106 protein-coding genes (2 of these 106 only partly in view) are annotated in these 111090 nt (G+C 70.1%); 33 read left to right on the top strand and 73 right to left on the bottom strand.

Translation table 11 applies throughout. The annotated features are described in order from the left end of the window. The 19 genes from BKK80_RS02640 to BKK80_RS02550 all read right to left on the bottom strand — a co-directional run. Window positions 1–172 carry the 5' portion of a YbaK/EbsC family protein gene (locus BKK80_RS02640; RefSeq protein ID WP_071010744.1) on the bottom strand. 344 nt of this gene lie to the left of the window's left edge, so 172 of the gene's 516 nt are visible here — the first part of the coding sequence; its start codon is at window positions 170–172; the stop codon falls past the left edge of the window. A gap of 28 nt (window positions 173–200) precedes the next feature. After that, window positions 201–1133: a hydroxymethylglutaryl-CoA lyase gene (locus BKK80_RS02635; protein ID WP_071010743.1), complete on the bottom strand. Its 933-nt coding sequence runs from the start codon at window positions 1131–1133 to the stop codon at window positions 201–203. A gap of 77 nt (window positions 1134–1210) precedes the next feature. Then, complete coding sequence (locus tag BKK80_RS02630) at window positions 1211–2152, bottom strand: 2-hydroxyacid dehydrogenase (protein ID WP_071037597.1); 942 nt, start codon at window positions 2150–2152, stop codon at window positions 1211–1213. 173 nt (window positions 2153–2325) lie between these two features. Further along, entirely contained in the window at window positions 2326–4362 is a 2037-nt protein-coding gene (locus BKK80_RS02625) for an acetyl/propionyl/methylcrotonyl-CoA carboxylase subunit alpha (RefSeq protein WP_071068566.1), read from the bottom strand. 84 nt (window positions 4363–4446) lie between these two features. Then, window positions 4447–5481, bottom strand: a complete 1035-nt coding sequence (gene bioB / locus BKK80_RS02620; protein WP_071010740.1) for a biotin synthase BioB — start codon at window positions 5479–5481, stop codon at window positions 4447–4449. 70 nt (window positions 5482–5551) lie between these two features. Beyond that, window positions 5552–6325, bottom strand: a complete 774-nt coding sequence (gene bioD, locus BKK80_RS02615) for a dethiobiotin synthase (RefSeq protein ID WP_071037599.1) — start codon at window positions 6323–6325, stop codon at window positions 5552–5554. Continuing rightward, complete coding sequence (gene bioF, locus BKK80_RS02610) at window positions 6322–7587, bottom strand: 8-amino-7-oxononanoate synthase (RefSeq protein WP_071068565.1); 1266 nt, start codon at window positions 7585–7587, stop codon at window positions 6322–6324. Before bioF ends, bioD begins: the two co-directional genes overlap by 4 nt. After that, window positions 7577–9052 (bottom strand): adenosylmethionine--8-amino-7-oxononanoate transaminase, encoded by a 1476-nt coding sequence (bioA, locus tag BKK80_RS02605; protein WP_084084625.1) that lies wholly within the window; start codon window positions 9050–9052, stop codon window positions 7577–7579. The genes bioF and bioA overlap by 11 nt, the downstream gene beginning before the upstream one ends. A 216-nt stretch (window positions 9053–9268) precedes the next feature. Beyond that, the gene (locus tag BKK80_RS02600; protein ID WP_083383915.1) at window positions 9269–10138 is read right to left on the bottom strand and encodes a dienelactone hydrolase family protein; all 870 of its coding nucleotides are present in this window, start codon (window positions 10136–10138) and stop codon (window positions 9269–9271) included. A 57-nt stretch (window positions 10139–10195) separates the two neighbouring features. After that, window positions 10196–10624: a YchJ family metal-binding protein gene (locus BKK80_RS02595; protein WP_071010737.1), complete on the bottom strand. Its 429-nt coding sequence runs from the start codon at window positions 10622–10624 to the stop codon at window positions 10196–10198. Between the two features lie 8 nt (window positions 10625–10632). Then, complete coding sequence (locus BKK80_RS02590) at window positions 10633–11319, bottom strand: HAD family hydrolase (protein ID WP_071037602.1); 687 nt, start codon at window positions 11317–11319, stop codon at window positions 10633–10635. After that, window positions 11316–11975, bottom strand: a complete 660-nt coding sequence (locus BKK80_RS02585; RefSeq protein WP_071010735.1) for a 2-hydroxychromene-2-carboxylate isomerase — start codon at window positions 11973–11975, stop codon at window positions 11316–11318. The genes BKK80_RS02590 and BKK80_RS02585 overlap by 4 nt, the downstream gene beginning before the upstream one ends. Before the next feature lie 53 nt (window positions 11976–12028). After that, a complete protein-coding gene (locus BKK80_RS02580; protein ID WP_071010734.1) occupies window positions 12029–13159 on the bottom strand; it encodes an acyl-CoA dehydrogenase family protein in 1131 nt (376 codons plus the stop codon). Between the two features lie 112 nt (window positions 13160–13271). After that, window positions 13272–13952: an SDR family oxidoreductase gene (locus tag BKK80_RS02575; RefSeq protein WP_071010733.1), complete on the bottom strand. Its 681-nt coding sequence runs from the start codon at window positions 13950–13952 to the stop codon at window positions 13272–13274. A gap of 68 nt (window positions 13953–14020) precedes the next feature. Continuing rightward, entirely contained in the window at window positions 14021–15202 is a 1182-nt protein-coding gene (locus BKK80_RS02570) for an acetyl-CoA C-acetyltransferase (RefSeq protein ID WP_071010732.1), read from the bottom strand. Window positions 15203–15262: 60 nt separating this feature from the next. Further along, window positions 15263–15934 carry a carbonate dehydratase gene (can, locus tag BKK80_RS02565; RefSeq protein WP_071010731.1) on the bottom strand — a complete coding sequence of 224 codons (672 nt, stop codon included), beginning with the start codon at window positions 15932–15934 and terminating at the stop codon, window positions 15263–15265. Beyond that, complete coding sequence (aceK, locus tag BKK80_RS02560) at window positions 15931–17757, bottom strand: bifunctional isocitrate dehydrogenase kinase/phosphatase (RefSeq protein ID WP_071010730.1); 1827 nt, start codon at window positions 17755–17757, stop codon at window positions 15931–15933. Before aceK ends, can begins: the two co-directional genes overlap by 4 nt. 127 nt (window positions 17758–17884) lie before the next feature. Beyond that, a complete protein-coding gene (locus tag BKK80_RS02555) occupies window positions 17885–18361 on the bottom strand; it encodes a PaaI family thioesterase (protein WP_071010729.1) in 477 nt (158 codons plus the stop codon). A gap of 157 nt (window positions 18362–18518) precedes the next feature. Beyond that, window positions 18519–18941, bottom strand: a complete 423-nt coding sequence (locus BKK80_RS02550; RefSeq protein ID WP_071010728.1) for a MerR family transcriptional regulator — start codon at window positions 18939–18941, stop codon at window positions 18519–18521. Window positions 18942–19172: 231 nt separating this feature from the next. Between BKK80_RS02550 and BKK80_RS02545 the strand changes: the two genes are divergently transcribed. After that, window positions 19173–20249: an MBL fold metallo-hydrolase gene (locus BKK80_RS02545; protein ID WP_071010727.1), complete on the top strand. Its 1077-nt coding sequence runs from the start codon at window positions 19173–19175 to the stop codon at window positions 20247–20249. A 44-nt stretch (window positions 20250–20293) separates the two neighbouring features. Here BKK80_RS02545 and BKK80_RS02540 read toward each other — a convergent pair whose 3' ends face one another. The 5 genes from BKK80_RS02540 to argS form a co-directional block, all read right to left on the bottom strand. Continuing rightward, window positions 20294–21136 carry a helical backbone metal receptor gene (locus tag BKK80_RS02540; RefSeq protein WP_071068564.1) on the bottom strand — a complete coding sequence of 281 codons (843 nt, stop codon included), beginning with the start codon at window positions 21134–21136 and terminating at the stop codon, window positions 20294–20296. Continuing rightward, window positions 21136–21960: an SDR family oxidoreductase gene (locus BKK80_RS02535; RefSeq protein WP_071010725.1), complete on the bottom strand. Its 825-nt coding sequence runs from the start codon at window positions 21958–21960 to the stop codon at window positions 21136–21138. The genes BKK80_RS02540 and BKK80_RS02535 overlap by 1 nt, the downstream gene beginning before the upstream one ends. A 92-nt stretch (window positions 21961–22052) precedes the next feature. After that, complete coding sequence (locus tag BKK80_RS02530) at window positions 22053–22688, bottom strand: thiol:disulfide interchange protein DsbA/DsbL (protein ID WP_071010724.1); 636 nt, start codon at window positions 22686–22688, stop codon at window positions 22053–22055. 85 nt (window positions 22689–22773) lie between these two features. Then, a complete protein-coding gene (locus BKK80_RS02525; RefSeq protein WP_071070641.1) occupies window positions 22774–23583 on the bottom strand; it encodes an SPOR domain-containing protein in 810 nt (269 codons plus the stop codon). Between the two features lie 98 nt (window positions 23584–23681). Further along, window positions 23682–25478: an arginine--tRNA ligase gene (argS, locus tag BKK80_RS02520; protein WP_071037605.1), complete on the bottom strand. Its 1797-nt coding sequence runs from the start codon at window positions 25476–25478 to the stop codon at window positions 23682–23684. A 171-nt stretch (window positions 25479–25649) separates the two neighbouring features. Between argS and BKK80_RS02515 the strand changes: the two genes are divergently transcribed. Further along, window positions 25650–25967, top strand: a complete 318-nt coding sequence (locus BKK80_RS02515; protein ID WP_071010722.1) for a DUF1840 domain-containing protein — start codon at window positions 25650–25652, stop codon at window positions 25965–25967. Window positions 25968–25989: 22 nt separating this feature from the next. On the opposite strand, the gene BKK80_RS02510 is transcribed toward BKK80_RS02515, so the two are convergent. Genes BKK80_RS02510 through BKK80_RS02500 form a run of 3 tightly spaced genes read right to left on the bottom strand, consistent with a single transcriptional unit; the run spans window position 25990 to window position 26886 of the window. Beyond that, window positions 25990–26406 carry a hypothetical protein gene (locus BKK80_RS02510; protein WP_071037606.1) on the bottom strand — a complete coding sequence of 139 codons (417 nt, stop codon included), beginning with the start codon at window positions 26404–26406 and terminating at the stop codon, window positions 25990–25992. A 54-nt stretch (window positions 26407–26460) separates the two neighbouring features. After that, on the bottom strand, window positions 26461–26622 hold the full coding sequence (locus BKK80_RS02505; RefSeq protein ID WP_071010720.1) for a DUF1328 domain-containing protein: 162 nt from the start codon (window positions 26620–26622) through the stop codon (window positions 26461–26463). 45 nt (window positions 26623–26667) lie between these two features. Continuing rightward, on the bottom strand, window positions 26668–26886 hold the full coding sequence (locus BKK80_RS02500) for a DUF1328 family protein (protein ID WP_418235877.1): 219 nt from the start codon (window positions 26884–26886) through the stop codon (window positions 26668–26670). 302 nt (window positions 26887–27188) lie between these two features. Here BKK80_RS02500 and BKK80_RS02495 point away from each other — a divergent pair, with 302 nt between their 5' ends. Beyond that, window positions 27189–28658 (top strand): CHASE3 domain-containing protein, encoded by a 1470-nt coding sequence (locus BKK80_RS02495; protein WP_083383914.1) that lies wholly within the window; start codon window positions 27189–27191, stop codon window positions 28656–28658. Window positions 28659–28726: 68 nt separating this feature from the next. Here the strand turns inward: BKK80_RS02495 and BKK80_RS02490 are convergent, their stop codons facing one another. The 6 genes from BKK80_RS02490 to BKK80_RS02465 all read right to left on the bottom strand — a co-directional run bounded on the left by BKK80_RS02490 (window position 28727) and on the right by BKK80_RS02465 (window position 34809). Continuing rightward, window positions 28727–28870, bottom strand: coding sequence for an entericidin A/B family lipoprotein (locus BKK80_RS02490; protein WP_071010719.1), 144 nt, complete (start codon window positions 28868–28870; stop codon window positions 28727–28729). 75 nt (window positions 28871–28945) lie between these two features. Next, entirely contained in the window at window positions 28946–29368 is a 423-nt protein-coding gene (locus tag BKK80_RS02485; protein ID WP_071010718.1) for a response regulator, read from the bottom strand. Window positions 29369–29452: 84 nt separating this feature from the next. Further along, window positions 29453–30085: a response regulator gene (locus tag BKK80_RS02480; RefSeq protein ID WP_071010717.1), complete on the bottom strand. Its 633-nt coding sequence runs from the start codon at window positions 30083–30085 to the stop codon at window positions 29453–29455. Window positions 30086–30351: 266 nt separating this feature from the next. Beyond that, window positions 30352–30660 carry a hypothetical protein gene (locus BKK80_RS02475; RefSeq protein ID WP_071010716.1) on the bottom strand — a complete coding sequence of 103 codons (309 nt, stop codon included), beginning with the start codon at window positions 30658–30660 and terminating at the stop codon, window positions 30352–30354. Window positions 30661–30887: 227 nt separating this feature from the next. Continuing rightward, complete coding sequence (gene metH, locus BKK80_RS02470) at window positions 30888–33635, bottom strand: methionine synthase (protein WP_083383913.1); 2748 nt, start codon at window positions 33633–33635, stop codon at window positions 30888–30890. A gap of 76 nt (window positions 33636–33711) precedes the next feature. After that, entirely contained in the window at window positions 33712–34809 is a 1098-nt protein-coding gene (locus tag BKK80_RS02465; protein WP_071010715.1) for a homocysteine S-methyltransferase family protein, read from the bottom strand. 149 nt (window positions 34810–34958) lie between these two features. Between BKK80_RS02465 and BKK80_RS02460 the strand changes: the two genes are divergently transcribed. Then, window positions 34959–35351: a rhodanese-like domain-containing protein gene (locus BKK80_RS02460; RefSeq protein ID WP_071010714.1), complete on the top strand. Its 393-nt coding sequence runs from the start codon at window positions 34959–34961 to the stop codon at window positions 35349–35351. A 132-nt stretch (window positions 35352–35483) separates the two neighbouring features. Here BKK80_RS02460 and BKK80_RS02455 read toward each other — a convergent pair whose 3' ends face one another. From BKK80_RS02455 to BKK80_RS02440, 4 genes are all read right to left on the bottom strand, one after another. After that, window positions 35484–35741 (bottom strand): BTH_I0359 family protein, encoded by a 258-nt coding sequence (locus tag BKK80_RS02455; RefSeq protein WP_071010713.1) that lies wholly within the window; start codon window positions 35739–35741, stop codon window positions 35484–35486. Window positions 35742–35959: 218 nt separating this feature from the next. Beyond that, window positions 35960–36802: an alpha/beta fold hydrolase gene (locus BKK80_RS02450; RefSeq protein WP_071010712.1), complete on the bottom strand. Its 843-nt coding sequence runs from the start codon at window positions 36800–36802 to the stop codon at window positions 35960–35962. Window positions 36803–36866: 64 nt separating this feature from the next. After that, on the bottom strand, window positions 36867–37976 hold the full coding sequence (locus BKK80_RS02445; protein WP_335582956.1) for a DUF3108 domain-containing protein: 1110 nt from the start codon (window positions 37974–37976) through the stop codon (window positions 36867–36869). After that, on the bottom strand, window positions 37936–38769 hold the full coding sequence (locus BKK80_RS02440; RefSeq protein ID WP_071068562.1) for an IclR family transcriptional regulator: 834 nt from the start codon (window positions 38767–38769) through the stop codon (window positions 37936–37938). The genes BKK80_RS02445 and BKK80_RS02440 overlap by 41 nt, the downstream gene beginning before the upstream one ends. 247 nt (window positions 38770–39016) lie before the next feature. On the opposite strand from BKK80_RS02440, the gene BKK80_RS02435 reads away from it, so the two are divergent. The 7 genes from BKK80_RS02435 (at window position 39017) to rfaE2 (ending at window position 45865) form a co-directional block, all read left to right on the top strand. Then, window positions 39017–40075 (top strand): Bug family tripartite tricarboxylate transporter substrate binding protein, encoded by a 1059-nt coding sequence (locus tag BKK80_RS02435; RefSeq protein WP_083383912.1) that lies wholly within the window; start codon window positions 39017–39019, stop codon window positions 40073–40075. A gap of 55 nt (window positions 40076–40130) precedes the next feature. After that, entirely contained in the window at window positions 40131–41111 is a 981-nt protein-coding gene (locus tag BKK80_RS02430; protein WP_071010709.1) for a fumarylacetoacetate hydrolase family protein, read from the top strand. 168 nt (window positions 41112–41279) lie between these two features. Further along, window positions 41280–42119 carry an enoyl-CoA hydratase/isomerase family protein gene (locus BKK80_RS02425; RefSeq protein WP_071010708.1) on the top strand — a complete coding sequence of 280 codons (840 nt, stop codon included), beginning with the start codon at window positions 41280–41282 and terminating at the stop codon, window positions 42117–42119. A gap of 69 nt (window positions 42120–42188) precedes the next feature. After that, a complete protein-coding gene (locus tag BKK80_RS02420) occupies window positions 42189–42995 on the top strand; it encodes a PhaM family polyhydroxyalkanoate granule multifunctional regulatory protein (protein WP_071037610.1) in 807 nt (268 codons plus the stop codon). Between the two features lie 5 nt (window positions 42996–43000). Further along, a complete protein-coding gene (locus tag BKK80_RS02415; RefSeq protein ID WP_071010706.1) occupies window positions 43001–44245 on the top strand; it encodes a patatin-like phospholipase family protein in 1245 nt (414 codons plus the stop codon). 189 nt (window positions 44246–44434) lie between these two features. After that, on the top strand, window positions 44435–45280 hold the full coding sequence (locus tag BKK80_RS02410; RefSeq protein ID WP_071010705.1) for a ferritin family protein: 846 nt from the start codon (window positions 44435–44437) through the stop codon (window positions 45278–45280). A 90-nt stretch (window positions 45281–45370) separates the two neighbouring features. Continuing rightward, on the top strand, window positions 45371–45865 hold the full coding sequence (gene rfaE2 / locus BKK80_RS02405; RefSeq protein ID WP_071015985.1) for a D-glycero-beta-D-manno-heptose 1-phosphate adenylyltransferase: 495 nt from the start codon (window positions 45371–45373) through the stop codon (window positions 45863–45865). A gap of 22 nt (window positions 45866–45887) precedes the next feature. On the opposite strand, the gene BKK80_RS02400 is transcribed toward rfaE2, so the two are convergent. From BKK80_RS02400 to BKK80_RS02390, 3 genes are read right to left on the bottom strand one after another with little or no spacing between them, the layout of a single operon-like run. Then, window positions 45888–46715 carry a hypothetical protein gene (locus tag BKK80_RS02400; protein WP_071070639.1) on the bottom strand — a complete coding sequence of 276 codons (828 nt, stop codon included), beginning with the start codon at window positions 46713–46715 and terminating at the stop codon, window positions 45888–45890. A gap of 48 nt (window positions 46716–46763) precedes the next feature. Next, a complete protein-coding gene (locus BKK80_RS02395; protein ID WP_071010703.1) occupies window positions 46764–47636 on the bottom strand; it encodes a type III pantothenate kinase in 873 nt (290 codons plus the stop codon). After that, window positions 47633–48538, bottom strand: a complete 906-nt coding sequence (locus BKK80_RS02390) for a biotin--[acetyl-CoA-carboxylase] ligase (protein ID WP_071010702.1) — start codon at window positions 48536–48538, stop codon at window positions 47633–47635. Before BKK80_RS02390 ends, BKK80_RS02395 begins: the two co-directional genes overlap by 4 nt. Window positions 48539–48777: 239 nt before the next feature. Between BKK80_RS02390 and BKK80_RS02385 the strand changes: the two genes are divergently transcribed. The 5 genes from BKK80_RS02385 to BKK80_RS02365 are packed head-to-tail and all read left to right on the top strand — an operon-like array spanning window position 48778 to window position 53751. Continuing rightward, the gene (locus BKK80_RS02385; protein WP_083383911.1) at window positions 48778–49923 is read left to right on the top strand and encodes an MlaE family ABC transporter permease; all 1146 of its coding nucleotides are present in this window, start codon (window positions 48778–48780) and stop codon (window positions 49921–49923) included. Continuing rightward, window positions 49920–50771: an ABC transporter ATP-binding protein gene (locus BKK80_RS02380; protein ID WP_071010701.1), complete on the top strand. Its 852-nt coding sequence runs from the start codon at window positions 49920–49922 to the stop codon at window positions 50769–50771. Before BKK80_RS02385 ends, BKK80_RS02380 begins: the two co-directional genes overlap by 4 nt. Continuing rightward, entirely contained in the window at window positions 50768–51712 is a 945-nt protein-coding gene (locus tag BKK80_RS02375) for an MlaD family protein (protein WP_071068561.1), read from the top strand. Before BKK80_RS02380 ends, BKK80_RS02375 begins: the two co-directional genes overlap by 4 nt. Before the next feature lie 55 nt (window positions 51713–51767). Further along, window positions 51768–52412, top strand: a complete 645-nt coding sequence (locus tag BKK80_RS02370) for an ABC-type transport auxiliary lipoprotein family protein (RefSeq protein WP_071010699.1) — start codon at window positions 51768–51770, stop codon at window positions 52410–52412. A gap of 28 nt (window positions 52413–52440) precedes the next feature. Then, the gene (locus BKK80_RS02365) at window positions 52441–53751 is read left to right on the top strand and encodes a VanZ family protein (RefSeq protein WP_157903152.1); all 1311 of its coding nucleotides are present in this window, start codon (window positions 52441–52443) and stop codon (window positions 53749–53751) included. On the opposite strand, the gene pcp is transcribed toward BKK80_RS02365, so the two are convergent. The 9 genes from pcp to BKK80_RS02320 form a co-directional block, all read right to left on the bottom strand. After that, window positions 53745–54428, bottom strand: a complete 684-nt coding sequence (gene pcp / locus BKK80_RS02360) for a pyroglutamyl-peptidase I (protein ID WP_071068560.1) — start codon at window positions 54426–54428, stop codon at window positions 53745–53747. The two genes, BKK80_RS02365 and pcp, sit on opposite strands and share 7 nt — an antisense overlap. A gap of 144 nt (window positions 54429–54572) precedes the next feature. After that, window positions 54573–55523 carry a DUF979 domain-containing protein gene (locus BKK80_RS02355; RefSeq protein ID WP_071010696.1) on the bottom strand — a complete coding sequence of 317 codons (951 nt, stop codon included), beginning with the start codon at window positions 55521–55523 and terminating at the stop codon, window positions 54573–54575. 6 nt (window positions 55524–55529) lie between these two features. Next, on the bottom strand, window positions 55530–56294 hold the full coding sequence (locus BKK80_RS02350) for a DUF969 domain-containing protein (protein WP_071037613.1): 765 nt from the start codon (window positions 56292–56294) through the stop codon (window positions 55530–55532). Between the two features lie 128 nt (window positions 56295–56422). Beyond that, the gene (gene pxpA / locus BKK80_RS02345) at window positions 56423–57163 is read right to left on the bottom strand and encodes a 5-oxoprolinase subunit PxpA (RefSeq protein ID WP_071068559.1); all 741 of its coding nucleotides are present in this window, start codon (window positions 57161–57163) and stop codon (window positions 56423–56425) included. Window positions 57164–57237: 74 nt separating this feature from the next. After that, a complete protein-coding gene (locus tag BKK80_RS02340) occupies window positions 57238–58254 on the bottom strand; it encodes a 5-oxoprolinase subunit C family protein (protein ID WP_071010693.1) in 1017 nt (338 codons plus the stop codon). Further along, on the bottom strand, window positions 58251–58901 hold the full coding sequence (gene pxpB, locus BKK80_RS02335; RefSeq protein ID WP_071068558.1) for a 5-oxoprolinase subunit PxpB: 651 nt from the start codon (window positions 58899–58901) through the stop codon (window positions 58251–58253). Before pxpB ends, BKK80_RS02340 begins: the two co-directional genes overlap by 4 nt. A gap of 611 nt (window positions 58902–59512) precedes the next feature. Then, window positions 59513–60529: a lipoyl synthase gene (gene lipA / locus BKK80_RS02330; RefSeq protein WP_071070637.1), complete on the bottom strand. Its 1017-nt coding sequence runs from the start codon at window positions 60527–60529 to the stop codon at window positions 59513–59515. 99 nt (window positions 60530–60628) lie between these two features. Beyond that, entirely contained in the window at window positions 60629–61366 is a 738-nt protein-coding gene (gene lipB / locus BKK80_RS02325) for a lipoyl(octanoyl) transferase LipB (RefSeq protein WP_071037614.1), read from the bottom strand. Window positions 61367–61519: 153 nt separating this feature from the next. Continuing rightward, complete coding sequence (locus BKK80_RS02320) at window positions 61520–61888, bottom strand: DUF2917 domain-containing protein (protein WP_071068557.1); 369 nt, start codon at window positions 61886–61888, stop codon at window positions 61520–61522. Between the two features lie 184 nt (window positions 61889–62072). Between BKK80_RS02320 and BKK80_RS02315 the strand changes: the two genes are divergently transcribed. Beyond that, window positions 62073–63032 (top strand): transcriptional regulator GcvA, encoded by a 960-nt coding sequence (locus tag BKK80_RS02315; RefSeq protein ID WP_071010689.1) that lies wholly within the window; start codon window positions 62073–62075, stop codon window positions 63030–63032. Window positions 63033–64464: 1432 nt separating this feature from the next. Here the strand turns inward: BKK80_RS02315 and BKK80_RS02310 are convergent. The 7 genes from BKK80_RS02310 to gatC all read right to left on the bottom strand — a co-directional run bounded on the left by BKK80_RS02310 (window position 64465) and on the right by gatC (window position 71265). Next, window positions 64465–65520, bottom strand: a complete 1056-nt coding sequence (locus BKK80_RS02310; protein WP_071010688.1) for a tyrosine recombinase XerC — start codon at window positions 65518–65520, stop codon at window positions 64465–64467. 66 nt (window positions 65521–65586) lie between these two features. Then, window positions 65587–66252, bottom strand: a complete 666-nt coding sequence (locus tag BKK80_RS02305; RefSeq protein WP_071010687.1) for a DUF484 family protein — start codon at window positions 66250–66252, stop codon at window positions 65587–65589. Window positions 66253–66330: 78 nt separating this feature from the next. Next, complete coding sequence (gatB, locus tag BKK80_RS02300) at window positions 66331–67788, bottom strand: Asp-tRNA(Asn)/Glu-tRNA(Gln) amidotransferase subunit GatB (protein WP_071010686.1); 1458 nt, start codon at window positions 67786–67788, stop codon at window positions 66331–66333. Window positions 67789–67895: 107 nt separating this feature from the next. Then, window positions 67896–68864: a dienelactone hydrolase family protein gene (locus BKK80_RS02295; protein WP_071010685.1), complete on the bottom strand. Its 969-nt coding sequence runs from the start codon at window positions 68862–68864 to the stop codon at window positions 67896–67898. A gap of 5 nt (window positions 68865–68869) precedes the next feature. Then, a complete protein-coding gene (locus tag BKK80_RS02290) occupies window positions 68870–69343 on the bottom strand; it encodes a hypothetical protein (protein ID WP_071015979.1) in 474 nt (157 codons plus the stop codon). Beyond that, window positions 69343–70848: an Asp-tRNA(Asn)/Glu-tRNA(Gln) amidotransferase subunit GatA gene (gatA, locus tag BKK80_RS02285; protein ID WP_071068556.1), complete on the bottom strand. Its 1506-nt coding sequence runs from the start codon at window positions 70846–70848 to the stop codon at window positions 69343–69345. The genes BKK80_RS02290 and gatA overlap by 1 nt, the downstream gene beginning before the upstream one ends. Window positions 70849–70965: 117 nt before the next feature. Beyond that, window positions 70966–71265: an Asp-tRNA(Asn)/Glu-tRNA(Gln) amidotransferase subunit GatC gene (gene gatC / locus BKK80_RS02280; RefSeq protein ID WP_071010683.1), complete on the bottom strand. Its 300-nt coding sequence runs from the start codon at window positions 71263–71265 to the stop codon at window positions 70966–70968. A gap of 577 nt (window positions 71266–71842) precedes the next feature. Here gatC and BKK80_RS02275 point away from each other — a divergent pair. The 5 genes from BKK80_RS02275 to rodA all read left to right on the top strand — a co-directional run bounded on the left by BKK80_RS02275 (window position 71843) and on the right by rodA (window position 78182). Further along, window positions 71843–72886 (top strand): rod shape-determining protein, encoded by a 1044-nt coding sequence (locus tag BKK80_RS02275; protein WP_071010682.1) that lies wholly within the window; start codon window positions 71843–71845, stop codon window positions 72884–72886. Between the two features lie 138 nt (window positions 72887–73024). Further along, window positions 73025–74080 carry a rod shape-determining protein MreC gene (mreC, locus tag BKK80_RS02270; protein WP_071068555.1) on the top strand — a complete coding sequence of 352 codons (1056 nt, stop codon included), beginning with the start codon at window positions 73025–73027 and terminating at the stop codon, window positions 74078–74080. Further along, window positions 74077–74589 (top strand): rod shape-determining protein MreD, encoded by a 513-nt coding sequence (gene mreD / locus BKK80_RS02265; protein WP_071010680.1) that lies wholly within the window; start codon window positions 74077–74079, stop codon window positions 74587–74589. Before mreC ends, mreD begins: the two co-directional genes overlap by 4 nt. A 75-nt stretch (window positions 74590–74664) precedes the next feature. Further along, window positions 74665–77028: a penicillin-binding protein 2 gene (mrdA, locus tag BKK80_RS02260; RefSeq protein ID WP_071037619.1), complete on the top strand. Its 2364-nt coding sequence runs from the start codon at window positions 74665–74667 to the stop codon at window positions 77026–77028. 11 nt (window positions 77029–77039) lie between these two features. Further along, the gene (gene rodA, locus BKK80_RS02255) at window positions 77040–78182 is read left to right on the top strand and encodes a rod shape-determining protein RodA (RefSeq protein ID WP_071010678.1); all 1143 of its coding nucleotides are present in this window, start codon (window positions 77040–77042) and stop codon (window positions 78180–78182) included. 12 nt (window positions 78183–78194) lie between these two features. Here the strand turns inward: rodA and BKK80_RS02250 are convergent, their stop codons facing one another. Next, window positions 78195–79019 carry a tetratricopeptide repeat protein gene (locus BKK80_RS02250; protein WP_231907967.1) on the bottom strand — a complete coding sequence of 275 codons (825 nt, stop codon included), beginning with the start codon at window positions 79017–79019 and terminating at the stop codon, window positions 78195–78197. Between the two features lie 148 nt (window positions 79020–79167). Further along, window positions 79168–79779 (bottom strand): MarR family winged helix-turn-helix transcriptional regulator, encoded by a 612-nt coding sequence (locus BKK80_RS02245; protein ID WP_071068554.1) that lies wholly within the window; start codon window positions 79777–79779, stop codon window positions 79168–79170. Between the two features lie 231 nt (window positions 79780–80010). Between BKK80_RS02245 and BKK80_RS02240 the strand changes: the two genes are divergently transcribed. Continuing rightward, window positions 80011–81057, top strand: a complete 1047-nt coding sequence (locus BKK80_RS02240; RefSeq protein WP_083383909.1) for a Bug family tripartite tricarboxylate transporter substrate binding protein — start codon at window positions 80011–80013, stop codon at window positions 81055–81057. Between the two features lie 64 nt (window positions 81058–81121). Beyond that, entirely contained in the window at window positions 81122–82687 is a 1566-nt protein-coding gene (locus BKK80_RS02235; protein ID WP_071068553.1) for a sulfatase-like hydrolase/transferase, read from the top strand. A gap of 2116 nt (window positions 82688–84803) precedes the next feature. On the opposite strand, the gene kdpE is transcribed toward BKK80_RS02235, so the two are convergent. The 7 genes from kdpE to BKK80_RS37050 all read right to left on the bottom strand — a co-directional run bounded on the left by kdpE (window position 84804) and on the right by BKK80_RS37050 (window position 93709). After that, a complete protein-coding gene (gene kdpE, locus BKK80_RS02230; RefSeq protein ID WP_071010676.1) occupies window positions 84804–85499 on the bottom strand; it encodes a two-component system response regulator KdpE in 696 nt (231 codons plus the stop codon). A gap of 36 nt (window positions 85500–85535) precedes the next feature. Next, the gene (locus BKK80_RS02225; protein ID WP_071068552.1) at window positions 85536–88424 is read right to left on the bottom strand and encodes a DUF4118 domain-containing protein; all 2889 of its coding nucleotides are present in this window, start codon (window positions 88422–88424) and stop codon (window positions 85536–85538) included. Window positions 88425–88528: 104 nt separating this feature from the next. Then, complete coding sequence (gene kdpC / locus BKK80_RS02220) at window positions 88529–89173, bottom strand: potassium-transporting ATPase subunit KdpC (protein ID WP_084084627.1); 645 nt, start codon at window positions 89171–89173, stop codon at window positions 88529–88531. 55 nt (window positions 89174–89228) lie between these two features. Next, a complete protein-coding gene (gene kdpB / locus BKK80_RS02215) occupies window positions 89229–91490 on the bottom strand; it encodes a potassium-transporting ATPase subunit KdpB (RefSeq protein WP_071037623.1) in 2262 nt (753 codons plus the stop codon). Window positions 91491–91632: 142 nt separating this feature from the next. After that, a complete protein-coding gene (gene kdpA / locus BKK80_RS02210; protein ID WP_071037624.1) occupies window positions 91633–93450 on the bottom strand; it encodes a potassium-transporting ATPase subunit KdpA in 1818 nt (605 codons plus the stop codon). Next, window positions 93450–93539, bottom strand: coding sequence for a K(+)-transporting ATPase subunit F (gene kdpF / locus BKK80_RS02205; protein ID WP_071010673.1), 90 nt, complete (start codon window positions 93537–93539; stop codon window positions 93450–93452). The genes kdpA and kdpF overlap by 1 nt, the downstream gene beginning before the upstream one ends. Then, on the bottom strand, window positions 93539–93709 hold the full coding sequence (locus tag BKK80_RS37050; RefSeq protein ID WP_167366666.1) for a hypothetical protein: 171 nt from the start codon (window positions 93707–93709) through the stop codon (window positions 93539–93541). The genes kdpF and BKK80_RS37050 overlap by 1 nt, the downstream gene beginning before the upstream one ends. A gap of 354 nt (window positions 93710–94063) precedes the next feature. On the opposite strand from BKK80_RS37050, the gene minC reads away from it, so the two are divergent. The 4 genes from minC to BKK80_RS02180 all read left to right on the top strand — a co-directional run bounded on the left by minC (window position 94064) and on the right by BKK80_RS02180 (window position 97481). Next, window positions 94064–94837: a septum site-determining protein MinC gene (minC, locus tag BKK80_RS02195; protein ID WP_071010671.1), complete on the top strand. Its 774-nt coding sequence runs from the start codon at window positions 94064–94066 to the stop codon at window positions 94835–94837. A gap of 56 nt (window positions 94838–94893) precedes the next feature. After that, complete coding sequence (minD, locus tag BKK80_RS02190) at window positions 94894–95709, top strand: septum site-determining protein MinD (protein WP_071010670.1); 816 nt, start codon at window positions 94894–94896, stop codon at window positions 95707–95709. 19 nt (window positions 95710–95728) lie between these two features. After that, the gene (gene minE, locus BKK80_RS02185; RefSeq protein ID WP_071010669.1) at window positions 95729–95983 is read left to right on the top strand and encodes a cell division topological specificity factor MinE; all 255 of its coding nucleotides are present in this window, start codon (window positions 95729–95731) and stop codon (window positions 95981–95983) included. Window positions 95984–96395: 412 nt separating this feature from the next. Beyond that, entirely contained in the window at window positions 96396–97481 is a 1086-nt protein-coding gene (locus tag BKK80_RS02180; RefSeq protein WP_071010668.1) for a porin, read from the top strand. Between the two features lie 92 nt (window positions 97482–97573). Here the strand turns inward: BKK80_RS02180 and BKK80_RS02175 are convergent, their stop codons facing one another. Beyond that, on the bottom strand, window positions 97574–98308 hold the full coding sequence (locus BKK80_RS02175) for a response regulator transcription factor (protein ID WP_071037626.1): 735 nt from the start codon (window positions 98306–98308) through the stop codon (window positions 97574–97576). Window positions 98309–98577: 269 nt separating this feature from the next. Here BKK80_RS02175 and BKK80_RS02170 point away from each other — a divergent pair, with 269 nt between their 5' ends. Further along, the gene (locus tag BKK80_RS02170; RefSeq protein ID WP_071037627.1) at window positions 98578–99300 is read left to right on the top strand and encodes a response regulator transcription factor; all 723 of its coding nucleotides are present in this window, start codon (window positions 98578–98580) and stop codon (window positions 99298–99300) included. Here BKK80_RS02170 and BKK80_RS02165 read toward each other — a convergent pair. Further along, window positions 99287–100267, bottom strand: a complete 981-nt coding sequence (locus BKK80_RS02165; RefSeq protein ID WP_071010665.1) for a Bug family tripartite tricarboxylate transporter substrate binding protein — start codon at window positions 100265–100267, stop codon at window positions 99287–99289. The genes BKK80_RS02170 and BKK80_RS02165 overlap by 14 nt on opposite strands. Before the next feature lie 173 nt (window positions 100268–100440). Further along, on the bottom strand, window positions 100441–100710 hold the full coding sequence (locus tag BKK80_RS02160) for a hypothetical protein (RefSeq protein ID WP_157903151.1): 270 nt from the start codon (window positions 100708–100710) through the stop codon (window positions 100441–100443). 198 nt (window positions 100711–100908) lie between these two features. Between BKK80_RS02160 and BKK80_RS02155 the strand changes: the two genes are divergently transcribed. After that, window positions 100909–101646 carry an NAD(P)H-binding protein gene (locus BKK80_RS02155; protein ID WP_071068550.1) on the top strand — a complete coding sequence of 246 codons (738 nt, stop codon included), beginning with the start codon at window positions 100909–100911 and terminating at the stop codon, window positions 101644–101646. On the opposite strand, the gene BKK80_RS02150 is transcribed toward BKK80_RS02155, so the two are convergent. Then, a complete protein-coding gene (locus BKK80_RS02150; protein ID WP_071070635.1) occupies window positions 101629–102552 on the bottom strand; it encodes an EamA family transporter in 924 nt (307 codons plus the stop codon). The two genes, BKK80_RS02155 and BKK80_RS02150, sit on opposite strands and share 18 nt — an antisense overlap. Before the next feature lie 169 nt (window positions 102553–102721). Between BKK80_RS02150 and BKK80_RS02145 the strand changes: the two genes are divergently transcribed. Beyond that, a complete protein-coding gene (locus tag BKK80_RS02145) occupies window positions 102722–103312 on the top strand; it encodes a MarR family winged helix-turn-helix transcriptional regulator (protein WP_083383907.1) in 591 nt (196 codons plus the stop codon). Window positions 103313–103419: 107 nt separating this feature from the next. After that, the gene (locus BKK80_RS02140; RefSeq protein WP_071068549.1) at window positions 103420–104730 is read left to right on the top strand and encodes a M20/M25/M40 family metallo-hydrolase; all 1311 of its coding nucleotides are present in this window, start codon (window positions 103420–103422) and stop codon (window positions 104728–104730) included. A gap of 95 nt (window positions 104731–104825) precedes the next feature. Here the strand turns inward: BKK80_RS02140 and BKK80_RS02135 are convergent, their stop codons facing one another. Beyond that, window positions 104826–106082: an MFS transporter gene (locus tag BKK80_RS02135; protein WP_071068548.1), complete on the bottom strand. Its 1257-nt coding sequence runs from the start codon at window positions 106080–106082 to the stop codon at window positions 104826–104828. A 106-nt stretch (window positions 106083–106188) separates the two neighbouring features. Between BKK80_RS02135 and BKK80_RS02130 the strand changes: the two genes are divergently transcribed. Further along, entirely contained in the window at window positions 106189–107028 is an 840-nt protein-coding gene (locus BKK80_RS02130) for an AraC family transcriptional regulator (protein WP_071010660.1), read from the top strand. Window positions 107029–108184: 1156 nt separating this feature from the next. Here the strand turns inward: BKK80_RS02130 and BKK80_RS02125 are convergent. The 3 genes from BKK80_RS02125 to BKK80_RS02115 form a co-directional block, all read right to left on the bottom strand. Beyond that, complete coding sequence (locus BKK80_RS02125) at window positions 108185–109471, bottom strand: M20 aminoacylase family protein (RefSeq protein ID WP_071068547.1); 1287 nt, start codon at window positions 109469–109471, stop codon at window positions 108185–108187. A 223-nt stretch (window positions 109472–109694) separates the two neighbouring features. Then, entirely contained in the window at window positions 109695–110543 is an 849-nt protein-coding gene (locus BKK80_RS02120) for a fumarylacetoacetate hydrolase family protein (protein ID WP_071010658.1), read from the bottom strand. Beyond that, window positions 110540–111090, bottom strand: the 3' portion of a protein-coding gene (locus BKK80_RS02115) for a GntR family transcriptional regulator (RefSeq protein WP_071068546.1). The gene runs 178 nt beyond the window's last position; only the last 551 of its 729 coding nucleotides appear in the window; its start codon lies beyond the right edge, outside the window — the gene reads right to left on this strand; it ends in the stop codon at window positions 110540–110542. Before BKK80_RS02115 ends, BKK80_RS02120 begins: the two co-directional genes overlap by 4 nt.

Below are 111090 nucleotides of genomic sequence, written 5' to 3'. Positions count from 1 at the left end.
CGATTTCCGCCACGCTGCAACCCAGGCCGGCGGCGGCTTCCGCCGAGGTCTTGCCGGTGGCCGGCAGCATCACCACGGGCCGGTCGTGGCCGAGCCCGGCCAGCAGGCCGGCCACACGCTGCGCGGATTCCGGCAGCGCCTCCGGCGCCGCCGCTGCATTGCCTTCGCTCATGCCCGGGCGCTCCGGTGGCCGCATGCGCTCAGACACAGGTGGCCGGCGCCTCGGCGCTTCCCCACTTGGTCAGCAGGGCGCGGCCGACGCGCGAGTTGTTGGGTCGGCCGATGGCGCGCGAGATGAAGTCGCCCGCGCGTACCACCTGCTCCAGGTCGATGCCGGTGTGGATACCCATGCCCTGCAGCATGTACAGCACGTCTTCGGTGGCCACGTTGCCGGTGGCGCCCTTGGCATAGGGACAGCCGCCCAGGCCGGCCACCGAGGCGTGGAAGATGGCGATGCCGACATCGAGGCTGGCCAGGATATTGGACAGCGCCTGTCCGTACGTATCGTGGAAGTGCCCCGACAGCCGGTCGATGGGGAATTCGGCTGCCGCCGCGCGCATCACTTCCTGCACCCGCGCCGGCGTGCCCACACCGATGGTGTCGGCGATATCGATCTCGTCGCAGCCCAGTTCGCGCATGCGGCGCACCACGTCCACCACGGCCGACACCGGCACCTCGCCCTGGTAGGGACAGCCCAGCGCGCACGAGACGCTGGCGCGCAGGCGCAGGCCGCGTTCCTTGGCCGCGGCCGCGACCGGCGCGAAGCGCGCGATCGATTCGGCGATCGAGCAGTTGATATTCTTCTGCGAGAAGGCCTCGCTGGCCGCGCCGAAGATCACCACCTCGTCCGCACCGGCCTCCACCGCCGCCTCGAAGCCTTTCATATTGGGCGTCAGCGCCGAATACAGCGTGCCCGGACGGCGCTGGATGCGCGCCATCACGTCGGCGCTGTCGGCCATCTGCGGCACCCATTTCGGCGAGACGAAGGAGGCGGCCTCGATATTGACGAAGCCGGCCTCGGTCAGTCGGTCCACCAGCGCCACCTTGACCTCGGTGGGCACGATCTCCTTCTCGTTCTGCAGGCCGTCACGCGGCCCCACTTCGACAACCTTCACATAACCAGGCGTGTTCATGCTGTGTCTCCTCTGTTCCTCTGATGCGCTTCCATGCGCCGTGCGGGCGCGTGGCCGCCCTCCTCGATTCCGTCGCGTCAGTAGCCGCGCTGCAGGTCCACCACGCCGGCGACCGTCCGGCCCTCGGCCAGCGCGCGGATCTTGCCGGCGATCTGCGCGATGCTGTCCTCGCGCAGCGTGAGCGCCGAGATGTGCGGCGTGATGGTGATGCGGGGCTCGCCCCAGAAAGGATGCTCGGCCGGCAGCGGCTCGACGCGGAACACGTCGAGCGTGGCGCCGGCGAGCTGCCCCTGCTGGACGGCGGCGAGCAGGTCTTCCTCGACCACATGCTGCCCGCGCGCCACGTTGATGAAGTAAGCGCCCTTGGCCAGCCGCGCCAGCAGCGCGGCGTCGACGACGTTCTCGGTCTCCGGCGTCAGCGGCAGCACGTTGACCAGCACGCGCAGGCCGTCGAGGAAGGCGGCGCGGCCGTCCTCGCCATGGAAGCCCTGCACGCCTTCCACGGTCTTGGCGCTGCGGCTCCAGCCGCGCACCGGGAAGCCGAAGCCGGCCAGCGTGCGCGCGATATGCGTGCCGAGCGTGCCGATGCCCATCACGCCGACGGGGAATTCCTCGCGCCGGTACGGCTTGAGGAACTTCCAGGCGCCGGCGCGCTGCTGGCCGGCGTAGTCGTCGAGGCGGCGGAAGTGGCGCAGCACTGCATGCGTCACGTACTCGGCCATCTGCGCGGCCATGCCGGCGTCGTCCAGGCGCACGATGGGCACGCCTGCGGGCAGCGCGGCGGGATCCTGGTCGCGCAGGCGCAGGATGCCGTCGACGCCGGCGCCCAGGTTGAACACGGCCTTCAGGTCGGTGCGCCCGCGCAGCATCTCCAGCGGCGGGCGCCACACCACGGCATAGTCCGCCTGCTCGCCCCGGCTGCCTTCCCAGGTCAGGCACTGCGCCTCGGGCAGGGCCTGGGCGAAGCCTTCGATCCACGGTGCATACCGGCCGTCCGGCACATACAACTGCAACTTCATCTGGGGCTCTCCAACGCGTGTCCGGGCAGCCAGGCGCGCCGCCCTGTCTTGTCTGTGTGGGCTATCCGGCACGGCGCGCGCTGCCGCGGGCCGCGCGCCGTACCGCCTGCTATTGTGGCAGACCCGCGCCGCAGACGCAGCCCTGGCGCGCCGGCGCGCGCCGCGGGCATGTATCAGGCACGTCCGGCGAAGGTCAGCAGCTGCGCCCCTTCGCTGACCTGGTCGCCGACCGCGTACAGCAGTTCGCCGACGGTACCGTCGACCGGCGCGCTGATGGTGTGCTCCATCTTCATCGCCTCCATCACCAGCAGCGGCGTGCCGCGCACGACGCTGGCGCCGGCCTCGACCAGCACGGCGATGACCTTGCCCGGCATCGGCGCGGTCAGCTTGCCGCCCTCCCCCTCGCCCTCGCCGGCATGGGCGAGCGGGTCCAGCAGGGTCAGGACGTCGTGGCGGCCATCATGGAAGAGGTGGAAGCGCTCCCCGTCGGCGTGCACCTGGCCGTGCACCCGGCGCGTGCCCAGGTCCACGCGGACGTCCGCGGCAGCACAGGCCGCCGCGAACGGCGCGGCCTGGTCGGCGAAGAACAGCGTGGCACGGCCGCCCTGCTCGACCAGCGCGACCTCCAGGATGGTCCCGTCGGCCTTGGCCAGGCGCAGTTCGCGCCGGGCCCGGCCATTGAGGCGCCAGGCCCCGGCACGCACCCAGGGCGAGTGGGGATCGGCCTCGTCGACGCGGCGCTCGGTCGCCTCGCGCGCCTGCAGCGCCGCCACCGCCAGCGCGATGGCCTCCATGCCCACCGGCGCCGCCGGCGGGAACAGCACTGCCCGGTTGCGTTCGATCAGCCCGGTGTCCAGGTCCGCCTGCGCGAAGGCCTCGCACGCCACCAGCCGCTGCAGGAAGGCCACGTTGGTCGACAGCCCCACCACCTGGTAGGCCGCCAGCGCCTGGCGCATGCGCGCCAGCGCCTCGTCGCGGTCGCGCCCCCACACGATCAGCTTGGCGATCATCGGGTCGTAGTAGGGGCTGATGGTGTCGCCCTCGCGCACACCCGCGTCGATGCGCACGCCGGCCGGGCCGTGCGGGTTGCCGTCGACCGCGCCGCCGCGCATGAACTGCACCGCCGCCGGCGTGCGCAGGTAGCGCAGCGTGCCGGTCGAGGGCAGGAACTGCTTGTCCGGGTTCTCGGCGTAGATGCGCGCCTCCAGCGCGTGGCCGTCGATGCGCAGCTGCTCCTGCGCCAGCGGCAGCGGCTCGCCCGCGGCCACGCGCAGCTGCCACTCGACCAGGTCCTGCCCGGTGATCATCTCGGTCACCGGGTGCTCGACCTGCAGCCGCGTGTTCATCTCCATGAAGTAGAAGCTGCCGTCCTGGTTGGCGATGAACTCCACCGTGCCGGCGCCCACGTAGCCCACCGCGCGCGCCGCGGCCACCGCCGCCTCGCCCATGGCGCGCCGGCGTTCCTCGCTCATGCCCGGCGCCGGCGCCTCTTCCAGCACCTTCTGGTGGCGCCGCTGCACCGAGCAGTCGCGCTCGAACAGGTAGACACAGTGGCCCTGGCTGTCGGCGAAGACCTGGATCTCGATGTGGCGCGGGCGCGTCAGGTACTTCTCGACCAGCACGCGCTCGTCGCCGAAGCTGGCCAGCGCCTCGCGCTTGACCGAGGCCAGCGCGGCCTCGAAGGCCTCGGGCGCCTCGACCACGCGCATGCCCTTGCCGCCGCCGCCGGCGCTGGCCTTGAGCAGCACCGGGTAGCCGATGCGGTCGGCCTCGCGGCGCAGCAGCGCCGGGTCCTGGTCCTCGCCGTGGTAGCCGGGCACCAGCGGCACGGCGGCGGTCTCCATCAGCTGCTTGGCCGCGCTCTTGCTGCCCATGGCGCGGATGGCCGAGGCCGGCGGGCCGATGAAGACCAGGCCGGCGGCCGCGCAGGCCTCGGCGAAGCCCTCGTTCTCGGAGAGGAAGCCGTAGCCGGGGTGGATGGCCTGGGCGCCGGTGGCGCGCGCCACCTCGATGATGTGGTCGGCGCGCAGGTAGCTGTCGCGCGCGGCGGCGCCGCCGATGTGCACGGCCTCGTCGCAGAAGGCCACGTGGCGCGCGTCGGCGTCGGCGTCCGAGTACACCGCCACGGTGCGGATGCCCAGCCGGCGGCAGGTGGCCGCCACGCGGCAGGCGATTTCTCCTCGGTTGGCGATCAGGATCTTGCGGAACATGTTTCCTCCATCCTCCGGTCTCCCGGCGCCACCGCCAAGCTGCGGCGGACGCCGGCCAGGCCGCCCGCCGCCCGCCTCAGCGCATCATCCGGCCCAGCCTTCGGTGCGGATGTCCAGCCGAGCCAGCAGCGCGCGGTCGCGCTCGGCCTGCGGGTTGCCCGTGGTCAGCAGCCGGTCGCCGTAGAAGATGGAGTTGGCGCCGGCCATGAAGCACAGGGCCTGCAAGGCTTCGTCCATTGTCTCGCGTCCGGCCGAAAGACGCACCATCGATTTGGGCATGGTGATGCGCGCCACGGCGATGGTGCGCACGAACTCGAAAGGATCGATCCGGTCCGCGCCGGCCAGCGGCGTGCCGTCCACCGGCATCAGGTTGTTGATGGGCACCGACTCGGGATAGGGATCCAGGTTGGCCAGCTGGGCGATCAGGCCGGCGCGCGCCTCGCGCGTCTCGCCCATGCCGACGATGCCGCCGCTGCAGACATGGATGCCGGCGTCGCGCACGTGGCCGATGGTATCGAGCCGGTCCTGGTAGGTGCGGGTGCTGACGATCTTGCCGTAGTACTCGGGCGAGGTGTCCAGGTTGTGGTTGTAGTAGTCCAGCCCCGCCTCCTTGAGCTGCTGGGCCTGTCCGGGCTCGAGCATGCCCAGCGTGACGCAGGTCTCCAGGCCCATCGCCTTGACCTCGCGCACCATGTCCATCACCGGCTCCAGGTGGCGCTCCTTGGGGCTGCGCCAGGCCGCGCCCATGCAGAAGCGGGTGGCGCCGCTGGCCTTGGCCTCGCGCGCGGCCTGCAGCACCTCGTCCAGCGCCATCAGCTTGCTGGCCTTGAGGCCGGTGTCGTGGTGAGCGCTCTGCGAGCAGTAGCCGCAGTCCTCTTCGCAGCCGCCGGTCTTGATCGACAGCAGCGTGGAGAGCTGCACGGTATTGGCGTCGAAGTGCTCGCGGTGGACCTGCTGGGCACGGAACAGCAGGTCGTTGAAGGGCAGCGCGAACAGCGCGGCGATATCGGCCACGCTCCAGCGCGCATCGGCCGGCAGCTGGGCCTGGCGCTGGCGCGCGCTCTGGCGCAGCGCGTCGGCGGAAATGGTGGCGACGGTGGTGTTCTCGATCGGGTTCATCGGGGTCCTCTTCTTTCTCTTTCTCGTTCGGTTTTCGATCCAGGCGCGCGCGCCTGGGGCAATGTCTTGCTCAGGGCCGTGGCGCCGCGCCGGCCTGCACCCAGGCCGCCAGCAGCGGCGCCAGGTCGAGCCGGGCCGCGGCGTCGGCGGGTGCCACCTGCCAGGGCAGTTCGCCCAGGCAAGGCGCGCCCAGCGTGCGGTGCAGCGTGTCGATGTTCTGCTCGGCCAGCAGCATGTCCGGGTCGACCCGGTTGGCGATCCAGCCGGCCAGGGTCAGGCCGCGCGCGCGCACGGCGGCGGCGCTCAGCATGGCGTGGTTCAGGCAGCCCAGGCGCACGCCGACCACCAGCACCACGGGCAGGCCCAGCATGGCGGCGAGGTCGGCGGTGTCCCAGCCCGCGCTGGCGCCATCCGGGTCGCCGCCGTCCGGCAGGTGCAGCGGCACCTGGAAGCCGCCGACCCCTTCCACCACCACCGCTTCGGCCTGGCGGCGCAAGGCGGCGAAGGCGGTCCGGATGGGACCGGGCGCGATGCGCGCGCCTTCCGCGGCCGCGGCCAGGTGAGGCGAGCACGGCGTGCGCAGCAGGAAGGGGCAGGTCTCGTGCAGCGCGACCTCGACCGAGCCGGCGGCGCGCAACCGGGCCACGTCGTCGTTGTGCCAGGCGCCGTCGCGCCATTCGCTGCCGCTGGCGACCGGCTTCATGCCGGCGGCGCGGTAGCCGGCGGCGCGCAGCGCGTGCAGCAGGGTGGCGCTCGCGTGGGTCTTGCCGACGCCGGTGTCGGTGCCGGTCACGAAGCAGGCCAGCGAGGCCGGACGGAGCGCGGCGGGCAGGCTGGCGTTCATGCGGCCTCCCGTGCCGGTACCGCGCCGGCGGCGCGCGCATGGCGGCCGAGCGCCGCCAGCAGGGTAGCCACGTCCTGCGCGCTGTGCGCGGCCGACAAGGTGATGCGCAGGCGCGCGGTGCCGGCTGCCACGGTAGGCGGCCGGATCGCGCCGACGCGGATACCGTCGGCCTCCAGCGCGGCGGACAGCGCCAGCGCCTCGTCGTTGTCGCCGATGATCAGCGGCTGGATCGCCGTGTCGCTGGGCGGCAGCTGCCAGCCGGCGGCGGCTGCCAGCGGCGCCAGGCCGGCACGCAGCTCGGCGATGCGCTCGGCCAGCGCGGCGCGCCGGGCATCGCCCTCGGCGCCGGCGATCAGGTCCAGGCTGGCCAGCAGCGCGTGCGCCACGGCGGGCGGCGCGGCGGTGGTATAGATATAGGGACGCGCGGCATTGACCAGGTGCTCGATCACCAGCGGGTGCGCCGCCACGAAGGCGCCGGCCACGCCGGCCGCCTTGCCCAGGGTGCCGATGTAGACGAATCGCTCCGAGGCCAGGCCCAGGTGGGCGAGCACGCCGCGGCCCTGCGCGCCCAGCGCGCCGAAGCCGTGCGCGTCGTCGACGATGAGCCAGGCATCATGCCGTTCGGCCAGCGCCAGCAGGCCGGCCAGCGGGGCGATGTCGCCGTCCATGCTGAACACGCTGTCGGTGACGATCAGCTTGAGCGGACTGGTACACGCGCCCAGCAGTGCGTCGAGCGCCGCCAGGTCGCCATGCGGGTAGCGCTGCACAGCGGCGCGCGCCAGCCGGGTGCCGTCGATCAGCGAGGCATGGTTGAGGGCCTCGCTGAACAAGGTCGCCTCGGCGCTCCCGAGCGCCGTCAGCACGGCGAGATTGGCCATGTAGCCGGTGCAGAAGTAGAGCGCGCGCGCGGCGGGAATGTGCGGCGCCAGCCAGCGCGCCAGCTCCGCCTCGAGTTGCGCATGCGCCAGCGAGTGGCCGCTGACCAGGTGCGAGGCACCGCTGCCCGCGCCATAGCGGCGCACGCCGTCGATGAAGCCCTCGGCCACCGCGGCATGGTTGGCCAGCCCGAGGTAATCGTTGCTGCAGAAGGTAAGCAGGCGCCGGGCCGGGCCGGCCACCGATGCGTTCGAGGCATCGGCAGCATCGGCGGCAGCGGCGATGTCCTGCCAGGGGGCGCAGGCGCTGTGCGCGGTGCGGCGACGGCGCGTCAGGGCACTGGCCGCACGCGCCTGGGCGGCCTGTTTCAGGTGTTCAAGCAGCATCGAGACTCTCCTTCTGCTCGCGCCGGGCGGTGCCGGCGGCAGCGGGCGCCAGCACGGCGTCCAGCGTGGATTGCAGCCGCCCGGCCAGCCAACGGGCCTGCGCGGCATCGAAGACATAGGGTGGCAGCACGTAGAGCGTGCGGCCCAGGGGCCGGATCAGCAGCTCGCGCGCCAGGCCGGCCTGGTGGAAACGCGCGGCGAAATCGGCGCCGGCCAGTTCGGCGCGCACGTCGGCGGCCCAGATCAGGCCGCGCTGGCGCACGTGCGTAAGGCGCGCGTCGGCGGCCAGGCCTGCCATCGCTTCGGCCAGCCAGCGCGCGCGCTCGCGGTTGCGGACCAGCACGTCCTGCTGCGCGAACAGGTCGAGCGTGGCCAGCGCGGCGCGGCAGGCGAGCGGGTTGCCGGTATAGGAATGCGAATGCAGGAAGCTGCGCGCCACGTCGTCGGCGACGAAGGCCTGCTGGATGGCGTCACGCGACAGCACCAGCGAGAGCGGCAGGTAGCCGCCGCTGATGCCCTTGGACAGGCACAGGAAATCCGGCCACAGGTGCGCGGCCAGCGGCGCGGCGCCGGGCCCGGCATCGCCGCGCGCCTGCTCCCAGGCGAAGAAGGTGCCGGTGCGCCCGCAGCCCACCGCGATCTCGTCGGCGATCAGGTGCACGCGGTAGCGGTCGCACAACGCGCGCGCGCCGTCCAGGTAGGACGGGTCGTACATGGCCATGCCGGTGGCGCATTGCACCAGCGGCTCGATAATCAGCGCCGCGATCTGACCGCCGCGCTCACGCAGCAGCGCCTCCAGTTCGGCCAGCGCGCGCGCGGCCACGCCAGCGGCGCTCTCGCCCGGCGCGGCCTGGCGTGCATCGGGCGACATCACCACATGGGCCTGCGTCAGCAGCGGCGCATAGGCATCGCGGAAGACCGCCACGTCGGTCACGCCGAGCGCGCCAATGGTCTCGCCGTGGTAGCTGTGGCGCAGGCAGACGAACTCGCGCTTGGCCGGCAGCCCGGTATTGCGCCAGAAGTGAAAGCTCATCTTGAGCGCGATCTCCACCGCCGAAGCACCGTCCGAGGCGTAGAACGCGTTGCCGAGCGCGCCACCGGTCAATGCGCGCAGGCGCTCCGCCAGCTCCACCGCCGGCGCATGGGTGCAGCCGGCCAGCATGACGTGCTCGATGGTGTCGAGCTGCTCGCGCAGCGCGGCGTTGATGGCGGGATTCGCGTGACCGAACAGGTTGACCCACCAGGAACTGGTGGCATCGAAATAGCGCTGCCCCTGCGCATCGAACAGCCATGGGCCCTCGCCGCGCGCGATGGCCAGCGGCGGCTCGCCGGCCGCGGGCGCCGGGCGCAGGCGCGTGCAGGGATGCCAGACCGCCTGCAGGCTGCGCTGGCCCAGCGTCGGGTGCGGCGCCAGGCCGTCGCTGCCGGGGGCGGCGGCGGGAGATGGAATTGTCGGATGTGCCAAGGGGACCCTCCTTCGTTGAGCGCGCGCACAGCGGCCGGAACGGCGCCGCACGGCTTGCGGAGGGCCATGTTAGGAAGATCGGCAGGCGCTTGGCAAACCTTCGCCAAAAGCGGATTTGAACGCGTTTTATTCGGATTTACGCGAAGAAGATCGGCAGTTGATGCTTCGCCGACGCGACACGTCGCCTTCTGCGCACAACGTGCACGGCAGCTTTTTTCAGGGAAGCGGATCGAAAGGCAGCCCCAGCTCGCGGAAGAAGCGCGCCACCTCGGGCAGCCACACTGCCATGCCGGCGCGGCTGCCGAACAGCCGGTGCGCGTCGCCGTCGAAATTGCCGTAGTCGACCAGGCGCGCATCGGCGCCAGCGCCCTCCGCCTCGGCGCGATAGGCATGGAACATGCGCGCGGGCAGCGGCGCCGGCCAGAAGCTGTCGTTGTCGCCGTAGAACCAGAGCGAGGGATAGCGCGCCAGGCGGCCATAGCCGGCGAAGGCTTCGACCAGGTCCGCCTGCCAGCCCGGGCAGGCGTCGTCGCGCAGGCCACCGGAGAAATTGATGACGCCGCGCACGCCCGGGTAGCTCAAGGTGCCGAAGGCCATCGTGGTGAGGCCGCCATGCGACTGCCCGATGACGACGATGCGGCTCATGTCCACGTAGGGCCGGGTACGCATGTAGTCGAGCGTGGCGATCACATCTTCGGCCTGCGCCAGGCCGTTGCGCGCCACGTTGCAGCCGCCGCCGATATACGGGCCGCCGGACTTGGCGAAGCCTTGCCGCATGGGCAGGATCACGACGTAGCCGCGCTTGACGAATTCCGCGCTCTGCGCCGCATAGCGCGCGCGCGCCTGGAAGGCCGGCCGGCCGTGCGTCTTGCCGTGGTTGATCACCACCAGCGGGAACGGGCCGTCGCCCGCCGGCTTGAAGATGGTGGCCTCCAGTTCGATGATGAAGGGGCCGGCCGGCTTGGGCACCTTGACCACGTCCTCCTCGATGCGCGGCGGCTGTGCACGCGCAACGCCGCCCGCCGCCGCCCAGCCCAGGACCGCGCAGGCAAAGAGTGCAAGACAGGTGCGGCGCCGCCTCGTCATGGAATCGCCAGCTTCCGGCACATGGTCAGGCGCGGCGCAGGCCCGCGGGCGCTGCCATCAGCCCTCCCCCAGCATGTCGCCGTCGACATAGAGCCAGCGCGGCGCTTCGCCGGGCGCGCGCGCGGCGCGCACGAAGCGGCTGCGCTCATGCAGGCGCCAGGCGCGTCCGCCGACCTTGTAGCGGGCGACGAACTCCACTTCGGCGTGGTCGGCGTCCGCCTGGGCGTGCGACTTGACCGCCAGGCCGAGCCAGCGCGTGGCCGGATCGGCGGCGAGATCGGCCGGACAGGTGGAGGGATGCCAGGTCTGCCGCAGCCACTCGACCTCGCCGAGCACGTAGGCACTGTAGCGCGAGCGCATCAGCGTCTGCGCATCGCCGGGCAAGGCCTCCCCGCGATGGAAACGCCCGCAGCAGCTGGCGTAGTCCGCACCGCCGCAGGGACAGGGCTGCGGCGCCGCGGCCGGGCGCGCGTGCTTGCCCGCCATCGCCGCGCTCACAGCACCAGCGCGGGCAGCTCGCGCATGTCGGCGAAGATCGCGCTGGCGCCGGCATCGCGCAACTGCACGGCGTCATTACGCGCCGCGTAGCCGAACACGGTCATGCCCGCCGCGACACCGGCGGTGGCACCGGCCGGGCTGTCCTCGACCACGGCACAGCGCGCCGGCACCACGCCCATGGTCTCGGCCGCCAGCAGGTAGACGTCGGGCGCGGGCTTGCTGCGCTTGACCTCGGTGGCGGAGAAGACATGCTCGCGCGCATCCTGCTGGAACAGTTCGAGCAGGCCGGTGCGGCCGAGCTGCAGCTTGACCTTGATGCGGTCGGCACCCGACGCCACGCACACCGGCATGCCGGTGGCGGCAATGGCCGCGACCGCGTCGCGCACGTGCTCGATGGCCTCGACCTCGGCCTCCAGCACGGCGTTGCGCCGCGCCAGCCAGGTCGACAGCCAGTTGTCCGGCAGCGGCGCGCCGCGCAGGCGTGCAATGGTGTCCAGTTCCTCGCGCACAGCGCGGCCCAGGAACATCCGCGTGGATTCCTCCAGCGAGATGCCGATGCCCAGTTCATTGAGCATCTGGTTCAGCACGCGGTTGACGATGGGCTCGCTGTCGACGAGCACGCCGTCGCAATCGAAGATCACGCAATCGAACTTGCGCGCGTGCCGGGGAGTTACTGCATTCATGCCGGTTTCTTTTCCTTGCTGGTATCGGGCGGCGCCACCGCACGCAGCGCGGTCGGGCGGCCGCTCTTGAGATGGGCCTCGATCTGGTCGAAGCGGTCGAAGCCCCAGAAGGGCTCGCCGTCGATGATGACGAAGGGCGAGCCGAACACGCCCTTGGCCATCGCCACCTCGATCTCGGCCTTGAGCTGTTCCTTGATCTGCGGGCTGCTGGCGCCGGCATCCATGGCGCGGCCATCGATGCCGAGCGCATCGGCAAGCTTGACCAGCTCGGCCGGCTCGGCGATGTTCACGTCCTCGACGAAGAACGCATGATAGACCGCCTTGGCGAAGGCCGCGGCCAGATCTTCGCCATGGTGATTCTGCAGCCACAGCACAGCCCGCGCGGCCTGCGTGGTCGGCAGCGGAAAGTGCGTCGGACGGTGGTACTCGATGCCGTGGAAGCGCGCGGTGCGCTCGAAGTCGCGCCAGGCGTAGTCGCCCTTGAGCGGCAGCTGCGGCAGCGGCGCGCTGCCCGTGGTCTTGAACACCACACCCAGCAGGATGGGGTGCCAGGAAACGATGCGGCCGTACTTCTGTGCCAGCTCGTCGATGCGCGTGCTGGCGAAGTAGCCGTAGGGGGAGGAGAAGTCGAAGTAGAAGTCGATGGCAGCTGTCATGTCAGGGGCTCCGCATGCGGGGGCTTGTGAAAACGGCGATGCCGGCGCCGGCCTCAGGCCAGCGCGCGTGCGATCAGGATCTTCTGGATGTCGCTGGTGCCTTCGTAGATCTGGCAGACGCGCACGTCCCGGTAGATGCGCTCGACCGGGAAATCGCTGACATAGCCATAGCCGCCGAACACCTGGATGGCATCCGAGCAGACGCGCTCGGCCATCTCGCTGGCGAACAGCTTGGCCATGGCCGCCTCCTTCAGGCACGGCCGGCCGGCGTCGCGCAGGGAAGCGGCATGCCAGACCATCTGCCGCGCCACCTCGATGCGCGTGGCCATCTCGGCCAGGCGGAACTGCACCGCCTGGTGCTGGAACAGCGGCTGGCCGAAGCTCTCGCGCTCCTTGGCGTAGGCCAGCGCCGCCTCCAGTGCCGCGCGCGCCATGCCGACGCTCTGCGAAGCGATGCCGATGCGCCCGCCCTCCAGGCCGGACAGCGCCATCTTGTAGCCGCCGCCCTCCTCGCCCAGCAGGTTGGCCGCCGGGATGCGGCAGTTCTCGAAGACGATCTGGGCGGTGTCCGACGAATGCTGGCCGAGCTTGTCCTCCAGCCGCGCCACCACGTAGCCGGGCGTGCCGGTCGGCACCAGGAAGGCACTGATGCCGCGCTTGCCGGCGGTCTTGTCGGTCACCGCCAGCACGATGGCCACGTCGGCATGCTTGCCGCTGGTGATGAACTGCTTGACGCCGTCGAGCACGTAGTGGTCGCCGTCGCGGCGCGCCGTGGTGCGCAGCGCGGAGGCATCGGAGCCCACATGGGGCTCGGTCAGGCAGAAGGCGCCCAGCATCTCGCCGCGCGCCAGCGGCACCAGCCACTGCTGCTTCTGCGCTTCGCTGGCGAAGGCCATCAGCATGCTGCACACCGGGCAGTTGTTGACGCTGATGACGGTGGAGGTGCCGCCGTCGCCGGCGGCGATCTCTTCCAGGATCAGCGCCAGCGACAGGTAGTCGAGCCCGGCGCCGCCATAGGCTTCCGGCACCGCCACGCCATAGGCGCCGAGCGCGGCCAGCTGGCGGTGCACGTCCTTGGGAAAGGTGCCGTCGCGGTCCCACTGCGCGGCGCGTGGCGCGATCTCCTGTTGCGCGAACTGGCGCACGGCATCGCGGATCATTTCCTGTTCGGGGGTCAGCAGCATGTTGCTCTCTGTCGCTTGGGGTCGCTTGGGGTCGCTTGGGGTCGCTTGGGGTCGCTGTCCGTCAAATAGAGCGGCTGGCAGGCGGGACCGTCACGGCCCCGCCGTGCCGGGCTCACCAGGGCAGCTCGGCGCCGTCGTAGGCGTGGAAGCTGCCGTTGTCGGCCCGGCTCGCGCCGGCCAGCACGCGCCGCATGCCGCCCACGCTGTCTTCCACCGCGAGGTCGGCCCCGCTCCCGCCCATGTCGGTGCGCACCCAGCCCGGATGCAGCGCGACACAGGTGGCCTGGCGCGCATCCAGCGACACGCACTTGAGCACGGCATTGACCGCGGCCTTGCTGGTGCGGTAAAGCCAGCTGCGGTTGCTGTCCATGGCGCCGATGCTGCCCATGCGCGACGACAGCACCGCCAGCACGCCGCCCTGGCCGCCGCGGCCGGCCTCGACCAGGGGCAGCAGCAGCGGCAGCGCCATCATCGGCCCGAGCACGTTGACGTGCATGACCTCGTCGAAGTCCTGCTGCTGCACGGGCTGCGCGCCCTCGCTGCGCGGGCCGATCACGCCGGCGTTGTAGATGGCCACGTCGACGGCTTCGCCGTCGAGCTTCCAGCCCAGGCCGGCCACCGCGGCCGGATCCGTCAGGTCGACGCGATGCGCTTCGGCGCCGAGCGCCTGCAAGGCCTCGATGCCGGCCTCGCTGCGCGCGGTGGCGATCACGCGATGGCCGTCGGCGCGGTACTGGCGCACGAACTCCAGGCCGATGCCGCGCGAGGCGCCGAGAATGAGGACTGTGGACACGGATGGGCTCCTAGATCAGGGAAGGGGTTGCACGGGGCCGGCCCGCTGAGGCCGGCGCCGCACCTGGCTCAGACCAGCTCGATGCCGACCGCGGTGGCTTCGCCACCGCCGATGCACAGGCTGGCCACGCCCCGCTTGCCGCCGGTCTTGCGCAGCGCGCCGATCAGCGTGGTCATGATACGCGCCCCCGAGGCACCGATCGGATGGCCCAGCGCGCAGGCGCCGCCGTGGATATTGACCTTGTCGCGCGGGATCTCCAGGTCGTGCATGGCCGCCATCGGCACCACCGCGAAGGCCTCGTTGATCTCGAACAGGTCGACGCTGCCGGTGTTCCAGTCGAGCTTGCGGTACAGCTTGGCGATCGCCTCGACCGGCGCGGTGGTGAACCAGCCGGGCGCCTGCGCATGGGTGGTGTGGCCGAGCATGCGTGCCAGCGGCACCAGGCCGAGGCGGGCCGCGGTGGATTCGCGCATCATCACCAGCGCCGAGGCGCCGTCATTGATCGACGAGGACGAAGCGGCGGTGATGGTGCCGTCCTTGGCGAAGGCCGGCTTGAGCGACGGGATCTTGTCGAGCTTGATGCGGCGCGGGCCTTCGTCGGTGTCGATCACCGTGTCGCCGCCCTTGCCGGACACGGTCACCGGCGTGATCTCCCAGCGGAAGTCGCCAGCCTCGGTGGCCTGCTGGGCGCGGCGCACGCTCTCGATGGCGAAGGTGTCCTGCTGCTCGCGCGTGAAGCCGTACTTGGCCGCGCAGTCCTCGCCGAAGGTTCCCATGGCGCGGCCCTTGTCGTAGGCATCCTCGAGGCCGTCCAGCATCATGTGGTCATAGATCATGCCGTGGCCGATGCGGTAGCCGCCGCGGCCCTTGGGAATCAGGTAGGGCGCATTGGTCATGCTTTCCATGCCGCCGGCCACCGCGATCTCGAAGGAGCCGGCCAGCAGGCCGTCGAACACGTTCATGGCCGCACGCATGCCGGAGCCGCACATCTTGTTGACCGTGGTGCAGCCCACCGACAGCGGCAGGCCCGCGCCAAGCGCAGCCTGGCGCGCCGGCGCCTGGCCCTGGCCGGCCGGCAGCACGCAGCCGAACACCACTTCCTCGACCTGCTCCGGCTTGAGGCCGGCGCGCTCCACCGCGGCGCGGATGGCGGCGGCGCCGAGCTGCGGGGCCGTGAGCGAGGCGAACTCGCCCTGGAAAGCGGCCATGGGCGTGCGCACGGCCGATACGATGACGATAGGGTCTTGCATCTTCTGTCTCCTTTGGATGGGGAATGGGGGATGGGGGTGACCGGGCGGCCGGCAGCGCCTTCAGCGGATCGACGCCTGCGGCGGCTCGCCGAACTGGCGGTAGGCCGCCTGCGTCTGCGCCAGCAGTTCCTCGTTGCTGCTGGCGGCCATGCCGAGGTCGCGCAGCAGGCCGTCGGATACGCCGTAGATCCAGCCGTACACCGTCACTTCCTGGCCGCGCGCCCAGGCATCCTGCAGCACGGTGGTGTGGCAGATATTGCCGACCTGCTCGATCACGTTGAGCTCGCACAGCCGCGTATGGGCATCCTCCTCACGCAGGATGGTGCCCAGGTAGGCCTCGTGCTTGTCGGCCACGTCGCGCACATGGCGCAGCCAGTTGTCGGCCAGGCCGATGCGCTCGCGCTTGAGCGCGACCTTGACGCCGCTGCAGCCATAGTGGCCGACCACGGTGATGTGGCGCACCTTGAGCACATCGACCGCGAACTGGATCACCGCCAGCGCGTTCAGGTCGCTGTGGGCGATCACATTGGCGATGTTGCGGTGGACGAAGACCTCGCCCGGCGCCAGGCCGAGGATCTGGTTGGCGGGCACGCGCGAGTCGGAGCAGCCGATCCACAGGTACTCCGGCGCCTGCTGGTTGGCCAGGCGCGTGAAGAAGGCGGGGTCTTCGGCATTGACGCGGTCCACCCACTCGCGGTTGTTGCGGAACAACTGGGCGATGGCCTCACTCATGCTGCCCTCCTTGCCTGCGGCTCGCCGCCGGCGCGGGGCGCCGGGCTGCCATAGCGGTTGATGAAGCGTTCCGATGTCTGGTAGGCATAGAAATCATGAAGATGGCCGGCCAGCAGCCGGTCCTTTTGCGCCTGCCACATGGCAGGGTCGAAGAAGTCCTCGTGGTGCCGCAGGAAGGCGGCGCGCACGCGCGGGTCGCCGAGCAGGAAGGTACGGTACGTTTCCGGAAAGATGTCGTGCGGCCGCACGGTGTACCAGATCTCGCCGGACATTTCCTCCTCTTCGTTGCGGGGCTGCGGCACATGGCGCACGTTGCAGTCGGTCAGGTACTCGATCTCGTCATAGTCGTAGAACACCACGCGCCCGTGGCGCGTGACGCCGAAGTTCTTGTACAACATGTCGCCCGGGAAGATGTTGGCGGCGATCAGTTCCTTGACGGCGTTGCCGTACTCGATGATGCCGTGCTCCACCTGCGCGTCGCTGCCCTCCTGCAGCCAGAGGTTCAGCGGGGTCATGCGGCGCTCGATGTACAGGTGGCGCACCACGATTTCCTCGCCGCCGTCCTTGGCGCGCTGGTACTCGACCATCGACGGCGCATGCCGCTCCAGTTCGCGCACCAGCGCCTCGTCGAAGCGCGACAGCGGGAACGCCACGCCGGAATACTCGAGCGTGTCGGCCATGCGTCCGACCCGGTCGTGCTGCTTGACGAGCTGGTACTTGGACTTGACCTGCTCGCGGGTGGTTTCCTTGGGTGCCGGGTAGAAGTCCTTGATCACCTTGAACACATAGGGAAACGACGGCAGCGTGAACACCAGCATCACCAGGCCCTTGATGCCCGGCGCGACAATGAACTTGTCCGAGGAATGCTGCAGGTGATGGAGGAAATCGCGATAGAAGAGGTTCTTGCCCTGCTTCTGCAGCCCCAGCGAGGTGTAGATCTCCGCGCGCGGCTTGCGCGGCATCAGGTCACGCAGGAAGGTGACGTAGGCCGACGGGATCTCCATGTCGACCAGGAAGTAGGAGTGCGAGAAGGAGAACAGGATCAGCACCTGCTCCTTGTCCAGCAGCACGGCGTCCAGCGCCAGCCCGCCCGAGGGGCCATGCACGATGGGGATCACCAGCGGGTAGCTGCGGTCGCCGTTGAGCACGCGCCCGATGATGAAGGCAGTCTTGTGGCGGAAGAACAGCGAGGACAGCACATGCACCTGGAAATTGGGCGCGATGCGGAATTCGCCGAACTGTTCGCCGATCGCGCGCACCACGTAGCCGATGTCGCGCGGCAGGTCTTCGAACGGCCGCTCGAGCTGGAAATTGTGGACGATGCGCTCGAAGCAGGCGGCCATGCCTTCGCGGCTGCCGGGATAGTAGGCGCGGTAGGTCGGCCGCGTCGGCGACTCCTCGTTCTCGATGTACTCGGTCGAGATGGCCGGGCGCACGAAGATGAAGTCGTTGTTGAAATAGGAACGGTGCAGCAGGCGCGTGCACACCGAGTTGAAGAAGGTCTCGGCCAGTTCGGGCTGGTGGTGGTTGGTCAGCAGCCCGATGTAGTGCAGCTTGATCTGCTGCCAGATACCGTTCTCGATGCGCTCGGCGTCGTACTCATCCTCCAGGATCAGGCTGGTCTCGCGCACGCGCTCATTGTAGAAGTCGATGCGATCACGCTGGATCTGCTGCAGGCCCTGCCAGTCGCCGGCCTCGAACCTTGCCTTGGCCTGCTGCCCGGCCTCGCGGAACAGCCGGTAATGCTTGTCGAAGCCGTCGAGCATGGTCCGCGCCACATCGAAGGCGATCTGCGACGAGAGCAGCTTGGGAAAGTGGGACATGGCGGGCGCGGAAACGGCGGCGGTACGGGAATTGTAATGGGGTTCGTTCGCGGCTTCGCGCCGGCGCGCGCCGTGCGGACCGGGCCGGCGGCCCGCGCGGCGGCGGCGCCTCGTCCGCCGCGTTGCCTCAGACGTGATCCAGTGTGCGCACCACGCACAAGGTCATCAACATGGTCGCCACAGCCTTGCGCCGCCCGCCGCTCTCGGTGAAAACGTCGCCCTGGGCCACGATCAGCGTCCGCCCCGGCTTGACCACCCGGCCCACCGCCACCAGGCGCTCACCCTGGGCCGGCGACAGCAGGTTGATCTTGTACTCGGCGGTCAACCCGGCCTCGCCCTCGCCCACCACCGACAGCGCCGCATAGCCACAGGCGCTGTCCGCCAGCGCGCCGACCGCGCCGCCGTGGAAGAAACCGTGCTGCTGGGTGACGCGCTCGGACCAGGGCATCGCGATCTCGACCTCACCGTGCGCGACCCGTGTCAGAGTGGCGCCGAAGGTGGTCATCAGGCCCTGGCGCGCGAAGCTGGTGGCGATCGCGTCGGCGCGCTGCGCGCCGAGGGTCTGGGGTTCGGGCGGGATGGAAGCGTCGGGCAAGGCGGTCATGAGGGAAATCCTGGTTCGTCCGGCATCCGTGGAAGCCGCTCTATTTTATTGACGTTTACGTAAACGTCAACTTGATTGCCGCAGCCGGCCTGGAGCGATCCTCCGGCATCCGCGTGAGAGCGCGTGAGAACCTCTGCGCCGGGCGATAAGAGCCGGATCAGGCTCGTGCCGGCCGCTGCCCCCGCAGCTGCTCCTGCAGCAGGTCACGGCAATGGCGCTCGTGCTGGTCGATCTCGGCCAGTTGGGCCTGCAGGTCTTCCAGCTGCCGCTGGAGCGCGCCGCGATGGTCCGCCAACGCATGCAGGAAACGCTCGAGCTGCGGCACCGTATCGCCAGGCGACTCATACAGATCCAGTATCTCGCGGATCTCATTGAGAGTGAGTCCCAACCTTTTTCCACGCAGCGTCAACTTCAGGCGGGTCCGCTCACGCGCGCTATAGACCCGCGTGCGGCCGCCGGAGCCGGTCCGCTCCGGTGCCAGCAGACCTTGGTCCTCGTAGAAACGGATGGCGCGCGGCGTCACCTCGAACTCGCGCGAGAGCTCGGTGATGGTGTAGGTCGTGGTCTGGCTGGATGACATGAGGCTTCGAAAAAATGAACGGTCGTTCGATATGTAATGAAGTTTTCGCTTAAGATGGACGACGCGCCGTTCGGATTGACGTTAACGTTAGCGTCAAGCCCGGCGGCTGGCAACCGCGGGAGACAACCCACCCGGATCGGCCGCGGCCACGACAGCAAGCACCACGAGAAGCCCGCCCGCCGGCAAGCGCCGGCCCAGCAAGCGCAGGGCTCAAGACCAGCGAGACTCCCCATGAACGCACTCGAACACCAACTCCAATACCCGTTCGGCGACACCATGCCCGAGCCCGGCACGCGGCAGCAGGTGGCCCCCGGCGTGTACTGGCTGCGCATGCCGCTGCCGTTCGCGCTCGACCATATCAACCTGTGGCTGCTGCGCGACCGCCTCGACGGGCGCGACGGCTGGACCATCGTCGACTGCGGCATCAGTAACGACACCATCCAGGCCAACTGGGAGAAAGTGTTCGCGAACGAACTGGAGGGCCTGCCGGTGCTGCGCGTGCTGGTCACGCACTGCCACCCCGACCACGTCGGCCTGGCGGCCTGGCTGTGCAAGCGCTGGGACGTGCGCCTGTGGATGAGCCTGGGCGACTACATGAGCGCGCGCGTCATGGGCGGCGGCAATGGTGCCGGCTCCAATGCCGGCGGCGACTTTGCCGCCAGCCACTTCGCCCGCCACGGCCTGAACGACCCCGACAGCCTGGAGAAGCTGCGCGCGCGCAAGAGCTACTACCCCTCGCTGGTGCCTGACCTGCCCACCCAATACCGCCGCCTGATGGATGGCGACACCGTGGCGATCGGCGCCGACCCGGCCAGCGCCGGCTGGCGCGTGATCACCGGCTACGGCCACGCGCCCGAGCACGTGGCGCTGTACAACGACGCCACCGGGGTGCTGATCTCCGGCGACATGGTGCTGCCGCGCATTTCCACCAATGTCAGCGTGTTCGACATGGAGCCGGAAGGCAATCCGCTCAAGCTCTACCTCGACTCGCTCGGCAAGTACGAGGGACTGCCCGCGGAGGTGCTGATCCTGCCGTCGCACGGCCGCCCCTTCCGCAACCTGCACACGCGCATCCTGCAGTTGCGCGAGCACCACGTCGAGCGGCTGGCCGAGACCCTGGAAGCCTGCGCCGCCAAGCCGTGCAGCGCGCACGACATCGTCGGCGTGATGTTCCGCCGCCAGTTCGACATCCACCAGATGACCTTCGCCATGGGCGAGGCACTGGCCCACCTGCATCTGTTATGGCACGAGGGCCGCGTGGTGCGCCGGCTCGATGCCGACGGCGTGATCCGCTTCAGCGCGGCGTGAGCGCCGGCGCCGGGCCGGTCCCGGCGCCCTCAGGCCCGCCGCCCTCAGGCCTGGCGCGCGAAGGCCGCCAGGTAAGCGATGCCGTCGATGGCGCGGCTGCCGTACCAGGAAACCATCTCGCCATCGATCGGCAGCACCGGCATGCCGAGCTGGCGCTCGAGCGCATCGGCGTGGTCTTCGGTGAAGCGGTAGGGCTCGCTCGCCAGCAGCACCAGGTCGAACTGGCGCACCAGCGCCTCGCTCCAGCGGAAGCTGGGATAGCGCGCGCCGGGCGCATTGGGGCGGGCACAGTCGCCGCCGGCGCAGGCCTCCCCCGCTGCCGCCGCCAGCTCCGCCGGCGGCCAGGTCTGCCAGCCGACCAGGGACAGCATGCGGCTGATATAGGTGTCGCGCGACACCGTCATCCAGGGATCCTGCCAGATCGCGTAGAGCACGCGCCGGGCCGGCCAGGACTGCGCCCGCACCGCGGCCAGCGCCGCCTCCAGCCGGCCGCACAGGGCCTCGGCTTCGCGCTCGCGCGCAAAGATGCCGCCGAGCAGCCGGTACAGTGTCAGGTTATCTTCCGGCGCACAGGGATGGGTGACGATCACGTGCGGCACGAAGGCACGGATGGCCTCCACCGTCTCGCGCCGGTTCTCATCGACATTGACCACCACATGGGTCGGCGCCAGCGCGCGCAGGCGCTCCAGCTGCACGTCCTTGGTGCCGCCGACCTTCGGGACCGCGCGCACCTGCGGCGCCGGATGGACGCAGAAGCCCGTGCGCGCCACCAGTTGCGGCCCCAGGCCGAGCGCCCACAGCAGTTCGGTGATGGACGGTACCAGCGAGGCGATGCGGGCGCCCGCGCCGGCGCGCCCGTGCGCCTGGCCGGCGGCGTCGCGCCACATCAGGCGGAAGCGCCGGGTGGCGGCGCGCTGCCCGGGTCCGGCTTGCGCGGCTTGCGCGGCGCGCGGGCGGCCAGGGCATCGTAGAGCCAGCGCGGCAGCACGTGCAGGATGCCCGCCACCACGCCCATCTGCCAGGGAACGACGGCGAAGCGCCGCCCCGCCGCGATGGCCCGCACGGCCTTGCGGGCGAACACGTCCGCATCCATCAGGAAGGGCATGCGGTAGGGGTTGTGCGCCGTCATCGGCGTGCGGATGTAGCCGGGCGCGATGGTGACCACGCGGATACCGTTGGCGCGCTCTTCCAGCCGCAGGCTTTCCAGCAGCTTGATCACCGCCGACTTGGAGGCACTGTAGGCGCCGGCGCCCGGCAGCCCGCGCACGCCGGCCACGCTGGCGATGCCGACCAGCGTGCCGCGCCAGCCACCGGCGCCGCGTTCGGCGGCGCGCATCGGCTGCAGGAACGGCTGGAAGGTGGTGAGCACGCCGAACCAGTTGGTGTCCATCACCAGGCGGAAGGCAGCCAGGTCCTCTCGCTCGCCGGCCACGGTGCCGACGGAAACGCCGGCATTGGCGACGACGATGTCGGGACAGCCGAAATGGTCGAGGAAATCCTGCGCGGCCGCTGCCATCGCATCGGCATCGCGGACGTCGGCGGCGTAGACGCGCGCCGCGTTGGGGTTGGGCAGGCTCGCGGCGAGTTCCCGCAAGGCCGCCTCGCGGCGGCCGACCAGCCCGAGAATGGCGCCGCGGGCGGCGTATTCCCTGGCGAGCGCCTGGCCCAGGCCGCTGGAAGCACCGGTGAGGAAGACCTTCTGGGCTCGCATCGGGATCGGGTACTCCGGAGGATCCGGGGGGATCGGGGCGATCCCGGAATCCGGACCGGCAAAGCGGGCCGCGTCGCGCGGCCCGCGCCGCATCACATCTTCTTGTCGCGCACGCCGGTGACCAGGAAGTCCATGGCCTGGATGGCCGCGGCCTTGCTGCCTGCGATGGACGGCGAGGTCTCGTACTTGCCCTGGATCACCACGGTCGGCACGCCGTCGATCTTGTAGGCATCGGCAATCTTGTTGGCACGCTGCGAATTGGTATTGACCGAGAACGAGTTGTAGGCGTCGAGGAAGGCCTTGCGGTCGATGCCGTTCTTGGCCATCAGGTCGGCGATCTCGTTGGGATCGACCATGCGTTTGCGGTCGACGTGGATGGCATTGAAGACCTTGGCGTGCATGGCGTCGAGCTTGCCGAGCGCCTCCAGCGCATAGAAGATCTTGGTGTGCGGCAGCAGGTCGTCGCGGAATGCCACCGGCACGCGCTTGAACACCACGTCCTTGCCCTGGCGCTTGACCCACGCCTCGAGTTCGGGCTCGAAGTCGAAGCAGTGCGGGCAACCGTACCAGAAGAACTCGATCACCTCGACCTTGCCGGCCGGCGCGGCTTGCGGGTTCTTCAGCACCTGGTAGTCCTTGCCTTCGACGGGCACGGCCTGGGCGGGTGCGGACATCAGCAGGCCGCTGACAGCGGCAAGCATGGCAAACAGGGCGGCGAATTTCTTCATGTTGCGCGGATCTCGAGTTGGGACGATGAGCCTATGACAGCGGCGGGGCGCCGCGGTTCAGCGCCCCGCCGTCAAACCCCTAACGCTACTGCCGGGTGAAACGGATGACAGAAGCCTCGAAGCCGGCCGCCTGCAGGCGGTCGCGCACGCGGTTCATGTCCTCGATCTTGTTGAACGGCCCGAGCCGGACGCGGTACATCTTGACGCCGTTGACATCGCGGTCGGTGACCTTGGCCTCGAAGCCCTGCATGGCGAGGTTGGCCTTCTGGCGGTCGGCGTCGTCGGGCGAGCGGAAGGCGCCGACCTGCAGCAGGTAGCCGGCCGAAGAGCGATTGGCGTCGGCCATGGCGATCTCGGCGATCGGGTCGGCCACGGGCTTCTCGGCGGGACGGGCTGCCTGACGGGTGTCGGCCGGCTTCTCCGCCGGCTTTTCCGCGGGCTTCTCCACCGGCCTGTCGGCAGGCCTTTCGGCGGGCTTGTCGGCAGGCCTGTCGGCGGGCCGCGCCGGCGTCAGCTGCGCATGCCGCTCGGGCACCGGCGCCACAGCGGTGCCGGCGCCGGGCGTGCTGCCCTGGTCGGCCTGCGGCTCCTGCTCGGCGGGGCCGACCGGCTTGGGCGGCGTCTTGCTCCAGAGCGGCGTGTTCGGGTCCGACGGCGCCTGCTGCGGGGCCTGCGCCGGGCTCGGCAGCGTACTGACGACGTTGCCCGGCTCGCTGGGCTTGGGCGCCGGCGCCCCCTTCTGCTGGAAGGGCGCGGGCGACTTGGTGATGTACAGGGCCACCACCACCGCGATGGCCAGACCGATGATCAGGCCGAGCACCAGGCCCAGGAACGTACCGCCGCGCTGCGAATCGCGGCGGCCTTGGCGCGTGGCGCGCTTGCGTTGCTGTTGCATGAAGTCCTCTTGCATGTTGCCGGGATTATAGAGCCACTCCGGCAGCAGGCATCATGACAGATCGTTACCGGCCGCGCTGCCCCGCGCGGCGCGGCGCCTTACATGCGGCGCGGGGCGGAGACGCCGATCACCGCCAGGCCGTTGCGCAGCACCTGGCGGGTGGCCGCCAGCAGGGCCAGGCGGGCACGCTTGACCGCTTCGTCGTCGACCAGCACGCGGTCGGCGTTGTAGAAGGCGTGGAAGTCGCCGGCCAGGTCGCGCAGGTAGAAGGCGACCGCATGCGGCGCCAGCTCGCCGGCGGCGGCGGCCAGCATGTCGGGGAACTCGGCCAGGCGCCGGCCCAGCGCGAGCGCCTGCGGACCGGCGTCGGCGCCGGTCACGGCGGCCAGTTCGTCGTCGCTCAGGCGCGCCAGCTCGACCAGGCGCGCCTCCCAGTCGGCACCGGCCCACGACTCGAAGATCGAGCAGATGCGGGCATGTGCGTACTGCACGTAGTACACCGGGTTCTCGTCGTTCTGCTTGAGCGCCAGGTCGATGTCGAAGACGAACTCGGTATCGGCCTTGCGCGACAGCAGGAAGAAGCGCACCGCGTCGCGCCCGCGCGCGAAGTGGGCCGGCCACTCCGCCACGCCGGCGTCCAGGCAGCCGCGGATGGTCTCGTCGCCGCCGTTGCTCCACTCGATCAGGTCGCGCACGGTCACGTAGGAGCCGGCACGCTTGGAGATCTTGACCTCCTGGCCGTCCTTCATCACGGTGACCATCTTGTGCAGCACGTAGTCGGGGTAGCCCTTGGGGATGCCGATGTCCAGCCCCTGCAGGCCGGCGCGCACGCGGGCGATGGTGCCGTGGTGGTCGCTGCCCTGCACGTTGATGACCTTGGTGAAGCCACGCTCCCACTTGGTGGTGTGGTAGGCCACGTCGGGCACGAAATAGGTGTAGGTACCGTCGCTCTTCTTCATCACGCGGTCCTTGTCATCACCGTCGTCCGTGGTACGCAGCCACAGCGCGCCTTCGCTCTCGTAGGTCTTGCCCTTGGCCACCAGCGACTGCACCGCGGCCTCGACGCGGCCGTCGCTGTACAGCGACGACTCGAGGTAGTAGCGGTCGAAGCGCACGCCGAAGGCCTGCAGATCGATGTCCTGCTCGTTGCGCAGGTAGGTGACGGCGAAGCGGCGGATCGACTCCATGTCCTCGACGTTGCCCGAGGCGGTGACCGGCTCGCCATCCGAGGCGCTGACGGTCCTGCCGGCCAGGAAATCGGCGGCGATGTCGGCGATGTAGTCGCCGTTGTAAGCGGCCTCGGGCCAGGCTGCGTCGCCCGGCTTGTGGCCTCGCGCGCGCGCCTGCACCGACACGGCCAGGTTCTGGATCTGCACGCCGGCGTCGTTATAGTAGAACTCGCGGTGCACGGCATAGCCCTGCCATGCCAGCAGGTTGGCCAGCGCGTCGCCAAGTGCCGCCTGGCGGCCGTGGCCCACGTGCAGCGGCCCGGTCGGGTTGGCCGAGACGAACTCGACCAGCACCTGGCCGTTGACGCCACGCATCTGCGCGCCGTAGTGGTCGCCCTCGTCCAGCACCGCGCGCAGCACCGCGGCCTTGGCGGCGGGCGCCAGGCGCAGGTTGATGAAGCCGGGGCCGGCGATCTCCATCGCCGCGACCAGGCCGGCCGCGCGCGGGTCGGCCTGCACGGCCTCGACCAGGCGCTGGGCCAGCTCGCGCGGGTTGGTCTTCAGCGTGCGCGCCACCTGCATGGCGAGATTGCAGGCCAGGTCGCCATGCGCGGCCGCCTTGGGCCGTTCGAAGGCGACGGCCGGCAGGACGGTGTCGGCCGGCGCGAGCGCGCGCACGGCATCGGTGAACGCGGCGGCGAGAGTGGAGGTCTGAACAGGCAGCATGGGTGTCTTGGCCCTGGGCGGCACCACTCGGCAAGTGGACGCCGCGTCGCGTGGCAGGTTTCGAATTGCGGAACGCGGAATTTTATCAGGTGCTATGCTGACACCATGCTCCGGCCGTCGCAGCCATCCCGGCCGCACTTCCGGGGCGCCTCCCCCAGGAAAGGAAACATCATGCTGATCACCTTCAAATCCCACGCGGCACAGGACCTGATCATGATGAAGGACCTGGCCATCACCCTGCTGGGCATCATCGGCAAACAGCTCGGGGAACGCGGGGTGATCACCAGCGAAGAGATGCCGCGCGCCATCCAGAAGCTGGAAGCCGCCGTCAGCGACGCCAAGCGCGCGCATCCGGCGGAGTCGGCCGTCCATCCCGGGCAGGAAGAGGATCAGGACGAACCCCTGCACCTGGGCCAGCGCGCCTTCCCCTTCCTCGACATGCTGCGCGCCTCCCAGCGCGAAGGCGCGGATGTCATGTGGGGCGTCTAGCGCAGGCGCCGGCGCGCGTGGCTCAGTCGCGCCGGCCTGACCACAGCAGCAGCATCGCGCAGGCCCCTGCCAGCGCAGCCACCCCCAGCGCCGTCCACGGCGCGGTGGCGACCCGCTGCTCCACCCCGGCGATCGAATCATTCACCCGCGCGCCGGCCAGCCGCGCGCCTTCGCGCACCTGGCCGCCCAGCTGCCCGGCCAGTGCGCTCGCGCGCGCCTGCAGCCGCGCGCGGCTCTGCGCGGCCTCGGCCGAGCCCTCGCTGGCCATCACGGCGATCGTGCGCTCGAGCTGGGCCAGCAGATCGCGGGCCTGTTCGGAGACCGGCTGCGCGGCGGCGCGGGCCTCGCGCGCCGCCCGGCGCACTTCGCGCGCGGTGTCCTGCGCGCTGTCGGCCAGGTGTCGGACTTCCTTGCGGATCTCTGGGTGTCGGTTCAGCATGTCGACCTCGTTTGGTGGCAGGAAGAAAAAGGCAGGCGAAGCGCGCCGCCGTCCTCAGTGGCTCACCAGGCCGAGCACGAGGGTGACGGCTGCGACCACCAGGAACACGAAGAACAGGATCTTGGCGATCTCGACGGCGCCCGCGGCGATGCCGCCGAAGCCGAACAGGGCCGCGACCAGGGCGATGACGAAGAAGACGACGGCGTAGTGCAGCATGGTTGGACTCCCTGCAGTTGAGCGTGGACGCCTGCGCGGCCCGCGCTATTTCAGCGCCCTGAAGACCGTGACCCCGAGCAGTTGGCACACCGCGAACAGCACCAGGAAGATGAGGCAGAGCAACTTGGCAATGCCCGCCGCGCCGGCCGCGATGCCGCTGCTGCCGAGCAGGCCTGCCAGCAGCGAAGCCAGCGCAAAGACGAGCGCCCGCTTCCGCATCGTCGCCTCCTGTGCCAGGATGAAGCGCGCCGCCGGGATGGCCACGCGTATGAGGCTACTGTAGAGAGAGCGGCCGGCCGCCGGCAGCGCCCCGGCACCGATTCGCGCGTCAGTGGAGTCCTACGCCGTCAAAGGAGCCCTGCACCAAGCAAGCCTTGCGGCAAGATGCGGGCAAACGATCACGAATTGACCATCTACCGTCAATGTGATCCCATCGACGCAACCGGGCCCTGGCCATCCCCGCTGCGCGCAGACGCCGGGGGCGCCTGGCAAGGCCGGCGGCCGCCAACCAGGCGCGGCGGCGGGCGGCACGTCCGCGCCGCGGCGCCAGCCAACGGGAAGCCATCATGTTCAAGTCCTCATCGCTGCGCTCCACCCTGCTGCTGGCCGGAGGCATCCTGCTGACGGTGATCGTGCTGATCACTTCCGAAACCGGCAACCAGCGGCTGCGCGACGGCTATACCCAGGTGATCCGCTCGCAGCAGGTGCAGCGCGACATCAGCACGCTGCTCGGTGAACTGGTCAATGCCGAGGCGGGCCAGCGCGGCTACCTGCTGACCGGCAAGGAAGGCTATCTCGACCCCTACTATCGCGCCCTGCCGCACATCACCCAGCTGATGGCGCAGATCCGCGCTCACTATGCCGACGACCCCGAGGCGCTCAAGCAGTTCGGCGAGACCTCGCAACTGATCGGCCGCAAGCTCAACGAGATGGACCTCACCCTGGTCTATGGCAAGCGTGACGTCAGCGTGGCGCTGGACCTGATCCGCACCGACTTCGGCAAGCAGACCATGGACAATGCGCGGCGCGGGCTGGAGAAGCTGCTGGCGCGCGAGGCCGCCTCGGTCTCGCACAGCCTCGAGGGCGCGGACCGCGACCTCGGCATGGCGCGCCTGGGCGTCGGCCTGCTGACCGCCACCAATATCGTGCTGCTGGTGGTATTGGGCTTGCGTCATGCGCGCCGGCTGGCGGCGGCCGAGGCCGAGCGCAGCGAGCTGGAAGTGGAAAGCGCGCGCCTGGAGCACATGGTGCGCGCGCGCACGCGACAGCTCTCGGCGCTGGCGACCCACCTTCAGCGCGTGACCGAAGACGAAAAGACGCGCCTGGCGCGCGAATTGCACGATGAACTCGGCGCCATCCTCACCGCCATCAAGCTCGACCTGCACTGGGTGCGCCAGCGCACCCGCGAGGCGGTGCCGGAAGTCCAGGAAAAGCTCGGGCGCGTGATGCTGCACGTGGACCAGGGCATCCAGATCAAGCGTCGCCTGATCGAGGACCTGCGGCCCACCATCCTGCTCAACCTGGGATTGAAGGAGGCCATCGGACAACTGGCCGAGGAAGTCGGCACGCGCAACCAATGGCAGACCCGGGTGGATATTCCCGACGACCTGCCGGCGCTGCGCGAAGAGGCCGCCATCGCGCTGTTCCGCATCGTGCAGGAATCATTGACCAATGCCAGTAAGTATGCGCACGCCCGCCACGTGGAAATCGCCATGCACCGGCACGGCGAACTGCTGACACTGGTCGTGCGCGACGATGGGCGCGGCCTGCCGGAAGACTTCGAAGCGCGCCGCACCGCCGGCCACCATGGCATGCTCGGCATGGAACAGCGCGTGGCGGCACTGGGCGGCAACCTGCGCGTGGAGTCGCCGCCGGGTGCCGGGGTCTGCGTCCGGCTGGAGGTGCCGCTGACCGATGCCGTCGTGGCTCCCCCCGAGACCGAGGAGGCCGGGGAAAGCGAAGACGAGGGCCAACGCGAGGGGCAGGGCGATGTCGGCACCGCGGGCAACGCCGGCCGGAACACCGGAGCGCCGTGACGGGCGCCGACGCGTACCGGCATGCGGGCCCGCACCGACGCACCCGGTGGCATCAAGGCATCAAGGCATCACATCTTCTGCTTCACATCGTGGGCGGCATCCTCCATCTTCTCGCCGCCGCGCTGGATATCCTTGCCCGCTCCCGCCATGGTGTTGCAGCCGGTCAGCACGACCACGCCCGCCAGGGCAAACCAAGCCAGTACTTTTCTCATGGTCCCTCCTTGCTGTGATGCGGCGGCTCCTGCCGCCGTCCTGGGTACGACTGCCCGATGCGGCGCCGCGGCCGGTCAGGATGGGTCGCCGGCAGCCCGGCTGCCGGCGTATTCCTCGATGACGCGAAACACTTCTTCCATTTCGAGCGATTTGTCGAAGAAATAGTCCGCGCCCGCGTCGGCACACTGGCGCCGGTAGGCCGGCACCTGCGCGTGGTTGGTGTAGACGATGCGGATGCCAGGCGCGCGCGCGCGCTGCATGGCGCGCAGCACATTGACACCGTTGCCCTGGCGCAGCTGCAGGTCGATGATCGCCACCTGATAGCCGCCGGCGGCGAACATGCTGATGCCGAGATGTTCCGTGTCGGCCCAGTCCACCCGTTCGACATAGGGCATCGCCTGCAGATATTCGAGCAACATCTCCCTGATCATCGCCGAGTCCTCGATCAGCAGGACGCGCAGCGGCGGGAAGGCGGGAACTGTGGCTCGATCAGGCATGGTTGGATGATAGGCAGGGATGCGGCGGGTCACTATCGGCGCGCGTCCTACATGGCGGACGAGGCGTGCCGGGGGCCGCGCCGGCTACTCCACCAGGCCGTTCTTGATCGCGTAGTAGGTCAGGTCGGCATTGGTCTTCATGCCCATCTTCTCGAGGATGCGCGAGCGATAAGTGCTGACCGTCTTCACGCTCAGGAACAGCTCGTCGGCGATCACCGACACGGTCTGCCCGCGCGACAGCTTGCAGAAGATCTGGAACTCGCGCTCGGACAGCGACTGGTGCATCGACTGCTCGGTCGGCTTGCCGAGGCCGCCGATCAGCAGCTCGGCCACTGCGGCACTGACGTAGCGCCGGCCCTGTACCACGGTGCGGATGGCCTTGACCAGTTCGTCCGCGGCGCTCTCCTTGGTCAGGTAGCCGGAGGCGCCGACGCGGATCAGGTTGATCGCGTACTGGTCTTCCGGGTAGGTCGACAGGATCAGCACCGGCAGGTCGGCAAAACGCTGGCGCAGCAGCTTGAGCACGTCGATGCCGTTGCGCTGCGGCATGGAGATGTCGAGCACGACGACATCGAACTCGGCATTGCGCAGCAGGGCCATCACTTCATCGCCGCTGCCGGCCTCGCCGGTCACCTGGATGTCGGGCTCATCGGCAATGAACTGGCGCAGCCCGGCGCGCACGATCTCGTGATCGTCGGCGATCAGGACGCGGATCATGGTTGCCTCCGTCTGATGTGGTTGCCCCCTGGCCCGCGAGGCGGCGCGACGGCGAAGCGACTCGGCCCTCGCCCGGGGGCAAACTGCATTGTAGTGCGGCTGCCGGCGCGGCTCTGTCGGTGTCAGGCTGACACGAGGCGTGCCCGCCGCGCGGCAGGTCCGCCAGCAAGAAAAAAGGGACGGCGCTGCCGTCCCTTTTTTCTCCCACCTCGCGCGCGGCGCCTGCCGGCGCCGGCACGATACACGGGCGGCGCGCGCCCGCCGGCTTACTGCAGCTTGGTGCCGGCATCGACCTTGGCGTCGCCCAGGGCTTCGCTCTTGGCCTCGGCCTTGGCACCGGCCTTCGCTTCGTGTGCCTTGTGCGTCTTCGCATGCTTGGCCTTGGCGGCCGGCTTCGCCTGAGCAGCCTCGGGCGCCTGCGCGGCCTGGCCCTGCTGGTCGGCGGCGGCGGCCACGGCGGGCTTGGCCGCCGCGTTCAGGCCGGCCTCGGCCTGGGCGCCGGCGCCCTGGGCCATGGCCAGCGAGGTGGCGGCAGCGATCGACAGGGCGGACAGGGAGAGCAGCAGCTTTTTCATCGGAAGACTCCTTTCGGTCTACACCGCGGGAGAGATTCGCCGCGGCTTGCTTGGAAACGAGCCCTCAGTCTAGGGACGCGCCGGGCGGCGGTCTGTGAGCAGTTGTAATGCTGTGTAAGGAGTGGTGAGGGGCCCGTGCGCATGGCGCACCCGCCGCTTCGCGCGTTTTCCCCGCGCATTCAAGGGGCTGCGCGTGCCGACGGCGCCGCACGGCCCCTTGCATGCGGTTACAGGTTGGGCGCGAGCGCGCGCTCGAGCACAGCGCGTTCCTCGCCGCGCCGCGCCACCATGTCGTCGAGCTGGTCCTGGCCGATCTTGCCCACTGAGAAGTAGGTCGACTCCGGATGCGCGAGGTAGAAGCCGCTGACCGACGCCGCCGGCGTCATCGCCAGCGCCTCGGTCAGGCCCATGCCGATGTCGCCGGCATCGAGCAGCGAGAACATCGGGCCCTTGACGGTGTGCTCCGGGCAGGCCGGATAGCCCGGAGCCGGACGGATGCCGCGGTAGGACTCGGCGATCAACTGCTCGTTGCTCAGGGTTTCCTGCGCGGCATAGCCCCACAGGTCGCGGCGCACGCGCTCGTGCAGGCATTCGGCGAAGGCTTCGGCGAAGCGGTCGGCCAGTGCCTTGAGCATGATGGCGCTGTAGTCGTCGTGGTCGGCCTCGAACTGCGCCTCCTTCTTGTCCACGCCGATGCCGGCGGTGACGGCGAACAGGCCGATGTAGTCGGCGATGCCGCTGGACTTGGGCGCGACGAAGTCGGCCAGGCAGCGGTTGGGGCGGCGCACGCCGTCCACCACCGGACGCTCGCTCTGCTGGCGCAGGTTGTGCCAGGTCAGCGCGACCTGGCTGCGGCTCTCGTCGGTATAGATCTCGATATCGTCGTCGTTGACCGTGTTGGCCGGCAGCAGCGCGATCACGCCGTTGGCGCTCAGCCAGCGGCCCTGGATCAGGCGCGCCAGCATGGCCTTGCCGTCCGAGTACACGCGCCGCGCCGACTCGCCGACGATCTCGTCGTTGAGGATATCGGGGAAACGGCCGGCCAGGTCCCAGGTCTGGAAGAAGGGGCCCCAGTCGATGTAGTTGGCCAGCTCGGCCAGGTCGTAGTTGCGGAACACGCGCCGGCCCACGAACTTGGGCTTGGGCGGCACGTAGGCGCTCCAGTCGAGCGGAGTCTTGTTGGCGCGCGCCTCGGCCAGCGTCACCATCGGCGTGGCCTTCTTGTTGGCGTGCTGGGCGCGGATGCGGTCGTAGTCGGACTTCAGCTCGTCGAGGTACCTGGCAGCCCCCTCGTCGGACAGCAGGCTGGAGGCCACGCTGACCGAGCGCGAGGCATCCGGCACGTAGACCACCGGCCCTTCGTAGTTGGGCGCGATCTTGACCGCGGTGTGCACGCGCGAGGTGGTGGCGCCGCCGATCAGCAGCGGGATCTTCTTCAGGCGGAAGTAGTCGTCGCGCTGCATCTCCGCGGCAACATAGGCCATCTCCTCCAGCGAGGGCGTGATCAGGCCCGACAGGCCGACGATGTCCGCGCCCTCGGCCTTGGCCTTGGCCAGGATCTCGTTGCACGGGACCATCACGCCCATGTTGACCACTTCGAAGTTGTTGCACTGGAGCACCACCGACACGATGTTCTTGCCGATGTCGTGCACGTCGCCCTTGACGGTGGCGATGACGATCTTGCCGCGTGCCCTGACGTCGCCGCCGGCCTCGGCCAGCAGGCGCTTCTCTTCCTCGATGAAGGGCAGCAGGTGAGCCACCGCCTGCTTCATCACGCGCGCGCTTTTGACCACCTGCGGCAGGAACATCTTGCCGGCGCCGAACAGGTCGCCGACGACGTTCATGCCGTCCATCAGCGGGCCCTCGATCACCTCGATCGGGCGGCCGCCGCGCGCGGCGATCTGCTGGCGCGCTTCCTCGGTGTCCTCGACGATGAAGGTGGTGATGCCGTGCACCAGCGCGTGCGCGAGACGCTCGGCCACGGCCACCGGCGCTTCCGGCGTGCCGCGCCAGGCCAGGTTCTCTTCCTTGCGGGCGCCGCCGCCCTTGAAGCGGTCGGCGATCTCCAGCAGGCGGTCGGTGGCGTCCTCGCGGCGGTTCAGCACCACGTCTTCCACACGCTCGCGCAGCTCGGCATCGAGCTGGTCATAGACGCCGAGCTGGCCGGCGTTGACGATGCCCATGTCCATGCCGGCGGCGATGGCGTGGTAGAGGAAGACCGTGTGGATCGCTTCGCGCACGGCGTCGTTGCCGCGGAAGGAGAACGACACGTTGGACACGCCGCCGCTGACCTTCGCGTAGGGCAGGTTCTGCTTGATCCAGCGCGTGGCCTCGATGAAGTCCACCGCGTAGTTGTTGTGTTCCTCGATGCCGGTGGCGACCGCGAAGATGTTCGGGTCGAAGATGATGTCCTCGGGCGGGAAGCCGACCTCGTTGACCAGGATGTCGTAGCTGCGCTTGCAGATCTCGGTCTTGCGCGCGAAGGTGTCGGCCTGGCCCTGCTCGTCGAAGGCCATCACCACCGAGGCGGCGCCATAGCGGCGGATCAGCGCCGCATGGTGGCGGAACTGCTCCTCGCCCTCCTTCAGCGAAATCGAGTTCACCACCGCCTTGCCCTGCACGCACTGCAGCCCGGCTTCGATCACCTCCCACTTGGAGGAGTCGATCATGATGGGCACGCGCGCGATATCGGGCTCGGAGGCGATCAGGTTCAGGAAGCGCACCATCGCCGCCTTGGAGTCGAGCATGGCCTCGTCCATGTTGATGTCGATGACCTGGGCGCCGTTCTCGACCTGCTGGCGGGCCACGGCCAGCGCCTCGTCGAACTGGCCGTTCAGGATCATGCGGGCGAAGGCCTTGGAACCGGTCACGTTGGTGCGTTCGCCGACGTTGACGAACAGCGTGCCCTCGTCGATCGTGAAGGGCTCGAGGCCCGAGAGGCGCATCGGGCGCGGCGGCAGCTTGGCGGTGGTCATAGCGTTGTCTTGGAATGCGGGAGGCGCGGGCGGCCTGGTGGATTCGGGATGCGCGGGACGGGCGTCGCAGCGACGCTCAGGCGGCGTCGCGCTGGTCGGCGTCGCGGTACTGGCCGGGCCAGGCGCGCGGCGCCCTGCCGGCCACGCGCTGCGCGATGGCGGCGATGTGCTCGGGCGTGGTGCCGCAGCAGCCGCCCACCAGGTTGACCAGGCCGGACGCGGCGAACTCGTCGACCAGGGCCGAAGTGACGTCGGGCGTCTCGTCGAAGCCGGTGTCGCTCATCGGGTTGGGCAGGCCGGCGTTCGGGTAGCACGAGACGGCCGTATCGCACACCTTGGCCAGCTCGGCGATATAGGGACGCATCAGCGTGGCGCCGAGCGCGCAGTTCAGCCCGAAGGTGATCGGCCGCGCGTGGCGCAGGCTGTTCCAGAATGCCTCCACGGTCTGGCCGGACAGGATGCGGCCGGAGGCATCGGTCACCGTGCCGGAGATCATCACCGGCACGCGCTCGCCGCTGTCCTCGAACAGCTGGTCGATGGCGAACAACGCCGCCTTGGCGTTCAGGGTGTCGAAAATGGTCTCGACCAGGAACACGTCGGCGCCGCCCTCCAGCAGGGCCTTGCCCTGTTCGTAGTAGGACGCGCGCAGCTCCTCGAAAGTGACATTGCGCGCACCCGGATCATTGACGTCGGGCGAGATGCTGGCGGTCTTGGGCGTCGGGCCGAAGGCACCGGCGACAAAGCGCGGCTTGTCCGGCGTGCTGTACTTGTCGCAGGCCGCGCGCGCCAGGCGTGCCGCCTCGACGTTCATCTCGTAGGCCAGCTCGGCCATCTTGTAGTCTTCCTGCGCCACCCGGGTCGCGCCGAAGGTATTGGTCTCGATCAGGTCGGCGCCCGCCGCCAGGTATTGCTCGTGGATCTCGCTGATCACCTGCGGGCGCGTCAGCAGCAGCAGTTCGTTGTTGCCCTTGACGTCGACCGCATGGTCGGCGAAGCGCTCGCCGCGGTACTCGGCCTCGCCCAGCTTGTAGCGCTGGATCATGGTGCCCATGGCGCCGTCCAGGATCAGGATGCGCTCGCGCAGCAGGCGGGGCAGGTCGGCGGCCCGGGTATAGGCGCGCGTGCTGGCGGCACGGTCGGCGGGACGGGCGGCGGAAGGAGAGGGGGCGCTCATGCGGGACTCGTGGCGGGAAGACTGACGGAAAGAGTCGATTTTATCAGTCCCGTCAAGGCCTTGCGGGCCGCCGCCGCGGGTGCGCCGGTTGCCGGCGCGGGCGTCGCGGGCCTACACTGCAATGTGTCGCGCACATCATTCCGGAAACCATGCAACACCTCAGCCCCGCGGACGCCCAGTCCCTGCTGGCGGGCAACCCCGACGCCCTGTTCATCGACTGCCGCAGCGAGATGGAATACCTGTTCGTGGGCCACCCCACGGGCGCCCACAACGTGCCCTGGAACGACGGCCCGGACTGGGAGGTCAACCCGCATTTCGTGCAGGCGGTGAAGAAACTGGCCGGCCACGTGTCGGCCCGCCCGGTGCTGCTGATCTGCCGCAGCGGCAACCGCTCGACGGCCGCGGCGCGCGCGCTGGAGGGCGCCGGCTTCGCCAGCGTCTATAACGTGCTGCACGGCTTCGAGGGCGACCTCGACACCCAGCGCCACCGCAACACGATCAACGGCTGGCGCCACGACGGCCTGCCCTGGGAACAGTACTGATCAGCATGCCCCGGCAGCGCGGGGCGAGACAGCCGGGCCAGCGTCGCCCAGCAAAAAGCCCGCGGCAGGCCGCGGGCTTTTTGCTTCCCCGGGGACAGGCAGCGGCCGCGTCCCCGGCTGCGCGATGCCGGATCAGTGCATGACCAGCGGATGGGTCATCACGGTATCGAACTTGGCGAGAAAATCGTCCACCTCTTCCACCGACGGCTCGCTCTCGATCAGACGTTTCACGTCGGCGCGGAAATGCTCGGCCAGAGAGCCGCCGAGAAAGATCTCGCGTTTCAGGTTCTTGTCGACGATCTCGTAGCCGCCCGAGGCGAGAGGCGCATGCTCGACGTCCGCACCAAACTCGACAACACAATAGTTGTCGCTGTTGTAGATCATTTGCATGGCATACCTCCTGGCGTCTTGTGGGCGGAAGGGGTTCACTGCTGCCGCCAGCGCGAGCCTGGCTACCTTCCGCGATTTCTTCTCCTAACTGGGGATGCCCGCCGGCAATTCAAGTCCAGGGGGCCGGCGCCCTCGCGATCGTTCCATCGCATCCCTCATGCATTGGGCAACGGCGCCGCGTGCAAGTTCTTGAATGCCGCCTCGAAACGCGCGCCGGGTCACGGAATGTCGCATTGCGCGCCGCAGGCGGAATGGCCGAGAAATGCGTCCAGCAGCGCATGAAAGCGCTCGGCGCGCTCGATCGGCGCCAAGTGCGCGGCCTGCGGCAGCACTTCGAGCCGGGCGCCGGGAATCGCCGCGGCCATGGCCCGCGCGCCAGGCAGCGGCGAACCGGCATCCTGGTCACCCACCACCACCAGCGCCGGACATTGGATGCGATGGATGGCGCTCGCCATGTCGAAGGCCAGGATGGCCAGCGCGGCGCCGACGTAGCCGTGCACCGGCGTGTCCAGGATCATGGCCCGGATGCGCTCGCTCTCCTCGGGCTGCGCGGCGCGGAACTCCGGCGTCAGCCAGCGCGCCAGCGTCGCCTCGACCAGGCCCGCCATGCCATGCGCCTCGGCCTGGCCGATGCGCTCGTGCCACATCGGGTGTGCCTCCAGCGGCGTGCGGTCGACCGTGTCGGCCAGCGTCAGCGAGAGCAGGCGCTCCGGATGGCGCACCCCCATCACCTGGCCGATCATGCCGCCCAGGGAAATGCCGACGTAGTGCGCCTGCGGGATCTGGAGGGCATCCATCGCGGCGGCGACATCATCGGCAAGACGCAGCATCGAATAGGCGCCGATCGGCGCGCTGCTGCCGCCGTGGCCGCGCAGGTCGAGGCGCGCCACGCGATAACGCGGCGCCAGGTGGCGGGCGGCAGCGTCCCACAAGGTATGGTTGGCGCCCAGGGCATGGACCATCACGACCCAGGGACCGTCGCTGCCATCGACGCGGACCTGCAACTCGATGTCGTCGACCGGCACGCGGCGCAGCGGCTGGACAGTGGATTCGGCGCTCATGGCAAACCTCCTTGGCATCGATGAATCACGGCGGACGGGCGGCGCCGGAAAACGCGCTGCGGACTCAGGCGCCGCCGGCGGCAGCCTCGCTGCCGCGGTAGATCAGGTCGATCTGTGTGCCGTCCGGCTCGGTCTGGCGCAGCTGGACCGGCATCCAGCCGAGCGGCTCGGCCAGCCAGATCTCGACGCGGCGGCGGTCGTCGGCCCGGCGCGGCAGGCGCACGAAGTGCTTGGCGCGCAGGAAACCCTGGCCGGTTTCGACTTCCTCCTCGCCCACATACTGTACCTGCATCGGCTCGATGTCGCGGGTATCCGCCACCTGGAAGCGCTCGGTGACGCCCGGCACGGCATAGCGCCGGGGATTGCCTCGCACCAGGCCGACCATCTGCAGGAACACGCTGAAGCGGTCCTGCGCACCGGCCGGCAGCGGCACCTGCCGATTGCCGGGGACGAAGGTCACGGTGCCGGCGGCGGGGTCGAACTGCGCGGTTTCCACACGGCCGCGCCGGCTCTCCTCGTAGCGCTGCGGCACCAGTCCGGCCGGCCCCAGCGCCCCGGCGCTGTGGAAAGCGAAACGGAACCACAGCACGCGCGTCTCCACCGCGAGCTGGTAGCGGCCGCCGTCCTGCTGCCAGCGGATCAGGCCGTCCGGGTTGCGCACGCCATTGACATAGCTGGCGTAGTGCAGCGTGACCGGGGGCGGCACGACGTAGTGCACCGCAGGGGCCGGCGCTGGCGCCGGCGGTGCCGGGGGGGTGGGCTCGGCGGCCTCGGTAGCGGCCGGCGCGGTGCCGCTGGTGCCCCCGGCGCTGGCCGTCTCGGTCTCACCCGCGGGCACCGTGGCCACGGGCGGCGCGGGCGCCGCCTCGGGCGCCTGGCGCGGCACCGGTGCCGGACGCGGCGCCGGCCTGGGCGCGGGCCGGGGGGCAGGCCGCGCGGGCTGCTGCTGGGGCTGCGGCGGCTGCGGCGGCGCGGGCGGCGGCAGCAGGATGGCCTCGAGTGCCGGCACGTCGGTCGCGGGCAATGGAACCAGCGGCCCTGGTATGTGGACCAGGCCGAGCAGCACCAGCGCGTGCGCGGCCAGCACCAGCACGAGCACCGCCACCCAGCGCAGCCGGCGCCGGGGGAAACCGTCAGGAGTGGCCGTCTTGCCCGGCCCGGGCGTCTGCGCCAAGGTAGCCAAGTTCCGAGGAAAGCTGGCTGGCGATCGCGCGCATGCGGCGATCGACCGCCCCGCCCCAGTCGGCGTCGAACACGCTTTGCGCGCCCAGCGCGATCAGGGCCATGGCGACATGGCCGTTGGCGTCGAACACCGGCATCGAAAAGGCATTGATGCCCGGCAGCACGCCACCGCGGGTCAGCGCCGCGCCGTGCTCGCGCACCTCGCTGCAGATCGCCTCGTAGGCAGCCATCGTGCGCGGCATGTCGGGGATATCGTCCTGCCCGCGCGCGGCCAGTTCCCGTTCGACCAGCGGCAGCGTCTGTTGTTTCGGCAGGAAGGCGCCGAACAGGCGCCCGGTGGCCGAGTTGAGCATGGGCATCACATCGCCCAGGCGCAGGCTGACCGTGACCGGATGGCTGGACTCCTCCCAGTGCACGATGGTCGGCCCGTGATTGCCCCAGACCGCGATGCCGACGGTCAGGTCGGTGTCATCGCGCAGCTGGGACAGGATGGGGCGCGCCTTCTTGACCGGGTCGAGCCGGTTCAGCCCGGCCAGCCCCAGCTGCAGGGCGAAGGGCCCGAGGTCGTAGCGCCCGCTGACCGGATCCTGCGCCACCAGGCCGAGGCGCTGGAAACTGACCAGGTAGCGGTGGGCCTTGGCGGGGTTCATGTCGGCGGCGGCGGCGAGGTCGCGCAGCATCATGGCGCGCGGCGACAAGGCCAGGGCCTGCAGCAGCTTGAACCCGACCTCGATGGACTGGATGCCGGAACGCAGCTTGGAGTCGTCGTCTTCGATTTCACTCATGCGCGCGAGAGTAGCAGAAGAGGAAGAGGAGCCGGCCGCATCGGGGTGCGGCCTGCGCCAGGTCGCCGGCCGGCCGGGGCGGGTCGTCAGAGCAGAGCGGCTTGGCATCCACATCGAATTTACTATAGCGAAACCGATTTACCAATTTTTAAGTCGCCGGTAGACTTTCCCACCACAAGAACGGCTCCCGGCTGCCGCGCCACGCGGCGGCACCGGACGATGCCCCAACCCTCCCTGGAGACAACCGATGACGCGCACGCGCCACCCCTGGCCTTTGTCCGCTTTCCTTCCCTTGCTGTCCCTTCCGTTGCTGTCGCGGCGCCTGGCCGCACCGGCCGCGCTGGCCCTGGGCGCGCTCGCGCTGGGCCTGCCGGGCGCGGCCAGCGCCGCCGGCGACAACTGGCCCGGCCAGCCGCTGCGCTGGATCGTGCCCTACCCCGCCGGCGGCGGCACCGACGTGGTGGCACGCGCGCTGGGCCAGGCCATCAGCCCGGCGCTGGGCCAGCCGGTGGTGGTCGACAACCGCCCGGGCGCGGCCACCATCGTCGGCGCCGATGCCGTCGCCCACAGCAAGCCCGACGGCTACACGCTGCTGACCGCCGACACCGGCACCCTGGCCGCCAACCCGTCGCTGTACAAAAAGCTGCCCTACAGCGCCGACAAGGACTTCGCCCACGTCAGCCTGGTGGCGCGCTTCCCGCTGGTGCTGGTGACCTCGCCCGGCTTCCCCGCGCACACGCTCAAGGACATCGTGGCCTATGCGCAGCAGCATCCCGGCAAGGTCAACTTCGCCTCGCCCGGTGCGGGCTCGCCGCACCACCTGGCCATGGAGCTGTTCATGGACCAGACCCATACGAAGATGACCCACGTGCCGTACAAGGGCGCCGCCCCGGCGGTGCAGGACCTGATGGCCGGCCAGGTCGACCTGATGTTCGTCGACCTCGCCTCGGGGCAGCAGAACGTGCTGGCCGGCAAGCTGCGTCCGGTGGCGGTGGCCACGCCGCGCCGCCTGGGCGTGCTGCCCAATGTGCCGACCGTCGCCGAAAGCGGCGTGGCCGGCACGGCCGACTTCCAGGCCTACGCCTGGCAGGGCGTGGTGGTGCCGGCTGGCACGCCGCGCCCGGTGGTGGCGCGGCTCAATGCCGAGCTGGTCAAGGCGCTGAAGAGCCCCGAGGTGCAGAAGCGCTTCGAGGGCATCGGCGTGGAGCCGGTGTCGAGCACGCCGGAGGAATTCGCCCAGTACGCGCGCAGCGAGGCCGAGCGCTGGGGCAAGCTGATCAAGGCCAAGGGCATCACGGTAGACTAGTCCAGGCGCCGGGACCGCGGTCCCGGCGCCATCCGATCCTCCTCGCCTTGCACTCATGAAACTTGCCACCCTCAAGGACGGGTCCCGCGACGGCCAGCTGGCCGTCGTCTCGCGCGACCTGAAGACTGCCCACTACGCCACCGACATCGCCAGCCGCCTGCAGACCGCGCTCGACGACTGGCAGTTCTACGCGCCGCAGCTGCAGGACCTGTACGACGCCCTCAATGCCGGCCGCGCGCGCCATCCCTTCCCCTTCGAGCCGGCCCACTGCATGGCGCCGCTGCCGCGCGCCTACCAGTGGGCCGACGGCTCCGCCTACGTCAACCACGTGGAGCTGGTGCGCAAGGCGCGCGGCGCGGAGATGCCGCCCGAGTTCTGGACCGACCCGCTGATGTACCAGGGCGGCTCCGACGATTTCCTCGGCCCCGAGGACGACATCGTCTGTGCGAGCGAGGCCTGGGGCATCGACTTCGAGGCCGAGGTCGCGGTCATCACCGGCGACGTGCGCATGGGCGCCACGCCCGAGCAGGCTGCCGAATCGATCCGCCTGCTGGTGCTGGCCAACGACGTTTCGCTGCGCAACCTGATCCCCGCGGAACTGGGCAAGGGCTTCGGCTTCTTCCAGAGCAAGCCCGCCACCGCCTTCTCGCCGGTGGCGGTGACGCCCGACGAACTGGGCGGGGCCTGGCGCGAGCGCAAGGTGCACCGGCCCATGACGGTGTGGTGGAACAGCAAGAAGGTGGGCGCGCCGGACTGCGGCACCGATATGGTGTTCGATTTCGGCCAGCTGATCGCACATATCTGCAAGACGCGCAATGTGCGCGCCGGCAGCATCGTCGGTTCCGGCACCATCTCCAACGTCGACCGCAGCAAGGGCTATTGCTGCATCGCCGAAAAGCGCATGCTCGAGATCATCGACGGCGGCAAGCCGGTCACCGACTTCATGAAGTTCGGCGACGCGGTCAAGATCGAGATGTTCGATGCCGAGGGCGCTTCCATCTTCGGCGCGATCGACCAGGCGGTGGCGCAGGGCTGAGTGCCGGCAGCGCGGCCCCGGTCGGGGCGGGACACGACATGGCGGGATTGCCTATAATTCACCGACCGTTCGGTCGATGAATCCCGCCAGGGGTGCGCGACCGCCACGCCCCGGGCCCCGCCCGGCTCCCCTCACGCTTTCCGCAAGCCCGACCACAGGCCCGCTGACATGACCGCTTCCGCCCCGTCTTCCGCCGACAGCCAGCTGTCGCCCCGCTATGACCGCTACCAGGCGCTGACCCTGCGCCGCCACGGCCCCATCCTCGAGATCGTGATGGGCGCGGCGCAATCGGCCAACCGCAAGCTCGCCACCGCCGACGCCAATATGCACCGCGAGCTGGCCGAGATCTGGCGCGACGTGTCGGCCGACCCGGACATCCGCGTCGCGCTGATCCGCGGCGAGGGCAAAGGCTTCTCGGCGGGCGGCGACCTGTCGCTGGTCGAGGACATGGCCAACGACTTCGATACCCGCACCCGCGTCTGGCACGAGGCGCGCGACCTGGTCTACAACGTCATCAACTGCGACAAGCCGGTGGTCTCGGCCATGCACGGCCCCGCCGTCGGCGCCGGCCTGGTGGCCGGCCTGCTGGCCGACATCTCGATCGCGGCCAGGGACGCGCGCATCGTCGACGGGCACACCCGCCTGGGCGTGGCCGCGGGCGACCATGCGGCCATCGTGTGGCCCCTGCTGTGCGGAATGGCCAAGGCCAAGTACTATCTGATGCTGTGCGAGTCGGTCAGCGGCGAGGAAGCCGAGCGGATCGGCCTGGTATCGCTGGCGGTGGACGAGTCGGAGCTGGTCGAGCGCGCCTTCGAGGTGGCGCGGCGGCTCGCGGCGGGATCGCAGAGCGCGATCCGCTGGACCAAGTACGCGCTCAACAACTGGCTGCGCATGGCCGGCCCCGCCTTCGATACCTCGCTGGCCCTGGAATTCATGGGCTTTGCCGGCCCGGATGTGCACGAAGGCATGGCGAGCCTGCGCGAAAAGCGGCCGCCCGGCTTCAGGTAAGCGGTACACGAGACACTACGATGGCCGCAGCCCGGCGCGGGCTGCGCGCCCCACCAGGAGGGTTAGCGCATGTTCGGACAGATTCCCGATTTCACCAACGGCTTCGAGTTCCTGCGCAAGCTCTGGGGCAACGCCAGCGGCCTGCCCGGCGGCCTGATGCCCGGCCTGCAGGCCATGACGCCGCCGATGGACCTCGACGAGCTCGACAAACGCATCCACGACCTGAAGGCCGTGGAAAGCTGGCTGCAGCTCAACACCAACCTGCTGCGCACCACCATCCAGGGCCTCGAAGTGCAACGCGCGACACTGGTCGCGCTGCAGACCTTCGGCAGCGCGCTGTCGCCCGAAGCCATGCAGAACGCCATGGAAAACGTAGCGCGCGCGGCCACTGCGCCGAGCGCCGCACCGCCCGAGCACGCCAGCCGGGACGAGGCGCCCGTCTTCCGCAGCGCAAGCCGGCCGGAGCCCGCTCCCGAGCCCGACGCCCCGGCGCCTGACAGCGAAGCCGGCGCCCGTCCCGGCGCGGCCGGCGCCCATCAGGGCAACGGCGCCGCCCACGGCGAGGCGCCGCCCAACGCCGGCATCTGGTGGGACATGCTGCAGCACCAGTTCAACCAGATCGCCAGCAGCGCCGCGGCCGCCAGCCTGGCGCCGTTCGGCAACCTGGCGGCCTTCGGGACCGCGCCGGCATCCGGCGCGGGCGAGGCGGGCAAGGGGGACGATGGGGCCGGCAAGGCCGCCGGCGACACCGGCAAGGCCAAGCCCGCCGCCAAGGCCACCGGCGGCACCGCCGCGCGCAAGCCGGCGGCCAAGCGCCCGGCCGCCAGGAAAAGCGCCGCCAAGCCTGCCGGCGGCAAGGCCGGAGGCAAGGCCTGACACGCATGGCCAGCCCCCGCCGCAACGGTGCGCCGCGCCTCACGGCCCTGGTGATGATGGGCGGCGGCGCGCGCGCCGCCTACCAGGCCGGCGTGCTGCGGGGACTGGCGCGCATCGCCCGGCGCCACGGGCTCGACCATGTGCGCATTCCTTTCGAGATCATCTGCGGCACCTCGGCAGGCGCCATCAACGGTGCCGGGCTCGCCATCCATGCCCACGACTTCCAGGCGGCCGCCGAACGGCTGGCCGCCCTGTGGCATGGCATCCATGCCGATGACGTCTACCGCACCGACGTGCTGCGCGTGGGCGTGTCGGGCGCCCGCTGGCTGTCCGCGCTGGCGCTGGGCTGGGCCGTGCAGCGCGCCCCGCGCGCCCTGTTCGACAACGCGCCACTGGGCGCCATGCTGGGCGAGCTGTTCGACACCGAGCGGGTCCAGGCCAGCCTCGACGCCGGGTCGCTGCAGGCCTTCGCCGTGACCGCGCTGTCCTATACCACCGGCCGCCACGTCACCTTCTACCAGTCGCACCACCGCATCCATCCCTGGCGGCGCAGCCAGCGCATGGCGGTCGAGGCGCGCATCGGCGTCGACCACCTGCTGGCCTCGTCCTCCATCCCCTTCCTGTTCCCGGCCATGCCGCTGGAGCTGGAAGGGCACCACGAGTGGTTCGGCGACGGCACCATGCGGCAGATGTCGCCGCTGTCGCCGGCCATCCACCTGGGCGCCTCGCGCGTCCTCGCCATCGGCGCGGCTTCGCGGCAGCGGCCGGGCTGGTTCGACACCGTGCCGGCCGGCGGCTATCCCTCGCTCGCGCAGGTCGGCGGACAGGCGCTGGCGAGCATCTTCCTCGACGGCCTGTCGGCCGACCTGGAGCGGCTCCAGCACATCAACAGCCTGCTGGCGCGCATGCCGGAGCTGGCCAGCGACAGCGAGGGCTGGCGCCCCGTGGAAGTGATGACCGTCTCGCCGAGCGAACCGATCGAGGCCATCGCCGCCGAGCATGTGGAGCGGTTGCCGCGCACGGTGCGTGCGCTGCTGACACCGCTCGGCGGCACCGAGGCGCGTGGCGCCGCCTTCGCCAGCTACCTGCTGTTCGAGCCCGAGTTCACTCAGGCGCTGCTGGCCCTGGGCGAGCGTGATGCGGCGGCGCAAGAGGACGAGCTGGCCGCCTTCCTGTATGGCGTGATCCCGACGCCGCACCGGCCGCAGGCCGAGCTGGACCGGGAGCCGCCGGCGCCCGCGCTCGCCTGAGACACCAGCGCCAAGGCAGGCGCCGATTGGGCATCTGCTGCCCGCTGCAAGCGGCGGGGTCGACCCAATTGCCAGGAAAATTCGCAGAAAACCATCAAAACGGTTGCATTCACTCGCTTTCCACCTAAAAAAGGGAATAGAGAATAATTCGCATCTGGTAGAATCTGCCCGTAATTTCAAAGGCTTAACATGCTCTACCCCGAACTGTTCAAATCGCTTGAATCGGTGCGTTGGCACATGGACAAGGACATCCCCTGGGATAGTTTCGACGCCAGCCTGTTGACCGAAGACCAGGCCAAGACCATCCGCATGAACGCCATCACGGAGTGGTCCGCCCTCCCGGCCACGGAGATGTTCCTGCGCGACAACCGGCACGATTCGGACTTTTCGGCATTCATGAGCATCTGGTTCTTCGAGGAACAGAAGCACTCGCTGGTACTGATGGAATACCTGCGCCGCTTCCGCCCCGACCTCGTGCCGACCGAGGAAGAGCTGCACGCGGTGCGCTTCGAGTTCGATCCGGCCCCGCCGCTGGAAACGCTGATGCTGCACTTCTGCGGCGAGATCCGCCTGAACCACTGGTACCGCCGTGCCGCCGAGTGGCACACCGAACCGGTCATCAAGCATATCTACCGCACGCTGTCGCAGGACGAAGCCCGCCACGGCGGCGCCTACCTGCGCTACATGAAGAAGTACCTGACGCAGTTCGGCGACAGCGCGCGCTCGGCCTTCGCCAAGATCGGCGTGCTGATGGCCTCGGCCCGCCGCACAGAAAAGCCGCTGCACCCGACCAACCTGCACGTCAACAAGTCCCTGTTCCCGCACGACACCATCCAGTCGCGCCTGCCGGACCCGGACTGGCTCGAACGCTGGCTCGACGAGCAGATCCGCTTCGACGAAGGCTGGGAGAAGAAGGTGATCGAGCGCATCCTGCACAATATGTCGCTGCTGATGGAGCGCACCTTCGAAAGCGTGCAGGACCTGAACCGCTACCGCAAGGAACTGAACGCGCGCCTGCAGCCCGCGCAGGCCTGAGCCCGCGCCGGCAGCCAGACAAGCCCCATCCCGCGATGGGGCTTTGTTTTGCCCGGCTTCCACCGGGCCAACGCCTTCCCGCCTTCCGCCATGTCCGCACCCCGTTTCGAATCCAAGCTCGTCCCCGCCGATGACACCCAGGCACTGGCCGCGGCCATCGCCGCGCTGCCGCGTCCGCTGGTGTTCACCAATGGCGTCTTCGACATCCTGCACCGCGGCCACGCGACCTATCTGGCGCAGGCCCGCGAACTGGGCGCCAGCCTGGTGGTGGGCGTCAACAGCGACGCCTCGGTGCGCATGCTGGGCAAGGGCGACGACCGGCCGCTCAACCAGGAATCCGACCGCATGGCGCTGCTGGCCGCGCTGGCCTCGGTCGACCTGGTGGCGATGTTCCGCGAGCGTACGCCGGTGGAACTGATCCGCCTGGTGCGCCCCGACGTCTACGTCAAGGGCGGTGACTACGACATCGACACGCTGGAAGAGACCCGCCTGGTACGCAGCTGGGGCGGCCATGCGGTTGCCATCCCCTTCCTGCACGACCGCTCCACCACCAAGCTGGTGGCCAAGGTCCGCCAGGGCCAGTAAGCCGCCGCGCCGGGCCGCCCGCTCAGGCGCAGGCCTGCAGGTCGGCGGCGCCGAAACGGCGCCGGATCGCCTCCAGGCGCGTGCGCTGCGCCGCATCCACGTCGCGTACGCGCAGCCACTGCCGGGTCAGCTGGTGCGGCGTGTCGCTGAGCACCGCCGTCCGTACGCCGAGGCCACGCAGGATTTCCAGATAATGCTCGGCGCGTTCCCGCTCGCGGAACAGCCCGAGCGACACCGTGAAGGTTTGCGGCGTTCCCGCCGCCACCACCGACACATCGGTAACGTTGCGCCGGCGCAGTTCGCCCAGCTTGCGCTGCACCTGCTCGCGGCTCGGTTGCGACGGCAGGTGGACCCACCAGCGCACCTGCTCCTGCCGCTCGAAGGCCTCGACACGGCCGGCACCGGCCAGCGCCTGCGACAGCTCGCGCGCGGCATCGCCGCTCAAGCCGCCGATCTCCACGCACGGCAGCGGACGCCCCGCCGCAAGCGGCTGGGCCGGTGCGGCCACCGCCTGGATCGCAGAGGCGGCCAAGGGCGCCGCTGCGGCCGGCCGGGCAGCCGGGTTGGCCGCCGCCGGCGCGACCGGACCTGAAGCGCCTGCCGGCGCGGTCGCGGGCGCGCTCGCCGGTTCGCCGGCCGCGGCCGATGCCGCTTCGGATACCGCTTCGGATGCCGCCGGCAGGAAACGCTCGGCGCGGACCTGCTGGCCGAGCCGCTGCGGCTCGCGCGGGCTCTCCAGCCGGCCGGCCAGCGGCTCGCGGCCGAAGGCACCGAGCGCCGCCGCCAGCAGCAGCGCGTTGAGCAGGCACAGCAGGATCAGCAGCGTCGGGAGCAGGCCTCGGAAGGGCATGGCGCGATCGGGGTCCCGGTGGAACAAGACGGACAGGCGCGGCGCGCCTCAGCGGGCCGCGGGACGATGCCCCGCCATCGTGTGCAGGCCGAGCAGCACCAGATTATCGTGCATCTCGAACGGCATCGACAGCGCGCGCGCCAGCACGTGCCGCGCGCCGCCGGACAGCAGGCAGCGCGTGGGCCCGCGCGCCTGCAGCACGCGCCAGGTGCGTTCGACCGCGCCGGCCTGCGCGGCCAGGCAACCCGCCGCGATGGCATCGTGCGTGTTGTCGGCCCAGGGCGGCGCCGACTCGGCCTCGCTCACCTCCAGCGCCGGCAGCTGCGCGGTATTGCGCGCCAGCGACGACAACATCAGTTCCAGCCCCGGCAGGATCAGCCCGCCCTCGAAGCGCCCGCGCACCGCCTGCGCCGCCGCGCCGACGCTGGCCGGCGCGGCGCTGACCACGTCGAGCGTGGTGGCGGTGCCGGCGGTCACGATCAGCAGCGTGCCATCGGGCTGCCAGCAGCGCGCACCGATACAGCCGACCCAGCGGTCGACGCCGAGCCGCGCCGGCTCGCGGTAGCCGTTGACCAGGCCGTCGTGGCGGGGTTCGGCGCGCACCCAGCGCACACTCGCCGCGGCCCCGAAAGCCGCATCCACCAGGGCGTCGACCTCACCGGCGATGGCCGGGCCGGCCACATTGCTGGCCCATACCTCCGGCGCCGGCCCGGCGCCTGCCAGCGTGCGCCAGCGCCCGGCAAGCTCGGCCAGCGCCGCCGTCTCGCCATGCGCGACCGCGCCGTCCTGCTGCCAGGGCGTGGGCAAGGTGCCGGCGCCGGCGACACTCCAGGCCCACTTGAGGCGGGTGTTGCCGACATCGATCAGCAGGCGCGGCGGCCGGCCCGCGGCCGCCGTGGCGTTGGACGACCGCACGCTCATCCTTGCGCGCCTCCGGCCGGCCGCAGCGACAGCTCGCCGCTGTTGATGCGTTCCAGCCCCGTGGCGGTCTCCAGCAGCAGCTGACCTTCGCCGTCGACACCGCGCGCGATGCCCTCGCACAGCACGCGGCCGTCGTGCAGCAGGCGCACCGGCTGGTCACGGTAGGCATCGCGCGCCGACCAGCGCGGCGCCAGCGGCGCGAAGCCATGGGCGACGAAGGCCTGGCGCATCTCCGCCAGCCGGCCGAGGATGGCAGCCAGCAGGCGGGTCGGGTCGCGCGCGGGATCGAAGGCCGCCATGCGCTCGCTGACGCCCGACAGCTGGCGCCCGAGCGCGGCCTCCATGGCGGCATCGCGCACCAGGTTGAGGCCGATGCCGATCACCGCCCACAGTTGCTGCGGACCCGACGGCACCGATTCGATCAGGATGCCGGCCAGCTTGCGGCCGTCGATCTGCAGGTCGTTCGGCCACTTGAGGCCGACCGCGGCGCCCAGGCCGGCATCGCAGTCCGCCAGCGCTTCGGCCACCGCCAGGCCGACGCCCAGGCTGAGCCCGCTCAACCGGGCCGGCGCCAGCGGCAAGGGCAGCGCCACCGAGAAAGTCATGCCTGCCTGCCCCTGCCACGGACGTCCCTGGCGGCCGCGACCCGCGGTCTGGCGATAGGCCAGGCGCACCATCGCGGTATCCGACCAGGCGGCCTGGCGGCAGGCCTGGGTCAGGTCGGCGTTGGTCGAGCCGGTCTCCTCGACCAGCGCCACGGCCCAGCCGCGCGCGGCGCCGGCATCGAGCGCGGCGCGCAGGGCGGCGGCATCGATGCGCCAGGCGCCGGAGGCGGCAAGCGTGGCGGCCTCGGTGGCTGTCTTGGCGGGCGGCGCGGCATCGTTCGGGCTGGGGGCTGTCATGGGATGGAGGTGCGGTCGGGAGATCAGGGGGGTCGGGCGGTCGAGCAGTCGAGCAGTCGGGCAGTCGGGCAGTCGGGCGGTCCGGTAGCGTGCGCCGCGGACGGGCGCGACGGTCCACCGGACAGACGCGGCGCCCGCTCGCGGCCTGGCGGGTGCCATCCAGCCCGCATTGTAGCCCTGCTGCAGCGCGGCAGCCTGGCCGGCGGCATGGATTAGAATCGGGACTGTCCCATCACATCATGCCTGCCTTGGACAGTCTGATCACGCCTGCCCTCCACATCACGCGACAGGATGGCGCCGCCAGCGTGGAACTGCGCGGCGACTGGACGGCGCTCGCGCTGGCCGAATGCGGACGCGCCGGCGAACTGCGCGAAGCCATGCGCGGCCTCGACGGCGCCGGCGCGCACGGCGCCACGCGCTGGTCGCTGGCCGGCGTCGGCCGCCTCGATCATATCGGCGCCCAGCTGATGTGGCAGGCCTGGGACGGCAAGCTGCCGCTCGGCATCGAGGTCAGCGCCGAACAGCGGCGCGTGTTCGGCCGCATCATGTCGCTGCGCCCCGATGGCTGGAAGAAGCACGTGGTGGAGCGCTTCAACCCGGTCACGCTGCTGGGCGGCTCGACGCTGTCGCTGCTGGCCCAGCTGGTCAGCGGCGTCACCATGGTGGGCCAGTTCACCTTTGACCTGCTGCGCTTCGCGCGCGCGCCGCACCTCGGCCCCTGGCGCGAGATCTCGGCCAATATCTACAGCATCGGCTACAAGGCACTGGGCATCACCGCGCTGGTGGGCTTCCTGATCGGCATCGTGCTGTCCTACCTGTCGGCCAACCAGTTGCGCACCTTCGGCGCCAGCCTGTTCATCGTCAACATCCTCGGCATGGCGGTGATCCGCGAGCTCGGCCCGGTGCTGGCCGCCATCCTGATCGCCGGCCGCTCGGGCTCGGCCATCACGGCGCAGATCGGCGTGATGCGGGTGACCGAGGAACTCGACGCCATGCGCGTGATGGGCATCTCGCACGGCTTCCGGCTGATCATGCCGCGCGTGCTGGCGCTGGCGGTCTCGATGCCGCTGCTGGTGGCCTGGACCGACCTGATGGCGCTGGCCGGCGGCATGCTGGCGGCACACTCCCAGCTAGGCATCAGCGCCGCCTTCTTCCTGCGCACGCTGCCCGACGCGGTACCGGTGGCCAATCTCTGGTTCGGCCTCGGCAAAGGCGTGGTGTTCGGCATGCTGATCGCCCTGGTCGCCTGCCATTTCGGCCTGCGCATCAAACCCAATACGACCAGCCTGGGCACCGGCACCACGGCCTCGGTGGTGACGTCGATCACGGCCGTGATCCTGGCCGACGCCGTCCTCGCCATCCTGTTCAAGGACATCGGCCTATGAGCACCGCCCCCGCCCCGGCCGGCCTGGTCCCGGGCACCGGCGCGGCGCCCGCCCGGCGCCAGGCCATCATCGAGGTACACAAGCTGGTCAAGCGCTTCGGCGACCACGTCGTGCACGACGGGCTCGAGCTGGAGGTCTACCGCGGCGAGCTGCTGTCCATCGTCGGCGGCTCCGGCACCGGCAAGACCGTGCTGCTGCGCCAGATCGTCGGCCTGGAGCGCCCGACCTCGGGCACCATCCGCGTGTTCGGCGAGGACGTGATGACCTTGCCGCCGGCGCGCATGCAGGCGCTGCGCAACCGCTGGGGCCTGCAGTTCCAGCGCGGCGCGCTGTTCTCCGCACTGTCGGTGATCGACAATATCGCGCTGCCGCTGCGTGAACTTCGCACCCTGCCCGACAATCTGATCTGCCAGTCGGCACTGCTCAAGCTGCAGCTGGTCGGACTGTCGGCGCGCGATGCGGACAAGATGCCGGCCGACCTGTCCGGCGGCATGGTCAAGCGCGTGGCGCTGGCGCGCGCGCTCGCGCTGGAGCCGGAGCTGGTCTTCCTCGACGAGCCCACCGCCGGACTGGACCCGATGGGCGCCGACGACTACGTGGCACTGATCCGCGAGCTGCGCGAGGAGCTCGGCCTGACCGTGGTGATGGTCACGCACGACCTCGACACGCTGGTGGCGCTGTCGGACCGCGTGGCCGTGCTGGCCGACCGCAAGGTGCTGGCGGCCGCACCGATCCCGGAGCTGCTGCACATCGACCACCCGTTCATCCGCGAGTACTTCCTCGGTGAACGGGCCCGGCGCGCCCTGACGGCCCTGCCGCCGCCCCACGCGCCCTCTGGAGAAGCATGATGGAAAACAAGTCGAATGCCTTCCTGGCCGGCGTTTTCACGCTGGGCCTGGCCATCCTGGTGGTGTTCGCCATCTTCTGGTTCAGCAGCGACCACACCGTGCGCGTGCCGTACGACCTGGTCACGCGCTCGACCGTCAACGGCCTCGGCCCGCAGGCCGACGTCAAGTACCGCGGCCTGGACGTGGGCAAGGTGGTGTCGATCAAGTTCGATCCCGAAGTGTCGGGCCAGATCATCGTGCGCATCAGTGTCGACCACGACACGCCGATCACCGGCACGACCTACGCCACGCTGGGGCTGCAGGGCGTGACCGGCGTCGCCTACGTGCAACTGGACGACACCGCCGCGCGCACCGGCGCCGGCACGCAGGCCGGACGCCTGGCCACCTCGGCCAAGGCGGTGGCGCGCATCCCCATGCGGCCCGGCTTCTTCGAGGAGCTGGAGCGGCGCGGCGACTCGCTGCTGAGCCAGCTCGACTCCGTGATGGGCTCGGTCAACAGCATGTTCCAGGCCGACAACCGCCGCGAACTGATGGATGCGATCCGCTCGGTGCACAGCGCCGCCGAGAGTTACTCGCACCTGGCCCGCACCATGGAGCCCGCCGCGCAGCAACTGCCGCAGGTGGCGGAGAACCTCAACGCCACCCTGGCGGCGACCCGCCACCTGGCCGAGCAGCTCGCCAGCCCCAACGGCCAGCTGCTGCGCACGGTCGACAAGGTCGGGCACGATGTGCAGGCGGTCAGCGAATCGCTGCAGTCCGCCGCCGGCGACGTCTCGCAGAACACGCTGCCGCAGGTCGGCGGCCTGGCGCGCGACGCGCGCCAGGCGGTGCGCAGCATCGATCGCGCCGCCAGCCAGTTCAACGACAGCCCGGGCAGCGTGCTGTTCGGCGCACCGGCACCGGCGCCGGGCCCGGGCGAGCCTGGCTTCCGGGCGCCCTGATCCGCCCCCAACCGCCGCCTGCCAACCGCCGCCAGCCACCGACCCGAGGCCCGACATGATGCGCATCCTCCCCTTCCCCGCCGGCAGCCTGCGCCCGGCCACCGGCGCCGCAGCCCTTGCCGCGCTGGCCCTGCTCGGCGGCTGCGCGCTGACGCCCGGCCGCCCCACCATCAGCTACGATCTCGGACCTGCCGCGGGCGCGCCGCCTTCGGCCGCGACGGCAGGCACGGCCCCTGCCGCGCATGCGCTGCCACCGCTGCGCGTGACCCAGACCGACAGCCCCGCCTGGCTCGACAGCAACTCCATCTTCTACCGGCTGCGCTATGCCCAGGTCGAACGCCTGCAGCCCTATGCCACGCAGCGCTGGGTCATGTCGCCGGCGCGCCTGCTCGACGAACGCCTGCGCGAGGCGGTCGCCGCGCGCGGCACGCTGGCCTGGCAGGGCAACACCGGCGCGCCCGCGCTGCACGTCGACCTGATCACCTTCGAGCAGGTCTTCGACGGCGAGAGTGCCAGCCACGGCCTGATCCGCGCGCGCGCCACCGTGTACCGCGAGCGCATGATCGGGCAGAAGACCTTCGTAGTGGAGCAGCCCGCGCCGACGCCGGACGGCGCCGGCGGGGTCAAGGCGCTGGCCGCGGGGTCCGACGCGCTGGTCGGGGCCATGCTCGACTGGGTCGCCACCCTGCCGCTGAACTGAGGACGGCCGGGATGCCGAGGATGCCGTGATGGAAACCGTCCCGCCGCCCGCGCCGCGCGGCGACGACGCGGTGCCCCGGCACTCTCCGCTGGCACGCGTCGGCCTGCTGTGCTTCACCTTGCTGGTGATCTACGCCAGCCTGTACCCGTTCAGCGGCTGGACCGGCAACGGCATCGCGCCATGGGCCTACCTGACCGCACCCAAGCCGCGCTACATCACCAGCTTCGACCTGCTGACCAATGTGATGGGCTACAGCCCCTTCGGCGCGCTGGCGGTGCTGGCGCTGTACCCGCGCGTGCGCGGCGTGCCGGCGGTGCTGGCCGCGCTGGCGGCAGGCACGGCGCTGTCGGCGGTGATGGAGGGACTGCAGACCTGGCTGCCGACGCGCATCCCGTCCAATATCGACCTCGCCACCAATGCGATGGGCGCGCTGCTGGGCGCGGCCCTGACCGCCCCCTTCTGCGCCGCGCTGATCGACCGCAGCAACCTGCGCCGGCTGCGCCTGGCCTGGTTCGAGCCCTATGCCAGCTTCGCCATCATCCTGGTCCTGCTGTGGCCGTTCGCACAGATCTTCCCGCAGGAACACTTGTTCGGCATGGGCGCGATCGTGCGCGAGTGGCTCACCGACCCCGACTCGTGGCCGATGCAGGTGCTGCAGTCGGTGGTGCCGGCGCTGGCCGACTGGCAGGCCGACATCGGCCTGGGCCCCGACGACATGCAGAACCGCCAGTTGCTGGAATCGCTGGTCACCGCGCTGAGCTGGGTGGGCACCGGGCTGTTCGCCTCGGTGGCGATGCGCCGCCATGCGCCGATGCTGCGCATCCTGACCGCCTTGCTGGCCGGCGCGCTGCTGCTCAAGGCAGCCGTGGCGGAATTGCAGTTCCCCGACGACACGCCCTTCAACTGGCTGTCCGAAGGCGGCCGCTTCGCGCTGCTGACGGGTTCGCTGGTGCTGGCGCTGCTGCTGCAGCTGCCGCGCTGGCTGCGTGGCCTGCTGGCCCTGCTGGCGCTGATCGGCCTGGTGCTGCTGACCAACCTGCTGCCGCCCAATCCCTATGCCTGGATCTCGGAGCAGGGCTGGCGCATGGGCCGCCTGATCCATTTCAACAGCCTGGCCCAGTGGCTGGGCTGGGTCTGGCCCTTCGCGGCGGCCAGCTACCTGGTCTGGCGCTTCGAGCAGTTCAACCTGGACCGCCACGCGCTGCGCCGCGCCAGGCGCCAGGCCAGGCGCAAGGCCGCGGCCGCGGCGGCGGCACCCGGCACCCCGGACACCCCGGACACCCCGGACACCCCGGGCGAGCCTGGCGAGCCGAACCGTCCGCCGCGCGACGCTCAGTGAGTCTGGCCGCCCTGCTCGCGCACGTCGACCTCGGTCGCCAGCGCCGTCTGCACCATGCGGCGCAGGCCCGCCACCAGGAGCGGCAGCGCCATGCTGGGCTGGCCCGGATACTGGGCGGCCTGTTCGGGCAGATAGGGAATGTGGATGAAGCCGCCGCGCGCCCGCGGCGCGCCTGACATGCCTGGCGCGCCTGACGCGCCTGACGCGCGCGTGGCGAGCAGGTGCATCAGGCCGTAGAAGATATGGTTGCAGACAAAGGTGCCGGCGGTCTGCGACACCGCGGCGGGGATACCGGCCGCGCGCAGGTCGCGCACCATGGCCTTGATCGGCAGCGTGGCGAAATAGGCCGCCGGCCCGCCCGCCACGATGGGCTCGTCGATGGGACGGGCACCCGCGTTGTCGGCGATGCGCGCGTCGTCGACATTGATCGCGACGCGCTCCACCGACATCTCGCTGCGCCCGCCCGCCTGCCCCACCGCGATCACCAGCACGGGATCGAGCGCGTCGATGGCCTGCGCCATGGCGTCGATGGCGGCACCGAATACGCAGGGCATCTGGCGTACCGCGATGGCGGCATCGCCGAAGCGCTCGCCGTCCAGCGCGCGCACCGCCTCCCAGGATGGATTGATCGGTTCGCCCTCGAAGGGTTCGAAGCCGGTGAGCAGGACGGTAGGCATGATGGACCTCGCTGGGCAGTCGGGTGGTCTCAGGGGATGTCGGCCGGTGTCTGCTGATGTCTGCTGATGTCGGGTGGGGCGACGGAGGCGATGCGGCGGGACCCGCCCGCCGCATCGCCTCGCGTCACATCAGCTCACATCGCATCACATCAGGAAGTAGAGCAGCGCGATGTTGGCCACCAGGATCGCCAGCGCGGTCGGCACCTGCGCCCGGATCACCGCGTTCTTGTCCTGCAGTTCCAGCAGCGCGGCCGGCACGATGTTGAAGTTGGCCGCCATCGGCGTCATCAGCGTGCCGCAGTAGCCCGAGAACATGCCGATGGCCGCCATCACCGCCGGATTGCCGTTGAAGGTGCCGACCAGGATGGGCACGCCGACGCCGCCGGTCATCACCGGGAAGGCGGCGAAGCCGTTGCCCATGATCACCGTGAACAGGGCCATGCCGACGCAGTAGACCGCCACCGCCACCAGCTTGTAGTCCATGTTGATGTAGGCCGTGGTCAGGTGCGCGACCGCCTTGCCCACGCCGGCGTCGGCGAACACCAGGCCCAGCATGGCCAGCATCTGCGGCAGCACCAGCGCCCAGCCCAGCGACTCGGTCAGCCGGCGCGATTCGCGCACGCCCTGGACCACGCTGTCGCGTGTCAGCCAGCACACCACGGCCAGCGAGACCAGGCAGCCGATGCCAAGCGAGACGAAGGTCACGTTCTTCGGATCGAGCAGCGCCAGGCCGGCGATCTTGACGTCCTTGAACAGCACCGTGCCCAGCACCGTGACCACCGGGATCAGCAGCGCGGGAACGAACAGCTTGTTGCCCAGGCGCTTGGCGCTGGCGCGGCGCTCGGCCTCGGGCAGCGTGTCGTGCTTGCCCAGGCCCACGCCGCCGAAACCGGCGATCAGCGCCATCAGCACGGCACCGGCGCCGACCACCGCCGGCGGCAGCTTGTCGCCGACCAGGAAGACGGCCGCATACAGCAGCCAGAACAGGCCGGTGGTGAAGCGGCGCGGATGCGTGCGGTCGGCGAAGGTCAGCAGCGCGGTGATGGCCAGCACCAGTCCGGCCAGCCAGTAGAGGTAGTCGATGGAAATGATCATGATGGCTTACTCCCCGCTCTTGGCCGTGTGCTTGGCAGCGCTGCCGTTACCGTTACCGCCAGCGGCGGCGGCGGCGGCGCGCTGGCCGCCCAGTTCACGCTCGAGCCAGCCGTCCAGGCGCCTGAGCCGCACCGAGTGGATCAGGAAGGCGCACACCGCGGTCGGGATGCCCCACACAGCGATGTGCAGCGGTTCCACGTCGATGTTCGACGACAGCAGGAAGGTGTGCATCAGCGCGATGGCACCGAAGGCCACGAAGATGTCCTCGCCGAAGAACAGGCCGACGTTGTCGGTGGCGGCGCAGAAAGCCAGCACGCGCTGGCGCACCGGTTCGGGCAAGGCGCCGAAGCGGTTCTCCGCCGCGCCCTCCGCCATCGGCGCCAGCAGCGGGCGCACCATCTGCGGGTGGCCGCCCAGGCTGGTCAGGCCCACCGCCGCGGTCAGTTCGCGCACGCCGAGGTAGACGATCAGCAGCCGGCCCACCGTGGCCGAGGCGATGCGCGAGATCCACGCCTGCGCGTGCTCGCGCAGGCCGTGCCGTTCCAGCAGGCCGATCACCGCCAGCGGCAGCAGGATGATCAGCGGCAGGTTGCGCGCCTTGACGAAGGCAGTGCCGATCGCGCTGAGGATCTGCACGACCGGCATCGAGGCGGCCAGCCCGGTGACGATCGCGGCGATCGCCACCACCATCATCGGGTTGAAGCGCAGCACGAAGCCCAGGATGATGACGCCGACCCCGAGCAGGGGCCAAAGATTGACTGCGTGTTCCATGTGAGACACCAGTAAGGAGGGAGGAAGCAGGCGCAGCGCCCGCCCGACCTGCAAAGCGGGCCGGCAGGGGTGCGCGCCGCGGGGGGAGCCCGGCAGCCGGGGCGGGAGGCGCTGGCGCGCCCCCTGCCTCAGTTGCCGGCGCGGATCGCGATGCCCTCGGCGCCGAGCCGTTCCCGGATGCGGCGCGCGAAGGCCAGCGCGTGCGCGCCGTCACCGTGCAGGCACACGGTCTCGGCGCGGATCGGTACCCAGCTGCCGTCGATGGCGCGCACGCGCTGCTCGCGCACCATGGTCAGCGTCTGGTCGAGCGCGACGGCCTCGTCCTCGTGCAGCGCGCCGGGCGTGCCGCGCTTGACGAGCGAGCCGTCGGGGTTGTAGCCACGGTCGGCGAACACTTCCTCCTTGACGCGCAGGCCGGCCTCGCGCGCGACCTTGACCATGGCGCTGCCGGCCAGGCCGAAGAAGACCAGGTCGGAGTCGAAATCGCGTACCGCGCGCACGATCGCCTCGGCCAGCGCCGGATCGCGCGCGGCCTGGTTGTAGAGCGCGCCGTGCGGCTTCACGTGGGCCAGCTCGCCGCCCTGCGCGCGCACCATCGCGGCCAGCGCGCCAATCTGGTACAGCACGTCGGCGTACACCAGCTCGGGGGCGCGCTGCATCTCGGTGCGGCCGAAATTCTCGCGGTCGGGATAGCTCGGGTGGGCGCCGATGGCCACGCCGCGCTCGATCGCCCAGCGCACCGTCTGCAGCATGGTGGCGGCGTCGCCCGCGTGCCAGCCGCAGGCCACGTTGGCCGAGCTGATCAGGCTGAGCAGCGCCTCGTCGTTATCGCAGCCTTCGCCCAGGTCGGCGTTCAAATCGATCTGCATTGCCTTGCTCCTTCGTACTTTGTCGTCCGCGGTCGTCCTTCGACGCCGTCCAGTCCGTATCCGCCGCGCCCCGTTCAGGCCGCGGCACGTGTCTGCGCGCGGCGGCGCGCTGCAATGTCCATGCCGCCCTCCTGCCAGCGCAATGACTGCGCCACCTGCTGCAGGTAGCGCTCCAGTTCCGCCTGCGCCACGGCAGCCTCCGCCAGCGTCGCCGGCACGAAGCGCAGCGACGCCCCGAGCGGCACCTGCGCCAGGCGCCACAGGTCGGCGCCGATCACCACGCCGATCTTGGGGTAGCCGCCGGTGGTCTGCGCGTCGGCCATCAGCACGATGGGCTGGCCGGCCGGCGGCACCTGGACCACGCCCGGAAGCACGCCGTGCGACAGCAGGTCGGCGTCGCGGCCGGGGGTGCGCGCCAGCGCCGGACCCTGCAGGCGCATGCCCTGGCGGTTGCTGTTGGGCGTGACGGTCCAGGCCGACTGCCACAGCGCGTCGCGCGCGGCCTCGTCGAACGCCTCGTATTCCGGCCCCGGCAGCAGGCGGATCGGCCAGGCCCGCTCCAGGCGTGCGCGCGGCATCGCCCAGGCCGGCGCGGCCACGCCGCGCGCGGCAGCCGCCGGCTGGCCCGGGCCGGCCGCCGCCAGGCGGTCGCCTTCGCGCAGCGCGCGCCCGGCGAAACCGCCGAAGCCCGCCTTCAGGTCGGTGCTGCGCGAACCCATCACGAGCGGCACGTCGATGCCGCCGGCCACGCACAGATAACTGCGCGTGCCGCCCTGCGCCGCCGCCAGCACCAGGGTGGCGCCGCGGCGCACATCGAAGGCATGCCAGGACCAGACCGGCTCGCCGTCGAGGTGGGCAGCGCAGTCGGCGCCGGCCAGGGCCACGCGCAGGTCGGCATGGAAACGCAGCGCCGCGCGGCCCAGCGTGAACTCGATGGCGGCCGCCCCGCGGGGATTGCCCAGCAGCAGGTTGCCGGTGGCGAGCGCCATGCGGTCGAGCGCACCGGACAAGCCCACGCCGACATGGCGGAAGCCGCTGCGGCCCAGGTCCTGGACCGAGGCGAGCGCACCGGGGCGCAGGATCTCGATCACGCGGCCACCCGCTCGGCGATGAAGCGCAAGGTATCGCCGGGCGCGAACAGCGAAGGCGGATCGCGGCGCGCGTCGAACAGCGCGCTGTCGGTGCGACCGATCAGCTGCCAGCCGCCCGGCGCGCTGGCCGGGTAGATACCGGTCTGCTCACCGCCGATGCCGACCGAACCGGCCAGCACCGCCAGGCGCGGCTCGCGCCGGCGCGGCGTGGCCAGCGCGGGGTCGAGCCCGCCCAGGTAGGCGAAGCCGGGCTGGAAGCCGAGGAAATAGACCACGTACTCGCCGGCGGTGTGGCGGCGCACCACTTCCTCGGGCGCCAGCCCCGTATGGGCGGCCACCTCGGCGAGGTCGGGGCCGTCCTCGCCGCCGTAGCGCACCGGGATCTCCACCAGCCTGCCCACCGCCTCGCGCGACTCGCCGGAGGCCCAGGCCAGCTTCAGGTTGCGCTCCAGCGCCTCGGCATCGGCCTCGGCATCGAACACCAGCATCAGGTTGTTCATGCCCGGCACCACGTCCACCACGCCGCGCCAGCCGACCGCCCGCTGCGCCATCGCCCAGATGCGGCGCTGGACGTCGAGGGAAGCCGGCGGCGGCACGCTGCACAGCAGCGCCTGTTCGGCCAGGCGGTGAACGGAACATCGGGTCATGGGCACATCGCGGTGAAGGGCCTGCCTGCAGTCTAGGCGGCAGCACAGCAGTCGTCAGGCAGGACACCTTCCCGACCGGCATGCCAAGCGAATCACATCCGTTTAATTGACAATTTATCGATAAATTAATCATAACGAAATGATGACAAGGTGGGGCTAGGGATTGACCCTAGCCCCCGGCCCTGCCGTCCGGGCAGCGCTTCGGCACGGCGCACGCCGTGGGTGCAGGGGGCTTGGAGGGCGAACCGGGCTGGTGCGCGGCGCGCGGGCACGACTCGCCACCCGGGCCCGCGCAGGCGCGCACGGCACCCGGATGGTGCAAGCGCCCATGTCCCGGGCGGTCGGCCCGGATCACGGCGCTGGATGGATCAATCGGAAAACAATGCCGCGGACGTTGCGTCAATGCAACAGCCGAAGGCGGAGTGGGATCTGGCGGGGTGCCTGATGAGGGGTGCGATCAGGGACACCGTGCATCACGGCATCGCGGCATCACGGCATCGCGGCTGTCGGCGGACAGTGCCAGCCGGCACGGCGAGAAACGGGGAGAGAGACCGGGCAGGCCCGGCGAGGCGGCAGGCCCCGGCGCACACGGCGCGCCGGGGCGCGGGGGATCAGGCGAAGCCGGCCTGGTGGGCCTGCTGGTCGGCGTGGTACGAGCTGCGCACCATGGCGCCGACGGCGGCATGGGTGAAGCCCATCTTGTAGGCCTCTTCCTCGAACATCTTGAAGGTGTCCGGATGGACGTAGCGCAGCACCGGCAGGTGGTGGTTCGACGGGGCGAGGTATTGGCCGATGGTCAGCATGTCGATGTCATGCGCGCGCATGTCGCGCATCACTTCGAGGATTTCCTCGTCGGTCTCGCCCAGGCCCACCATCAGGCCGGACTTGGTCGCCACATCCGGGCAGCGCTGCTTGAACTCCTTCAGCAGCGTCAGCGAGTGCGCATAGTCGGCGCCCGGGCGCGCCTGCTTGTACAGGCGGGGCACCGTTTCCAGGTTGTGGTTCATCACGTCCGGCGGGCAGGCCTGCAGGATGTCCAGCGCCTTGTCCAGGCGGCCGCGGAAGTCGGGCACCAGCACCTCGATGCGGGTCACCGGCGACAGTTCGCGGGTCTGGCCGATGCAGTCGGCGAAGTGCTGGGCGCCGCCGTCGCGCAGGTCGTCGCGGTCGACGCTGGTGATGACCACGTAGTTCAGCTTGAGCTGGGCGATGGTGCGCGCCAGGTTGCCCGGCTCATTGGTATCGAGCGGGTCCGGGCGGCCATGGCCCACGTCGCAGAAGGGGCAGCGGCGCGTGCACTTGTCGCCCATGATCATGAAGGTGGCGGTGCCCTTGCCGAAGCACTCGCCGATATTGGGGCAGCTCGCCTCCTCGCACACCGTGACCAGGTTGTTGGCGCGCAGGATGTCCTTGATCTCGTAGAAGCGCGAATTGCCGGTGGCCGCCTTGACGCGGATCCACTCCGGCTTCTTCAGCTTCTCGGCCGGCACGATCTTGATGGGGATGCGCGCAGTCTTGTCCGCCGACTTCTGCTTGCGGGTGGGATCGTACTGGGTCTGGGCTTCGGGCTGGGGGGCCGCCTGGCCTTGCGGGGCCTGGCTGGAAGGGGCGCTCAGGGCGTCGCTCATGATGTTCTCCGCACGCATTCGGCGTGCCAGTTCTGTTCGGTCTGCGGCCGCTGTGGCCGGTTCAGGGTTCGGGTCGGTGACACGGGGCCGGGATCCGGCTCAGGCCTCGGCCGCCTGTGCAGCCGGCACGGCCTGCGCCGCCAGGCTGCGTGCCTGTGCCGCTGCCAGCACCTCGCACAGTGCCGTGGCCAGGCGCTGCGCCACCTCGCCCTGCCGCGCCGCCCCGACAGGCTGGCGCAGCACGCCGCCCTGCCCGTCCGGCAGCGCGACGGTCGCGCCGGCACTGGCCATGTCGACCGTTTCCAGGCCGGCGTAGCCGCAAGGATTGATGCGCAGGAACGGCGCCAGGTCCATCTGCACGTTCAGGCTGACGCCGTGATAGCTGCAGCCGTTGCGGATCTTCAGGCCCAGCGCGGCGATCTTGGCGCCGCGGTGCGGCCCGTCGGACAGGTAGATACCGGGGGCGCCGGACTTGCGTTCGGCGGCCAGATTATACGCCGCCAGCGTATCGAGCACGGCCTGCTCGATCGCGTGGACCATCTCGCGCACCATCAGCTTGCGGCGGCGCAGGTCGAGCAGCAGGTAGGCCACCACCTGGCCCGGGCCGTGGTAAGTGATCTGGCCGCCGCGATCGATCCGCACCAGCGGAATCGACGGGTCCGGCGCCAGCAGGTGCGAAGGATCGCCCGCCTGGCCGAGGGTGTAGACCGGTGGATGCTCGACCAGCCAGATCTGGTCGGGAGTATCGGCATTGCGCGCGTCGGTGAAGGCGCGCATCGCGTCGAAGCAGGGCTGGTAGTCCTCGCGGCCCCGCTCGATGACTTGGATTTCGTGCATGCCGCCAGTGTAGCGAAAAGGGCGTGGGCGCGCCGGCCCAGGCCCCGCCGGCCACCGCGCGAGGCGGCCGGGACGGCCCGGGGGGTGTGGCCCAGGCGTCTCAGGTGGGACTCAGGTGGGGCTCAGGTGGGGCTCATGAGGCTCAGACGGGGCTCAGGCGACCTTCGGATCGTCCTGGGAAGGCGTCCATTCGGTGCCGCGCACCAGGCGCCGCACGATGCGGTACAGGGCATGCGCGACGTCCGCCAGGGTGGCGGCCGGCTGGCGCGCCTCGGCCGCCAGCGCCAAGCGCACGGCGCGTGCCGCGCGCGGATCGACGCTGAGGACGAGCTGGTCGCCGTGCGCCAGTTGCAGGCTGCCGCCGCAGCGCAGCCAATAGTCTTCCGAATCGTTCTCGCGGGTCAGCCACAGGTCGATACCCGCCGCGTCCTCCACATGCAGCCGCTGGGCGGCGTGGATCGACAGCGACGCGACTTCACCGGGGGCGAGTGTGAACTGGGTCGTTGTGAGCAGGGCTTCCATGATGTTCTCCGCACGGCAGGCACCGGCATAGCGCGCCGAAACTGGACTGGTCCATTTGCCTGATCAGTTTTTCCAGGCATTTTCGCTATCGGTGCATTGGATTCTAGTGATTGCCGGCGCACCCTCAAAACGATATATTTTCCGTCTACTTGCTAAATTTCCTCACATAAAAAGAGGGACCGCCATGGCCTGGAAGAGCGCTTCGGAAAAGGACCTGCCGCGCGGCTGGCATCGTGAACTGCCCCGCCTGCCGGCGCTGGGCGCGCTGCGCGCCTTCGAGGCGGCCGCCCGCCATGAGAGCTTCTCGCGGGCCGCCACCGAGCTGTTCGTCACCCATGGCGCCATCAGCCACCAGATCCGCGCGCTCGAAGCCGAACTGGGCCAGCCCCTGTTCGAACGCCACGGCAAGCGCGTCAGCCTGACGCCCGGCGGGCGCGTCTACGCCGAGCGCGTGCGCGACGCCCTGCTGCAGATCGCCGACGCCACCCGCGTGCTGCAGGCCGGCAAGCGCGACAAGCGCCTGACCATCAGCACCATGCCCTCCTTCGCCGCGCGCTGGCTGACGCCGCGCATCGGCAGCTTCATCGAGCGCCATCCCGAACTCGACGTCGAATTGCTGTCCTCCAACAGTCTGGTCGACTTCGCACGCGAAGAGGTCGACCTGGCGCTGCGCATGGGCAGCGGCGACTATCCGGGCCTCTATGTGGAAAAGCTGCTGGACGACGTGTTCTTCCCGGTATGCAGCCCGCAATTCAACAGCGGCAAGCTGCCGCGGACGCCGCGCGAGATGGCCGGGATGCCCCTGCTGCGCGGCGAAGGCGATCCATGGCGGCCCTGGTTCGAGGCCGCCGGCCTGGACCTGCCCGAACCGCGCAAGGGCCTGCTGCTGGAAGACTCCTCGCTGCTGCTGCAGGCCGCCGCCGAAGGCCAGGGCATCGCCCTGATCCGCTCCTCGCTGGCCTATAACGACCTGCTGTCCGGGCGGGTGGTACGGCTGTTCGACGTCAGCATTCCCTGCCCTTGGCTGCTGTATTTCGTCTGTGCGCCGGGCACGCTGGAACTGCCTAAGGTGAAGGCGTTCCGGGAGTGGCTGTTGCCGGAGATGGCGGCGTTTCGGGAGGTGTTGAAGCGGTGGGAGGGGTGAGTTTCGGGGGTGTTTGGGCGCCGGTGATTTAGGGCTTGTCGTGTGGGTTCGAGCGGTGTCGGTTTGCGAGGCAACGGCCTGTTTCGGCTCTCGTGACTCTGTGCTTGTCTTCGGGTGGTGTTGGTATGCGTGGCAACAGCCTGTTTCGGCTCTCGTGACTCTGTGCTTGTCTTCGGGCGGTGTTGGTTTGCGAGGCAACAGCCTGTTTCGGCTCTCGTGACTCTGTGCTTGTCTTCGGGTGGTGTTGGTATGCGTGGCAACAGCCTGTTTCGGCTCTCGTGACTCTGTGCTTGTCTTCGGGCGGTGTTGGTATGCGTGGCAACAGCCTGTTTCGGCTCTCGTGACTCTGTGCTTGTCTTCGGGTGGTGTTGGTATGCGTGGCAACAGCCTGTTTCGGCTCTCGTGACTCTGTGCTTGTCTTCGGGCGGTGTTGGTATGCGTGGCAACAGCCTGTTTCGACTCCCCTGCGGGGAGCCGACTTACTTTCTTGGTCTCGCCCAAGAAAGTAAGCAAAGAAGGCGACCCGGGTGCGGCGAAACCCCCTCGCGAATTGGCCCCGGCCGCCGCGCCCGTCCGAACTCGCGGCCTGCGGCCGCTCAGACAGCGGACGGGCTTCATCGGCGGCCGGGGCCAATTCGCGAGGCGCCGCACACGGGAGGGAAAGGCCAACCGTTGGTCTACGAGCGGGCTCGCTTTTGCGTGACGGCCTGGTTGGCTGAGCCTTTGTGTTCGGCCAGCGAGCTGGCCGAACACCCCCCACCCGAAGCGAAGCGAGGCGTGGCATCTGTTCCCTGCCGTGTGCGGCGCCTCGCGGGCTGGGGCAAAGAGCGGAAAAGAGGGCCCCCTGTCTGAGGATCGCCTTAAGGCGATCCGAGTTGGGGCCCGGCCGCTCTTTGCCTCAGCACGCGAGGGGGGGTTGAGCCGCACCCGGCGCGCCTTCTTTGCCTACTTTCTTGGGCAAGACCAAGAAAGTAGGTCGGCTCCCCCGCAGGGGGAGTCGAAACAGGTCGTTGCCTCGCAAACCAACACCGCCCGAAGACAAGCGACAAGGCATCAAGTCACGAGTGCATTGGTGTGCGGCCAGCAAGCTGGCCGCACACTCCCCACCCGAAGCGAAGCGAGGCGTGGCGTCTGTTCCCTGCCGTGTGCGGCGCCTCGCGTGCTGGGGCAAAGAGCGGATTAGAGGGCCCCCTGTCTGAGGATCGCCTTAAGGCGATCCGAGTTGGGGCCCGGCCGCTCTTTGCCTCAGCACGCGAGGAGTCTTTGAGCCGCACCCGGCGCGCCTTCTTTGCCTACTTTCTTGGCAAGACAAGAAAGTAGGTCGGCTCCCCGCAGGGGAGTCGAAACAGGCTTTTGCCTCGCAAACCGACAACGCCAGAACCCACACGACAAGCGTCAAGTTACGAGAGCCGAAACAAGCCCTCCAACCCACTCAATCCTCATCCTCCTGCCCCACCGCCGCAGCCGGCCCCTCCCTCTTCGCCCGCGGATGCGCTCGGTCATAGACCTTGGCCAGATGCTGGAAATCCAACGCCGTATAGATCTGCGTGGTCGCCACGCTGGCGTGCCCCAGCATCTCCTGCACCGCGCGCAGGTCGCCGGAGGATTGCAGCACATGGGTAGCGAAGGAGTGCCGCAGCATGTGCGGATGCACATCGGCCGGCACCCCGGCCCGCAGGGCATGCTGCTTGAGACGCAGTTGCACGGTGCGCGCCGGCAGGCGCCGGCCGCGCGCGCTGAGGAACAGGGCGGCGGCGTCGGCTGGCGATGCGGCGGGTGACAGCAGCGTGTCGCGCACGGCCAGCCAGGCGCGCAGGGCTGCCATCGCCTTGCTGCCGACCGGCACAGTGCGCCGGCGCGAGCCCTTGCCGATCACGGTGACCTCGGCGCCGGCCAGGTCCAGCCAGCCGGCCGAGCGGTAGTCGCCGTCTTCCGTATAGCGCAGGTCGAGCTGGACCAGTTCGGACAGCCGCAGCCCGCTCGAATAGAACAGCTCGAACACCGCCTGGTCGCGCCGGCCTTCGGCGCCGTCGCCGGCCGGGTGCTCGACCAGGGCCACCACCTGGTCCACCGCCAGCGCCTTGGGCAGCGGCTTGCCCATCTTGGGCGCGCGCACGCCGTCGACCGGATTGGCCTCGACGCCGTGGCCATGCAGCGCCGCCCAATGGAAGAAGCCGCGCCAGGCCGACAGCGTGCGCGCAATGCTGCTGCCGGCCAGGCCGCGGCCGTGCAGGCGCGCGGCCATGGCGCGGATGTGGCGGGTCTGCAGGGCCGTCAGCGCCACCCCCGGCGCGTGGCGGGCCGCCTGGGCCTGCAGCACGGAGAGGTCGCGCGCGTAGTTGGACAGGGTGTGGGCCGCCAGCTTGCGGCCGGTGGCCAGCCAGTCGAGGTAGGCGAGGACCAGCGGGGCGGGAGGGGAGGCGGGGGGCGCCGCGGTCTCGGGTGCTGCCTGGACCTTGGCGCGGGTGGTGGGCTTGCGGGTGGCCATGCCGGGAGCGCGTGGTGGCGGGGATGGGGGCGGGGACGGTGCCGGCGCGGCCCGTCCCGCTCCGCCTCAGTCGCGCAGGCGTGCCAGCGCGGCGCCGGCGACTTCGCCGATGCGGGTCAGGTAGGCCGTGCCCATGCCTTCGTGGAAACGGCGCGCGTCGGGCGAGCCCAGCACCAGCAGGCCGAAGGCCGGGCCGGCGGCGGCCTCGCGCGCCGGGGCGCGCAGCGTCACCATGGCCAGCGAAGCGATGTCGTCGCGCTCCAGCCACGCGGCCGCTTCGAAGCCGCTGTTGGGACCGCAGTACGGCGCGCGCAGGCCGTCGGCGAACAGGCGCACATCGTCGTGGATGCCCTGCGCCACCTCCATGTGCTGGTAGGGCTCGGCCAGGCCCCACAGCCGCAGCGCCACCGCCGGCACGTCGAAGGCCTGCTGCAGGCCATCCTGCACCGCATACGGCAGCGCATGCGAGTCGACCTCCGCCAGCAGGCGCAACTGCCACCCGTGCAGGCGCTGCTGGGTGCGGTCGTTGTCGTGCCCGTGCCGGACCAGGTCCGCCAGGCGCAGCTCCAGGCCCTTGTTCTTCTCGCGCAGGATCTCCATCTGGCGCTCCTGCAGCGAGACCGCCCGATGGCTGTGCGGGCTGGTCAGCTGCACGGTCGCGAGCAGCTCGGCATGCTCCTCGAAGAACTGCGGATTGGCTTGCAGGTAGGCGGCGACGTCTTGGGCGTTCATGGCGTTCTGGCTGGTGGTCTCGCAGGAGTTTAGCAATATCGTGCCGGCGCGCGGCGCTGGCCGCCGCGCCGGTTGCCGTCAGCCCAGCTTCTGCTTGAGCAGCGCGTTGACCTGGGCCGGGTTGGCCTTGCCCTTGGTCGCCTTCATGGCCTGGCCCACCAGTGCGTTGAAGGCCTTTTCCTTGCCGGCGCGGAATTCCTCGACCGACTTGGCGTTGGCAGCCAGCACCTCGTCGATGATCTTCTCCAGCTCGCCCGAGTCGGACATCTGCTTGAGGCCCTTGGCGGCGATGATGGCGTCGGCATCGCCGCCCGCCTCGCCCGCCCACATGGCCGGGAACACGTCCTTCTTGGCCGTGTTGTTCGACACCGTACCGTCGGCGATGCGCTGCAGCAGCCGGGCCAGCTGCGCCGGCTTGACCGGCGCGGCTTCCAGCGCGATGCCTTCGCGGTTGAGCTGGGAGGCCACGTCGCCCATCAGCCAGTTGGCCGCCGGCTTGGCATTGGCCGCGCCGGCCTCCGCCACCACCGCCTCGAAGTAGTCGGCCATGCCGCGCGAGGCGGTCAGGATGCTCGCGTCATAGGCGGGCAGGCCATAGTCGCCGGTGAAGCGCTGCTGCATCGCGGCGGGCAGCTCGGGCAGCCCGCTCCGGACGCGTTCGATCCAGTCGGCGCCGATCTCCAGCGGCAGCAGGTCGGGATCGGGGAAGTAGCGGTAGTCGTGCGCGTCTTCCTTGGTGCGCATCGCGCGCGTCTCGCCGGTGTCCGGATCGAACAGCACGGTGGCCTGCTGGATCTTGCGGCCGTCCTCGATCTCGGCGATCTGCCACTGCACTTCGTACTCGATGGCCTGCTGCAGGAAGCGGAACGAGTTCAGGTTCTTGATCTCGCGGCGCGTGCCGAATTCCTTCTGGCCCAGCGGACGCACGGAGACGTTGGCGTCGCAGCGGAAGCTGCCTTCCTGCATATTGCCATCGCAGATGCCCAGCCACACCACCAGCGAGTGCAGCGCCTTGGCATAGGCGACCGCCTCGGCCGCGCTGCGCATGTCGGGCTCGGTGACGATCTCCAGCAGCGGCGTGCCGGCGCGGTTCAGGTCGATGCCGGTCATGCCGGCGAAGTCCTCATGCAGCGACTTGCCCGCATCCTCCTCCAGGTGGGCCCGCGTCAGCTGGATGGTCTTCTCGTAGAACTCGCCCTTCTTGCCCTCGACCTGGACCGTGATGGCGCCGCCCTGCACCACCGGGATCTCGTACTGGCTGATCTGGTAGCCCTTGGGCAGGTCAGGGTAGAAGTAATTCTTGCGCGCGAAGACGCTGCGCGGCGCGATGGTGGCGCCGATCGCCAGGCCGAACTCGATGGCGCGCTCGACCGCGCCGCGGTTGAGCACCGGCAGCACGCCCGGCAGCGCCAGGTCAACCGGCGAAGCCTGGGTGTTGGGCGCCGCGCCGAAGGCGGTGGAGGCGCCGGAGAAAATCTTGGAGGCCGTCGACAGCTGCGTGTGCGTCTCGAGGCCGATCACCACTTCCCATTGCATGGCGGTATTCCTGTTCGTATCTTGATCTTGACTATCGTTCGTTCCGCCCGGGCCATCCGCCCGCGCGGCGTCTTCATTCGTGTCTTCGTGCGCGTCGCCGCCGGCGCTCAGGGCTCCTCGGCCGCCAGCCAGGCATCGAGCTGCAGCAGCGCCGCATCGCGCGCGGCCGGATCGCCGCCCACCGTGACGCCCTTGCCGGGCCGGGCGCCGCCAGGGACGTCTCGGCGCAGGTGCAGGGCATCGCTGCCATCGAAGCCGTGGTAGGCGCCGGGAAAGATCTGCAGCTGGAAGCGCACATCCGGCTGGCGCGCCTTCACCGCGTCGCGCAGCATGACGCAGCGGGTGGCGGGCGTCCAGTCGTCGGCGCCGCCGATCATCAGCAGCAGCGGCGAGCGCAGCCGGAAGTCGCGCTGCTGCAGCGCCTGGTTGCAGCCCGGGTAGAACGCCACCGCGCGCTCCACCGACGGCGTGCCGACAGGCCAGCCGCGGCTGCCGTCGAGCGTGGCCAGCACCGCCTGCGCGCCGTTCGACCAGCCCAGCAGCACGATGTGCCCGGCGTCGACGCCGGGCTGCTGCGCCACCCAGCGCAGCGCGGCCAGCACATCGGCGCGGCGCGTGGCGGCGTCGATGGCGCGGCTGTCGAAGCGCTCGCTGCAGATGCCGCGCGGCTTGCCGCGCGCGCCGAAACTGTCCGGCATCAGCACGGCGTAGCCGCGCGCGGTCAGCCAGCGGGCGTAGTCGCGGTAGCGCGCGTCCAGCGCCGACGCCGACATCTCGCTGCGCCGGTACAGGCCCGCGCAGCCGTGCAGCGCGACCACCACCGGCTGCGGCGGCGCATGCACGCCTTCGGGCTCCGACGGGCGGAACCAGTAGGCGGGCAGGTCCGGCTCGCCGGGCGCGCCGGGCAGCTGCAGCGCCTGCACGGCCGGCCCCGGCGCGCCGGCATGGGCGTGCGCGTGGGCCGCCGCCGGCTCCTGCCACCACACCAGCGCGCCCAGCAGCGCGGCGACGCTCCCGCCCAGGCGGAGCAGGCGGCGCCACGGCGTGGCGGCAAAGCAGGATCGGCGGGCACCCATCGTTGTCACCTCGTCTGTGCGCAGCCGCCGCCACCCGGCTCGAACAGCACCGGCCAGGCTTCCTCGTAGATGCCCGGGGTACAGCGCTGCTGGCAGTTGGCGTGCGCCAGCGTGACGCGGCGCGGGTCCTGCCAGATCATCAGTTCGCAGGCGCTGCCGTCATTGGCCCGCAGCGCGATGCTCGGCCGCGACTTGACCTGGTGGAAGTCGGCCAGGTTGAAGCTGCAGGAACCGCGCTTGCCCACCCACAGCTTCCACGAGAGCTGCTGCACATTGTTGTTGACCACGCGCAGCTGCGCATCCTCGCGGAAGCCGTCTTCCTCGGTACGGCGGCAATCGCCGGCCAGGTCGATGGTGCGATAGGCGATCGGGGTCGGCCCGCCGATGCGCGGCAGCGGGATGCAGCCGCCCAGCAGCGCGGCGAGCAGCGCCAGCAGCGCCGCCAGCGCCGTTCGGCTCGGCCAGCGCCCCGCTTTCATCATGCCTCGGCCGGCTGGCGCAGATGCCAGTCGGTCGCCTGCTGGAAGGCGTGCGCCGCCTGCAGCAGGCGCGCCTCGTCGAAGTAATTGCCGATCAGCTGCAGGCCGACCGGCATGCCGGCCTCGCCGAAGCCGCACGGCACGCTCATGCCGGGCAGGCCGGCCAGGCTGGTCGACAGCGTAAAGATGTCGGCCAGATACATCTGCACCGGATCGGCGCTCTTCTCGCCCAGCTTCCATGCCACCGTGGGCGCCACCGGGCCCATGATCACGTCGCACTGGGCGAAGGCGCGCTGGAAATCGTCGGCGATGATGCGGCGGATCTTCTGCGCCTGCAGGTAGTAGGCGTCGTAGTAGCCGTGCGACAGCACGTAGGCGCCCACCAGGATGCGGCGCTTGACCTCGGCGCCGAAGCCTTCGGCGCGGGTCTTCTTGTACATGTCGAGCAGGTCGCGGTACTCGGCGGCGCGGTGGCCGTAGCGCACGCCGTCGAAGCGCGACAGGTTGGACGAAGCCTCGGCCGGCGCGATCACGTAGTAGACGGGGATCGACAGCTCGGTCTTGGGCAGCGACACCTCGACCAGCGTGGCGCCCAGCTTCTCGTACTCGGCCAGCGCGGCGCGCACCGCCTGCTCGACGTCGGCCGACAAGCCGGCGCCGAAGTATTCCCTGGGCAGGCCGATGCGCAGGCCGGCCAGCGGCCTGGCGGCGTCGGCACTGGCCCAGGGCCGGCCCAGCAGCCGCGTGAAGTCCTCGTCCACGCCCCCCTGCTCGGGCGCCAGGCTGGTCGAATCGCGCGTGTCGAAACCCGCCATCGCCGACAGCAGCAGCGCGCAGTCCTCGGCGCTGCGGGCCATCGGGCCGCCCTGGTCGAGCGAGGAGGCGAAGGCGATCATGCCGTAGCGCGAGACGCGGCCATAGGTGGGCTTGATGCCCGTGATGCCGGAGAACGACGCCGGCTGGCGGATCGAGCCGCCGGTGTCGGTGCCGGTGGCGGCCGGCGCCAGGCCGGCGGCCACCGCGGCGGCCGAGCCGCCAGAGGAGCCGCCGGGCACGCGCGCCGCGTCCCAGGGATTGCGCACGGCGCCGAAGTAGGAATTCTCGTTGGACGAGCCCATGGCGAACTCGTCCATATTGGTCTTGCCCAGCGTCACCATGCCAGCCGCGGCCAGGCGTTCGACCACGGTGGCATCGAAGGGGCTTTCGTAGTCGGCCAGCATGCGCGAGCCCGCCGTGGCGCGCCAGCCACGCGTGACGAAGACGTCCTTGTGCGCGATGGGCACGCCGGTCAGGGCGCCGGCCTCGCCGCGCGCGCGGCGCTCGTCGGCGGCGCGGGCCTGGGCCAGCGTCAGCTCGGGATTCACATCGACGAAGGCGTTCAGCGCGCCGGCGCGCTCGATGCGGGCCAGGTACTCGCGCGCGAGCTCCTCGGCGGAAACGGTGCGTGCCGCCAGGGCATCGGAGAGCTGGCGCAGGGAAGTCACGGAATCGACGGAAAGGGACATGACAATCGGGATGGCGTCTGGTGTGGCCTGGCGGCCCGGTCGGGTCCGGGGCGTGCCGGGTCGGGTGGCGGCGCAACGCGGCGGGCCGGTCGGCCCCGGCGCGGGCGCCGGCCTGGCTTACTCGATGACCTTGGGCACGAGGTAGAGCCCGCGCTCGACCGCCGGCGCCGGGCGCTGGTAGTCGTCGCGCCGGTCGGCCTCGGTCACCGCGTCGTCGCGCAGGCGCTGGGACATCTCGCGCACCGCCGACAGCGGGTGGGCCAGCGGCTCCAGGCCGGCGGTGTCGACTGCCTGCATCTGTTCGACCAGGGAGAAGAAATTGTTGAGCTGCGTCAGCGTCTGTCCGGCCTCCTCATCGCTGATCTCGATGCGGGCCAGGTGGGCGATACGCTTGACGTCGGAAAGGTCGAGGGCCATGGCGTGCTAGAGTGCGGGACCGACCGCGGCGCGGACAGCCGGCCGGCACCACGGAGGTGCCGGGCAGTGCGCCCCGGTTGGACAAAGTTACAGGTTTTTTCGAGGCCAATGCCCCCGAAACAGGGGGAATTATAAGGTATCATTACCTGTTGCCGATCTTCGGCAACGCCTGCGCCACACGAGCTGGCAGGCACCGCTGGCAGTGACGCCCAAGTCACCATCCGGCCGTGCCGCCCGAGCCGCCGTCGGCGCGCACACGGATCCTCTGATTAGGCCCGGCGGGCGGGCGCGGCATCGAGCCGCGCAATGTCGTGCCATGCCGCGTGAAACTTCTGAAGAACTTTTGCGCGGCGTTTAATCAAAGGTTCCAGAACGCCTCGCGCGCGTGGTCGCGCGGGCACCGGACAGCCTTCCGGCACCGGGGCCGCCTGCCGCGGCCCTGGAATGCATGGCGGAATGCGGCCGAACCGGCAGGCAGCCTTGCGCCAAACCCCGTACACGCACACATAGCGGCCGGCACCGCCATCGGCGCCGGCCGTTTCGCATACCCGCGAACCAACACAAGACAGGATTCCTGATGTTCGGATTTCTCCGCAGCTACTTCTCCAACGACCTGGCGATCGACCTGGGTACCGCCAACACCCTGATCTACATGCGCGACCGCGGCATCGTGCTGGACGAGCCCTCGGTCGTCGCCATCCGCCAGGAAGGCGGCCCCAACGCCAAGAAGACCATCACGGCGGTCGGCAAGGAAGCCAAGCAGATGCTGGGCAAGGTCCCCGGCAACATCGAGGCCATCCGCCCGATGAAGGACGGCGTGATCGCCGACTTCACCGTCACCGAGCAGATGCTCAAGCAGTTCATCAAGATGGTGCACGACTCGAAGCTGCTGCGCCCGAGCCCGCGCATCATCATCTGCGTGCCGTGCGGCTCGACCCAGGTCGAGCGCCGCGCCATCCGCGAATCGGCACTGGGCGCCGGCGCCAGCCAGGTCTACCTGATCGAGGAACCGATGGCCGCCGCGATCGGCGCCGGCCTGCCGGTCTCCGAGCCGTCCGGCTCGATGGTCGTCGATATCGGCGGCGGCACCACCGAGGTGGGCATCATCTCGCTGGGCGGCATGGTCTACAAGGGCTCGGTGCGCGTCGGCGGCGACAAGTTCGACGAGGCCATCGTCAACTACATCCGCCGCAACTACGGCATGCTGATCGGCGAGCAGACCGCCGAGGCCATCAAGAAGGAAATCGGCTCGGCCTTCCCGGGCTCCGAGGTGCGCGAGATGGAAGTCAAGGGCCGCAACCTGTCCGAGGGCATCCCGCGCGCCTTCACGGTCTCCTCCAACGAGATCCTGGAAGCCCTGACCGACCCCCTCAACCAGATCGTGTCGGCGGTCAAGATCGCGCTGGAACAGACCCCGCCGGAACTGGGCGCGGACATCGCCGAGCGCGGCATGATGCTGACCGGCGGCGGCGCCCTGCTGCGCGACCTCGACCGCCTGCTGGCGGAAGAGACCGGCCTGCCGGTGCTGGTGGCCGAAGACCCGCTGACCTGCGTGGTGCGCGGCTCGGGCATGGCGCTCGAGCGCATGGACAAGCTCGGCAGCATCTTCTCGTACGAATAAGCCCCCCAGGAGCCACCGATGGCGGAACGCGGCCAGCCTGACACCCCGGGCCCCGCCGTGCCCCGCCGCGCCGCCCACCGATCCCCGCCCGCCGCGTCGACACCGGCGGCCGGGGCGTCCACGCCTGTGCACGGGTAAATGGATTACACCCCTCCGCCGCTCTTCAAGCAGGGCACCTCGGCTGTCGCGCGCCTCGTCCTGTACGTGCTGATCTCGCTCGTGCTGCTGGTGGTCGACGCCCGCTTCAATGCGATGAACGTGGCGCGGCAGGTCGCCGCCACCGTGCTGATGCCGGTCGAGCGCCTGGTCCTGGTACCGCGCGACGCGATCCGCGCCATGCTGGATTACGCGCAGTCCTCCGCCGCGCTGGCCACGGAAAACCGCGAACTGCGCCAGCGCGCGGTGCTGGAGGCCGAGACCGCGGTGCGGCAGGCCCAGCTCGAAGCGGAGAACCAGCAACTGCGCAAGCTGCTCGACCTGCAGCAGCAGTCCGCCACGCCGGTGACCGCCGCCGAGATCCTCTACGAGGCCCGCGACCCCTACAGCCAGCGCATCGTGATCGACCGCGGCAGCCAGCAGGGCCTTCGCCCCGGCTACCCGGTCATCGACGAGCGCGGCGTGGTCGGCCAGGTCACGCGCGTCTCGCCCTTCCAGTCCGAGGTCACGCTGCTGACCGACAAGGACCAGGCCATCCCGGTGCAGGTGGTGCGCAACGGCCTGCGCAGCGTCGCCTTCGGCGGCGCCCGCGCGGGCCTGCTCGACCTGCGCTTCATGGCGGCCTCGGCCGACCTGCAGCAGGGCGACCTGCTGGTCACCTCCGGCCTCGACGGTGTCTATCCGGCCGGCCTGCCGGTGGCCAAGATCGTCAAGATCGAACGCAAGGCCGACACCGCCTTCTCGCGCGTCTACTGCGAGCCGGTGGCCGGCGTGCGCGCGCACCGCCAGCTGCTGGTGCTGCGCTACGAGTCCGGCGTGCGCGACCTGGAGGCCAAGGACGACGGCACCGCCGCCGACACCAAGGGTTCGCGCGCCGGGATCAAGGCCGCGGCGCAGGCCAAGTCGGACGCGCGCGGCGGCGAACCCAAGGCCGGCCAGCGCGGCGGCCCGCGCGCCGAGCCCCGCACCCCGGTCGAGCGTGCCGCCGAGAAGGCGGAAAAGGCAGAGAAGGCCGCAGACAAGGAGTCCAAGCGTTGACCAATCCCCAATACCTGCTGCGGCCGGTCAACCCCATCTTCATCGCGCTGAGCTTCGTGCTGGCCTTCCTGTTCAACCTGCTGCCGTGGGGCACCACGCTGTGGATCCCCGACATGGTGGCGCTGGTGCTGGTGTTCTGGAACATCCACCAGCCGCGCAAGGTCGGCATGGGCGTGGCCTTCCTGCTCGGCCTGCTGATGGACGTGCACGATGCCCGCCTGCTCGGCGAGCACGCCATGGCCTATACGCTGCTGGCCTATTTCGCCATCACCATCCACCGCCGCGTGCTGTGGTTCACCGTCTACACGCAGGCGCTGCACATACTGCCGCTGCTGTTCATCGCGCACGCGGTGCCGGTGCTGATCCGGCTGATCATGGGCGCGCCGCTGCCCGACTGGACCGTGCTGCTGGCGCCGGGCATCGAGGCGCTGCTGTGGCCGATGGCCACCGCGCTGCTGCTGGCGCCGCAGCGCAGGCCGAGCGATGTCGACGAGACGCGGCCGCTGTAGCGCCCCCGCCCGCGTCCGGCCCGCCGCCGTGTCCCGCCCTCCACGCCAACCTGCCCAGGCAACCGTCGCAGTACCATGACCGAAATCCGCAACGTCGAACAGGAAATCGGCCGCTTCCGCATCCGCGTGGCGGCCGCGGCTTTCTTCGCCGTGATCTGCTTCGGCCTGCTGCTTTCGCGCTTCCTCTGGCTGCAGTGGTACAAGCACGACCAGTACTCGGCCAAGGCCGAGGACAACCGCATCTCGGTGGCGCCGATCGAGCCCAACCGCGGCATCATCATGGACCGCAACGGCCTCGTGCTGGCGCGCAACTACTCCGCCTACACGCTGGAGATCACGCCGTCCAAGCTGACCGAATCGCTCGACGACACCATCGACGCGCTGTCCAAGGTGATCGACATCCAGCCGCGCGACCGGCGCCGCTTCAAGCGGCTGCTGGAGGAATCGCGCAGCTTCGAGAGCCTGCCGATCCGCAGCCAGCTTACCGACGAGGAAGTGGCGCGCTTCTCCGCCCAGCGCTTCCGCTTCCCCGGCGTGGACGTGCGCGCGCGCCTGTTCCGCCAGTACCCGCTGGGCGAGGCGGCCTCCCACGTGATCGGCTACCTGGGCCGCATCTCGCAGCGCGACCAGGAGCGCATCGAGGCGATGGACGAGGCCAATGACGCCGAGGGCGCCAAGTACGACCCGCGCAAGGATGCGGACAACTACAAGGGCACCAACTACATCGGCAAGATCGGCATCGAGCAGAGCTACGAGACCGAGCTGCACGGGCTGACCGGCTTCGAGGAGGTCGAAGTGACCGCCGGCGGCCGCCCGGTGCGGACGCTGTCGACCTCCCCCGCCACGCCCGGCAACAACCTGATCCTGTCGCTCGACATCCGCCTGCAGCAGCTCGGCGAGGCCCTGTTCGGCAACCGCCGCGGCGCGCTGGTGGCGATCGAGCCGGAGACCGGCGACATCCTCGCCTTCGTCTCCAAGCCGACCTTCGACCCCAACCTGTTCGTCGAGGGGATCGACACCAATACCTGGAACGAGCTCAACAACTCGCCCGACAAGCCGCTGCTGAACCGCCCGCTGCGCGGCACCTACCCGCCCGGCTCGACCTACAAGCCCTTCATGGCGCTGGCGGCGCTGGCCACCGGCAAGCGCACCGCGGCCTGGGGCTTCCACGATCCCGGCTCGTTCACGCTCGGCAACCACACCTTCCGCGACGACAAGCCGGGCGGCCACGGCTGGGTGGACATGTACCAGTCCATCGTGCAGTCGTGCGACACCTACTACTACATGCTGGCGCGCGACATGGGCGTCAACGGCATCCACGACTTCATGAAGCCGCTCGGCTTCGGCCAGCTGACCGGCATCGACATCGAGGGCGAGGCGCGCGGCATCCTGCCCTCGACCGACTGGAAGCGGCGCGCCTACCGCCGTCCCGAGCAGCAGAAGTGGTATGACGGCGAGACCATCTCGCTGGGCATCGGCCAGGGCTACAACAACTTCACCATCCTGCAGCTGGCCAACGCCACCGCCATCCTGGCCAACAACGGCGTCGCCATGAAGCCTCACCTGGTCAAGGCGGTGGAAGACTCGATCTCGCGCGCCCGCGCGCTGACGGTGCCCAAGGAAAGCTACCGCATCCCGCTCAAGCAGGCCGACATCGACGTGATCAAGCGTGCCATGGTGGGCGTCACGCACGCGGGCACGGCGGCGCGCGCCTTCGCCGGCGCCGCCTACGAGTCGGCCGGCAAGACCGGCACGGCACAGACCTTCTCGCTCGGCAAGAACGAGAAGTACAACCATCACGCGCTGGATGAACACAAGCGCGATCACGCGCTGTACACGGCCTTCGCGCCGGTCGACCATCCCAGGATCGCCATCGCGCTGATCGTGGAGAACGCCGGCTGGGGTGCGGCCGAGGCCGCGCCGATCGCGCGCAAGATGATGGACTACTACCTGCAGGGCAAATGGCCGGCCGAGCTGGCCGACATCGCCCCGCCGGCCAGCGAGCGCGCGGGCGGCCAGCCGCCGGTGGACACGCCCAGCGTGTTCACCACCGGCCTCACCGCCAGCGCCGCCACCGCCACCGTGATGGCCAATGCCGGCGCTTCGGCGGCGGCCGCCTCCGGCCCGGCCGGCACGCCCGCGGTGGCGGGCGCGTCGGCCCCCGCCACCGCTTCGGCCGGCGCTTCTGCCGCGGCGGCCTCGGCGTCAGCCCCGGCCGTGCCCGAGCGCGCGAGCGCGGGCATGGCCGCGGCGCTCGATCCCGCCGCCATCGCCCCGGCCGACGCCGAGGAAACCCTGGAACAGCGCATGCAGCAGGCCCTGGGGCACAGCAAGCCCAAGCCCGCTTCGGCGCCGGCGCCCACGGCGGCCGCCCACGTCGCGCCCCGCCCCGCCGTCAAACCCCGCGCCAAGGCCGCCGCGCCCGAGGCTGCACGTTGAAGGAGACGCGCATGGATCGCCGCCGCGTCATATCGCTCGTCAAATCGGCGCTCACCGGCTTCGACAAGCCGCTGGCGCTGATCGTCTTCCTGATCTTCGCCACCGGCATCGTCGCGCTCTACTCGGCCGCCATCGACATGCCGGGCCGGGTCGAGGACCAGTTGCGCAACATCCTGCTGTCGTACGCGGTGATGCTGGTCATCGCCTACCTGCCGACGCAGACGCTGATGCGGGTGGCGGTACCGCTCTACACGGTCGGCGTGGCCCTGCTGGTGGCGGTGGCCATGTTCGGCCTGATCCGCAAGGGCGCGCGCCGCTGGCTCAACGTGGGCATGGTGATCCAGCCCTCCGAGATCATGAAGATCGCCATGCCGCTGATGCTGGCCTGGTACTTCCAGAAGCGGGAGGGCGTGATCCGGTGGTTCGACTTCCTGGTCGCGCTGCTGCTGCTGCTCGTGCCGGTCGGCCTGATCGCCAAGCAGCCCGACCTCGGCACCGCGCTGCTGGTGATGGCCGCCGGCCTCTACGTGATCTACTTCGCCGGCCTGAGCTGGAAGATCATCCTGCCGCTGCTGGGCGTGGTGGTGGTGGCCATCACCCTGCTGGTCAGCTTCGAGAGCAAGATCTGCGCGCCGGGCGTCAACTGGCCGATCCTGCACGACTACCAGCAGCACCGCATCTGTACGCTGCTCGATCCCACCACCGACCCGCTCGGAAAGGGCTTCCACACCATCCAGTCGATCATCGCCATCGGCTCGGGCGGCGTCACCGGCAAGGGCTGGCTCAAGGGCACGCAGACGCACCTGGAGTTCATTCCCGAGAAGCACACCGACTTCATCTTCGCGGTCTACTCGGAGGAATTCGGCCTGGTCGGCAACGCCATGCTGCTGGTGCTCTACCTGATGCTGATCTTCCGCGGCCTGTATATCGCCGCCAACGCGCCGACGCTGTTCTCGCGGCTGCTGGCCGGCGCCGTGACGCTGATCTTCTTCACCTATGCCTTCGTCAACATGGGCATGGTGAGCGGCATCCTGCCGGTGGTGGGCGTGCCGCTGCCGCTGATGAGCTATGGCGGCACCGCCCTGGTGACGCTGGGCATGGGCATCGGCATCCTGATGAGCATCTCGCGCCAGAAGCGGCTGATCCAGAGCTGACCCGGAGCCCGGCTAGGGTCCGGCCCCGGCGCGCTCCCCGCGGTGGTCGAGCTGGTCCTGGCGCGCCTGGCGCTCGCGCACGTCCTGCTCGATCATCGAACGCAGCTTGGCCAGCGCGGCGGGATCGCCGTGCGCGGCCGAGCGCGCGTACCAGATGCGCGCCTGGCCGGCGTCCTGGCCGACCACGCCGGGCTCGCCGCGCTCGTAGTAGCTGGCCACGATGTACTGGGCATCCCCGTTGCCCGCGTCGGCGGCACGCCGGTACCACTGGAACGCCTTGCCGTAGTCGCGCGCCACGCCGCGCCCGGTGAAGTAGTTGGTGGCCAGCGCCATCTGCGCCGCCACATGGCCGCCACGCGCGGCCCGTTCATACCAGACGTTGGCCTGCTCCAGCGAGCGCGGCAGCAGGTCGCCATGCTCGTACATCTCGCCCCAGGTGTACTGGGCATGGGTCATGTCGTTGTCGGCCGCCTTCTTCAGCCAGACCATGGCCTCGTCGGCACGCACCGGCGTGCCTTCGCCGCGCAGCAGCATCATCGCGTAGTCGTACTGGGCCAGGCGGTCGCCCTCCCGGGCGGCGCGGCCGAAGCCGGCCAGCGCCTGCTCGAAGCGGCCGGCCTGGTAGGCCGCCAGCGCCTGCTCGGTCACCACGCGCGCGGCCGCCGGCACGGCCGGGCCGGCCGCGGCGCCGGCCGACGGCGCCGCCAGCAGGACCAGCAACAGGATCAGGACGAGCAGGGCCAGCAGGCGCCACCATGGCAGCCATGCATGGCTGGTGCCGTGCCGCGGCGGGCACCCTGCAGCGGGAACAGCGTGGCGGCGGAACATGTGACGCATGACGGGCTCCCCGGGGGCGTGGGCGGCGAAGGCCGCCGGCGGCGCCCTCCGCTTCCAGTGTAGGAGGCCGGAGATAGTCCACTGCGTCATTCGAAAGGCACCCCCGATCGGCAGCGCCTCCCGGGTGCGCTTTCTCTGACCCAATGGACTAGTCCACCGAATCCCTGAAATCGGTCGGAGCCTGCCCGCGCCAGAGCCGCAGCGGATCCGCCGCGGCATCGGCCGGCCCGGCCGGCGCGGGCGCCGCGTGCGGCAGCGACTGCGCCTCGGCCAGCAGTTGCGCGGCGTGCGCCTGCAGCTTGTCCAGGCAGCGCGACAGCAGCGCGGCCTCCTCCTCGTCCAGGCAGGACGCCAACTGCGTATTGAAGTCGAGCGCGCGGGCGAAGGCGCTGCGGTAGACCGCCTGTCCGGCCTCGGTCAGGGCGAAGGATGCCGCGCGGCGGTCGCCGGCGCCGACCTCGCGCCGCACCAGGCCGCGCGCCATCAGGGCCTGCATGGCGCGGCTCGCCAGCACCTTGTCCAGTCCGGCGCTGGCGGCCAATTCGGTCAAGCGCGTGCCCGGGCATTCCCCCAGGAAGGAAATCATGCGCCACTCGCGCCGGCTGACGCCGGCCGCGGCGCGCAGGTGCAGCGCGCTCGCCCCCAGCGCCGCGCGCGTCAGGTGGTAGAGCCGGTAGTTGAGGAACTGGCGCAGCGTGGCCGGCTGCCGGAGCGTGTCCGCCGGTCCGCCGCCGCCCTGCCCCTGCCGCGCTTGATCCATGCCGCACCCGCACAATTAGTTGACTAGGTGGATTATATGGGCCGGTGTTAGCGTGGCAGGCGCCGCCACCCGAGGAGACAGCGGGAGCGGCGCACCCGCCCGGCGCGCGCCGCCGGGCCGGGACGCCGACATGAGATTTGCGCAGATCGATCTGCACAAGGCTTCGTTGGCGCCATCGGGTGCGTTCGATAGATTGGCCGGCCCCGTCCGGACCCGACCCGCAGAGGAACCATGACCCCCGCCACGCTGATACCGCGCGCGCTGCGCGCCCTGCTGCCCCGCCCTGCCGCCTCCTCCGTCTCCACCGCGCTGGCTTCCGCCGCGACCGCCGCCACGGTGACGGCCATCGCCGCCTTCGCCGCGCCCGGCGCCCGTGCCCAGGCCAGCGACAAGCCGATCCGCATCGTGGTCGGCTATCCCGGCGGCGGCACCTCGGACCTGACCGCCCGCCTGATCGCCGACAAGCTGCGCGAGTCGCTCAAGCAGACCGTGGTGGTGGAGAACAAGCCCGGCGCCGGCGGCCGCCTGGCGATGGACTATGCGCGCACCCAGCCGGCCGACGGCACCACCCTGGTACTGGCCAACAGCGCCGTGATGACCATCGCACCGCTGGTGTACAGCAAGCTGCACTACGACGCCGTGCGCGACTTCACCCCGGTGGCCCAGACCGCCAACTTCCAGCTCGCGCTGGCGGTCGGCCCGGGCGTGCCGGCCAAGACCCTGCAGGAGTACGTCAGCTGGCTGCGCGCCAGCCCGCAGAACAACTCCTTCGCCTCGCCCGCGCTGGGCAGCCTGCCCCACTTCTTCGGCCTGCTGTTCGGCAAGCAGCTGGGCGTGACCATGCTGCACGTGCCCTTCAACGGCTCCACCCCCGAGATCACGGCGCTGGTCGGCGGCCAGGTGCCCGCCGCCATCGACACCCTGGGCGACCTCGCCGAGATGCACCGCAGCGGCAAGATCCGCGTGCTGGCCAGCTCGGGCACCCAACGCTCGGCCGCGCTGCCCGAGGTGCCGACCTTCGGCGAACTCGGCCACAAGGACATCGAAGGCCTGGGCCGCAACGGCATCTTCGTGCCGGCGGGCACGCCCGCGCCGGTGGTGGCGCGCCTGAACGCCGCCATCGTCAAGGCGCTGCAGGCCCCCGACCTGCGCGAGCGCTTCGTCAAGATGGGACTGGACCCGCAGAGCGGCACGCCGGAGCAGTTCGCCCGCCTGCTGGCCGACGACCGCGCCAAGTGGGGCCCCATCGTCAAGGCCTCGGGCTACACCGGCGACTGAAGCCCCCGCCGAACCAGCGCCGGCAGGCCCGGGCCGGCCGGCGCGCGCTCCTCCATCGAATGCCATGACGACACGCAACGTCCTCTTCATCATGTGCGACCAGCTGCGCCGGGACCATCTCGGCTGCTATGGCCACCCCGCCCTGCGCACCCGCAACATCGACGCGCTCGCGCGCCGCGGCGTGCGCTTCGAACGCGCCTTCGTCACCTCGGGCGTGTGCGGCCCGAGCCGGATGAGCTTCTACACCGGCCGCTACGTCAGCAGCCACGGCGCCACCTGGAACCGCGTGCCGCTCTCGGTGGGCGAGGTCACACTGGGCGAATACCTGAAAGACAGCGGCCGCGCGCTGGCGCTGGCCGGCAAGACCCATGTGATGCCCGACCACGCCGGCCTCAAGCGCCTGCACCTGGACGGCGGCAGCGAACTGGAACAGCTGCTGCGCAGCGGCCACTTCGTCGAAGTCGACCGCCACGACGGCCACCACGCCGAGCCGCGCAGCGCCTACGCCGACTGGCTGCGCGCGCAGGGCTACGACAGCGCCGACCCGTGGACCGACTATGTCATCAGCGCCGAGACCGCCCAGGGCGAGATCGTCTCCGGCTGGCACATGCGCAATGCCGGCCTGCCCGCGCGCGTGGCCGAGCCGCATTCGGAGACCGCCTACACCGTCGGCCAGGCCATGCAGTACATCGCCACGCGCGGCGACGCCCCCTGGATCCTGCACCTGTCGCTGGTCAAGCCGCACTGGCCCTACCTGGCCCCCGCGCCCTACCACGCCGCCTATGCGCTCGACGACTGCCTGCCGCTCAAGCGCGACCCGGCCGAGCTGGAAGACCCGCACCCCGTGCTGTCGGCCTACCGCACCCAGGAAGAATGCGCGAACTTCATGCGCAGCGAAGTCTCCGACACGGTGCGCCCGGCCTATCAGGGCCTGATCCAGCAGATCGACGACCGCCTCGGCGAACTGTGGGAACAGCTGGAGCGCCTGGGACGCTGGCAGGACACCCTGATCGTCTTCACCGCCGACCACGGCGACTTCCTCGGCGACCACTGGCTGGGCGAGAAGGAGCAGTTCTACGACACCGTGCAGAACATCCCGCTGATCGTCTACGACCCCTCGCCGCAGGCCGACGCCACGCGCGGCAGCGCCAGCGAGGCCATGGTCTCCGCCGTCGACGTGGTGCCCACCGTGCTGGACGCCCTCTCGCTGCCGCCGGCCGACCACCGTATCGAAGGCCGCTCGCTGCTGCACATCACCCAGGCCCGCGGCGCGCAGGACGGCGCCTGGCGCGACTTCGTCGTCTCCGAGCTCGACTACGCCTATCGCGGCGCACGCCTGGCGCTGGGCCGCCACCCTGGCGAATGCCGTGCCTGGATGGTGCGCGACGCGCGCTGGAAGTATGTGCACTGGCAGGGCTTCCGCCCGCAGCTGTTCGACCTCGCCAACGACCCCGACGAGTTCTTCGACCTGGGGACCGATGCCGGGCACGAGCCGGTGCGCGCGGCCATGCGGCAGAAGCTGCTGGAGTGGTTCCTTGCGCTCAAGCCACGCGTGACGGTGAGTCATGAGGAGGTGGCGGCTAAGACGAATGTCTATAAGCAGGCGGGGGTGTTTTTTGGGGTGTGGTGAGGTTGGTTGGTGGAGATTGGGCCTGCGCGTGGCATCTCGTTTTATCGAGCGGCGCTGGCCGTTGCACCCAATGGCCGGCCGCGATCGGATTGCTTGAGGTATCGCGGTTTGTTGGGCGGCGTGGGCGATTGCACCCAACGACCGTACGACATCCCCCTGCGGGGGCTGCCGGTCACTTTTCTTTGCGTTCTGCAAAGAAAAGTAACCCAAAGAAAGCAGACCCTGCCGGGGGCAGAGCAATCAGGCTCGCTGCCTGGGTCGCCGGCTGTGGTGGGCGCATCGGCTCTGCTGGTCGCTGCCGCGCCCGGTGCGGACGTGGTCGGCGCTGCCGATGTCGCGAGCAGGGATGGTGGGCCCCTGATGGCGGGCGGCGAGGTGGTTCGACCATCTGCCGATACCGGGGCGGATGGTCGCTCTCTACTGAATGGCGCTGGTCTTATTGCCGGGAAGTGGCCCCCGGTTTGGCGTGAGGGGCGCTGTTGTGGTCCCTCGCGATTGGAACGCAAAGTGGTCGACGTGGAGTGTCACTCCTCATGGGTGGGCCCGAGCGGACTTCACCCTGGGCCTTCCTTCGTCGAGATCCTGCTGGCAATCGCGCTTGCTGCCCGGCTTGCACGGGAGCCCCAGGCCTGCAATGCAACCAGGCACGCCGCCAGGGAAGTGGCGCTCCTCCCCGGTAACGGCAGATGGTCGAACTACCAAGGCCGCCTGCCATCAGGGGCAAGGCAATAGAACTCAGGAAGGCCGTAGTGTCGTGATGGCCCGCCACGCGAACGGCAGAGACAAGCAGAGCCGCCACGCCCACCACAGCTGGCGACTAAGCCGGCGAGCCTGATTGCTCTGCCCCCGGCAGGGTCTGCTTTCTTTGGGTTACTTTTCTTTGCAGAACGCAAAGAAAAGTGACCGGCAGCCCCCGCAGGGGGATGTCGTACGGTCGTTGGGTACAACCGCCCACGCCGACCAACAAAACGCGAGACCTCAAGCAGTCCGATACGGGAGATTTTGACGAAGGAACACCCGCGGCGCCCACGCATGAGGAGTGACACTCCACGTCGACCACTTTGCGTTCCTATCGCGACGGATCGCAATAGTGCCCTCAACCTCAAACCGGGAACCACTTCCCGGCAATGAAACCAGCGCCGCTCAGTAGAGCGCGGCGATCCGCCCCGGTAACGGCAGATGGCCGAACCACCCCCGCCGCCCGCCATCAGGGGCCCACCATCCCTGCTCGCGACATCGGCAGAGTCGGCCATGTCCGCACCGGGCGCGGCAGCGACCAGCAGAGCCGCCACGCCCACCACGGCCGGCGACTAAGCCAGCGAGCCTGATTGCTCTGCCCCCGGCAGGGTCTGCTTTCTTTGGGTTACTTTTCTTTGCAGAACGCAAAGAAAAGTGACCGGCAGCCCCCGCAGGGGGATGTCGTACGGTCGTTGGGTACAACCGCCAACGCCGCCCAACAAAACGCGAGACCTCAAGCAGTCCGATACGGGAGATTTTGACGAAGGAACACCCGCGGCGCCCACGCATGAGGAATGACACTCCACGTCGACCACTTTGCGTTCCTATCGCGACGGATCGCAATAGTGCCCTCAACCTCAAACCGGGGGCCACTTCCCGGCAATGAAACCAGCGCCGCTCAGTAGAGCGCGGCGATCCGCCCCGGTAACGGCAGATGGCCGAACCACTCCCGCCGCCCGCCATCAGGGGCCCACCATCCCTGCTCGCGACATCGGCAGAGTCGGCCATGTCCGCACCGGGCGCGGCAGCGACCAGCAGAGCCGCCACCCCCACCATAGCCGGCGACTAAACCAGCGAGCCTGATTGCTCTGCCCCCGGCAGGGTCTGCTTTCTTTGGGTTACTTTTCTTTGCAGAACGCAAAGAAAAGTGACCGGCAGCCCCCGCAGGGGGATGTCGTACGGTCGTTGGGTGCAACCGCCAACGCCACCCGACAAGAAGCGATATCTCAGGCAGCCCGAGAACGGCCGGCCGTCGAGTGCAACCGCCCACACCGCCCAACAAAACGCGAGACCTCAAGCAGTCCGAAAGCGGCTGGCCGTTGGGTCCAACCACCAACCCCGCTCGACAAACCGCGATGCCCAAAGCCCCCAAAACCCCCTACCCCACAAACCGATACCCCACCCCCACCTCCGTCAACAGATGCACCGGCTGCGCCGGATCCCCCTCCAGCTTCTGCCGCAGATGCCCCATATAGACCCGCAGGTAATGGCTGCTCTCCGAATGCGAAGGCCCCCACACCTGCCGCAGCAGCTCGCGATGCGTCAGCACCTTGCCGCGGTTGGCGATCAGCACGGCCAGCAGGCGGTACTCGATCGGCGTCAGGTGGACCGCTTCCCCGCCACGCGTGACCAGGCGGTTGGCGAGATCGACCTGGACCTCGCCGAAGCTCACCTGGGCGCTGCCCTGCGGATTGAGCCGGGCATGGCGGCGCAGCAGCACGCGTACGCGCGCGATCAGTTCGCCCACGCCGAAGGGCTTGGTCAGGTAGTCGTCGGCGCCGGCGTCGAGCGCGGCGATCTTGTCGTTCTCGCCGGTGCGGGCGGACAGCACCAGCACCGGCACCTCGGTCCAGGTGCGCATTTCGCGGATCAGCGTCATGCCGTCGCCGTCGGGCAGCCCGAGATCGAGGATGACCACGTCGGGCTGGCGCGTGCCCGCGTCGATCAGCCCGCGCTTGAGCGTCTCGGCCTCGTGCACGCTGCAGCCCTCGCCTTCCAGCGACTCGCGCACGAAGCGGCGGATATGAGGTTCGTCCTCGACCACCAGCACGGTGGGGGAAAAATCGAATGGCATCGCGGTCCGGATCCTTTCCTGTGTAGCCTCAGTCAGCTAGCTCTTGTCGTGCGGCGCGTGTTCCCGCGCCTCCTGCGGCGCGGCGACGGGCGCCTCCGGCTCGATCGCGGGCGGGTTGCCGCGCGGCAGGGCGATCACGAAGCGCGCCCCGCTGCCGCCATCGCCGCGCCCCTCCACCCAGATGCGGCCGCCATGCGCCTGCACGATGGCCTCGCATACCGCCAGCCCGAGCCCGACCCCGGTGGTGGCCGACTCGCGCTCGCCGCGGGTGAATTTCTCGAAGATCAGCCGCTCCTTGCCGGCCGGCACGCCGGGCCCGTCGTCCTCTACCGCCAGCCTCACCTCTTCGCCGGCCACTTCGCCGGCGATGGCCACGGTGCTGCCCGGCGGCGTGTACTTGGCGGCGTTCTCCAGCAGATTGCACAGCACGCGCTCCATCAGCACGGCATCGCACTCCACCAGCGGCAGCGCCGACAGGTCGGCCACCGTGATGCGGTGCTGGCGCAGCGCGTCGCGCATCGCCGCCAGCGCCGCGCCCACCAGTTCCTCCAGCGACTGCCACTCCTGCTGCATCTGCACGTCGCGGCTCTGCAGGCGCGCCATGTCGAGCAGGTTGACCACCATGGTGCGCATGCGCAGCGCCTGGCCGCGCATGGCGTCCACCGTCTCGGCCACCGGCGGCGCCAGCGCCGGGACCCCGCGCAGCAGGGTCTCGGCCATGCCGATCAGCCCCGTCAGCGGCGTGCGCAGGTCGTGCGACACGGCGGCCAGCAGCGAGCTGCGCAGCCGCTCCGACTCCATCGAGACCAGGGCCTGCTGCGCCACCTCGACATAGTGCAGGCGCTCGATGGCGATGGCGATCAGCGTGGCGAACACGTCCACCTGGCGGCGCAGGCCGGGCTCGGTGAAGGCGCGCCAGGCCTGCGGCTCCACGGCGAGCACGCCGCGCACCTGCATGGGGGCCTTCAACGGCAGGTAGAGCACCGTGCTGCCCGGCAAGGTATGGGTGCCGGTGCCGGCCGGCTGGCCGTGGTCGAACACCCACTGCGCCAGCACCGGGTCGATACCGCCGCGGCTGCCGTCGCGATGGGCGGGGTCCACCAGCGGCGGCAGCAGGCGGCCCTGCGCCGAGACCAGGAAGAAAGCGCAGTTGGCCTGGAAGGCGGCATGCAGGAAGCGGCTGCCGATGGAGACGATCTGCTCGGTCATCAGCGCCGCCGACAGCTCGCGCGCCAGCTCGTACAGGGTGCGCGCGTCGGTCTCGCGCTGCACCGACACCTCGGCCTGCTCGCGCAGGCCGGCGGTGAGCTGGCCGATCACCAGCCCCACCGTCAGCAGCACGGCGAAGGTCAGCAGGTACTGCACGTCGCTGACAGCGAAGGACATGCGCGGCGGCACGAAGAAGAAGTCGAAGGCCGCCACCGACACCACCGAGGCCAGCGCCGCCGGACCGCGCCCGTGGCGCAGCGCCACCGCCACCACCGCGGCCAGGAACAGCATGGCGATGTTGACGAGATCGAACCACGGCCGCGTCAGCGCCGAGAGCGCGGTCGCCGCCCCGCACCAGACCAGCGCCCACAGGTAGTCCTTGCGATGCGCCAGCGCCACCTCGGCCTGCGCCTCGTCATCGGCGAGCGCCGGGCGCGTGCCGGGTGGCGGGTTGCGCCCGCGCAGGTCGTCGCGCGTGGTGTCGGCGGCGACACGGATCACGTCGATCTCGGGACAGGCCGCCGCCAGCGCATCGGCGAAGCTGCGCCGCCCGAACAGCCAGGCGCGCGCGCCCAGGAAGGGCGACAGCGAGGTCGCCAGCACGGCGCGCGCGCGCTCGAGCACGGTGCCGCCGCCGCGCCGCCAGTCGGCCGGCGCGCGTCCCAGCACCACCTTGGTCAGGTTGTGGCGGCGCACATAGCCGACCACCGCGCGCACCATGTCATTGCCGGCCAGCGTCTCGGTGCGCGCGCCCATCTCCTCGGCCAGGCGCATGGCTTCCTGCATGCGCAGGCGCGCCGCCTCGGACAGTGGCGCCAGGCGCGGCGTGGCGATGGTCACCACATGCCACTCGCAGTCGAGCTGGCCGGCCATGCGCCGCACGCTCCGGACCACCTGCTCGGCATCGTCGCCGGCGCCGATGCAGGCCAGCACCGCCTCGCGCGTGCGCCACACCGGCTGGATCGCCTCGGCATGGCGGTAGGCGCGCACGTCGTCGTCGACGCGGTCGGCGGTGCGCCGCAGCGCCAGCTCGCGCAGCGCGATCAGGTTGCCCTTGCGGAAGAAGTTGCGTGCGGCGTGCCGCGCCTGCTCTGGCAGGTAGACCTTGCCCTCCTGCAGGCGGCGCAGCAGTTCATCGGCCGGCAGGTCGACCAGGATCACCTCGTCGGCATCGTCGAACACCGCGTCGGGCACGGTTTCCCATACGCGGATGCCGGTGATGCCGCCCACCGCCTGGTTCAGGCTGTCCAGGTGCTGGACGTTGACCGTGGTCCAGACATCGATGCCGGCCGCCTGCAGTTCCTGGATATCCTGCCAGCGCTTGGGATGGCGGCTGCCCGGCGCGTTCGAGTGCGCCAGCTCGTCGACCAGGACCAGCGCGGGCCGCCGCGCCAGCGCGCCGTCGAGGTCGAACTCCGTCAGCTCGCGCTCGCGGTAGGGCACCACCTTCGGCGGCAGGCGTTCGAGCCCGGCCAGCAGCGCCTCGGTCTCGGCACGGCCATGGGTCTCGACCACGCCGACCAGCACGTCGACCCCGTCGCCGTGCAGCGCACGCGCCGCGCTGAGCATGGCGTAGGTCTTGCCCACGCCGGCCGAGGCGCCGAAATAGACGCGCAGCTTGCCGCGCGCGGCGCGCGCGCCCTCGGCCTGCACGCGCTGCAGCAGCGCATCGGGATCGGGTCGTTCGGAGGGGTCGCGCAGCGAGGAATCAGACATGGATGGCCCCATCGCCCGGCAGCGGGGAGGATGCCGTCGATTGTGCCACGGCGGCGCACGCGCGCGGCGGCACCATGCCGCCGCCGCACCGCCGCCGAGCCGCCTCAGCGCCGCGGCTCGGCATCCAGCGCCAGGTTGAGCTTGAGCACATTGACCACCGGGTCACCCAGCACCGCCAGCAGCGGCGCGTCGGTATTGGCGATGACCAGCGCCTGCACGCGCGCCAGCGGCAGGCCGCGCAGGCGCGCCACGCGGGCCGCCTGGTAGTCGGCCGCAGCCGGACTGATATGCGGATCCAGGCCGCTGCCGGAGGCGGTCACCAGGTCGACCGGCACCGGCGCGGCATTGCCCGGATCGGCCGCGCGCAGCGCCTCGATGCGCGCGTGCGCGGCGTCGGTCAGCGCGGCATTGCGCGGGCCCAGGTTCGAGCCGCTGGAGGCGCTCGCGTTGTAGGGCATCGGCGCGGTGGCCGAGAGCCGGCCCCAGAAGTAGCGCGGGTCGGAGAAGGGCTGGCCGATCAGCTCGGAGCCGATGGCCTTGCCGTCCTTGACGATCAGCGAGCCGGCGGCCTGCGACGGGAACAGCGCCTTGGCGATGCCGGTGACGGCGCCCGGATAGAGCAGGCCGGTGACCACCGACAGCGCGACGAACACCGTCAGCAGCGGGCGCAGCAGCCCGCGTTGCGCTTCGGGCGCGTCGGGTGCATCGGGCGCGGCGGCGGCGGGACTGGCTTGGACTTGCGTATGCATAAGAGACTCCGGATAGGTGGGATCGGACCAGGCGGCCGCGGACGGCGGACGTCGCTCAGGCCCAGCCGCACGCGGCGAGGATCATGTCGATCACCTTGATGCCGGCGAAGGGCACGACGATGCCGCCCAGGCCGTAGATCAGCAGGTTGCGGCGCAGCAGCGTGGCGGCGCCGAGCGGCCGGTACACCACGCCCTTGAGCGCCAGCGGGATCAGCACCACGATGATCAGCGCGTTGAAGATCACCGCCGACAGGATGGCCGAGCCCGGCGTCGCCAGTCCCATCACGTTGAGCTGGTTGAGCTGCGGATAGGTGGTGGCGAAGGCCGCCGGGATGATGGCGAAGTACTTGGCCACGTCGTTGGCCACGCTGAAGGTGGTCAGCGAGCCGCGCGTCATCAGCATCTGCTTGCCGATCTCGACGATCTCGATCAGCTTGGTCGGGTTGCTGTCGAGGTCGACCATATTGCCGGCCTCCTTGGCGGCCTGCGTGCCGCTGTTCATCGCCACCGCCACGTCGGCCTGGGCCAGCGCGGGAGCGTCGTTGGTGCCGTCGCCGGTCATCGCCACCAGCCGGCCTTCGGCCTGGTACTGGCGGATCAGCTTGAGCTTGGCCTCGGGCGTGGCTTCGGCGAGGAAGTCGTCGACGCCCGCCTCGGCGGCGATCGAGGCCGCGGTCAGGCGGTTGTCGCCGGTGATCATGACGGTCTTGATGCCCATGCGGCGCAGCTCGCCGAAGCGCTCGCGGATGCCCGCCTTGACGATGTCCTTCAGCTCCACCACGCCGAGCACGCGCACGATGGCGTCGGGCGCGTCGGTGCGCCCGGACGGGCCCGCCGCGGCTTCGGCCACCACCAGCGGCGTGCTGCCGACGCGCGCCACGTCATCCACCGCCTGCAGCACGGCGTCGGGAAACTTGCCGGCGCGCTCGGTGACGTACTTGCGCACCGCGTCGGCGGCCCCCTTGCGCACGCTGCGCTGCGCCGCGCCACCCACGGCCCCGGCGCCGACATCGACGCCGCTCATGCGGGTCTGCGCGGTGAACGGCACGAACACGTGCCCGGCCGGGTCCACGCCGTCCGGCAGCGCCGTGCCCGACTGCTGGCGGGCCAGCATGACGATGCTGCGCCCTTCCGGCGTCTCGTCGGCCAGCGACGACAGCCAGGCCGCCTCGGCCAGCTGCTGCGGCGTGACGCCGGGCGCCGGGATGAAGCGCGAGGCCTGGCGGTTGCCGTGCGTGATGGTGCCGGTCTTGTCCAGCAGCAGCACGTCGACGTCGCCGGCGGCCTCGACCGCGCGGCCCGAGGTGGCGATCACATTGGCTTCCATCATGCGGCTCATGCCGGCCACGCCGATGGCCGACAGCAGGCCGCCGATGGTGGTCGGGATCAGGCACACCAGCAGCGCCACCAGCACGGTGATGGTGACCGGCAGGCCGGCCTTGGTCACCAGCACGCTGTAGACCGAGAACGGCTGCAGCGTGGCGGTGGCCAGCAGCAGCACGATGGTCAGGCCCACCAGCAGGATGGTCAGCGCCAGTTCGTTGGGCGTCTTCTGGCGCTTGGCGCCCTCGACCATGGTGATCATGCGGTCGATGAAGCTTTCGCCCGGGTTGGTGGTGATGCGCACCACGATCCAGTCGGACAGCACGCGCGTGCCGCCGGTGACCGAGGAGAAGTCGCCGCCGGACTCGCGGATCACGGGCGCCGATTCGCCGGTGATGGCGCTCTCGTCGACCGAGGCCACGCCCTCGATCACCTCGCCGTCGCCGGGGATCATGTCGCCCGCCTCGACCAGCACCACGTCGCCGCGGCGCAGCGCGGTCGCCGCGCGCGGCTCGGTGGCGGCGCCCGGCCCCTGCCTGGCGCCGCTCTTGAGCAGCTTGGCCGTCACCGTCGTCTTCAGCCCGCGCAGCGCCTCGGCCTGCTGCTTGCTGCGGCCCTCGGCCAGCGCCTCGGCGAAGTTGGCGAACAGCAGCGTGAACCACAGCCACACCGTCACCGCCAGGATGAAGGCGGCGCTCTCCCCGCCCGCCGCCGCCGGCGCGAACAGCGCGCGCAAGTACAGCACCGTGGTGAGGATGCTGCCGACGTAGACGACGAACATCACCGGGTTGCGCAGCTGGTCGCGCGGCGACAGCTTCTTGAAGGATTCCAGCAGCGCCGGCTTGACCAGCTCGGGCGCGAACATGCCGCGCGGACCGGGCCGGTGGTGGCCGCCGCCCGCCCTGCCGTGGGTGGGCGCGCCGGTGGCCTGTGCCGTATCGGCGGAAGCCGCGCCGCCGGCCTTGGCTTGCGCGGTCATGGAGTCTTGTTGCATGCGTTTCTCCGCAATCACCTGGTAGCTGCCGGCGTGCGCCCTGGGCACCCCGCCGGCAGCCGGATTCCTGCCTGTTGTGTCTTGTTTCCGTTCTTCCGCTTTGCGCTTTCCGCTTGGCTCGTTGCGCCGCGAGCGGCGACGCTCACGGCGCGGCGGCGGCCACGGGTCCCTGCAGCTGCTCCGCCACCGGACCGAGGGCCAGCGCGGGGATATAGGTCAGCGCGCCCACCATCAGCACCGAGCCGACCAGCAGCACCACGAACAGCGGGCCGTGCGTGGGCATGCTGCCGCCCGTCGCCGGCAGCCGCTTCTTGGCCGCCAGCGAGCCGGCCATGGCCAGGATGGGCACGATGATCCAGAAGCGGCCGAACCACATCGCCGCGGCCAGCAGCACGTTGTAGAAGGGCGTGTTGGCCGACAGCCCGGCGAAGGCGCTGCCGTTGTTGTTGGACGCCGAGGACAGCGCGTAGAGGATCTCCGAGAAGCCGTGCGTGCCCGGGTTGAACACGCCGGCGCGCCCGGCCTCGCTCATCACCGCCACCGAGGTGCCGAGCAGCACCAGCAGCGGCGTGACGAGGATGGCCACCGCGGTCATCTTCATCTCGTAGGCCTCGATCTTCTTGCCCAGGTATTCCGGCGTGCGCCCGATCATCAGGCCGGCGATGAAGACCGCCAGCACCGCGTAGACCAGCATGCCGTACAGGCCGGAGCCGACGCCGCCGAACACCACCTCGCCGAGCTGCATCAGCAGCATCGGCACGGCGCCGCCGATGGCGGTGAAGGAGTCGTGCATGGCATTGACCGCGCCGCACGAAGCCGCCGTGGTGATGGTGGCGAACAGCGCGGTGGCGGCGATGCCGAAGCGCGATTCCTTGCCTTCCATATTGCCGCCGGCCTGCAGCAGCGAGGCGGCATGGTCGACCGGCAGGCCGGCCAGCGCGGCATTGGCCTGCTGCTCGGAGAGCGCCGCCGCGCACGCCATGGCGACGAAGATCACCGTCATCGCGGCCAGCACCGCCACCCCCTGGCGCCGGTCGCGCACCATCTCGCCGAAGCTGAAGCACAGCGCCGCCGGGATCAGGAAGATGGCCAGCATCTCGATCAGGTTGCTCAGCTCGGTCGGGTTCTCGAAGGGGTGGGCCGAGTTGGCATTGAAGAAGCCGCCGCCGTTGGTGCCCAGCATCTTGATGGCTTCCTGCGAGGCCACCGGGCCCATCGCCAGCGTCTGCTTGTCGGTGCGGGCCGGCTCGGTGACCGGCTGGCCCTTGGCGTCGAGCACCGGCTGGCCGGCCGCGTCGACCTTGGGCTGGCTGTATTCGACCGCCTGCACCAGGCCGACATCCCGGTAGGCGTCGAAGTTCTGGATCACGCCCTGGCTGACCAGCGCCAGCGCCATCACCACCGACAGCGGCAGCAGCACGTACAGCGTGGAGCGCGTCATGTCGACCCAGAAGTTGCCGATGGTGGACGCGTTCTGGCGCGCGAAGCCGCGGATCAGCGCGAACACCACGGCAATGCCGGTGGCCGCCGAGACAAAGTTCTGCACCGTCAGCGCCAGCATCTGCGTCAGGTAGCTCATGGTGGACTCGCCCGCGTAGCCCTGCCAGTTCGTGTTGGTGACGAAGCTGACCGCGGTATTGAAGGCGGAATCCGGCGAGACCGCGCCGAAGCCTTGCGGGTTCAGCGGCAGCAGCCCCTGCACGCGCTGCAGCGCATAGACCGCCACCACGCCCAGCAGGTTGAAGGCGATCACGGCCACCGCGTACTGCTTCCAGCCCATCTCGGCGCCCGGGCGCACGCCGCCCAGGCGGTACAGCAAGCGCTCGAGCGGACGGCCCCAGGCGGTCAGGCCGTAGCTTCCATCCTCCATCGCGCGGCGGATATAGCGGCCGAGAAAAGGCGCGGCGGCCAGCAGGATGGCCAGGTAGAGGGCCAGCAGGCCCAGGAATTCGGTGGACATCAGAATTTCTCCGGCCGGAACAGCGCGATGAGGAGGTAGACGAAGACGACGACGGCGAGCGCGCCGCCCAGCAGATCAGCCCAGTCCATCACAGCCCCCTGTCCTGTGCACTGTGTTTTCCCGACGGCGCGCCGGAGTCGCCGCCCCCCTGTCGATCGCCGCCCGGCGGCGTCCTGGCGCCGAGCGCGGCGCACAGGATGAGCAGCGCGCCGGTCAGCGCGCCGAACAGCAGCAGCACGATGAAATAGATCCCGTCCATGGCAGATATGAAGCGTGCGTGGTTGACGCCTCGCAGATTAGGGACGGAACGGTAAAAACGGGATAGAGAGGCGGGAGGGGGGTGTAAAGAAGATATAAAGACGGCGCGTGCCGCGTCAGGCGGCCCGGGCGTGCGCCGCCCGCCGCCCGCAGCGCACATGCCGGCCGTGGCCGCCGTCAGGTCCTGCCCGCCTTGCGCACGTTGCGTACGTTGCGCACGTTGTGCCCGTTGTGCGCCTTGCGCCAGCGCACGGCAGCGCGCCGCTTGCGGCACTGCCCCGCGTGCACGGCGGAATTGTTACAGTTCGTGCGGCAGACGACGTTAGAATGTGGCATTTCCACGGTCACCGGCTCCATGTCCCAGAAGAAATCGCCACGCTTCGAGCTGCGCAGTGGCAACGTCGACGCCCTCCTTCTCTCCCTCGAGACCGCTGACGTGCCCGCGCTCCGGGACGATCTGCTGTCCCGCTTCGAAGCCACGCCGGATTTCTTCTCCGACGACGTCGTCGCGCTGGACCTGCGCCGCCTGCCCGACGAGGCGCCGGTCGCGCTGGAACAGGTGATCGATACGCTGTCCACCCTCAAGGCCCGCGCCATCGGCGTGGTGGCGCGTCCCGACCAGCGCGGCTGGGCCGGCGCCTTCGGCCTGCCGCTGCTCGACAGCCAGAGCCGGCGCGGCGCCAGGGCGGGCCAGCCGGCCCGGGCGGCGCAGGACGCCGACGAGGCAGCACCGGCCGCCGCCGAGACCGCCGCGCCGGCGCCGGCCCCCGCGCCCGAACCGGTGCGGCAGGCGGTGCCGACCCTGGTGATCGACCGGCCGCTGCGCTCGGGCCAGCAGATCTACGCCCAGGGCGACGTGGTCATCCTCGACCTGGTCAGCTACGGCGCCGAAGTCATCGCCGAGGGCAACATCCATATCTATGCCCCGCTGCGCGGCCGCGCGCTGGCGGGTGTCAAGGGCAATCCGGACGCGCGCATCTTCTGCACCTGCCTGGAGCCCGAACTGATCTCCATCGCCGGCATCTATCGCACCGCCGAGCAGACGCTGCCGGCGGAGGTACTGGGCAAGTCCGCCCAGGTACGCCTGGCCCAAGAAAAACTGATCCTCGAGCCGCTGCGCATGAAGTGAGCGCCGCCGGCCGAACCTGAACTCAAGCAAGCAACCCTATTACTGGACCAAGAGCCATGGCAAAAATCATCGTTGTGACCTCCGGCAAGGGAGGCGTCGGCAAGACCACCACCAGCGCCAGCTTTGCGGCGGGCCTGGCCCTGCGCGGCCACAAGACGGCCGTCATCGACTTCGACGTCGGCCTGCGCAACCTCGACCTGATCATGGGCTGCGAGCGCCGGGTGGTCTACGACCTGATCAACGTGGTGCAGAACGAGGCCAACCTGAACCAGGCCCTGATCAAGGACAAGAAGTGCGAGAACCTGTTCATCCTGCCGGCCTCGCAGACGCGCGACAAGGACGCGCTGACCCGTGACGGCGTCGAGCGGGTCATCAACGGCCTGACCGACATGGGCTTCGAGTACATCGTCTGCGATTCGCCGGCCGGTATCGAGAGCGGCGCGCTGATGGCCATGTACTTCGCCGACGAAGCGCTGGTGGTCACCAACCCCGAAGTATCCTCGGTGCGCGACTCCGACCGCATCCTGGGCATCCTGGCTTCCAAGACCAAGCGCGCCACCGAGGGCGGCGAGCCGATCAAGGAACACCTGCTGATCACCCGCTACAACGCCAAGCGCGTGCATGGCGGCGAGATGCTGTCGCTGACCGACATCCAGGAAATCCTGCGCATCAAGCTGATCGGCGTGGTGCCGGAATCCGAGGCGGTGCTGCATGCCTCCAACCAGGGCACGCCGGCCATCCACCTGGAAGGCACCGACGTGGCCGATGCCTACGCCGACGTGGTCGACCGCTTCCTCGGCAAGGACAAGCCGATGCGCTTCACCGACTACCAGAAGCCCGGCCTGCTGTCCCGCATCTTCGGCAGCAAGTAACCCAAGGAGGACCGTACCCATGTCGATTCTGTCCTTCCTGCTGGGGGAGAAGAAAAAGTCCGCGTCGGTGGCCAAGGAGCGCCTGCAGATCATCCTGGCGCACGAGCGCACCGGCCACTCGGCCCCGGCCGACTACCTGCCGGCACTGCAGCGCGAGCTGGTGGCGGTGATCTCCAAGTACGTCAAGATCAGCGACGAGGACCTGCGCGTGAGCCTGGAGCGCCAGGACAACCTCGAAGTGCTCGAGGTCAAGATCGAGATCCCGCAGGGCTGATCGCGGCGGCCGGGCCGGCCCCGGCCGGCCCTTTGCCTTCCCCGCGCCGCCGCGCGCGCCGCTCCCGCGCCCCTCCCGCCTCCATCCCGCCTCCATCCCGCTTCCCCCTCCCCCGCGCGCCCGCCGGCGGCTGTGGCGGCGGCGGCACGTCGTGGCGCCTGCGGCGTGTCCAGCGCCACGGCGTGCCTTCTTATCCCCCCTTTGGGGCATATCCCACCCGTTCCAGCGGGGACACCTGCGGCCTGGTGTCGCGGCCTGACAACGTTTTGGCCGGGAAATGTACGCTCAATTGTCCGGTTTGCTCCTAAGTTCCCGTCGTTTTGATAAATTTTGGCGGCGTTATGACAAGACGTAACCATGTGTGCCGCCGCGATCCGGTGCCACGCAATCAGAACGACAGAAAAGGAGCACCATGAAGAAATCAGCCCTGACCCTCGCAGCGGGCGCCCTGCTGGCCAGCAGCGCCTACGCCCAGTCCTCCTCGGTCACCCTGTACGGCATCGCTGACGTCAGCGTCCGCTACACGACCAACTCGAACGCCAAGAACGACGGCCAGTTCCAGATGACCGACGGCGCCGTGACGCAAAGCCGCTGGGGCCTGAAGGGCGCGGAAGACCTGGGTAACAACCTGAAGGCGATCTTCCAGCTGGAAAACGGCTACAGCATCGACACCGGCGCCAAGAACGACTCCTCGCGCCTGTTCAATCGTCAGGCCTACGTCGGCCTGGCCGGCGACTTCGGCACCGTCAAGCTGGGCCGCCAGTACACCGAAGGCTTCAACTTCTTCGGCGACTTCGATCCGCTGACCATCGGCAACTACACCGCCAACGCCTGGCCGTTCTTCCTGACCCAGTTCCGCCGCGACAACGTCATCAGCTACTCCGGCGCGTTCGGCGGCCTGAACGTCGGCGCCAGCTACGGCTTCGGCGAGCAGCCCGGCAGCATCACCACCAACCAGTACTGGGGTACCCGCGCGTCCTACAGCATGGGACCGTTCGCCGTCGGTGGCGTCTACCAGGAAATCCGCGACATCAACGGCAACAAGCAGCAGATGTGGGGCGCCTCCGGCAAGTACGGCATCGGCCCTGCCAAGCTGTTCCTGGGCTACATCGGTGGCAAGGACCGCACCGGCATCATCGACAACGGCTTCATGAACGCCGACGCGTCGATCAGCGGCAACCGGGTCCCGGCCGGCGGCAACTTCCAGAACAACCCGCGCAAGGACACCGCCGGCTTCCTCGGCGTGACCTACCAGGCCACCCCGGCCCTGGCGCTGACGGGCGTGTTCTACGCCGACCACATCACCAATGTGAACGGTGTGTCGAACAACGCCGGCAACCGCTACACCGGCGTGCTGCTGGCCGAGTACTCGCTGTCCAAGCGCACCCAGCTGTACGGCACCGTGGACTACAACAAGGTGACCGGCGGCGCCGTCACCGAACTGCCGGGCCGCAACAACCAGCTCGGCGTGGCAACGGGTATCCGCCACATCTTCTGATGCCCGGCTGGCACTGCCAGCGGCACGGAAGCCACGAAGAAAGGCACCTGCGGGTGCCTTTTTTCATGGTGGATGCGCCCGCGCGGGCGCGCTCAGGCCGCGGCCATCGCCTCGGCGCCGTCGGACCCGCCGCGCTCCAGCCACTCCAGCCGGTAGCCGTGCGTGTACACCGGCACCAATTGCATGCCGTTGCACGGATGCAGGCCGAGCTTGCCGCGCACGCGTGACATATGGGTATCGATGGTGCGCGACAGCGGCGAGATCTCGCGCCCCCACACGGCCGCCACGATGTGGTCGCGCGAGACGATGCGGCCTTCGTTGCGGAACAGCAGCACGGCCAGGTCAAACTCCTTCGGCGTCAGCTTGAGCGGCCGGCCGTGCCGCGCGGCCGAGCGGGCCGCGCAGTCGAGCGTGTAGCCGCCCAGCTCGATGGGCGAGTTGCCCGGGCGCGGGCCGGCGGCGGCGCGGCGCAGCAGGGCCTGCAGGCGCGCCACCAGCTCGGCCGGCCGGATCGGCTTGACCATGTAGTCGTCGGCGCCGGCATGCAGCCCGCCGACGATGTCTTCCTCCGCGTCGCGGCAGCTCAGGAACATGGCGGGCACGCGCCGGTCCACGTTGGCGCGGACCCAGCACAGCAGGTCCTTGCCGCTCATGTCGGGCAGCTGCCAGTCGAGCAGCAGGACATCGAAGCTGTGCTCGCGCAGGCTCAGCATCAGCTCGCGCCCGGCTTCGAAGCTGACGCAGTGCAGGCCGGCATTGCGCAGCACATGCTGGATCCATGCGGCCTGCGCCGGGTCGTCTTCGAGCGATGCGATTCTCGTTTCCATCGGATTTGCCTCCATCTGCCAGCCGCCTCGTGTGCGCCGGCCCCGCGCCGGCATCGCCGCGCGCCGGACGGCAGGCGGCGCAGGGCAGCACCATTCAAGCGCTTGCCCCAGGCAAACACACTGAGACAAATCTCAAATCGAACAGCGATTGTGTTGCGGGGAACCGGGCAGGCCGGTGGCGCGGCTGCGGAGACAAATTTTGACTTTGGCCGCCACCGGGACCGCGTCTAACATGGCGGACCGATCCGAGCGTGCCAGGAGGGATTTCGATGAAGGTCGCTGCCTTGCAGGACGATCCGACGCAGGCCCTGCTGCTGGAGCAGACCCTGCTGCTGAACGGGCACAGCTGCGTGCGCTTCCGCGGCGGCCAGGCGCTGATGCAGGCGCTGCGCCGGGAGTCGTTCGACATGCTGCTGCTCGACTGGGAAGTACGCGGCATCGCCGGCCGCGACGTGCTGCTGTGGATCCGGCGCGCGCTCGGCGCCGCGCTGCCCGTCATGCTGCTGAGCGAGCGCGACGACGAGGCCCATATCGCCAACTGCTTCGCCGACGGGGCCGATGCCTTCGTCGCCAAGCCGCTGCGCCATGGCGAGCTGGCCGCGCGCGTGCAGGCGCTGGCGCGGCGCACCGCGCCGGCGGCCGGCTGCGGCGACCTGGTGGTGGGCGTGTTCCGCTTCGCCCTGGCCGAGCGGCGCGCCTACGTGCGCAACCGCTGCGTGCCGCTGGCACCCAAGGAGTTCGACCTGGCCGTGCTGCTGTTCCGCCATGCCGGCCAGCTGGTGCTGCGCCAGATCCTGTGCGAGCGCGTGTGGCGGCGCGCCGTGCCGCAGACCTCGCGCACCATCGACAGCCACCTGTCGCGCGTGCGCACCAAGCTGGGCCTGTGGCCGCACAACGGCGTGCGGCTCAGCGCCATCTGCGCGGTCGGCTGCCGCCTCGACCTGCTCGAGCCGCGCAGCCTGGCGGAGCTGCGCGGACTCAGTCCTCCTTGATACCCGCCTCGCGCACGATGCGCGCGTTGTCCTCGTATTCGCCGCGGATGGCCGCGGCGAACTGGGCTGCGCTGCCACCGGTCGGCACCACGCCGCCCTTGAGCAGGCGGTCGCGCACGTCCGGCTCGGCCAGCGCCTTGTTCAGCTCGGTGTTGAGCCTGGCGAGGATGGCGGGCGGCGTCTTGGCCGGGGCGAAGATGCCGAAGGTCGAGGTCAGGTTGGCCCTGGGAATGCCCAGCTCGGCGAAGGTCGGCACCGCGGGCAGCGATTCCAGGCGCTTGGGCGCGCCCACCGCCAGCGGCCGCAGGCGGCCGGCCTGCATGTGCTGGGTCAGCATCGGGCTGGCATTGGTGCTCATCACCTCGAACTGGCCGCCGAGCGCGTCATTGAGCTGCTGGCCCGCACCCTTGTAGGGCACCATGATCAGGTCGGTCCTGGTCTTGGCCTTGATCTGCTCCAGCATCACGTGGCCGATGGTGCCCTGTCCGGAGGTGGCCCAGCGCACCGAGCCCGGTTTGGCCTTGGCCTGCGCCAGCAGGTCCTGGAAGGTCTTGCCCTGGAAGCTGTGGGTCGCCACCACCAGCACCGGGGAATACATCACGCTCATCACCGGCGCGATATCGTGCTTCGGATCGTAGTTGACGTGGGACACGTGCGGCGTCAGCGTCAGCGGGCTGGTCGAGGAGAAGCCCAGCGTGTAGCCGTCGGCCGGTGCCTTGGCCACGGCATCGATGCCGATGCTGCCGCCCGCGCCGCCGCGGTTCTCGACCACCACCGAGGTGCCCAGCTGCGCCGACAGCTTTTCGCCCAGTGCGCGCGCCACCGTGTCACTGATGCCGCCGCTCGGATAGGCCACGATCAGGCGGATCGGGCGGCTGGGGAAATTGTCGGGCGCGGCAAGGGCCGTGCCCGCGCAGGCTGCGAGCGACAGGGCGGCCAGCGAGCGGAGGCGGGAGGAAAGAGCCATGGGTGAGGATGCTGCCAAGAATGAAGGAGACGGGGCCGACGCGCGGCGATGGGCGCTGGGCGATAGGTGACAGGCGGCGCTCGGCCAGCGCGCGCGGCGGTGCGCAAGGACGCTATCTTAGCCGATCGGGATCATGCGCTCCGCGCAGGGCGTACCGCGCCGCGCATGCTCGCCTACGTGGTCAGCGGACGCGCCGGCGCCCACGCCACGAAGGGTTCGCCGGCACGGTCATAGAGCCGCCACTCGGTGCCGCAGTCACGGCAGACGAAGGTCAGCTTGCTGTAGGCCACGCCGGCCTCGCATTGCTCCGTGACCGGGGCCGTGTGCTGCAGGGCCAGGCCGGCATGCGGCTCGCGCCGGCGCGCATCGGCCGCCAGCGCGCGGCAGCGGGCGCAGGCGGGCACGGTCGCGGCCGGCGGGGTGGGGAGGGCGTCTGACTTCATGTCCGCATGATGCCGCAAAACGCGGCGCCGCAACATCCACGCGGCCACGGCCCGGGCCGTGGCCGATACCGCGCCTGCATGGGAAATTGGCCGCAGTTGCCCGCCGTTGGCGCCCGATCGGCCGCCGGGGAAGTGCCACGTGCGCCACAGTGATGCCACAATGCGCGCTCCGCGCCCGCGCGCAACACCCTCCGACCGATGACGACAGCCACCCGCGACACCCCGCCTGCCCTGCCTGCCAAGCCTGCCGTCACGCCCTGTGCACTGCGTCCCGCGCACGTGGCCGTCCTCGGTGCCGCCGGAGGCCTCGGCCAGGGCATCCTGGCCAGGTGCCGCGCCCTGGGCATTGGCTTCACCGCCATCGTGCGCTCGCGCCCCGAGCGCATCGGCGCGGTGCCCACCGGTTCCCGTATCGCGGTGGTGCCGGCGCTGGCCGACGGCGACGCCCTGGCGCGCGCCTTCGCGGGCGCCGGCGCCGTGCTGAGCGCGGTCGGTGTGACCGCAACCAGCCAGGACCCGTCGGCCTTGCTATCGCGGCACCTGGCCACACTCGAAAGCGCGATGCAGGCGGCCGGCGTGGATCGCATCCTGCTGGTCAACACCCTGCTGAGCGCACCGCCCGGCCAGCCGGCCAGCCGGCTGATGCGCGCCTTCGCCCGGCTGCCCGGACGCATGGGCCGCGGCGCCGCGGAATTGCAGGCGGTGGTCGATGGCCTGGGCGCCGGCGCCCTGTCCTCGCTGCGCTGGACCCTGGTGCGCGCCGCCGTCAATGCGCGCGGACGCGACGAGGCACCGGCCGCCGGCACCGGCTGGGCCGACGCCGGCAATTCCTGGCTGCCGGTCTCCTATGCGGCCATGGCCCGCTGGATGCTGGACGAGGCGGCGGCCTGCCGCTTCGTGCGCGCCGCGCCGCTGGTCTCACGGCGCCGCGGCTGAGCGCGCCGCCGGCGCGGCCGCGGGACCGCGCGCGGCGCCGCCTTGCTGGCCGAGCCAGACGCTGGCCAGCACCAGCAGCGCGCCGGCCATCTGCAGCGGCGTCAATGCCTGGCCGAGCACGGCATAGCCCAGCAAGGTCGCCACCACCGGGCTCAGCAGGCCCAGCGCCGACACCGCCGGTATCGGCAGGCGCGCGATGCCGCGGAACCACAGCGCGTAGCTCACCCCCGCGCCGGCCACGACGAGCCAGGCATAGGCGGCGAGCTGGACCGCGCCGAGCCTGGCCGGCAGGGGTTCCAGCGCCAGCGCGAAGGGCAGCAGGAACAGGCCGCCGCTGCACAACTGCCAGCCGGTCAGCACCAGCGGTGCCACCGGCGGCCGCCAGCGGCGCGTCAGCACGGTTCCCACCGCCATCGACACGGCCCCGGCCGCCGCAGCCGCCAGCCCGACCGCGTCCAGGCGCGCCGCCGGCCCCAGCACCAGCAGGGCCACGCCCAGCAGGCCGCCGGCGCCGGCCGCCCAGGCCAGCGCGCCCGGGCGCGTGCCGAGCAGCGTCCAGGCCAGGGCCACCACCAGCAGCGGCTGGATCGCGCCCACCGTCGCCGCCACCCCGCCCGGCAGGCGGTAGGCGGCCATGAAGAGCATGGCCTGGAAGAAACCGATATTGAGCACGCCCAGCAGCGCCGCCTTCCACCACCAGTTGCCGCGCGGCAGGCGCCGCCCCAGCAGCAGCAGCACCAGGCCGGCCGGTAGCGCGCGGATCACCCCCGACAGCAAGGGCTGGCCCGGCGGCAGCCATTGGCTGGTGACCAGGTAGGTGCTGCCCCAGATCGCCGGCGCAAGGGCCGTCAGCAGCGTATCCAGGCCATGGCGGCGCGGCGGCGCCGGCCCGTCCGTGCCAGCCATGTCTTGCGATCCGGCGGAACCGGCGGAACCGGCGGAATGCGGGGCGCGTGTCAGTTGATCTTCGTTCATATCAAGAATCTCGACATCAAGATAAAAACCACTTTACGAAGCGAATATCTCGATGTCAAGATTCCCATATCGTCGCCACGACCTTTGGCCCACCACCGCGATGGCCACACGCTCCAGCAAACCCTCCCCCGCCGGCCCCGCACGCCGCGCCGCCGCGCGCCGCGACGGCGGCGCACCTGCCCCCCACCAGCCCGACCCGGCCGACCGCGTCGACCGCATCCTGGCGCAATGGGCGCGCGAACGGCCCGACCTCGATGCCTCGCCGATGGGCGTGATCGGCCGCCTGTGGCGCCTCGACCGCCATACCGACCGCGCCGTCGAAGCCGCGCTGGCCACGGCGGGCCTGAACGGCTGGGAGTTCGACGTGCTCGCCACGCTGCGCCGCAGCGGCGCCCCTTACGCCTTGTCGCCGGGCGCGCTGATGGAATCGCTGATGATCACCTCGGGCACCATGACCAACCGGCTCGACCACCTGGAACGCGCCGGCCTGGTGCGCCGCAGCCCCAACCCGGACGACCGCCGCGGCCTGCGCATCGAACTGACGCCGGCCGGCTTCGAACGGGTGGACCGCGCGCTGGAGATCCACGTGGCCAACGAGCACCGCCTGCTGGCCGGCCTGGCGCCGGCCGAGCGCGAGCAGTTGGCCGGCTTGCTGCGGCGCCTGCTGCTGTCCTTCGAACCGCCGGCCTGAAGCCGCGCCCCGGCGCGCCGACCGCGCCGCCGCTGCTGCGGCGGCGGCCGGGTGCGCGCGCTTCTTGCTTACCGCTGTCCTTCCACCCTGCCCACGGAGTCCCACGCATGCGCCCCTCGTCTTCCCCCCGCCTGATCCACGCCCTGCGCCCCGCCGCGCTGGCCGCCTGCGCCGCGCTGTGCGCCAGCCTCGCGGCCGGCGCCTACGCCGCGCCGGTGGAACCGGCCTGGCAGCTGTCGCAGCAGGAGAAGCCGGCCCTGCTCGATACGCTCAAGGACCTGGTCTCGATCGAGTCGGGCAGCAAGGACCTCGAAGGCCTGGATCGCATCGCCACCTTGATCCGCGACCGCCTGGCGGCGCTCGGCGGCGACGCCAGGCTGGTCGAGCCGGGCGAGGTCTACCGCATGGAAGACACGCCGCAGAAGGTCGGCAAGATGGTGCTGGCGCAGTTCCGCGGCAAGGGCACGCGCAAGATCATGCTGATCGCCCACATGGATACGGTCTACCTGCGCGGCATGCTGGCGCAGCAACCCTTCCGCATCGACGGCGAGCGCGCCTACGGGCTGGGCATCGCCGACGACAAGAACGGCGTGGCGGTGATCCTGCACACCCTGGCGGTGCTGAAGAAGATGAACTTCCAGGACTACGGCACGCTGACCGTGCTGGTCAACGGCGACGAGGAGATCAGCTCGCCCGGCGCGCGCGCCATGCTGAGCCGGCTCGGCGCCGAGCAGGACGCGGTGTTCTCGTGCGAGGCCACGCGCGTCAACGGCGACCGCCTGTCGCTGGCCACCAGCGGCATCGGCGCCGTCGAGCTCAAGGTGACGGGCAAGGCTTCGCACGCCGGCGGCGCGCCGGAGCAGGGCCGCAACGCGCTCTACGAACTGTCGCACCAGGTGCTGCAGATGCGCGACCTGTCCGACCCGGCGAGCGGGCTGAAGGTCAACTGGACCATCGCCTCGGCCGGCACCAACCGCAACGTGATCCCCGCCATCGCCAGCGCCCAGGCCGACGTGCGCGTGCTGCGCACGGCCGACTACGACGCGCTCGAGCGCAAGCTGCAGGAACGCATCAAGAACCAGTTGATCCCCGACACCAAGGTCGAGGTCAGGTTCGAGCGCCGCCGCCCGCCGCTGGAAGCCACGCCGGCCTCGCGCGCGCTGGCCGCGCACGCACAGACGGTCTATGCCGAGATCGGCGAGAAGCTGGCGGTGTTCGACACCGCCGAGGGCGGCGGCACCGACGCGGCCTTCGCCGCCGCCGCCACCAAGGCGCCGGTGATCGAGCGCTTCGGCCTGCGCGGCTTCGGCGCGCACTCGAACGATGCCGAGTACGTCGACCTCAACTCGGTGGCGCCGCGCCTCTACCTGCTGACGCGCATGATCATGGACGTGTCGCAGGACAAGACCGGGCGCTGAGCCACGCGCCGCGCGGGACCGGCACCGGCATAGAAAAACGGGGGCAGGCGCCCCCGTTTTCCGTTATCTGTGATCCGTTGACCGCCGCAGCGGCGTCAGGCCTTGCCCTGCCGATGCCGCAGGTCGGGCAGGAACACCGCCAGCAGCCCCAGCAGCGGCAGGAAGGCGCACAGCTGGTAGACCGACTCGATGCCCTGCGCATCGGCCAGCCGGCCCAGCACCGCGGCGCCGATGCCGCCCATGCCGAAGGCGAAGCCGAAGAACAGGCCGGACACCATGCCCACCTTGCCCGGGATCAGCTCCTGCGCGAACACCAGGATGGCCGAGAAGGCCGAGGCCAGGATGAAGCCGATGATGAAGGACAGCACGCCGGTCCAGAACAGGTTGGCATGCGGCAGCATCAGCGTGAACGGCGCCACGCCCAGGATCGAGCCCCAGATCACGCGCTTGCGGCCGATGCGGTCGCCGATCGGGCCGCCCAGGATGGTGCCGGCGGCCACCGCGAACAGGAACACGAACAGGTAGAGCTGCGCGCTCTCGCGCGCCAGCCCGAACTTCTCCATCAGGTAGAAGGTGTAGTAGGTGTTCAGGCTCGCCATGTAGAAGTACTTGGAGAAGATCAGCAGCATCAGCACGACCATCGCCCGCACCACCGTGGCGGTGGGCAGCGGCGCCAGCGTGCCGGCGCCGGCCTTGCGCTTGCGCGCGCCGTGCTCGAGCTGGCGCGCATACCAGCCGCCGATCTGCCACAGCACCGCGATGGCCAGCAGCGCCGCCAGCGAGAACCAGGCCAGGTTCGACTGCTGGTGCACGATCCACGCCGCCAGCAGCGGCCCGGTTGCGCTGCCACCGTTGCCGCCCACCTGGAAGATCGACTGCGCCAGCCCGTGCTGCCCGCCCGACGCCATGCGCGCCACCCGCGACGACTCCGGATGGAAGATCGAGGAACCGGTCCCGACCAGGGCGGCCGCCACCAGCAGCACGCCGTAGGTCGGTGCCACCGACAGCAGCAGCAGGCCGCACAGCGTGAAGCCCATGCCCACCGCCAGCGAGAAAGGCTTGGGATGGCGGTCGGTGTACAGGCCCACCACCGGCTGCAGCAGCGAGGCGGTGATCTGGTAGGTCAGCGTCAGCAGGCCGATCTGGGCGAAGCTCAGGTTGAAGCCCCCCTTCAACATGGGATAGATCGCCAGGATCAGCGACTGGATCATGTCGTTGAGGAAGTGGGCGAAGCTGATCGCCGACAGGACGCGGAAACCGGTACGCTCGGCATCGGCGGCACGATGGGCCGATTGGGCCGATTGGGCTGGCTGGGCCGCACCCGGCGGCGCGGATTGGGCAGGCGTGGACATTGGGGGCGCTCTCTGAGGTCGCTTCAAGGGAATCGTGACGGCCATGCTAATTGCCGCCGCGACGCCTGTCCTGCGAGAATAGGTCCGGAACATTGGAGAAACGGACATGACCCGTCCCACCCGCCGCCTGCCGCCCGCCCCCGCCCCCGACCCGGCCGCCCTGGCCCGCGCCGACACCTACGCCGAAACCCCCGCCTACGTCCGCTACGACCGCGGCCCGATGCCGGTCACCGCCATGGCGGCCGACTACCTGCCCGGCCATGTGACCAAGCCGCACCAGCACCCCCATGCCCAGCTGATCCACGCCGTGCACGGCGTGATGGTGGTCTCCACCGGCGAAGGCCAATGGATCGTGCCGCCCACGCGCGGCATGTGGATGCCGGGCGGCACGGTGCACTGGATCCGCATGGTCGGCCGCGTGCAGATGCGCACCGCCTACGTGCGCCCCGATGCCGCGGCCGGCCTGCCGCAGGGCTGCACCGTGCTGGGCATCTCCGCCCTGCTGCGCGAACTGATCCTGGCCGCCATCGACATCCCCGCCACCTACGCGCCGGACTCGCGCGACGGGCGCCTGATGCGGCTGCTGCTCGACGAAGTGATGCTGGTGCCGACCCTGCCGCTGCACCTGCCGCGCCCCGCCGATGCCGGCCTGCGGCAGATCTGCGAAGCCATCACCGCCACGCCCGACACCGCGCTCACGCTGGCGCAGTGGGGCGGGCGGCTCGGCGTCGATCCCAAGACCATCCAGCGGCGCTTTGCGCGCGAGACCGGCATGACCTTCGGGCAGTGGCGCCAGCAGGCGCGGCTGCTGGCGGCGCTGGAGCGGCTGGCGGCCGGGGTCAAGGTGGTGGATGTGGCGTTGGATCTGGGTTATGAGAGTCCGAGTGCTTTTTCTACGATGTTCAGGAGGCAGTTCGGGGTGCCGCCTAGTGGGTTTTTTCGGTGAGGGGGAATGGGGCTTGGGGCTTGGGGCTTGGGGCTTCGATTCGGGCGTTGTCGGTTTGCGGGGCAACGGCCTGTTTCGGTTCTCGTGACTTGGTGCTTTGGTTCGGGCGATGTCGGTGTGCGAGGCAACGGCCTGTTTCGGTTCTCGTGACTTGGTGCTTTGGTTCGGGCGATGTCGGCGTGCGAGGCAACGGCCTGTTTCGACTCCCCTGCGGGGAGCCGACCTACTTTCTTGTCTTGCCAAGAAAGTAGGCAAAGAAGGCGCGCCGGGTGCGGCTCAACACCCCCTCGCGTGCTGGGGCAAAGAGCGGCCGGGCCCCAACTCGGATCGCCTTAAGGCGATCCTCAGACAGGGGGCCCTCTTTTCCGCTCTTTGCCCCAGCACGCGAGGCGCCGCACACGGCAGGGAACAGATGCCACGCCTCGCTTCGCTTCGGGTGACGGGTGTTCGGCCAGCTCGCTGGCCGAACACGAAAGCTCAGCAGACCAAGCCTTCACGCTATATCGAACTCGTTGGCAGACCGATGGCTTGGCTTTCGCTTTTGCACTCTGTCCAGCGCTTCGGAGATAGATGTTCGGCCAGCCAGCTGGCCGAACACAAAGCCTCAGCAAATCTGGCCGTTACGCAAAAGCGAGCCCGCTCGCGGACCAACGGTTGGCTTTTCCCTCCCGGGTGCAGCGAAACCCCCTCGCGAATGGGAGGGAAAGGCCAAACCTTCGGTATGCGGTTCGGCTTGTTCTTGCGGAATACCTTGGTCTGCCAAGCCATTGTGTTCGGCCAGCATGCTGGCCGAACACCCCCCACCCGAAGCGAAGCGAGGCGTGGCGTCCTTTCCCTGCCGTGTGCGGCGCCTCGCGTGCTGAGGCAAAGAGCGGAAAAGAGGGCCCCCTGTCTGAGGATCGCCTTAAGGCGATCCGAGTTGGGGCCCGGCCGCTCTTTGCCTCAGCACGCGAGGGGGTTTTAAGCCGCACCCGGCGCGCCTTCTTTGCCTACTTTCTTGGCAAGACAAGAAAGTAGGTCGGCTCCCCGCAGGGGAGTCGAAACAGGCTTTTGCCTCGCACACCGACATCGCCCCAACCAAAGCACCAAGTCACGAGAGCCGAAACAGGCCGTTGCCACGCAAACCGATATCACCAAAAAGCAAAAAGACCCTACTTCACTCCAGATACCGCTCCACCAACCTCGTCCAATACGCCGCCCCCACCGTCAACAACGCATCATTGAAGTCATAACCCGCGTTGTGCAGCAAAGGCTTGCCCACCCCATTCCCCAACCGCACGAAACACCCCGGCCGCTGCTGCAGGAAGTAAGCAAAGTCCTCACTGCCGGCCACGCGCGCGCAGGGCGCGACCACCTTGTCCGGCCCGACCAGTTCCTCCGCCACCTGGCGCGCGAATTCGGTCTCGGCCTCGCTGTTGACCAGCACCGGATAACCACGCTGGTAATCGATCTCGGCGCTGGCGCCGTAGCTTTCGGCCTGGGCCGTGACGATCTGGCGGATGCGGCTCTCGAGCGCGGCGCGCACTTCGGGCGAGAAGGAGCGCACGCTCAGTTCCATGCGCGCGCTGTCGGGAATCACATTGGCGGCATGGCCGGCGTGCAGCGTGCCGATGGTGACCACGGCGGTTTCGTTGGGATCGATATTGCGGGCCACCACGGACTGCAGCGCCATCACCAGGCTGCCGGCCACCAGGATCGGGTCGACCGACTGGTGCGGGCGGGCGGCATGGCCGCCCTTGCCGCGGATGGTGATGACCACGGTGTCGCAGGCGGCCATCAGCGGGCCGGTGCGGAACATGAAGGTGCCGGTCTCGACCCCCGGATGGTTGTGCAGGCCGAAGATGGCATCGCAGGGAAAACGCTCGAACAGGCCGTCGGCCAGCATCCGTTCGGCGCCGCCGCCGGCGCCGATTTCCTCGGCGGGCTGGAAGATCAGGTGCACGGTGCCGCGGAAGCGGCGCGTGCGGGCCAGCTGGCGCGCCGCGCCCAGCAGTACGGTGGTGTGGCCGTCGTGGCCGCAGGCGTGCATGCGGCCCGCGTTGGCGCTGGCGTAGGGCAGCCCGGTGAGTTCCTGGATCGGCAGGGCATCCATGTCGGCGCGGATGCCGATGCTGCGCCCGCCCTCGCCGCTGCGCAGGGTGCCGACCACGCCGGTGCCGCCGACGCCGCGTGTCACCTCGTAGCCCCAGGCTTCCAGGCGGCTGGCCACCAGTTCGGCGGTCTGCAGTTCCTGGAAAGCCAGCTCCGGGTTCTGGTGGATGCGGTGGCGGATGGCCTGCAGCTCGTCGCGGCTGTCGAGCGTGTCGCCCAGCTCGCAGTAGCGGCGGTGGCGCGCCAGGGCCTGCTGCAGCGGGGGACCGTCAGGGATATCGGTGGCGGGGGCGGGGGTGTTGCGAGTATTGCGCTCGAGAAGCGTCTCGAGCTCGGGGGCGTGTTCCGACATGGCGATGCTCTTTCTGACGAGACTTGTGAACACAGTATTTCACGCTGAAATCGCCAGGGGAATGCCGCGGCCCGCTTTCTATCCGATTGGGGCGCATCCGATGCCGCGACTGTTGCGGCCGCGGCACGCTTTGTGTGGAAACCTCAGGCTTTGTGTGAAAACGTTTCGCTGCGGAACTTGCCCGGGCCCGGCGGCCGGGTGGGAAACCCGGCCGGCCGCGGCCTCAGAGTTCGCCGTAGGCGACCACGCCCTGGCGCTGCTCGCCCAGGCCGTCGATGCCCAGGCGCATGGTGTCGCCGGCCTTGAGGAAGCGCGGCGGCTTGAAGCCCATGCCCACGCCCGGCGGCGTGCCGGTGCAGATCAGGTCGCCGGGGTGCAGCGTCATGAAGCGGCTGACGTAGCTGACCAGCGTGGCCACGTCGAACACCATGGTGGCGGTGCTGCCCTGCTGCACACGCTCGCCGTTGACCTCCAGCCACAGGCCGAGCGCCTGCGGGTCGGCCACTTCGTCGCGGGTGACCAGCCAGGGGCCGACCGGGCAGAAGGTGTCGCAGCCCTTGCCCTTGTCCCAGGTGCCGCCGCGCTCGATCTGGAACTCGCGCTCGGAGACGTCGTTGACCACGCAGTAGCCGGCCACATGCTGCAGCGCCGACTCGCGCGCCACGTTGCGCGCGGTGGTGCCGATCACCACGCCGAGCTCGACCTCCCAGTCGCTCTTGACCGAGCCGAAGGGCAGCATCACAGCGTCGTCCGGACCGTTCAGCGAGCTGTTGGCCTTGAGGAACACGATGGGCTCGGCCGGCAGCGGCATGCCCGCCTCGGCGGCGTGGTCGGCATAGTTCAGGCCGATCGCCACGATCTTGCCGATGCCGCTCCAGGGCACGCCGAAGCGCTCGCCCTCCACCACCGGCAGCGCGCCCACGTCCACCTGCGCCAGCCGGGCCAGCCCGGCCGGCGACAGGTCGGCCGCGCCGATCCCGCCGGTCACGCCCGACAGGTCGCGCACGCGGCCCTCGGCGTCGATCAGGCCTGGGCGCTCGGCGCCGGGCTTGCCCACTCGTACTAGTTTCATCGTTGTCCTCGGTTGTCGTTGGCCAGGCGTCGGGCGGGCTCGGACAAGCTGCGCTCGACCACGCTCAGCACTTCTCTTGCGGTGTTCTCGGAATGGTGGCGCAGCACCGCGGCCAGCCGCGGGCGGCCGGGCTCGCGCAGCGCGGCCATGATGGCTTCGTGTTCCTCATGCGATTCCTGCCAGCGCAGGGTGTCCGCGTTGGCGGCGCCGCGCGCGCGGTGCACCTTGCTCATCAGCGCGGCATAGATGCCGGCCAGCACCGGGTTGGCGGCACCGTCGATGATGACCTGGTGGATCTCCTGGTTGATGCGGAAGTATTCGGTGCGCCGCCCGGCGGCGTGGGCTTCGACCATGGCCTGGTGGCGCCGCTCCAGCTTGGCCAGCGCGGCCTCGGACAGCCGCGCGGCCGCCAGCTCGCCGGCCAGCGCCTCCAGCCCGTGCAGGGTCTCGAAGGTGGCGCGCAGTTCGTCCAGGTCGAGCGGCGCGACGCGATAGCCGATGTACTGCCGGTGCAGCACCAGCCCCTCCGCGACCAGCACCTTGAGTG

It is taken from the genome of Cupriavidus malaysiensis (assembly GCF_001854325.1).
GTDB classification, from domain to species: Bacteria; Pseudomonadota; Gammaproteobacteria; order Burkholderiales; family Burkholderiaceae; genus Cupriavidus; species Cupriavidus malaysiensis.
The sequence above is the reverse complement of the archived record's forward strand: the minus strand, read 5'-3'. Positions and strand labels throughout refer to the sequence as shown.

Excerpts from the sequence above, each read along its gene's own strand:
- BKK80_RS02635 (WP_071010743.1), bottom strand. The coding sequence starts at position 1,133 with ATGAACACGCCTGGTTATGTGAAGGTTGTCGAAGTGGGGCCGCGTGAC.
- BKK80_RS02630 (WP_071037597.1), bottom strand. The coding sequence starts at position 2,152 with ATGAAGTTGCAGTTGTATGTGCCGGACGGCCGGTATGCACCGTGGATC.
- BKK80_RS02625 (WP_071068566.1), bottom strand. The coding sequence starts at position 4,362 with ATGTTCCGCAAGATCCTGATCGCCAACCGAGGAGAAATCGCCTGCCGC.
- bioB (WP_071010740.1), bottom strand. The coding sequence starts at position 5,481 with ATGAACCCGATCGAGAACACCACCGTCGCCACCATTTCCGCCGACGCG.
- bioD (WP_071037599.1), bottom strand. The coding sequence starts at position 6,325 with ATGAACGCCAGCCTGCCCGCCGCGCTCCGTCCGGCCTCGCTGGCCTGC.
- bioF (WP_071068565.1), bottom strand. The coding sequence starts at position 7,587 with ATGCTGCTTGAACACCTGAAACAGGCCGCCCAGGCGCGTGCGGCCAGT.
- BKK80_RS02600 (WP_083383915.1), bottom strand. The coding sequence starts at position 10,138 with ATGACGAGGCGGCGCCGCACCTGTCTTGCACTCTTTGCCTGCGCGGTC.
- BKK80_RS02595 (WP_071010737.1), bottom strand. The coding sequence starts at position 10,624 with ATGGCGGGCAAGCACGCGCGCCCGGCCGCGGCGCCGCAGCCCTGTCCC.
- BKK80_RS02590 (WP_071037602.1), bottom strand. The coding sequence starts at position 11,319 with ATGAATGCAGTAACTCCCCGGCACGCGCGCAAGTTCGATTGCGTGATC.
- BKK80_RS02585 (WP_071010735.1), bottom strand. The coding sequence starts at position 11,975 with ATGACAGCTGCCATCGACTTCTACTTCGACTTCTCCTCCCCCTACGGC.
- BKK80_RS02580 (WP_071010734.1), bottom strand. The coding sequence starts at position 13,159 with ATGCTGCTGACCCCCGAACAGGAAATGATCCGCGATGCCGTGCGCCAG.
- BKK80_RS02570 (WP_071010732.1), bottom strand. The coding sequence starts at position 15,202 with ATGCAAGACCCTATCGTCATCGTATCGGCCGTGCGCACGCCCATGGCC.
- can (WP_071010731.1), bottom strand. The coding sequence starts at position 15,934 with ATGAGTGAGGCCATCGCCCAGTTGTTCCGCAACAACCGCGAGTGGGTG.
- aceK (WP_071010730.1), bottom strand. The coding sequence starts at position 17,757 with ATGTCCCACTTTCCCAAGCTGCTCTCGTCGCAGATCGCCTTCGATGTG.
- BKK80_RS02555 (WP_071010729.1), bottom strand. The coding sequence starts at position 18,361 with ATGACCGCCTTGCCCGACGCTTCCATCCCGCCCGAACCCCAGACCCTC.
- BKK80_RS02550 (WP_071010728.1), bottom strand. The coding sequence starts at position 18,941 with ATGTCATCCAGCCAGACCACGACCTACACCATCACCGAGCTCTCGCGC.
- BKK80_RS02545 (WP_071010727.1), top strand. The coding sequence starts at position 19,173 with ATGAACGCACTCGAACACCAACTCCAATACCCGTTCGGCGACACCATG.
- BKK80_RS02540 (WP_071068564.1), bottom strand. The coding sequence starts at position 21,136 with ATGTGGCGCGACGCCGCCGGCCAGGCGCACGGGCGCGCCGGCGCGGGC.
- BKK80_RS02535 (WP_071010725.1), bottom strand. The coding sequence starts at position 21,960 with ATGCGAGCCCAGAAGGTCTTCCTCACCGGTGCTTCCAGCGGCCTGGGC.
- BKK80_RS02530 (WP_071010724.1), bottom strand. The coding sequence starts at position 22,688 with ATGAAGAAATTCGCCGCCCTGTTTGCCATGCTTGCCGCTGTCAGCGGC.
- BKK80_RS02525 (WP_071070641.1), bottom strand. The coding sequence starts at position 23,583 with ATGCAACAGCAACGCAAGCGCGCCACGCGCCAAGGCCGCCGCGATTCG.
- argS (WP_071037605.1), bottom strand. The coding sequence starts at position 25,478 with ATGCTGCCTGTTCAGACCTCCACTCTCGCCGCCGCGTTCACCGATGCC.
- BKK80_RS02515 (WP_071010722.1), top strand. The coding sequence starts at position 25,650 with ATGCTGATCACCTTCAAATCCCACGCGGCACAGGACCTGATCATGATG.
- BKK80_RS02510 (WP_071037606.1), bottom strand. The coding sequence starts at position 26,406 with ATGCTGAACCGACACCCAGAGATCCGCAAGGAAGTCCGACACCTGGCC.
- BKK80_RS02505 (WP_071010720.1), bottom strand. The coding sequence starts at position 26,622 with ATGCTGCACTACGCCGTCGTCTTCTTCGTCATCGCCCTGGTCGCGGCC.
- BKK80_RS02495 (WP_083383914.1), top strand. The coding sequence starts at position 27,189 with ATGTTCAAGTCCTCATCGCTGCGCTCCACCCTGCTGCTGGCCGGAGGC.
- BKK80_RS02490 (WP_071010719.1), bottom strand. The coding sequence starts at position 28,870 with ATGAGAAAAGTACTGGCTTGGTTTGCCCTGGCGGGCGTGGTCGTGCTG.
- BKK80_RS02485 (WP_071010718.1), bottom strand. The coding sequence starts at position 29,368 with ATGCCTGATCGAGCCACAGTTCCCGCCTTCCCGCCGCTGCGCGTCCTG.
- BKK80_RS02480 (WP_071010717.1), bottom strand. The coding sequence starts at position 30,085 with ATGATCCGCGTCCTGATCGCCGACGATCACGAGATCGTGCGCGCCGGG.
- BKK80_RS02475 (WP_071010716.1), bottom strand. The coding sequence starts at position 30,660 with ATGAAAAAGCTGCTGCTCTCCCTGTCCGCCCTGTCGATCGCTGCCGCC.
- metH (WP_083383913.1), bottom strand. The coding sequence starts at position 33,635 with ATGACCACCGCCAAGCTGCCGCCGCGCCCGATGCGCCTCTCGGGCCTC.
- BKK80_RS02465 (WP_071010715.1), bottom strand. The coding sequence starts at position 34,809 with ATGAGCGCCCCCTCTCCTTCCGCCGCCCGTCCCGCCGACCGTGCCGCC.
- BKK80_RS02460 (WP_071010714.1), top strand. The coding sequence starts at position 34,959 with ATGCAACACCTCAGCCCCGCGGACGCCCAGTCCCTGCTGGCGGGCAAC.
- BKK80_RS02455 (WP_071010713.1), bottom strand. The coding sequence starts at position 35,741 with ATGCAAATGATCTACAACAGCGACAACTATTGTGTTGTCGAGTTTGGT.
- BKK80_RS02450 (WP_071010712.1), bottom strand. The coding sequence starts at position 36,802 with ATGAGCGCCGAATCCACTGTCCAGCCGCTGCGCCGCGTGCCGGTCGAC.
- BKK80_RS02440 (WP_071068562.1), bottom strand. The coding sequence starts at position 38,769 with ATGAGTGAAATCGAAGACGACGACTCCAAGCTGCGTTCCGGCATCCAG.
- BKK80_RS02435 (WP_083383912.1), top strand. The coding sequence starts at position 39,017 with ATGACGCGCACGCGCCACCCCTGGCCTTTGTCCGCTTTCCTTCCCTTG.
- BKK80_RS02430 (WP_071010709.1), top strand. The coding sequence starts at position 40,131 with ATGAAACTTGCCACCCTCAAGGACGGGTCCCGCGACGGCCAGCTGGCC.
- BKK80_RS02425 (WP_071010708.1), top strand. The coding sequence starts at position 41,280 with ATGACCGCTTCCGCCCCGTCTTCCGCCGACAGCCAGCTGTCGCCCCGC.
- BKK80_RS02420 (WP_071037610.1), top strand. The coding sequence starts at position 42,189 with ATGTTCGGACAGATTCCCGATTTCACCAACGGCTTCGAGTTCCTGCGC.
- BKK80_RS02415 (WP_071010706.1), top strand. The coding sequence starts at position 43,001 with ATGGCCAGCCCCCGCCGCAACGGTGCGCCGCGCCTCACGGCCCTGGTG.
- BKK80_RS02410 (WP_071010705.1), top strand. The coding sequence starts at position 44,435 with ATGCTCTACCCCGAACTGTTCAAATCGCTTGAATCGGTGCGTTGGCAC.
- rfaE2 (WP_071015985.1), top strand. The coding sequence starts at position 45,371 with ATGTCCGCACCCCGTTTCGAATCCAAGCTCGTCCCCGCCGATGACACC.
- BKK80_RS02400 (WP_071070639.1), bottom strand. The coding sequence starts at position 46,715 with ATGCCCTTCCGAGGCCTGCTCCCGACGCTGCTGATCCTGCTGTGCCTG.
- BKK80_RS02395 (WP_071010703.1), bottom strand. The coding sequence starts at position 47,636 with ATGAGCGTGCGGTCGTCCAACGCCACGGCGGCCGCGGGCCGGCCGCCG.
- BKK80_RS02390 (WP_071010702.1), bottom strand. The coding sequence starts at position 48,538 with ATGACAGCCCCCAGCCCGAACGATGCCGCGCCGCCCGCCAAGACAGCC.
- BKK80_RS02385 (WP_083383911.1), top strand. The coding sequence starts at position 48,778 with ATGCCTGCCTTGGACAGTCTGATCACGCCTGCCCTCCACATCACGCGA.
- BKK80_RS02380 (WP_071010701.1), top strand. The coding sequence starts at position 49,920 with ATGAGCACCGCCCCCGCCCCGGCCGGCCTGGTCCCGGGCACCGGCGCG.
- BKK80_RS02375 (WP_071068561.1), top strand. The coding sequence starts at position 50,768 with ATGATGGAAAACAAGTCGAATGCCTTCCTGGCCGGCGTTTTCACGCTG.
- BKK80_RS02370 (WP_071010699.1), top strand. The coding sequence starts at position 51,768 with ATGATGCGCATCCTCCCCTTCCCCGCCGGCAGCCTGCGCCCGGCCACC.
- BKK80_RS02365 (WP_157903152.1), top strand. The coding sequence starts at position 52,441 with ATGGAAACCGTCCCGCCGCCCGCGCCGCGCGGCGACGACGCGGTGCCC.
- pcp (WP_071068560.1), bottom strand. The coding sequence starts at position 54,428 with ATGCCTACCGTCCTGCTCACCGGCTTCGAACCCTTCGAGGGCGAACCG.
- BKK80_RS02355 (WP_071010696.1), bottom strand. The coding sequence starts at position 55,523 with ATGATCATTTCCATCGACTACCTCTACTGGCTGGCCGGACTGGTGCTG.
- BKK80_RS02350 (WP_071037613.1), bottom strand. The coding sequence starts at position 56,294 with ATGGAACACGCAGTCAATCTTTGGCCCCTGCTCGGGGTCGGCGTCATC.
- pxpA (WP_071068559.1), bottom strand. The coding sequence starts at position 57,163 with ATGCAGATCGATTTGAACGCCGACCTGGGCGAAGGCTGCGATAACGAC.
- pxpB (WP_071068558.1), bottom strand. The coding sequence starts at position 58,901 with ATGACCCGATGTTCCGTTCACCGCCTGGCCGAACAGGCGCTGCTGTGC.
- lipA (WP_071070637.1), bottom strand. The coding sequence starts at position 60,529 with ATGAGCGACGCCCTGAGCGCCCCTTCCAGCCAGGCCCCGCAAGGCCAG.
- lipB (WP_071037614.1), bottom strand. The coding sequence starts at position 61,366 with ATGCACGAAATCCAAGTCATCGAGCGGGGCCGCGAGGACTACCAGCCC.
- BKK80_RS02320 (WP_071068557.1), bottom strand. The coding sequence starts at position 61,888 with ATGGAAGCCCTGCTCACAACGACCCAGTTCACACTCGCCCCCGGTGAA.
- BKK80_RS02315 (WP_071010689.1), top strand. The coding sequence starts at position 62,073 with ATGGCCTGGAAGAGCGCTTCGGAAAAGGACCTGCCGCGCGGCTGGCAT.
- BKK80_RS02310 (WP_071010688.1), bottom strand. The coding sequence starts at position 65,520 with ATGGCCACCCGCAAGCCCACCACCCGCGCCAAGGTCCAGGCAGCACCC.
- BKK80_RS02305 (WP_071010687.1), bottom strand. The coding sequence starts at position 66,252 with ATGAACGCCCAAGACGTCGCCGCCTACCTGCAAGCCAATCCGCAGTTC.
- gatB (WP_071010686.1), bottom strand. The coding sequence starts at position 67,788 with ATGCAATGGGAAGTGGTGATCGGCCTCGAGACGCACACGCAGCTGTCG.
- BKK80_RS02295 (WP_071010685.1), bottom strand. The coding sequence starts at position 68,864 with ATGGGTGCCCGCCGATCCTGCTTTGCCGCCACGCCGTGGCGCCGCCTG.
- BKK80_RS02290 (WP_071015979.1), bottom strand. The coding sequence starts at position 69,343 with ATGAAAGCGGGGCGCTGGCCGAGCCGAACGGCGCTGGCGGCGCTGCTG.
- gatA (WP_071068556.1), bottom strand. The coding sequence starts at position 70,848 with ATGTCCCTTTCCGTCGATTCCGTGACTTCCCTGCGCCAGCTCTCCGAT.
- gatC (WP_071010683.1), bottom strand. The coding sequence starts at position 71,265 with ATGGCCCTCGACCTTTCCGACGTCAAGCGTATCGCCCACCTGGCCCGC.
- BKK80_RS02275 (WP_071010682.1), top strand. The coding sequence starts at position 71,843 with ATGTTCGGATTTCTCCGCAGCTACTTCTCCAACGACCTGGCGATCGAC.
- mreC (WP_071068555.1), top strand. The coding sequence starts at position 73,025 with ATGGATTACACCCCTCCGCCGCTCTTCAAGCAGGGCACCTCGGCTGTC.
- mrdA (WP_071037619.1), top strand. The coding sequence starts at position 74,665 with ATGACCGAAATCCGCAACGTCGAACAGGAAATCGGCCGCTTCCGCATC.
- rodA (WP_071010678.1), top strand. The coding sequence starts at position 77,040 with ATGGATCGCCGCCGCGTCATATCGCTCGTCAAATCGGCGCTCACCGGC.
- BKK80_RS02250 (WP_231907967.1), bottom strand. The coding sequence starts at position 79,019 with ATGCGTCACATGTTCCGCCGCCACGCTGTTCCCGCTGCAGGGTGCCCG.
- BKK80_RS02245 (WP_071068554.1), bottom strand. The coding sequence starts at position 79,779 with ATGGATCAAGCGCGGCAGGGGCAGGGCGGCGGCGGACCGGCGGACACG.
- BKK80_RS02240 (WP_083383909.1), top strand. The coding sequence starts at position 80,011 with ATGACCCCCGCCACGCTGATACCGCGCGCGCTGCGCGCCCTGCTGCCC.
- BKK80_RS02235 (WP_071068553.1), top strand. The coding sequence starts at position 81,122 with ATGACGACACGCAACGTCCTCTTCATCATGTGCGACCAGCTGCGCCGG.
- kdpE (WP_071010676.1), bottom strand. The coding sequence starts at position 85,499 with ATGCCATTCGATTTTTCCCCCACCGTGCTGGTGGTCGAGGACGAACCT.
- BKK80_RS02225 (WP_071068552.1), bottom strand. The coding sequence starts at position 88,424 with ATGTCTGATTCCTCGCTGCGCGACCCCTCCGAACGACCCGATCCCGAT.
- kdpC (WP_084084627.1), bottom strand. The coding sequence starts at position 89,173 with ATGCATACGCAAGTCCAAGCCAGTCCCGCCGCCGCCGCGCCCGATGCA.
- kdpB (WP_071037623.1), bottom strand. The coding sequence starts at position 91,490 with ATGCAACAAGACTCCATGACCGCGCAAGCCAAGGCCGGCGGCGCGGCT.
- kdpA (WP_071037624.1), bottom strand. The coding sequence starts at position 93,450 with ATGTCCACCGAATTCCTGGGCCTGCTGGCCCTCTACCTGGCCATCCTG.
- kdpF (WP_071010673.1), bottom strand. The coding sequence starts at position 93,539 with ATGGACTGGGCTGATCTGCTGGGCGGCGCGCTCGCCGTCGTCGTCTTC.
- BKK80_RS37050 (WP_167366666.1), bottom strand. The coding sequence starts at position 93,709 with ATGGACGGGATCTATTTCATCGTGCTGCTGCTGTTCGGCGCGCTGACC.
- minC (WP_071010671.1), top strand. The coding sequence starts at position 94,064 with ATGTCCCAGAAGAAATCGCCACGCTTCGAGCTGCGCAGTGGCAACGTC.
- minD (WP_071010670.1), top strand. The coding sequence starts at position 94,894 with ATGGCAAAAATCATCGTTGTGACCTCCGGCAAGGGAGGCGTCGGCAAG.
- minE (WP_071010669.1), top strand. The coding sequence starts at position 95,729 with ATGTCGATTCTGTCCTTCCTGCTGGGGGAGAAGAAAAAGTCCGCGTCG.
- BKK80_RS02180 (WP_071010668.1), top strand. The coding sequence starts at position 96,396 with ATGAAGAAATCAGCCCTGACCCTCGCAGCGGGCGCCCTGCTGGCCAGC.
- BKK80_RS02175 (WP_071037626.1), bottom strand. The coding sequence starts at position 98,308 with ATGGAAACGAGAATCGCATCGCTCGAAGACGACCCGGCGCAGGCCGCA.
- BKK80_RS02170 (WP_071037627.1), top strand. The coding sequence starts at position 98,578 with ATGAAGGTCGCTGCCTTGCAGGACGATCCGACGCAGGCCCTGCTGCTG.
- BKK80_RS02165 (WP_071010665.1), bottom strand. The coding sequence starts at position 100,267 with ATGGCTCTTTCCTCCCGCCTCCGCTCGCTGGCCGCCCTGTCGCTCGCA.
- BKK80_RS02160 (WP_157903151.1), bottom strand. The coding sequence starts at position 100,710 with ATGAAGTCAGACGCCCTCCCCACCCCGCCGGCCGCGACCGTGCCCGCC.
- BKK80_RS02155 (WP_071068550.1), top strand. The coding sequence starts at position 100,909 with ATGACGACAGCCACCCGCGACACCCCGCCTGCCCTGCCTGCCAAGCCT.
- BKK80_RS02150 (WP_071070635.1), bottom strand. The coding sequence starts at position 102,552 with ATGGCTGGCACGGACGGGCCGGCGCCGCCGCGCCGCCATGGCCTGGAT.
- BKK80_RS02145 (WP_083383907.1), top strand. The coding sequence starts at position 102,722 with ATGGCCACACGCTCCAGCAAACCCTCCCCCGCCGGCCCCGCACGCCGC.
- BKK80_RS02140 (WP_071068549.1), top strand. The coding sequence starts at position 103,420 with ATGCGCCCCTCGTCTTCCCCCCGCCTGATCCACGCCCTGCGCCCCGCC.
- BKK80_RS02135 (WP_071068548.1), bottom strand. The coding sequence starts at position 106,082 with ATGTCCACGCCTGCCCAATCCGCGCCGCCGGGTGCGGCCCAGCCAGCC.
- BKK80_RS02130 (WP_071010660.1), top strand. The coding sequence starts at position 106,189 with ATGACCCGTCCCACCCGCCGCCTGCCGCCCGCCCCCGCCCCCGACCCG.
- BKK80_RS02125 (WP_071068547.1), bottom strand. The coding sequence starts at position 109,471 with ATGTCGGAACACGCCCCCGAGCTCGAGACGCTTCTCGAGCGCAATACT.
- BKK80_RS02120 (WP_071010658.1), bottom strand. The coding sequence starts at position 110,543 with ATGAAACTAGTACGAGTGGGCAAGCCCGGCGCCGAGCGCCCAGGCCTG.